Origin of the sequence: Aquiflexum lacus (assembly GCF_015476655.1) — a bacterium.
GTDB classification, from domain to species: Bacteria; Bacteroidota; Bacteroidia; order Cytophagales; family Cyclobacteriaceae; genus Aquiflexum; species Aquiflexum lacus.
Map to the genome: position 1 here is coordinate 1 of NZ_JABFHF010000023.1, position 89,305 is coordinate 89,305.

Annotated in this window: 86 protein-coding genes, 1 tRNA gene and 1 pseudogene; 75 read left to right on the forward strand and 13 right to left on the reverse strand. The window is 38.2% G+C overall.

The window, feature by feature from the left end:
• The 4 genes from HMJ38_RS18080 to HMJ38_RS18095 all read left to right on the forward strand — a co-directional run.
• Positions 1–267: hypothetical protein (locus tag HMJ38_RS18080; RefSeq protein WP_194975839.1), on the forward strand; the 267-nt coding region annotated here is incomplete at its 5' end.
• Between the two features lie 87 nt (positions 268–354).
• Positions 355–939 carry a hypothetical protein gene (locus tag HMJ38_RS18085; RefSeq protein WP_194975840.1) on the forward strand — a complete coding sequence of 195 codons (585 nt, stop codon included), beginning with the start codon at positions 355–357 and terminating at the stop codon, positions 937–939.
• A gap of 128 nt (positions 940–1,067) precedes the next feature.
• Positions 1,068–1,583 (forward strand): Crp/Fnr family transcriptional regulator, encoded by a 516-nt coding sequence (locus tag HMJ38_RS18090; protein ID WP_194975841.1) that lies wholly within the window; start codon positions 1,068–1,070, stop codon positions 1,581–1,583.
• A gap of 84 nt (positions 1,584–1,667) precedes the next feature.
• Complete coding sequence (locus HMJ38_RS18095) at positions 1,668–2,525, forward strand: alpha/beta hydrolase (RefSeq protein ID WP_194975842.1); 858 nt, start codon at positions 1,668–1,670, stop codon at positions 2,523–2,525.
• Positions 2,526–2,674: 149 nt separating this feature from the next.
• Here the strand turns inward: HMJ38_RS18095 and HMJ38_RS18100 are convergent, their stop codons facing one another.
• A complete protein-coding gene (locus HMJ38_RS18100) occupies positions 2,675–3,937 on the reverse strand; it encodes a S41 family peptidase (protein ID WP_194975843.1) in 1,263 nt (420 codons plus the stop codon).
• A gap of 145 nt (positions 3,938–4,082) precedes the next feature.
• Here HMJ38_RS18100 and HMJ38_RS18105 point away from each other — a divergent pair, with 145 nt between their 5' ends.
• The 6 genes from HMJ38_RS18105 to HMJ38_RS18130 all read left to right on the forward strand — a co-directional run bounded on the left by HMJ38_RS18105 (position 4,083) and on the right by HMJ38_RS18130 (position 8,196).
• Positions 4,083–4,661 (forward strand): Crp/Fnr family transcriptional regulator, encoded by a 579-nt coding sequence (locus HMJ38_RS18105; protein WP_194975844.1) that lies wholly within the window; start codon positions 4,083–4,085, stop codon positions 4,659–4,661.
• Between the two features lie 87 nt (positions 4,662–4,748).
• On the forward strand, positions 4,749–5,363 hold the full coding sequence (locus tag HMJ38_RS18110) for a hypothetical protein (protein ID WP_194975845.1): 615 nt from the start codon (positions 4,749–4,751) through the stop codon (positions 5,361–5,363).
• A 215-nt stretch (positions 5,364–5,578) separates the two neighbouring features.
• Positions 5,579–6,142 (forward strand): Crp/Fnr family transcriptional regulator, encoded by a 564-nt coding sequence (locus HMJ38_RS18115; RefSeq protein WP_194975846.1) that lies wholly within the window; start codon positions 5,579–5,581, stop codon positions 6,140–6,142.
• A 62-nt stretch (positions 6,143–6,204) separates the two neighbouring features.
• The gene (locus HMJ38_RS18120; protein ID WP_317174553.1) at positions 6,205–6,789 is read left to right on the forward strand and encodes an NAD(P)H-dependent oxidoreductase; all 585 of its coding nucleotides are present in this window, start codon (positions 6,205–6,207) and stop codon (positions 6,787–6,789) included.
• 10 nt (positions 6,790–6,799) lie between these two features.
• Positions 6,800–7,366, forward strand: a complete 567-nt coding sequence (locus tag HMJ38_RS18125) for a Crp/Fnr family transcriptional regulator (protein WP_194975847.1) — start codon at positions 6,800–6,802, stop codon at positions 7,364–7,366.
• A 164-nt stretch (positions 7,367–7,530) separates the two neighbouring features.
• Positions 7,531–8,196 carry a hypothetical protein gene (locus tag HMJ38_RS18130; RefSeq protein ID WP_194975848.1) on the forward strand — a complete coding sequence of 222 codons (666 nt, stop codon included), beginning with the start codon at positions 7,531–7,533 and terminating at the stop codon, positions 8,194–8,196.
• A 393-nt stretch (positions 8,197–8,589) separates the two neighbouring features.
• Here the strand turns inward: HMJ38_RS18130 and HMJ38_RS18135 are convergent, their stop codons facing one another.
• The 5 genes from HMJ38_RS18135 to HMJ38_RS18155 all read right to left on the reverse strand — a co-directional run bounded on the left by HMJ38_RS18135 (position 8,590) and on the right by HMJ38_RS18155 (position 12,828).
• A complete protein-coding gene (locus HMJ38_RS18135; RefSeq protein ID WP_194975849.1) occupies positions 8,590–8,928 on the reverse strand; it encodes a hypothetical protein in 339 nt (112 codons plus the stop codon).
• Between the two features lie 165 nt (positions 8,929–9,093).
• The gene (locus HMJ38_RS18140) at positions 9,094–10,152 is read right to left on the reverse strand and encodes a DUF932 domain-containing protein (RefSeq protein WP_194975850.1); all 1,059 of its coding nucleotides are present in this window, start codon (positions 10,150–10,152) and stop codon (positions 9,094–9,096) included.
• Between the two features lie 37 nt (positions 10,153–10,189).
• The gene (locus tag HMJ38_RS18145; RefSeq protein ID WP_194975851.1) at positions 10,190–10,594 is read right to left on the reverse strand and encodes a single-stranded DNA-binding protein; all 405 of its coding nucleotides are present in this window, start codon (positions 10,592–10,594) and stop codon (positions 10,190–10,192) included.
• 405 nt (positions 10,595–10,999) lie between these two features.
• Positions 11,000–11,836 (reverse strand): restriction endonuclease, encoded by an 837-nt coding sequence (locus tag HMJ38_RS18150; protein WP_194975852.1) that lies wholly within the window; start codon positions 11,834–11,836, stop codon positions 11,000–11,002.
• 176 nt (positions 11,837–12,012) lie between these two features.
• Positions 12,013–12,828 carry a LytTR family DNA-binding domain-containing protein gene (locus tag HMJ38_RS18155; protein ID WP_194975853.1) on the reverse strand — a complete coding sequence of 272 codons (816 nt, stop codon included), beginning with the start codon at positions 12,826–12,828 and terminating at the stop codon, positions 12,013–12,015.
• A gap of 432 nt (positions 12,829–13,260) precedes the next feature.
• Between HMJ38_RS18155 and HMJ38_RS18160 the strand changes: the two genes are divergently transcribed.
• The 19 genes from HMJ38_RS18160 to HMJ38_RS18250 all read left to right on the forward strand — a co-directional run bounded on the left by HMJ38_RS18160 (position 13,261) and on the right by HMJ38_RS18250 (position 26,652).
• A complete protein-coding gene (locus HMJ38_RS18160; RefSeq protein WP_194975854.1) occupies positions 13,261–14,091 on the forward strand; it encodes an RteC domain-containing protein in 831 nt (276 codons plus the stop codon).
• A 152-nt stretch (positions 14,092–14,243) separates the two neighbouring features.
• Entirely contained in the window at positions 14,244–14,669 is a 426-nt protein-coding gene (locus tag HMJ38_RS18165) for a hypothetical protein (RefSeq protein ID WP_194975855.1), read from the forward strand.
• A 137-nt stretch (positions 14,670–14,806) separates the two neighbouring features.
• A complete protein-coding gene (locus HMJ38_RS18170) occupies positions 14,807–15,127 on the forward strand; it encodes a DUF4134 domain-containing protein (RefSeq protein ID WP_194975856.1) in 321 nt (106 codons plus the stop codon).
• Positions 15,061–15,567 (forward strand): hypothetical protein, encoded by a 507-nt coding sequence (locus HMJ38_RS18175; protein WP_194975857.1) that lies wholly within the window; start codon positions 15,061–15,063, stop codon positions 15,565–15,567. The genes HMJ38_RS18170 and HMJ38_RS18175 overlap by 67 nt, the downstream gene beginning before the upstream one ends.
• Before the next feature lie 3 nt (positions 15,568–15,570).
• Positions 15,571–15,909, forward strand: a complete 339-nt coding sequence (locus HMJ38_RS18180) for a DUF4133 domain-containing protein (protein WP_194975858.1) — start codon at positions 15,571–15,573, stop codon at positions 15,907–15,909.
• Between the two features lie 18 nt (positions 15,910–15,927).
• The gene (locus HMJ38_RS18185; protein ID WP_194975859.1) at positions 15,928–18,390 is read left to right on the forward strand and encodes a TraG family conjugative transposon ATPase; all 2,463 of its coding nucleotides are present in this window, start codon (positions 15,928–15,930) and stop codon (positions 18,388–18,390) included.
• The gene (locus HMJ38_RS18190) at positions 18,387–19,079 is read left to right on the forward strand and encodes a conjugal transfer protein TraI (protein ID WP_228780126.1); all 693 of its coding nucleotides are present in this window, start codon (positions 18,387–18,389) and stop codon (positions 19,077–19,079) included. The genes HMJ38_RS18185 and HMJ38_RS18190 overlap by 4 nt, the downstream gene beginning before the upstream one ends.
• Before the next feature lie 14 nt (positions 19,080–19,093).
• A complete protein-coding gene (locus tag HMJ38_RS18195) occupies positions 19,094–19,735 on the forward strand; it encodes a hypothetical protein (protein ID WP_194975860.1) in 642 nt (213 codons plus the stop codon).
• Entirely contained in the window at positions 19,719–20,378 is a 660-nt protein-coding gene (locus HMJ38_RS18200; protein ID WP_228780127.1) for a TerB family tellurite resistance protein, read from the forward strand. Before HMJ38_RS18195 ends, HMJ38_RS18200 begins: the two co-directional genes overlap by 17 nt.
• Positions 20,379–20,388: 10 nt before the next feature.
• A complete protein-coding gene (gene traJ / locus HMJ38_RS18205) occupies positions 20,389–21,609 on the forward strand; it encodes a conjugative transposon protein TraJ (RefSeq protein WP_194975861.1) in 1,221 nt (406 codons plus the stop codon).
• A gap of 15 nt (positions 21,610–21,624) precedes the next feature.
• Entirely contained in the window at positions 21,625–22,242 is a 618-nt protein-coding gene (gene traK, locus HMJ38_RS18210) for a conjugative transposon protein TraK (RefSeq protein ID WP_194975862.1), read from the forward strand.
• Between the two features lie 7 nt (positions 22,243–22,249).
• The gene (locus HMJ38_RS18215; protein WP_194975863.1) at positions 22,250–22,408 is read left to right on the forward strand and encodes a hypothetical protein; all 159 of its coding nucleotides are present in this window, start codon (positions 22,250–22,252) and stop codon (positions 22,406–22,408) included.
• An 88-nt stretch (positions 22,409–22,496) separates the two neighbouring features.
• Entirely contained in the window at positions 22,497–23,789 is a 1,293-nt protein-coding gene (gene traM / locus HMJ38_RS18220; RefSeq protein WP_194975864.1) for a conjugative transposon protein TraM, read from the forward strand.
• A 13-nt stretch (positions 23,790–23,802) separates the two neighbouring features.
• Positions 23,803–24,639, forward strand: coding sequence for a conjugative transposon protein TraN (traN, locus tag HMJ38_RS18225; protein WP_194975865.1), 837 nt, complete (start codon positions 23,803–23,805; stop codon positions 24,637–24,639).
• A gap of 48 nt (positions 24,640–24,687) precedes the next feature.
• Entirely contained in the window at positions 24,688–25,467 is a 780-nt protein-coding gene (locus HMJ38_RS18230; protein ID WP_194975866.1) for a hypothetical protein, read from the forward strand.
• A 61-nt stretch (positions 25,468–25,528) separates the two neighbouring features.
• Entirely contained in the window at positions 25,529–25,765 is a 237-nt protein-coding gene (locus tag HMJ38_RS18235) for a hypothetical protein (protein ID WP_194975867.1), read from the forward strand.
• Between the two features lies 1 nt (position 25,766).
• Positions 25,767–26,081: a hypothetical protein gene (locus HMJ38_RS18240; RefSeq protein WP_194975868.1), complete on the forward strand. Its 315-nt coding sequence runs from the start codon at positions 25,767–25,769 to the stop codon at positions 26,079–26,081.
• 13 nt (positions 26,082–26,094) lie between these two features.
• Positions 26,095–26,349, forward strand: coding sequence for a helix-turn-helix domain-containing protein (locus HMJ38_RS18245; RefSeq protein WP_194975869.1), 255 nt, complete (start codon positions 26,095–26,097; stop codon positions 26,347–26,349).
• A gap of 18 nt (positions 26,350–26,367) precedes the next feature.
• Positions 26,368–26,652 (forward strand): hypothetical protein, encoded by a 285-nt coding sequence (locus HMJ38_RS18250; RefSeq protein ID WP_194975870.1) that lies wholly within the window; start codon positions 26,368–26,370, stop codon positions 26,650–26,652.
• A 315-nt stretch (positions 26,653–26,967) separates the two neighbouring features.
• Here HMJ38_RS18250 and HMJ38_RS18255 read toward each other — a convergent pair whose 3' ends face one another.
• Positions 26,968–27,183, reverse strand: a complete 216-nt coding sequence (locus HMJ38_RS18255) for a beta-propeller fold lactonase family protein (RefSeq protein ID WP_194975871.1) — start codon at positions 27,181–27,183, stop codon at positions 26,968–26,970.
• Positions 27,184–27,719: 536 nt separating this feature from the next.
• Between HMJ38_RS18255 and HMJ38_RS18260 the strand changes: the two genes are divergently transcribed.
• From HMJ38_RS18260 to HMJ38_RS18295, 8 genes are all read left to right on the forward strand, one after another.
• The gene (locus HMJ38_RS18260; RefSeq protein ID WP_228780128.1) at positions 27,720–30,806 is read left to right on the forward strand and encodes a SusC/RagA family TonB-linked outer membrane protein; all 3,087 of its coding nucleotides are present in this window, start codon (positions 27,720–27,722) and stop codon (positions 30,804–30,806) included.
• Positions 30,807–30,831: 25 nt separating this feature from the next.
• Positions 30,832–32,592 (forward strand): RagB/SusD family nutrient uptake outer membrane protein, encoded by a 1,761-nt coding sequence (locus HMJ38_RS18265; protein WP_194975873.1) that lies wholly within the window; start codon positions 30,832–30,834, stop codon positions 32,590–32,592.
• 117 nt (positions 32,593–32,709) lie between these two features.
• On the forward strand, positions 32,710–36,861 hold the full coding sequence (locus tag HMJ38_RS18270; RefSeq protein ID WP_194975874.1) for a cellulose binding domain-containing protein: 4,152 nt from the start codon (positions 32,710–32,712) through the stop codon (positions 36,859–36,861).
• 256 nt (positions 36,862–37,117) lie between these two features.
• Complete coding sequence (locus tag HMJ38_RS18275; RefSeq protein WP_194975875.1) at positions 37,118–39,130, forward strand: FAD-dependent oxidoreductase; 2,013 nt, start codon at positions 37,118–37,120, stop codon at positions 39,128–39,130.
• A 33-nt stretch (positions 39,131–39,163) separates the two neighbouring features.
• On the forward strand, positions 39,164–41,350 hold the full coding sequence (locus tag HMJ38_RS18280) for a glycosyl hydrolase 115 family protein (protein WP_194975876.1): 2,187 nt from the start codon (positions 39,164–39,166) through the stop codon (positions 41,348–41,350).
• Between the two features lie 162 nt (positions 41,351–41,512).
• On the forward strand, positions 41,513–42,931 hold the full coding sequence (locus HMJ38_RS18285; protein ID WP_194975877.1) for a GH39 family glycosyl hydrolase: 1,419 nt from the start codon (positions 41,513–41,515) through the stop codon (positions 42,929–42,931).
• Positions 42,932–43,092: 161 nt separating this feature from the next.
• Entirely contained in the window at positions 43,093–44,421 is a 1,329-nt protein-coding gene (locus HMJ38_RS18290; RefSeq protein WP_228780129.1) for a hypothetical protein, read from the forward strand.
• A gap of 218 nt (positions 44,422–44,639) precedes the next feature.
• Positions 44,640–46,064: a GH39 family glycosyl hydrolase gene (locus HMJ38_RS18295; protein WP_194975879.1), complete on the forward strand. Its 1,425-nt coding sequence runs from the start codon at positions 44,640–44,642 to the stop codon at positions 46,062–46,064.
• A 62-nt stretch (positions 46,065–46,126) separates the two neighbouring features.
• Here HMJ38_RS18295 and HMJ38_RS18300 read toward each other — a convergent pair whose 3' ends face one another.
• Positions 46,127–47,056, reverse strand: a complete 930-nt coding sequence (locus tag HMJ38_RS18300; protein ID WP_194975880.1) for an AraC family transcriptional regulator — start codon at positions 47,054–47,056, stop codon at positions 46,127–46,129.
• 224 nt (positions 47,057–47,280) lie between these two features.
• Here HMJ38_RS18300 and HMJ38_RS18305 point away from each other — a divergent pair, with 224 nt between their 5' ends.
• The 9 genes from HMJ38_RS18305 to HMJ38_RS18345 all read left to right on the forward strand — a co-directional run bounded on the left by HMJ38_RS18305 (position 47,281) and on the right by HMJ38_RS18345 (position 56,013).
• Positions 47,281–48,939, forward strand: coding sequence for a sodium:solute symporter family transporter (locus HMJ38_RS18305; protein WP_228780130.1), 1,659 nt, complete (start codon positions 47,281–47,283; stop codon positions 48,937–48,939).
• Between the two features lie 13 nt (positions 48,940–48,952).
• On the forward strand, positions 48,953–50,374 hold the full coding sequence (gene uxaC / locus HMJ38_RS18310) for a glucuronate isomerase (protein ID WP_194975881.1): 1,422 nt from the start codon (positions 48,953–48,955) through the stop codon (positions 50,372–50,374).
• Complete coding sequence (locus tag HMJ38_RS18315; protein WP_194975882.1) at positions 50,362–51,207, forward strand: SDR family NAD(P)-dependent oxidoreductase; 846 nt, start codon at positions 50,362–50,364, stop codon at positions 51,205–51,207. Before uxaC ends, HMJ38_RS18315 begins: the two co-directional genes overlap by 13 nt.
• Positions 51,208–51,285: 78 nt before the next feature.
• Positions 51,286–52,029 carry an RraA family protein gene (locus HMJ38_RS18320; protein ID WP_194975883.1) on the forward strand — a complete coding sequence of 248 codons (744 nt, stop codon included), beginning with the start codon at positions 51,286–51,288 and terminating at the stop codon, positions 52,027–52,029.
• Positions 52,030–52,243: 214 nt separating this feature from the next.
• The gene (locus HMJ38_RS18325; protein WP_194975884.1) at positions 52,244–53,260 is read left to right on the forward strand and encodes a mannonate dehydratase; all 1,017 of its coding nucleotides are present in this window, start codon (positions 52,244–52,246) and stop codon (positions 53,258–53,260) included.
• Between the two features lie 12 nt (positions 53,261–53,272).
• Positions 53,273–53,851, forward strand: a complete 579-nt coding sequence (locus HMJ38_RS18330; protein ID WP_194975885.1) for a hypothetical protein — start codon at positions 53,273–53,275, stop codon at positions 53,849–53,851.
• Between the two features lie 12 nt (positions 53,852–53,863).
• On the forward strand, positions 53,864–54,220 hold the full coding sequence (locus HMJ38_RS18335; RefSeq protein ID WP_194975886.1) for a hypothetical protein: 357 nt from the start codon (positions 53,864–53,866) through the stop codon (positions 54,218–54,220).
• A 35-nt stretch (positions 54,221–54,255) separates the two neighbouring features.
• Complete coding sequence (locus HMJ38_RS18340) at positions 54,256–54,804, forward strand: glycoside hydrolase family 88 protein (RefSeq protein WP_194975887.1); 549 nt, start codon at positions 54,256–54,258, stop codon at positions 54,802–54,804.
• A 510-nt stretch (positions 54,805–55,314) separates the two neighbouring features.
• On the forward strand, positions 55,315–56,013 hold the full coding sequence (locus tag HMJ38_RS18345) for a hypothetical protein (RefSeq protein WP_194975888.1): 699 nt from the start codon (positions 55,315–55,317) through the stop codon (positions 56,011–56,013).
• Between the two features lie 493 nt (positions 56,014–56,506).
• On the opposite strand, the gene HMJ38_RS18350 is transcribed toward HMJ38_RS18345, so the two are convergent.
• Positions 56,507–57,154, reverse strand: coding sequence for a peptidase associated/transthyretin-like domain-containing protein (locus HMJ38_RS18350; RefSeq protein ID WP_194975889.1), 648 nt, complete (start codon positions 57,152–57,154; stop codon positions 56,507–56,509).
• Positions 57,155–57,379: 225 nt separating this feature from the next.
• Between HMJ38_RS18350 and HMJ38_RS18355 the strand changes: the two genes are divergently transcribed.
• From HMJ38_RS18355 to HMJ38_RS18415, 13 genes and pseudogenes are all read left to right on the forward strand, one after another.
• On the forward strand, positions 57,380–57,973 hold the full coding sequence (locus HMJ38_RS18355) for a Crp/Fnr family transcriptional regulator (protein WP_194975890.1): 594 nt from the start codon (positions 57,380–57,382) through the stop codon (positions 57,971–57,973).
• 73 nt (positions 57,974–58,046) lie between these two features.
• Entirely contained in the window at positions 58,047–59,537 is a 1,491-nt protein-coding gene (locus HMJ38_RS18360; protein ID WP_194975891.1) for a nitrilase-related carbon-nitrogen hydrolase, read from the forward strand.
• Between the two features lie 50 nt (positions 59,538–59,587).
• Positions 59,588–60,625 (forward strand): alpha/beta hydrolase family protein, encoded by a 1,038-nt coding sequence (locus tag HMJ38_RS18365; RefSeq protein ID WP_194975892.1) that lies wholly within the window; start codon positions 59,588–59,590, stop codon positions 60,623–60,625.
• A 115-nt stretch (positions 60,626–60,740) separates the two neighbouring features.
• On the forward strand, positions 60,741–61,493 hold the full coding sequence (locus HMJ38_RS18370; RefSeq protein WP_194975893.1) for a CPBP family intramembrane glutamic endopeptidase: 753 nt from the start codon (positions 60,741–60,743) through the stop codon (positions 61,491–61,493).
• A 158-nt stretch (positions 61,494–61,651) separates the two neighbouring features.
• Positions 61,652–62,626, forward strand: a complete 975-nt coding sequence (locus tag HMJ38_RS18375; RefSeq protein ID WP_228780131.1) for a nucleoside hydrolase — start codon at positions 61,652–61,654, stop codon at positions 62,624–62,626.
• 166 nt (positions 62,627–62,792) lie between these two features.
• Positions 62,793–63,188: a rhodanese-like domain-containing protein gene (locus HMJ38_RS18380; RefSeq protein ID WP_228780132.1), complete on the forward strand. Its 396-nt coding sequence runs from the start codon at positions 62,793–62,795 to the stop codon at positions 63,186–63,188.
• A 57-nt stretch (positions 63,189–63,245) separates the two neighbouring features.
• Complete coding sequence (locus HMJ38_RS18385) at positions 63,246–64,112, forward strand: LysR family transcriptional regulator (RefSeq protein WP_228780133.1); 867 nt, start codon at positions 63,246–63,248, stop codon at positions 64,110–64,112.
• Complete coding sequence (locus HMJ38_RS18390) at positions 64,096–64,566, forward strand: GNAT family N-acetyltransferase (RefSeq protein ID WP_194975894.1); 471 nt, start codon at positions 64,096–64,098, stop codon at positions 64,564–64,566. The genes HMJ38_RS18385 and HMJ38_RS18390 overlap by 17 nt, the downstream gene beginning before the upstream one ends.
• A 134-nt stretch (positions 64,567–64,700) precedes the next feature.
• Entirely contained in the window at positions 64,701–65,543 is an 843-nt protein-coding gene (locus HMJ38_RS18395; protein WP_194975895.1) for a methylated-DNA--[protein]-cysteine S-methyltransferase, read from the forward strand.
• 325 nt (positions 65,544–65,868) lie between these two features.
• Positions 65,869–66,126: a hypothetical protein gene (locus HMJ38_RS18400; protein ID WP_194975896.1), complete on the forward strand. Its 258-nt coding sequence runs from the start codon at positions 65,869–65,871 to the stop codon at positions 66,124–66,126.
• A gap of 125 nt (positions 66,127–66,251) precedes the next feature.
• Positions 66,252–66,956 carry a 2OG-Fe(II) oxygenase gene (locus tag HMJ38_RS18405; RefSeq protein ID WP_194975897.1) on the forward strand — a complete coding sequence of 235 codons (705 nt, stop codon included), beginning with the start codon at positions 66,252–66,254 and terminating at the stop codon, positions 66,954–66,956.
• Position 66,957: 1 nt separating this feature from the next.
• Positions 66,958–67,797 carry an alpha-ketoglutarate-dependent dioxygenase AlkB gene (locus tag HMJ38_RS18410; protein ID WP_194975898.1) on the forward strand — a complete coding sequence of 280 codons (840 nt, stop codon included), beginning with the start codon at positions 66,958–66,960 and terminating at the stop codon, positions 67,795–67,797.
• Positions 67,798–68,263: 466 nt separating this feature from the next.
• Positions 68,264–68,710, forward strand: a pseudogene (locus HMJ38_RS18415) (DUF1572 family protein); the annotation flags it as partial.
• 764 nt (positions 68,711–69,474) lie between these two features.
• On the opposite strand, the gene HMJ38_RS18420 reads toward HMJ38_RS18415, so the two are convergent.
• Positions 69,475–69,849 (reverse strand): SH3 domain-containing protein, encoded by a 375-nt coding sequence (locus tag HMJ38_RS18420; RefSeq protein ID WP_194975899.1) that lies wholly within the window; start codon positions 69,847–69,849, stop codon positions 69,475–69,477.
• Positions 69,850–69,864: 15 nt separating this feature from the next.
• On the reverse strand, positions 69,865–70,242 hold the full coding sequence (locus HMJ38_RS18425) for an iron chaperone (protein ID WP_194975900.1): 378 nt from the start codon (positions 70,240–70,242) through the stop codon (positions 69,865–69,867).
• Positions 70,243–70,467: 225 nt separating this feature from the next.
• Between HMJ38_RS18425 and HMJ38_RS18430 the strand changes: the two genes are divergently transcribed.
• The 13 genes from HMJ38_RS18430 (at position 70,468) to HMJ38_RS18490 (ending at position 83,642) form a co-directional block, all read left to right on the forward strand.
• Entirely contained in the window at positions 70,468–70,776 is a 309-nt protein-coding gene (locus HMJ38_RS18430) for a hypothetical protein (protein WP_194975901.1), read from the forward strand.
• A gap of 848 nt (positions 70,777–71,624) precedes the next feature.
• A complete protein-coding gene (locus HMJ38_RS18435; RefSeq protein ID WP_194975902.1) occupies positions 71,625–72,389 on the forward strand; it encodes an isocitrate lyase/PEP mutase family protein in 765 nt (254 codons plus the stop codon).
• Positions 72,382–73,437 (forward strand): bifunctional transcriptional activator/DNA repair enzyme AdaA, encoded by a 1,056-nt coding sequence (locus tag HMJ38_RS18440; protein ID WP_228780134.1) that lies wholly within the window; start codon positions 72,382–72,384, stop codon positions 73,435–73,437. Before HMJ38_RS18435 ends, HMJ38_RS18440 begins: the two co-directional genes overlap by 8 nt.
• 488 nt (positions 73,438–73,925) lie before the next feature.
• Positions 73,926–74,432, forward strand: coding sequence for a GNAT family N-acetyltransferase (locus HMJ38_RS18445; protein ID WP_228780135.1), 507 nt, complete (start codon positions 73,926–73,928; stop codon positions 74,430–74,432).
• 391 nt (positions 74,433–74,823) lie between these two features.
• Positions 74,824–75,303: a DinB family protein gene (locus HMJ38_RS18450; protein WP_194975903.1), complete on the forward strand. Its 480-nt coding sequence runs from the start codon at positions 74,824–74,826 to the stop codon at positions 75,301–75,303.
• A 500-nt stretch (positions 75,304–75,803) separates the two neighbouring features.
• Entirely contained in the window at positions 75,804–76,271 is a 468-nt protein-coding gene (locus HMJ38_RS18455; protein WP_194975904.1) for an OsmC family protein, read from the forward strand.
• A gap of 892 nt (positions 76,272–77,163) precedes the next feature.
• Entirely contained in the window at positions 77,164–77,973 is an 810-nt protein-coding gene (locus tag HMJ38_RS18460) for a MotA/TolQ/ExbB proton channel family protein (RefSeq protein ID WP_194975905.1), read from the forward strand.
• Between the two features lie 59 nt (positions 77,974–78,032).
• The gene (locus HMJ38_RS18465) at positions 78,033–78,362 is read left to right on the forward strand and encodes a hypothetical protein (protein WP_194975906.1); all 330 of its coding nucleotides are present in this window, start codon (positions 78,033–78,035) and stop codon (positions 78,360–78,362) included.
• On the forward strand, positions 78,362–79,003 hold the full coding sequence (locus HMJ38_RS18470) for an ExbD/TolR family protein (protein ID WP_194975907.1): 642 nt from the start codon (positions 78,362–78,364) through the stop codon (positions 79,001–79,003). Before HMJ38_RS18465 ends, HMJ38_RS18470 begins: the two co-directional genes overlap by 1 nt.
• 1 nt (position 79,004) lies before the next feature.
• On the forward strand, positions 79,005–79,466 hold the full coding sequence (locus HMJ38_RS18475) for an ExbD/TolR family protein (protein ID WP_194975908.1): 462 nt from the start codon (positions 79,005–79,007) through the stop codon (positions 79,464–79,466).
• Between the two features lie 64 nt (positions 79,467–79,530).
• Positions 79,531–80,859 carry an MFS transporter gene (locus tag HMJ38_RS18480; RefSeq protein ID WP_194975909.1) on the forward strand — a complete coding sequence of 443 codons (1,329 nt, stop codon included), beginning with the start codon at positions 79,531–79,533 and terminating at the stop codon, positions 80,857–80,859.
• Positions 80,852–82,327 (forward strand): NAD(P)H-hydrate dehydratase, encoded by a 1,476-nt coding sequence (locus tag HMJ38_RS18485; RefSeq protein ID WP_194975910.1) that lies wholly within the window; start codon positions 80,852–80,854, stop codon positions 82,325–82,327. The genes HMJ38_RS18480 and HMJ38_RS18485 overlap by 8 nt, the downstream gene beginning before the upstream one ends.
• A 67-nt stretch (positions 82,328–82,394) precedes the next feature.
• Positions 82,395–83,642, forward strand: coding sequence for an MFS transporter (locus HMJ38_RS18490; RefSeq protein ID WP_194975911.1), 1,248 nt, complete (start codon positions 82,395–82,397; stop codon positions 83,640–83,642).
• 56 nt (positions 83,643–83,698) lie between these two features.
• Here HMJ38_RS18490 and asnS read toward each other — a convergent pair whose 3' ends face one another.
• Positions 83,699–85,150 (reverse strand): asparagine--tRNA ligase, encoded by a 1,452-nt coding sequence (asnS, locus tag HMJ38_RS18495; RefSeq protein ID WP_194975912.1) that lies wholly within the window; start codon positions 85,148–85,150, stop codon positions 83,699–83,701.
• A 195-nt stretch (positions 85,151–85,345) separates the two neighbouring features.
• On the opposite strand from asnS, the gene rpoN reads away from it, so the two are divergent.
• Both rpoN and HMJ38_RS18505 read left to right on the forward strand, forming a co-directional pair.
• Positions 85,346–86,803 (forward strand): RNA polymerase factor sigma-54, encoded by a 1,458-nt coding sequence (gene rpoN / locus HMJ38_RS18500; protein ID WP_194975913.1) that lies wholly within the window; start codon positions 85,346–85,348, stop codon positions 86,801–86,803.
• Positions 86,804–87,421 (forward strand): phosphatase PAP2 family protein, encoded by a 618-nt coding sequence (locus HMJ38_RS18505; protein ID WP_317174554.1) that lies wholly within the window; start codon positions 86,804–86,806, stop codon positions 87,419–87,421.
• 49 nt (positions 87,422–87,470) lie between these two features.
• Here the strand turns inward: HMJ38_RS18505 and HMJ38_RS18510 are convergent, their stop codons facing one another.
• On the reverse strand, positions 87,471–88,211 hold the full coding sequence (locus HMJ38_RS18510) for a porin family protein (protein ID WP_194975914.1): 741 nt from the start codon (positions 88,209–88,211) through the stop codon (positions 87,471–87,473).
• 176 nt (positions 88,212–88,387) lie between these two features.
• On the opposite strand from HMJ38_RS18510, the gene HMJ38_RS18515 reads away from it, so the two are divergent.
• Positions 88,388–88,461 (forward strand) — tRNA-Arg (locus tag HMJ38_RS18515).
• Positions 88,462–89,305: the final 844 nt, after the last annotated feature.

Genomic DNA, 89,305 nt, shown 5'->3' on the forward strand with positions numbered 1-89,305 from the left:
AAAGGCGAGGTTGGGATGGGCTCAGTATTTACCAAGAATCGTTTCATAAATGCAACCAATGACCAGGACTTTCTACATCATTTTGGTATTGGGGTTCAAAGCGGTGTAGGAGTGGGTTATACTTTGACACCTTTCAAAAGTAAAAAGTTGGGACTCAACTTTGAAATGCAATATCAACTCTTCGCTACCAGAGTTGAAGTAAGTGGAATAGGGGACGATCAATGGCGATTTGGATCATTGAACCTCAGTACCGGAATACAATTTTAAATTTCATTATCATTTACCATAGTAATTGGATTTCAAGTCATCCATTACTGGTTTCACTTTATCTGAACACTAAATATTATAATCCAAATGAAAAATTCAATCATATTATTGCTATCACTTTTAGTATCGTTCTCAGCAGTCACCAGTTTTGCTCAGGCACAAAATAACCCTACAAAAAAGTGGGGAGCAGAAGTAAATCTACTTTGGCCAATCTTCCCCGGCAATATTTATAAAGGCCAACTCACTTATGAAACATGGCGAAGAAATGAATTGACGGGTGATGTCATTGTAGGTTTTCATATCCGGCCCTTTGAGTTTCGGGAGGATGAAGGAGATTTTTCCAACCTTGCTTTGACCTTCGGTTACCGTCAATATTTCTGGAAAGGCTTTCATATTGAACTATATAATGCTTTTGGTCCCGGCTTCAACCGCAACAATGTAATCACTGGAGAAGACTATAACAGTTGGGATTTTGAAGTAGGTCTATTGGCCGGCTATCGCTGGGAGTTTTTGAAAAAAGAAAAGCGGGAAAAATTGAAATTTATACCTTACCTCAGCATGCAATATGGGTTCTATTATTTAGCTGCCCAAAGTAATCAGCACCCTATTGTGGATTTTGAAGGGGAAAGGCCTTTCTACGTAGGGACATTGAATCTTGGAGTAAGGTTTTAAACCTTCGGACTCAAATTTCATATAAAATTTAATTTTCAGTCTTTTAATTTCTGAAAAAAGTGTGATCAATAAGGAATATTGCTTATTCTTCTGATTGTAATTATCAAGCCTGCACTGTTGATGAAAAAATGAATCTAGACCTTACAAAAATTAAAAGCATGGGGAAAAAGGTTTTCTACCCTAAAAACTTTCAATTGGTTCGAATGGAGGAGCAATGCCACGTTTTCTGGATCATCGAAAAAGGAATCGCAAGGTATATTTATCAGGAAGGAGAACGTGAACTCACTGGCTGGTTTGATATGGAAGGAGATATTGTAGGCTCGGTATATTGTCTTCTGGGAATCGGGGGCGCTCGTGAGAATATTCAATTATTGGAAGACTCGGAATTGATCGAAATTCAGCTTACTGATCTCCGGCAGGATGAAGCTTTTTTCCAAAACTTTAAAATGAAGGTTCTGGCCCATTATTTTATCGAAATGGAAAACAGGCTAAAGTTCTTTCAGGCTCTTGATGGTAAGGGTCGCTATTTGTATATTTTGGAAAACAAGCCACAGTTGCTTCAGCGGGTACCTTTGCATCTGATTGCTACCTTTTTGGGCCTAACACCTGAGTCCCTCAGCAGGATTCGAAGCTCGATTTCTTAACAAATATCAATTGCCTTCTTACCAAATGATAAGGCATGATATAAATTTTTCTAAGGAATTTTGTTGCAAACAAATTTCCATCTTATGTTTTTTCCAAGTAGAATCTTACGGCTATCGTATCTATTCTTCATCCTACTTTCATCACCTCTATCTCTTTTTTCTCAGGAAAGAGGAAAAACCATCATCTTGATTCATGGTCTTTTTCAAAACAGCCATAGCTGGCACAATTGGATTACTTTTTTTGAGGAAAAAGGCTATACCGTTTACGCACCTTCCTTTCCTTACCACGATGGTGACCCTCAGGTTTTGCAAAAGGAAATTGATCCGGAATTGGTAAACCTGAACTTTCCACAAGTAATGGATTTTATGATAGCTTTTGTAGACAGTCTTCAAGAGAAGCCCATTGTCATCGGACATTCCATTGGAGGCTTAATCACGCAGAAGCTAGTGGAAATGGATAAAGCAAGTATGGGCATTACCTTGGCTAGTGCCAACCCAAGGGGTATTTCAGTGCTGAATTGGAAATACATCCGCTCTAATTTTCGCATGGTCAATCCGCTTCGCTCCAGGAATAAAGTTTGTCAACCACCGATGCGCTGGTTCAACTACACCTTTTTCAATACGATAATTGACTCGGCTGCGAGGGCTGAGCATCATACTTACTTTATACCTGAAAGCAGAATAATTGCCAAAACCAGTACACAGAAAGGCATGGAAATCGATTTTGAAAAAGCGCATGTGCCTATGCTGTTCATTGCAGGCGAAAAGGACAATGACCTGCCTCCTCAATTGATTCGGAAAAATTATAAAGCTTATCATCATAATGGATCGATCAGGCAATACCATTTATTTCCTGGAAGATCTCACTACATCGCCAGTGAACCTGGCTGGGAGGAAGTGGCTGGTTTTGTGGAAGAGTGGATCAAAGAAAGACTTGAGTAAAAAAAATGTATACACTAAAAAACACGATAAACTCCTATTTAATCCAAACCTTAGGAAAAAGGCGAGAGGTTTTGATTTTAGAATAGGTACCCTGCAAGTATTTAAAATTTCTATTCCATTTCGTATCATTATTCTAATTTTTTTGAGAACTAATTCAGGTCTTGTTTTAAGCGTTCTAAAATAAATTCTAAAGCATCCTGATCTGTCAAAATATCAGGTGGAATACCCAAAGTGGCATTCTCTTCATTCTTTCCCGCATATTCATAGTATACAGTGCTAGTTCCACACAATAGTTTTGAATGGGGCAATTGGAAGTTAGTCACATCAATAAAACCAGAATAGGGTTGACCAATCGGTTGACCTACAATTTTGCCAATATTGTTGAACTTAGCAGCAGCAATGATAGTGGCGGCAGAGGAATAGGTGTAGGAACCAGTCAGAAAATACACATCACCGGAATACTTATTCTTTTGAGATTTTGGGCGAATGGGTTGAATCATTTTTTGGTTTACTTTCGTTCCCTGCATATCGTATTGATACTTTTGGTGCAGCGTATAAGGGTTTTCAGTAAGGTAGGACAGCAGCATTTCTCCAAAAAGGAAATTTCCACCTCCACTGTCCCGAAGATCAATGATCAGATTATCGATTTTTTTGTCTGATAACTCTTTAAAGGTGGTTTTGAGAAAACTGGAAAACTCACCTTTCTTTATCCCACTCATGTCAGAGAAAGTAAGAAGCCCTATTTTTCTATCCGTGATTTGAAAGTGATATTTTGGAATGTTGTTGAATTCGCTCAGGCTAAGCCATTCTTCTTTTTTGATCAGCTGAGGTGAGAGCTTGAATGTTTCATTTTCAATTAAAACTTCCATTTCTTGAACATCACCCAATAACCTGTACAAATAAAATGGAAAACTGTGTTCGATTCTTGACAAGCGATGTTCAACCGTTTCACCCCCGGCCATTTCTATTGCATTTTTTAGTATCAATGAAAAATCAATCGAGTTGATACTTTTGATTTCAGCACCTTCCAAATCAGGAAATGAATCCGGTAGAAAGGATTTAGATATGTAGGCTTTTGCATTTTTGATTTTGATTTCAAAAGAGAAAAACAAGGCATCTGCTGAGACTTCACTGTTTTGGACATAGGTATGACCGTCCTGAAATTTATTTGAATATCCGGCAATCATTTTGGCAAAATTATTCATTGGCATCAACTCCGGAAAAACAGAAATTAAAGAATCGCAATATGCTTCAAAGTTGGGGAAGTGGCGTTCAGGTTGGGGGTGTTTTGATTGGAGGGTTTGGTTAAAAAAGCTGAGATCTGCTTTAGCTTGTGCTTTGGTAATGCTTTGGGCCATACCAATCTCATGACAGAATAAAGTAAGCGTGATAATGGTAATAAGTACTTTCATTACTGGTAAATATGGTTTAAATACCTTAATTTCTGGCACTACTTCAAAGTTGTCAACCCAATTTTAATGTATTCTTGAAAACTAAATCAACATCGTAAAAATAACTTATTTGTAACAGTTTTGTGTGATTGATGTTAAGATTCCAATGAAAACCTTGCTCATTTCCAGTATAAACAAACAAATCCAACTGAACCCACAAGAAGAAGCGGACGCCATTTTGGCTTTTGGCCAAACATTGACACTTCCTAAAGACCAGCTTCTCTATCCAATCAATGGAGTTTGCAAGTACATTTACTTTATTGAAAAAGGTATTATTCGTCATTCATACAATTCTGAATCTGGGGAAAATATCACCTGCGATTTTTCAATGGAAGGTCAGTTTTTGACTGATTATGGGAGTTTTACAAAAAATGAACTAAGTCTTTATCAGTTTCAAGCGATGGAGGAAGTACTTTACTTGAAAATCAATTTAAGTGATTTGTCAAAGTTATATGCCAGCTATCCCAAAATTGAAACTTTTGGCCGCCTGATAGCCGAGCAAACTGCCCAACGCATCACCCAAATGGCCCGAAGCTTAATCAGCGAAAAAGCTGCTTACAGATACGAACGCCTCCTTAAAGAACGCCCCGACCTGCTACAACGTGTGCCCCAAAAGTACATAGCTGCCTATTTGGGCATCAAACCCGAATCGCTTAGCCGTATTCGAAAAACCTACTCCAATTAGTCGTTTCTTAACAATTGTCAACGTCCTATGATTTTCCTTTTCTGAATTTTGGTGGAAATAATTCATTTATCCAAAATTATAGAAATCATGAAAAAATCAATTGTTCTTATCCTGATAGTTTGTGGCTTGACTAGCAAACTGTTTGCCCAAGACCGTACCAAAGTAGGCACTCTTTTATTTGGTAATAAAGATGCCCCAAGCCCATTGATGCTGTCGGTGGACGCCTATCCCTTTTTGTTTTTGGCCAACGGAGGTGGGGGGTCCATAGGTCTGGAGTTTAACCACTGGCAGGTTGGTCTGATTGGGTTTTCGGTAGTGCCTCCTGATTTCATTAAGAATACCTTTTTCCAAAATGCTGAAGGTGTAAATATTAGAAGAAACTCGGCAGCTGAACTGTACGCCAGATATTACTTGCGGCCTGACAGAAAAGGAATTTACATTAGTGTGTTGGGTGGTCCTGAGTGGTTTGTTATGGAAGATAACGACACCAAAGTGACCGAGTCATTGGTGAAATCTTATGTGGTACCCAACCTAGGATTTAGAGTATTCCCCTTCAAAGAGTATTTTTACTTCGATGCCAGTTTTGGCTATAGTTTTAATTTATCAGGCACGGAAGAAAGGATACTTGGAGCTGCCAGATACAGTGCTTCAAAGGGAGGAATGATCTACTTCTTTCAACTGGGTGTACGGTTTAGGTTGTAAGTAAAAAAAACACAGGCATCTTTTTACAATGGTTTATTTTCTTTGCTGGAAGGTAAGTGTATAAAATCTGTTGGATTTGAAAGCTATCCAATGTATTCAATCATAATCCTACCGGTGGTGTTCTCAATTCAAAAAAAGTTTCCGATCAAAAGCTAATATAAAATTCGGACTAACTAATTTTAACAAATCGAATCAATCAAATATCAAAAAGTCAAATGGAAAGATATCTCAAATCATTTAACATACTTACGGATAAAGAAATTGAGCATTTTGTTCAATCCACGTCCCAAATGATGCTCAACAAAGGGGATTACTTTATTCAGGAAGGAGAGGTTTGTGATAAAGTAGCATTTGTAAAAAGCGGAACTTTACGTTCTTATTACGTTTCGGAAAAAGGTGAAGAAATCACCTATTGCATCATTTTTCCAAACAATTTAATGGCAGCCTATTCTTCATTTATTTCCGGCAAAACCACCGAAGAAAACATGCAGGCGCTAACTTTCACGGAACTTTCAGTAATTCCCAAAAAAACCATCCTTGAATTTGCCAACAATAGTCACAATTGGGTTGAATTTTTAAAAGTCATGGCCGAACAACAGTATCTTGAACTCGAAAAGCGCATTTTTCAGATGCAGAAAAACCATGCACTTAACCGTTATACTGACCTGATAAATAATCAACCGGAATATGTGCAAAAAATCCCGCTACAGTATCTGGCTTCCTATTTAGGAATTACGCAAAGGCATTTAAGTAGAATCAGAAGAGAAATTTCTATTTAGACAAATGTCCTACAGAAACAAAGGCATTATGCCCACTTTTGCTTGCGAATAAAGTCAATTTAATGATGAGCAAGAAAGTAGTTTTAATCAATGGACACCCCAACAAAGATGCCTTTAATTTTGCACTGGCAGAGGCTTACAAAAGGGGATGTGAATACACGGGAGCTGAAATCAAGGAGATTACAGTAGCAGATTTGAGTTTCAATCCTAATCTGCAATTTGGCTATCAGAAAAGAACAGAACTTGAGCCGGATTTACTGGAAGCGTGGGAAAAAATCAAATGGGCAAACCATTTGGTTTGGGTCCATCCGGTATGGTGGGGAGGCCTTCCTGCCATAACCAAGGGTTTTATTGACCGGCTATTTTTACCCGGTTTTGCATTTCAATACCGAGAGAATTCTATCTGGTGGGATAAGCTATTGGTAGGTAAAACAGCACATATCATTACAACGTTAGACCAACCGAAATGGACCTATTGGTTGTTATTTGGGAAAGCCAGTGTAAACCAATTAAGAAAGTCTACTTTAGAGTTTTGTGGCGTAAAGCCTGTAAAAGTGACTTACTTAGGCCCTATAAGAAAGGCTGACTCTTCTAAAAAGGAAAGATGGTTGAAAAAGACCGAAGATTTAGGAAGGAAACTACAATAGAATTTAATTTATGCAGCTTACCCTCGATATATTTTTAAGTAAAGGCTTTACAAAAGCCCAGGCAGAATTACTTTCAGAAAACTTTTCCCTTTCCAGGAAAATTTCAGAGGGAGAGTATTTTATACAAGAAGGACAAACCTGCCATCATATTGCCATCATACTCAAGGGGCAGTTTCGCTATTTTTACAATACGGAAGCTGGTGATGTTACCCGCTGGATTTCTCTTCAGGGGGATTTTATGACTTCTTTGTCAAGTTTTATTCAGGAAAAATCTGCTGTAGAAAATATCCAAGCCATCAAGGACAGTGAGTTGGTGATGATCCCTAAAAGTGCATGGAAAGAGCTTTATGCCAAGCACGAGTTTATTCGTCAATTTTGGTTGAGGACGATTGAATTGAATTATATAGGCATGGAAGAAAGAGTCTTCAACCAAATCGCTTTGAGTGCTGAGGAAAGATACCGCTGGATGCTGGAGCATTATCCTCGGTTTAACCAAGAAGTGCCTGATAAGTATATTGCTTCTATGCTGGGTATAACTCCACGACACTTGAGTAGGATTAGGGCAGCGAAAAACTAAAGCAAAAACCTTACTTAGCTCAATTCTCTACCAATCTGCTGAACACCTTCTAAGATTCGTTTTGTATGAGCGGCAGATGGCTTTTTCATTAAATAGACAAATGTCATTTCTACCATCTCTTCCATACCCTTCCTTTGTAGTGTACCATAAAACATTACAAAGCAATGAAAAAATTACTCTTTACAATCGCATTATTTGTCATCGCTCATATCAGTATGGCGCAAGAACCTAAAAAATCAGCTCCTGAAGTGAGTCTGGTATTTGGGTTGACACAACCTATCTTTACCAATGGGTTTAATTTTGAAGTAGATTTTTGGTGGGAGCGGTGGATGATTGATTATTCCCATGGGCTTGGTTTGGAATTTACCGGTGCCAATGTTCATCAGGAAGCTGCCGACCAGCGTTTGGCTTTCAACATTACTCATTCCACTGGCATTGGCATAGGCTATCGGGTCACCAAAGGACTTAATATCCGGGTTGAACCCAAATGGCACATTTGGGAAATGTATTATGAGGATGCCTTCAAAACAGAAGCGGGTAAAATTACCCAATATAGCACCTATACTTTAGGGCTTGGTGCCTATTACAGATGGACTCCTTTTGAGAAAAAAGACAATACACTTAAAGGCCTCACCATCGCTCCAAGCGCTAGGTGGTGGCCCAATGTGGGTAGCAGTTTGGAAAACAATGAATTCACCTACACCAACAGCCGTACCGAAAGAGTTGAAGTCCACAGGGCAAATAATATCGGGATGGGCAATACCCCCTTCTTTGTGAATGTGAGTATTGGGTATACCTTTGGAATGGGAAAAAATAAAGTATATATGTAGTAAGCTACTTATGCAAAATTAAACACTAATCAATTAATGAACATTCGTATATCCATGGTTTAAAAACTGAAAATAAGCATTGGTCAAATAGGTGCTGCGCTAATCATTTCTAACGATTAAATATTACTGGAAATCAACAATTTGTAGTATGGAAAAGATAAATGAAGTACTAAAATATAAAAGAGTTTATCCTTACTTTTATTAAGGTTTGCTCTTTATAACTGCGTTTCATTGAATATTATTTAAGGATAAATTAAATGGAGCAATAGCATTTAATCTGGCATGGATTTAGTACCAAGAGTAAACTTATAATAAAAATCTTCAAAGCCTATTGCCGAAAATCCCTTTAACCGAAAAGGGATTTTACGGCAAGTGGCTGAACCGAATGTCTTTTCATGCTGCCTGTTCCGAAGTATGAGGAAGTGGCAGCATGCCCTCCTTCAATCCTTTGTTAAAAACTTCTGTTTCCTTGGCTTTTCTTTCCCTTTCCCTTTTTTCAAAATACTTTAAGCTATAATAATATCCAAGCATCAAAACACCTCCCCAAAGCATCAAAAATGCCAATAAGCTTAAAACCTTTTCAACACCAGTTATAATCATTCCTTTTTCAAAGGACCTGAAATGCTCCAATCCCCCAATACCCCTTCTATAAAACTTTCTTCTGGAAATGGCATACCTGATGGCCAATCCTATTACAACCATCAACCATCCAAGCAATTTAAAATCTTCCATAAACCGGCCTACCAGTGGCTGCGCGCGCAGCCAGTTTTGAAACTAATAACTTATTAAATTAATGATTTCCCCCAAAAAACCAAAGTTTTGGGTGATAAAAGAAATTTAAAAAAGGGGAGGGGCAAGACCTCCCTTTTCTAAATTTGAGTTTTCATTTACTTCCTTTCAGTTCAGAACCAGAGCATTTGAACCTGATTTTGCAAAGGCTTCACAGAGATCAAAAGCTTTCTGTGATCTTGCCTGTCCTGTGCCTACAAGCAAAAGGGATTTTAGTTTGGACTCTCCGTCCCTATACTTCCTGATATTCTGATAATAACCCGTAACTGCATTGTATGCCCCGAAAACCGTCCCTTTGGTGGTTTCTGCCTGTTGGCTGGGATTGGAAAAGGCATATTCATAAACCTCATTACAGGTATTTTTGAACAGGGTTGAGAGTTCCTCATCATTCCCTGCCTTAAGGTTCCCAAGGGTTTCCCTGTTGGGACACATGGCAAGCTGAATGAGTTTTTTTACTTCAGGATCGCTGATCCTGACTTTTGCCCACCTGTTGAAAATCCCTTCCAACTGCCCAGAGAAAATATTGCTCATGCCCATGACCCTATGGGCGGTTTCCAGCCTTTCCTTTGCGCCTGAGGTGTGGCGGATCCTGATGGCGTTGCTTTTGTTTTTCAGCGCAGCGTTGAGGGTGTTGTTGCAGACTATCCTGATTGGGGTAAATGCTGCGGTGATGCTCCCGCTTCCGTCGTGGCTGGTGGTCAGGAAAAGGTATTTTTCAATGACATCATCATTGCCCACTCGGATATAATCGGGAAGTTTGGCGGTGATGAAAATCCTTTCCCCATTGCCGAGCGCTCCCGCTGTTTCATAGAGTATTCCCTCACCGCCCACAATACTGTCAAAGAATGCAAATGCATCGGTATTCTGTACCACCTGGTAATCCTTTCCTACTACGCCCAATACTGCATGGCTGTCCATGCGCATGGTTGCAAAGTGGGTATGGATTTGGATATCTTTTTCCTGTGAGATGCCCTCTGATTCCTGGGGGGCTGGTCCTGTGAACAAAGGTGTTTTAGCCACCTCAAAATCAAGTCCTGCAAACTGTATGGCCTCTTTGCTGGTGGGATAGTCAGAAACTATCTGTCCGAGTCCGTGCCATGCTTTTTCTTTAACCGAAAAGAAACTGTGTTTGCCTGTGATCTGGTCTAAATGGATATTATGTGCCATGATTTTTGAAATTTAAATGTGATGGATAATTGATTGATCAGAATGGGAGGTCGTCTTTGGCTTCCTCCATTGAAATCCCTGTGGAATCCTCAGAAATCCTTTCCAGCGGCCTGTCAGAAAAGGAATCCTGTTTTCTTGCCCCTGCGAGCAATTTGATGTTGTTGACATGAAAATTGAGCCTGCCCACAGGGTTTCCTTCCCTGTCTATGTAGGCATCTGCATCGAGCCTCCCGAAGAGTTCCACCAGTGCGCCTTTTTTGAGAATCTGGGCCACTCCTGTACTGATCCAATAAGAGCAGCTTACAAAGCTTGTCAGCTCCATTGTTTCCCCGGATTTGGTCCGGTACCTGTCATTGATTGCCATGCGGAAGTTGACTACTTTCCTTCCGTCCTTGAGTTCGGCGGTCTCTGCATCCGCCGTCAGTCTTCCAGTGATTACCATAATAAATGTGATTTAGGTTAAACATTTGTTCTGCTTCCCCTTTCCCGTAGTCCTCCATAAAAAACACTGTTTTTTAAAAGAAAAAACGGGAAAAAAGAAAGCAAAGAGACAGGTGTCTGGCAACAGCCAAAAGGAAACGGAATAAGTCCCGAAGGGTGCACGGACCGAGGAACGAGGGGCGGGCATTATGCCGTAGTCTTTTGGCCCCTTTAAAAAATCATGACAATCCGGACACCACTTTAGCTGCCTTTTTATCCGTTTTGTCTTAAAAAAAAGTAGTAACAGCTTAAAATCCTTTTGGCTGCTACATCAGCATTTATGGAATTAAATAGGTATTAGGATATTCAGGCAGGCTAAAGGCATTATGAAATTTCATCTAAAAAAATACCAGCCTGAAAAGAGATACTATTCCTTTAATTTCTTCGCCAAAATCTCTCTGTCCCACAGTTCAACATGATTGGCTTCAGCTAATCTCTGGGCAGCTTTGGTATATTTACTTGTAGTAATCACCAGAGCTAGGTCACATTTGTAATATTTGACAGAAGCCACAACCTGTTGGATTGCATCATTTCCAATTGTCCCCATATATCTTTTTGCCTGCACACTGGTTTTTTCACCAAGTTTTGTCAGGATCAGATCACATCCCTGGTCATTTGAAATTTTGGTGGTAGTGACTAAAAATCCCCGTCTTTCAAAAAATGTTTTTAAAAAACGCTCAAATTCTACTCCGGTCATTTTATCCAAATCTTCTATCTGAGTCTTTCCCAAGGCAGGATTTTTTACCTTCAATTTAGACTCTAGCCTTTCCAATTTGATTTTATTACTTATTTCCTCCAGAAATTTCAACATAGACTTTTCTGACGAGTAGTAGTAGGATTTATCATATAGATACCTCTTGACCAAATCTTTCTTTTGAATATAATCATCACCCAAATAATCCAATATTACCCTGGCAATATTTTCCTCAGATCTGACTTTTGAGGAGGCAATCTTTTTTTCGAATATCCTGTATTCGGTTTCAGCCAATTCATTTGCCAGATATTTACCGAATTTTGAAGAGTTGATTTTTGAAAACTGTTTTTTTTCAATAACAGCCTTAAGTTTCCCGACCTCCTCAAAAATCCTATCAGAATTAATTTGCCAATCATTTAACTTTGCTCGTATATTTTCAACATTCAATTCCTGGAAATTCTGTTCAATGAATTTTCGGATGAGTTTTTCGTTTGAATCGCTTAAATACATTTTAAATTTTTTTTAGCTGTACAAGATAAATCTTTCCATAAAATAAACTAAAGCCTCGGTTAAAAATACTTTTCAAGTGGAGCTGGAAAAATTTTTATAAATACAAAATCTGTTTCGTCTACTTAATCCAAATTCCTTAAAAACATTCAAACTGATAAAATCAAAAAGCACTTTTATCAGGGCTTCCCTGCCCACTTCTTAAAATCCCTTGCCCTTTTCTGACTCACTATTATAGCACTCTCAAAATCTGGCCTGATTTCCAGTCTGAGTTTGCCGAATTCTATTGTTTCATAATGGCTGCATGCACTAATATTGATGATCATCTGTCTGTTTGCCCTGAAAAATTCGGTAGCTGGAAGCTTATGATGCATATCGTCCAAAGTATGGCTGATCATAAAATCCTGACCTGAGAAGGTCCGCAGGTAATTGTACTGGTCTTTGTGAAATATATAAGCAATCTCCTCATGGCTGATAGGAATGTTCCTACCGGATTTATGTACCCATACAAATGGTTTGATGTGTTCCTGCCCATCGTCTTCCAACAGGCTATTGACCAGATATGAAATTATCAGCAACAGATTTAAAACAACCAAAAGAAGAAGAGTAACGGGAAATTTTATAACCAAAAACCCCGATTCCCTGATCCCTGTTCCAAGGAGATAATGTACAAAGGCTGTCAGGACATAGACCAGAAATGCCGGAAGAATCAGCGCCAGGACAATCTGGTAAAACAGTCTTTCAAGGAATTTTTCCTTCCAATCATAAAACAGATTGAGGTTGCTGTCAATCCATGAAACATAAAATACAACAACAAACGCTGCTGCACCTATATATGCAAGGGAATTAAAGTATTCCCTGATCAAAATCAGATCGAACAGGTTCCTCTCATCTCCTATACTGATGATAAGGTGTGCCGAAATGATGGAAGCATAAACTATCGAAAAGAATCCGGGCCTGAACTTATTTCCTAGAGTACCATTGGAATTTACCATGGGTTATTTGTTAAAAGATTTTTAAAAAAGAGGAGGCAAGGTCTTCAATGGGTGAAAACAGTTTAAAGTCCTTTCCGGCAGAACAAGGTGATCAAGATTTTAGGGTGTTAACCTCAATAATACGTTATTACGAATTATTTACCAAAAACGATTAAAAATAAGGGTGTTTGGTAAATTTTGATCAATAATATGTGAAAAGCATAATTTTATATGGATAAACCAATTTTTTATTTCCAGTAAAATCATAAATATTACTGAAAATATGAGCACATACTTCAGTGGACCATCATTATACTTGATCACATTTTTCTAATATTCCGCTCATGTTTCCAACCATTCCGCCTAAATGTTAAGGTTCATTCTGTTAGATTGAGTTGTGATCTGAAATCATTAATTCGATCAATAAATTATGTGGGTTATGACAGCGATATAATGGAAGATTTTATCAAAGCACTTCATGACAAAATGAAAGAATCTATCAGGCTCTCGGGTATGACTGCTGATAATGGAATTCAGTCTGCGCACTCTTGTCTTGAAGCTGTAAGGGAAATCCTTTCAGAATTGTACGCTTTTATGGACACCCAGGATTTTTTGGACAGAGAAACAGAAATTAGGTTTTATAAAGAATTATTGCCCCTGTTCCGATCGGAACAGCTTTATTATGCTGACCTGGTCTTTATAGAAACCAACAGGCCCCTTGGAACCAAAAAGCAGACCATCAGGTATTTTTCGGGGCTGTTGAAGGAAAAGGAGCTTTTTTTCAGAAGAAACAATTTCCTGTACAGGTATTATTGTTTGGGAAGAAAAGACTTGGACGAAGAGCTGTTTTCAAAAACAGAAACACAGTTGTTTAAGTCCCCGCTTTTTGAAACCGAAAAGGAATATTTGTCGGACTGCAGCACTACACTTTCCATGATCATGGCCAATGAAAGGATTTCTGCATTCCTCAAAAAAAGTATCAGGGAGCTTGAAACAGGAAAGGATCAAACCTCAGTCCCTAATAAATCCCATATGCTATGGACGGATTCCAAGGCGGCCCTGATTGAACTGGCCTATGCCCTTCAGAGCAGGGGTTCGGTAAATCAGGGCAAAAGTGATGTCAAATCCATCATCCAGATATTGGAAGAAACCTTTAATGTGGAAACAGGGAATTTTTACAGGACTTTCCAGAGCATGCGCATCCGAAAAAAGAACCGGACTGTTTACCTGGACAACCTGAAGGACAGTCTGGAAAAACGCATGGATGAGGCCGATATGGAATAATCAAGGAAATGGAATTAAGGACAACATATAAATGTCAGGGATCCCAGCCTGAATTTTTTTCGATTTTATTTTTGGTAGCTACCACCGCAGTGTAAAAAAACCAAGCCCTATCCCACCAAATTTGCTTAAGTCAAATGTAAAACAATGCACATATGCTTGAAGCAATCAGTTGGAAGGAATACCTCATGGGTACAGGTATAGTTGCCCTTGGCTATTATGCGGTGGTGATTTCCATCTATTATAAAAATGATATCCGCACCCTGTTGTCAGGCAGATTTCCGGATCAGGCCGAAAAGAAAGGGAAAGTGGATTGGTCTGATGAAGGGTCGAAAGATCCGATGGAAGAACTTGAAACAGTGGTGTCGGATATCAGGAGCATCCTGGAGGGGGCAGGCAAAAATGCAGGAAAGGCTGAGATTCTGGAAAGGACTAGCCGGATACTGCAAAACTATTCCGGGTTTCGGGAGCCTGCCTACCGGGTTGCCATCAGGAATTTCCTCATACAGCATTCCGAGGAAATCTGCGGTCTTGATTTCTCGGATGGGGAACTGGAAGCATACTGGGAACACATGGGTTGAAGGGGCCGGGCAGTGAAGCATGATATGGAGCGTATGGGAGGTGCACTGTTCCGGCCCTGCTCCCGGCCTTTATCCTTTCAGGGTACCGTGCCGGGAGCATTTTCTAAAAAAAATCTAAAATCAAAACAATAACAAAAATGAAAGGAAGAAAGAAAACAGGATTTGGACTGATGACAGTTTTGCTTTTGATGCTGCTGTTTGTGGTCAGTGAAGCACAGGCACAGGACGGACTTGCTGGGATCAATGAGGCCAACAGGCAGGTAAGGAGTTATTTTCTGGCAGGCACCAACCTGATGTATGGTGTAGGTGCTTTGCTTGGCCTTATAGGGGCGGTAAAGGTTTACCAGAAATGGAATGCAGGGGATCCCGATACGGGTAAAGTTGCTGCAGCATGGTTTGGAAGCTGCGTATTTCTGGTGGTAGTGGCCACAGTCATCAGTTCATTCTTCGGAATCTGATGAGTATCAGGGACAGGTTGACATGCCTCTTCAGGAATTACATCGCTGAGAACAATCCCGATCTGATAGTCAGGATGGAAGGCAATGAATCCATGAAACGATATATATCTGATAAGGTCAGTACTGCAATGGTGCTGGCCAAAAGGCTGAAGGAACAGGGGAGTTGGGAAGATGAAATTCTGGATACCTGTCTGGAATCAATGGTCAGTGATCTCAAGCCCTCCAAATTCTGCTTTGTCAAAGACTTGATCGAAAGGAACTTCAAAAAGAAGTACGATCAGCTATCTGAAACAGGTGTCCTGACTTATGAGATCATCAACATCATTGAAAACCATGACCACCTTTTTGAGAAGCATGGATTCAAAGACAAGGAAGGAAAAGATATACAATTGGAGTCCGAGTTTACAGCAGTTCTGTTTGACAGGTTTGAAAACAGTTGACCCGTGGCAGTAAGCATTTACAAAATCAATAAGGGTGTCAACAAGAGCATTGAGTTCAAAGGATTGAAGGCACAGTACATCTGGTACGTGGGAGGCGGAGTCATTGCATTGATGATCCTTTTTGCAGCGATGTATCTGATCGGGATCAATCAATGGATATGTATAACCTTCATTTCAGTTCTGGGAGTATTTCTGGTCATGAAGATCTATTCCATGAGCTCAAAATACGGGGAATACGGAATGATGAAAATGCTGGCCAGGAAAAGCCTTCCTGATTCGCTCAGATGCAATGGTAGGAAGGATTTTATCCTGACAGAAATGGAAAAGGAATCGGGAAGATGAAAGGAATATAATGCAGTTATGGAAAAGTGGTTAAAGGAAATTATGCCGGTTATGGCCGTCGAAAACGGATGTCTGCTCTCCAAACAGGGAGATGTGACAAGGGCATTTGATTTGGAACTGCCCGAGCTGTTCACACTCAGTGACAGGGATTACGAAGCTTTCCATCAGGCCTGGGTCAAGGCTTTGAAGGTGTTGCCAAGACATTCTGTTTTTCATAAGCAGGATTGGTTTGTGAATACCGGCCATCAGGGGGATTTTGGTAAAACCCCCGGATTTCTATCACAGAGCAGCGAGCGCCATTTCCATGAAAGGCCATACCTCGATCACCGCTGCCATGTATTTCTGACCAAAAAACCGGCAGATAGGAAAGCGGGAAGCAGCATGTTTTCCAGCCTGATCAGGGGAAACCTGATACCTGTTGATGTGCTGGATGCCGTGTCGGTCCAGGAATTCCTTGATTCCTGTGGGCAGTTCCAGAGAATATTGGAGGACAGCGGATTTGTGAAACTGAAAGCTTTCGGGGACAGTGACATCCTGAGCAGTAAGGAAAGTTCTGGGCTGGTGGAAAAGTATTGCAGCCTGCAGGAACATGAGGGAGAAAGATTTGTCTATGATATCAGTCTGAAGGACACACTGCGTATAGGAAACAAAAAATGCAGGCTGTTTACTTTGGGGGAGGCAGATGACCTTCCACTGCTCTGTGGCAGCAGGATAGATTATGACAGGTACTGCACTGATAGGACTAGATTCAGTGTGGGTTTTGCATCCACGCTCGGGCAGTTGCTTCCCTGTAACCATATTTACAATCAGTATATTTTTCTGGATGATCCTGCACAGACCATCAAAAAACTGGAAAGCAAGAGACTGAGGCTTCAGTCCCTTGCTGCATATAGCCGTGAAAACCTTATTGCCAGGGATGCCGCCAATGATTTTCTCAATGAAGCCATAGGGGAACAGCGGTTGCCGGTCAAAGCCCATTTCAATGTCCTGACCTGGACAGAAGAAAAGGATCAGTTGAAGGAAATCAAAAACATGGTTTCGTCCGCCCTTGCCCAGATGGATGCAGTGGCCAAAGAGGAGACCATCGGCGCACCCCAGATATTCTGGGCAGGGATTCCCGGGAATGCGGCCGATTTCCCCATGAATGATACCTTTGACACCTTTTTGGAGCATGCCACCTGTTTTCTGAACCTGGAAACCAGCTACAGATCTTCCCTAAGTCCCGTTGGCATCAGGTTGGGGGACAGGCTCACGGGAAGGCCCGTGCATGTGGATATTTCAGATGAGCCTGTCAAAAGAGGGGTATGCACCAACCGCAACAAATTCATATTGGGACCTTCGGGAAGCGGCAAATCCTTTTTCACCAACCACATGGTACGCTCATATTATGAACAGGGAACACATGTGGTGCTGGTGGATGTGGGCCACAGTTATAAGGGGCTTTGTGATCTGGTGGGCGGCTATTATTTCACCTACAATGAAAAAAGCCCGATCCGGTTCAATCCCTTTTATATAGGCAAAGGTGACAATCTGGATACGGAGAAAAAAGAAAGCATCAAGACCCTGTTGCTGGCCCTCTGGAAAAAAGATGATGAGACCTTCAACAGGAGTGAATACGTGGCCCTGTCAAATGCACTTCAGCTTTACTATGAACACCTTGGAAAAAATCCACATATTTTCCCCTGCTTCAACTCATTTTATGAGTTTTTAAGAGATTTATTTGTAAAGGTTCTGGAATCGGAAAAGGTAAAGGACAGGGATTTTGATATCGGCAATTTCCTGTATGTGCTCAGGCCATATTACAGGGACGGGGAATTTGATTACCTGCTGAATGCGACTGAAAATCTGGAACTGCTTCAGGAACGCTTTATTGTTTTTGAACTGGACAACATCAAAGACCACCCGATCCTATTCCCTGTGGTGACCATCATCATCATGGAGGTTTTTATCAACAAGATGAGAAAGCTCAAAGGGATAAGGAAAATGATCTTGATAGAGGAGGCATGGAAGGCCATAGCCAAAGAAGGAATGGCCGAATACATCAAATATCTTTTCAAAACTGTGAGGAAATTTTTTGGGGAGGCCATTGTGGTCACCCAGGAAGTGGAGGACATCATCAGTTCCCCGGTGGTCAAACAGGCCATCATCAACAATTCGGACTGCAAGATCCTATTGGACCAGTCCAAATATCAGAACAAGTTTGACGGGATACAGGAGCTGTTGGGGCTAACCGAAAAGGAAAAGGCTCTTGTGCTTTCTGTCAACCGGGCCAATGATCCGGCAAGAAAATACAAGGAAGTGTTCATCAGCCTTGGAGGGATGGTTTCCAAGGTTTACAGGACAGAGGTGTCACTGGAGGAATACCTGGTCTATACCACAGAAGAAAGCGAAAAGGTGAAGGTCAGCGAATATGCTGAACGGTTTGGATCAATCCAAAAAGGAATCGAAGTGTTGGCATCAGAACTCAGACAGGCAAAATGATGAAGAAACAAATCAAAATCATAGTCGCCACCCTGGTACTTGTCTTTTCAACTGTGCCTCAGCAATACAGTGAGGCGGCAGTACCTGTTGCGATCTTAAAGATCATTGAAGCAGGGGTCAAAAAAGTGATCGTTGCGGTAGACCTACAGATACAGCGGCAGCAGAACAGGATCATCTGGCTACAGAATGCCCAAAAAGTGATAGAAAACACCATGTCCAAACTCCGCCTTGATGAAATCAGCGAATGGACAGACAGGCAGCGGGACCTGTACAGCAACTATTTTGATGAACTGAACAGGGTGAAATCACTGATCGCATACTACCGAAGGGTAAAGGAAATCACAGAGATGCAGACAAGGATGGTGTTGGAATACCAAAGGGTTTGGAGGGTCATCGGTAAGGACGGGAATTTTACGGACAGTGAAAGATTGTATATGGGAAAAGTGTACTCGGGAATGCTGGTGGAATCGGCCAAAAACATAGAGCAGATGCTAATGGTCGTCAATTCCTTCAGGGTCCAGATGAGTGATGCCCAAAGACTTGAGATCATCCATAAGGTAGGAAACAGTGTTGAAATCAACCTTTATGACCTGCTGGCATTTAACAGGCAGAACGCCATGATCAGTCTTAGCAGGAGCAGGGAACAGGCTTCCCTTGAAACCACCAAAGAGTTGTACGGAATCAAATAGACCAATAGTATAGAATGAAGAAAACAGTATTGCTTATTGTATTGGCGGTTTTGTCTGCTGAAAGCCTTATGGCCCAGAACTTTGATGAATGGTGGAGGCAGAAAGAGACCAAGAAGAGGTACCTCTTGGAGCAGATCGTTGCCCTGAAGGTGTATACCAATACAGCTTGGAAATGCTATGAGACCGCAAGGGCCGGGCTTGGTGTAATTGGGGAGATCAAAGAGGGGGATTTCAATATCCACAGTGATCACTTCGGAAAGCTAAGAAAAATCAGCCCAACAGTATCTGCCTATTCCAGGCTTGCCGAAATCATAAAACTTCAGTCCGGTATTGTCTCGCTTAAATCCAGGAATTCAGTAATGGACATGGAGTTTCTGGACAATAAAGAGAGGGACTTCGCAAGCGGATTTTTCAATAGAATCATTACGGAGAGCATGGTGAACCTGTCCTTGCTGACCTCCCTGTTGACCGACAGTGCACTGGAAATGACAGATAGGGAAAGGCTCGATAGGATAGAGGGTATTTATACTAAAATGCTGGAAACCTATTCATTTGCGCTGATTTTGGACAATGACCTGAGAGGGCTGTCAGCAGAAAGAAGAAAGGAACAGGAGGAAATTAAAAGAATGGAGGAAAATTATGGCATTGTACAATAAGTTGATCAACATAAGTCTTGCAATTGGTTTGGGTGCTTTTCTGATCTGCTTCAATCCGGTCAGGACAGTTGCCCAAGTAGAGGAGGCGGCACAATTGCTTCTCAATGTGGAAAAACTGGCACAGTTGCAACAGATTCTAAGGGATCTTGAAAGAGGATATACAATTATGAACCAGGGCCTTGGTAAGGTCAAGGACTTATCAGAAGGCAATTTCAACATCCACAGAATTTTTCTGGATGCACTGATGCAGGTCAGTCCCGCAGTAAGGAATTACCACAGAGTACCTGCCATTATTGATTATCAGCTCAGGTTGGTAAGGGAATACAGAAATGCATTTGATTTTTACCGGAGGTCAGGGGTTTTTGACATCGATGAAATTGAATATATGGGCAGGGTATATAACAGGCTTTTTCAGAACAGTCTCCGGAATCTGGATGACCTGGTGATGGTACTGACAGCGAACAGTCTGAGAATGGGAGATGATGAAAGGATGCAATCCATAGACAGGATTTTCAGTGATATGGAAGATAAACTCAGTTTCCTGAGGGTCTTTAATGAAGGTGCCAGTTTGCTGGCTTTGCAGCGGGGAAAAGAGGTGAGGGAAAACAATCTGTTGGAGGACCTTCACGGTCTGCCAAAATAAGAACGTAATTATGTCCAGATATTTGAAATATACTTTTGCCATGATGAAGGGACTGCTGCTTCCCATGGCAGCAAATGCCCAGCAAATTAATGTTGACATCAGGGGACTGAATGGGATACTGGATCAACTGTATGCAGAAATGATCCCCCTTTCAAGTCAGCTTATCGGGGTCGGGCAGGGAATTGCGGGATTTGCCGCAACATGGTATATCGCATCCAGGGTTTGGAGGAGTATTTCCAATGCCGAACCCGTTGATTTTTATCCACTGTTCAGACCTTTTGTTATCGGTTTTGCCATTATGGTTTTCCCCTCGGTGCTTTCACTTATCAACGGTGTAATGCAGCCCACGGTCCGTGGTACAGCATCCATGGTAGAGAATTCCGACAGGGCCATCAGGGTATTGCTGGAAAGAAAGCAACAAGCGGTAAAGGATAGCAGGTATTGGCAGATGTATGTTGGGGAAACTGAACACGGTGACAGGGAGAAATGGCTGAAATATACACAGGGACTTTCAGAAGATGCTCCGGTCCCAAACGAAGGTTTCTGGGAAAGTATCAGCAACGGTTTTGCATTTGCAGGAGCAAAGATGTCATATGGTTTCAGAAATTCCATCAAACAAGGTTTGAGTGAAATACTCAGGATTCTCTTCGAGGCAGCTTCCCTGTGCATCAATACACTCAGAACCTTCCAATTGGTGGTGCTGGCCATTCTTGGCCCTTTGGTCTTCGGGCTTGCTGTTTTTGATGGCTTTCAACATACCTTGACTGTCTGGCTTGCCCGGTATATCAATGTATTCCTATGGCTTCCGGTGGCCAATATTTTCGGGGCGATCATAGGAAAGGTTCAGGAAAAGATGCTGGAACTGGATATTTCACAGATAAACCAGGGAGGGGATACTTTTTTTACGGCAACCGATACAGGTTACCTGATCTTCATGATCATCGGGATCATCGGCTACTTTACCGTGCCTTCAGTTTCCAATTATATAGTCCATGCAGCTTCAGGAGGTGCTTTGCCCCATAAGGTTACCGGAATTTTCAGTGGCGGAACAATCAAAACATTGGCTATGGCCGGAACAGGGGCAGGACTGGCTGTAAAAGGAGCGGGAATGGTTGCCGACAAGTTCGGGGACGCAGGGAGAATATCCCAAAGCATGTCATCCCATGGGACCTCATCCGGATATTTCAGGGAAGGGGGATATATGGGCAATAAAATCCAGGGAAATCCATAATTAAACAGATCCAGCATGTTCACAAAAGCAAAAAACATAGAAACCACATTTAGGCAGATCAGGATTTTCACCATGATGGTGATCATGGGATGTATGTTGCTCTGCGGGTTTGTTCTCTTCAAAAGCTATCAAACAGTAAGCAGCCTTCAGGATAAGATCTACATTTTGGCAGACGGCAAAGTGCTGGAAGCATTTGCATCGGGAAGGAATGAAAACATCATCGTGGAGGCAAGGGATCATGTGATTACTTTCCACAGATATTTTTTCAGTCTTGATCCCGATGACAAAGCCATTAGTGAAAACATCTCCAAGGCCCTGTATCTGGCAGACGGTTCTGCCAAAAAGCAATATGACAACCTGAAGGAGAGAAGCTATTTCAGCAATATCATCTCTGCAAATATCAGTCAGACCATCAAAGCTGACAGTGTTAACATTGAAATTGGCCAATACCCTTTCCATTTCAAATTCTATGGAAAGCAGACGATTACAAGGGCAAGTTCGGTGGTTGAGCGGATCCTGGTCACGGAGGGATACCTGAGGAATGTTTCGAGAAGCGATCACAATCCCCATGGGCTTTTGATAGAAAAATGGAGAACCCTAGAAAACAGGGACCTAAGCGTCAAAAACAGATGAGATTGATATGAAAGCTATGCAAAGGATAATGAATACAGTGGCAGGTTGGGTAGGGGTAAAGTTCAACAACCTGACCGTTCGGAGGAAGAAGCTCATCGTATTGCTTTTGACCCTTTTGATGGGCCTTTACTGGATCAGCATAGTGATTAAGGGTGAGGGGATTTAAGAAAAACAGGGATTGATCAAAGTCAGGTTTTGGCCAGAAAGGAAGGAACCATTTAAGGAAAAGAAATAATCAACAAACAATAAATTATATGGAACAGATGACAGAAAAATGGAAGCGGGACAGGAAGTTCTATACCATCATGCCTTTATTGGTTTTTCCCTTTCTGAGTATGGGCTTTTGGGCACTGGGAGGCGGGAAAGGTACGGATAATTTGGGCAAGGAAGAATTGGAGATTGGATTCAACACAGAACTCCCACAGGTTGCAGGAAACCCTTTATTGGAAACAGGAAAACTGGCTTATTATGAAAAGGCCGCCCAGGATTCCCTGAAAAGAATGGAGCAGATCAAAAATGATCCCTACAGAAAAATGGCCTATATGATTCCTGATGAACCGGATTCGGAATACGGAAACCCGGATAAGAAAAGCAGCATCGGAGCAAAGCAAGGAATATATACAGGTCCCGGTGAAATTGATCCAAATGAAGCAATGGTCATGGAAAAACTCAAACAACTGAACGAGGTGTTGGAAAAGGGAAGTGTTATGGAAGCTCCAAAGGAAAAGGAATATTTTAAACCAGAACCACTTTCCATAGACCATGACCTGGACCGGTTGGAGCAGATGATGTCGATGATGAACAGGGGAAATCAGGGAGAAGATCCGGAAATGAAAGAGATCAAAAATATCCTTGAAAACATCCTGGATATTCAACATCCAGAAAGAGTTGCCCAAAGGATTAACGAAGCGAAAGAATCCAACATGAAAAATATCCATACGGTAATGAAAGATCAGGACGAGGGTGTTTTTTCAGGATTGTCCAGAACATATCCGGACAACCATAGAATTCCCATTGAAGCTCTAAACCAAAACGGATTCTACTCGATGGAAAACGACGGCACTGACCCAATGGGTGCCAATTCCATCCGTGCCGTTGTTCATGAAACCCAGACCCTGGTTTCAGGCACCACTGTCAAACTGAGACTGCTGGAGCAGGTCAGGATTGATGGCATGCTTATTCCCAAGGACCATTTTGTGTACGGCACAGCCTCCCTCAACGGGGAGCGTCTTAAAATCAACATCCAAAATATCAGGATGGGGGAATACATCATGCCTGTTTCCCTGAACCTATTTGATTCCGATGGCCTGGAGGGGATCTATGTTCCCGGAGCCATTTCCAGGGATGCGGTAAAGCAGTCAGGTGATCAGGCCATTCAGGGATTCGGTATCAATACCTTCAATCCCACATTGGAAGCCCAAGCTGCCAGTTCGGGAATAGAAACCGCAAGAAACCTGCTCAGCAAAAAGATGAAGCTGATCAAAGTGACCGTCAAAGCAGGCTATCAGGTCTGGCTGCTGGATGAAAAACAACATGGGAAACATTGAAAAATAGGAAATTATGAAATGTAAAATATTTTGGTTTTGTGCCACTATCATGGTACTGACCATTTCAAATGGATTTGCCCAACAAAGTATTCAGGAAATCAAAAGTATCAAACCGCTTGAACTGGCAATCACGGACAAAAAGACGACCAACCTGATATTTCCCTTTGCAGTCAGGAGTGTGGACCGGGGAAACAATGAGGTGTTGGTCCAAAAGGCAAATAAGGTAGAAAACATACTTCAGTTAAAGGCAGCTTCGGGGTATTTTGAAAACACCAATCTCACGGTTATTACCTCAGACGGAAAGCTGTATTCATTTCTGTTATATTATCAATCTGACCCTGTTTCGCTCAATCTTTCAATTGGAGAGCAAGATAAAAACACCCTGGCAAGTTTTACCGATCCAAAGGATGATGATAGGCTTTCAAGGGCATTTATGGAAAGGATAGCAGTCAAAAAAAGGACAATCGGGGGAGTAAGGGATCACAGATTCGGTATGGATCTCACCCTGAAAGGAATATACATCCATGAAGACAGGCTCTTTTTTCAACTTGAAATCAATAACAGGACTTTCATCAAATACGATGTCGGTCAGTTCAGGGTGTATATCAGGGATCTGAGAAAAACCAAAAGGACAGCTTCACAGGAGATTGAAATCATTCAGGAAAGGGTCAGCGGAAACACCAGGAATGTCCCCGGATTTTCGGATCGGACAATTGTGTTTGAGCTTCAGAAGTTTACCATTCCTGACAAAAAATACCTAAGCATTGAATTTTTGGAAGACAACGGTGGGAGGCATCTCCATTTAAAAGTTAAAAACAGAAAACTCATTCAGGCACTTCCTGTCTGGTAGAAATACTGCATCCACTTTCCCGGATATCAAACATTAAATAACAAGATCATGAATGAACAGAATTATGATTACCTCAAAAACCAGGTTAAATACACAGGTTTTGGGGAGGGACTTGAAAATCAGCTCAAAGAGAAAATGGTGCAGGGTGAACCAACATTCACAATCCGGCACAACACGGAGTTTGGGAATGACAAAATGACTTCAGACCTGCATTTCCGCAAATCGGATCAGACCGACATGTATTTTTTTAACAAGTATGACACGAGCCTGAAAAAGGGTAATGAGGATATCGAAATGAAGCAGACATTCTATATCGGAAAGGAAAACAACATTACCCTGAAGGAGGCTTACAACCTGATGGACGGTAGGTCTGTAAACAAGGACCTTGTCAACAGAGAAGGGGAGAAATACAATGCCTGGTTACAGTTGAATTTCAAGGAAACCGATTCGAATGGAAACTTCAAGCCAAAGCAGTTCCATGAAAACTATGGATTTGACCTTGAGAAGGCTTTGGAAAAACACCCAATCAAGGAATTGTCAAGTCCAGAGGACAAAGACAGGCTGATGGATTCCCTGAAAAAAGGGAACAGGCAGTCCGTCACTTTCAAGGATGGGGATGATGAACAAAAGCGTTTTGTTGAAGCCTCCCCTCAGTTTAAGTCCATCAATGTCTATGACCAGAGCCAGAATAGGATCGGACGCAACAATAACCAAAAAGAATCCCAGAGTAAATCGGAAAAAAAAGGGATGAAAGAAGGAGCGTCCAATGATTCAGGGGATGGTCATGGGGCGAAGGTGAAATCCAGAAAAAAAGTTAAAGTAAGCTGATATCTTATTCTTGGGTAGAAGGTTTAGTGCAAGGTAGGAAATTGACCAAATAGAGTAAGGGATGTCAACATTGGATAAGTTAGAGGGAAAGCAGGAACATAGGATTGACCCGGATGCCAATCCTTTGCTTTCTGTGCATGATGAGGAATTTACAGATGCCCTGATTGAAGGAGTATGTAAAGAGGAGCCCAAAGATCAGACAGAAGAAAAAAGTCTGGATGGAAATTTGAAATCAGGGCAAAGTGAGGATGAAGGAAAGAAAGTCCGGGTAAAGAGGAAAAGAAGGGGAATTCATTGAGATGGATCTGAAACAGTTTGATTGGAAATCAAAGGAGGCTAACATAAATCCCATAGATGGATTTATTAAATCAATCAGGAATGATCCACGGATCTGTATTTCCCATATAGGCCTGTTCACTGTACTTTATCATCAGCAGGTGGAGTATGGTGGACAGGCTCCTTTTCCAATTAATAGGGAAGAAATCATGGAGGCTTCCAAGATTTCAAGTACCGCGACTTACTTCAAAATCCTAAACCAGTTGGCGGATTTTGGATACATCAGGTACATGCCGACCTACAACCGTATGAAAAACAGTACAGTCCAAATAATATAAGGGGAGAGGGGAAATGAACATTGATTTGGTTACGAAGGAGGATTTGGAGAAGCTCAGGTTGAGATTATTGGAGGATATTGCAAGGTTGATGGAACCAAGGAAGGAAAAGTCTCATGACTGGTTGCGGAGTTCAGAGGTGAGGAAAATCCTTAAGATTTCCCCGGGATCCCTTCAGAATCTGAGAATCAGCGGAAAGTTGAACCCAAAGAAAATCGGGGGAAGCTATTATTATTCTTTGGAAGAGGTAAGGGGATTATTTGGGGAATAGAGAGGAATTGTTGTTGAAATGGATAGTGGGGAAATCTGGAAAATACTGAAAAGAATTCAGCAGGATAAAAGAGCATTGACCAGCCATATCTGTGTCTTTGCGGCAATATTACAACTCGTGATTGAAGAAAATGGATTAAACCATCTACAGGTTTCCAGGCAGAAGCTTATGAAAATGGCCCATATCAAAGGGATTGCCACTTACCACAAGTGTATATCAGACCTGGTTGAATGGGGATTTATCATTTATGAACCAAGTTATCATCCCAAGGAGGGGAGTAGGGTTGGGTTGAAGTTAAGGTAATCAAAAGAACCATTAAATCAGGTTAAAATTTATAATGAACTCAACCCTTTAAAACAAACCTAAGTTTTTCCATATCCCTACTGATCTTGATATCTAGGATTTTCGCATAGTTGTTTTAGAAACTTTCGAATTTATGAGTCATTGAAAATAAATATGATGTGATTTTACCCATTCATTCTCATTTTATTGTAACGAACTTGTTTTTAAACGTTAAGATCAAATTTTAGAGATTTCTTGAGAGTTTAAAATTTAAGTGGTTGAAATTTCAATTTCAAAAAATACTAGGAGATAATCGAAATTAAGTATACTTATGATTTATAACTGATCCCTGCCTATATGGAACATATAATATCCGCCTTCAGGGAGGATGTCCAAGCATGTTGGGCTAGCCCTGTCAGAGATAGTTTGAGCCAGCGTCAACTTGCCCTTAGCTCTATCAAATCCAAAGACATAAATGCCTTTGCTGTCCCGTTCTGTATAGGTGCCAACAAAAAGCATTTCTATTTCTTTTTGTCTCTGTGTTTCATTCATGCAGATCACAAAAAACAGAGAAGTGAAGTAATTAGGTGTTTTGAAATAGATGATTTGCTCATGGCTGGATTGGTTTAATTTTTAGGTATTAAAAGGCTGGATTAGAAAATTAAAAATATTATCCTAAAAAGTTTGATGGATTTGTGAATACCGAAGTTATAAATGTATGATTTTTTTTCAAATGTATGTCGGCAATAAATGGCTCTAATTAAAAACTATGAATTAAAATAACTGATTTTTTGCAAAAATTAATGAAGAATCTTCCTACCCGGCAATTATTGTTCAATTTCCTGCAAATTTAATGGAAGAACCTGCTAAAAACTCTCTTTACTTTTACTTTCAATATATTCTGCTATACCTCCGAGAATTTCATAGGGCAGAAAGTTTCTGAAAATTAAGATTTGATGATTCTTTTTGAAACATTGAATTTCAGGTGTTTAGCAAAATTTTCAATATAAATTTTGAAATGAATATATAGATAATAATTATAAACAATAAACCCTTAAAGTATGGAACAAGGTTTATCAAAACGAATCATGAGGATAGTTAGATTTGGATCAAAAGTGGTCTCGTTATCCATTGGTTTAATGACAATTGTATCGTTAGCATTTGCTAATGGAAGTACCGAGTCCGAACACAGATCCAATAATGTAATGGAATTGGACGTTTTTGAAAAAATGATCACTGGTAAAGTTGAACTGACCAATGGGGAGCCCTTGCCCGGAGCCTCTATATTGGTGGAAGGCACATCTATTGGAACGGTGACCAATCTTGAAGGAGAATACCAGTTTACCGTTCCCGATGATGCGGTTTTGATATTTTCCTTTATTGGCTACGAATCCCAAAAAATCGTGGTTGGTAACAGAACGATCATCAATGTGGTAATGGTGGAGGACGCGGCATCACTTGAAGAAGTGGTTGTGGTAGGTTATGGTACACTGCGGAAGAAGGACATAACTGGTGCTGTTACATCTGTAAGCGGTTCACGTCTAATGGAAGTACCAGCTCTCAATGCTGTCCAATCCCTTCAGGGAATGGCACCAGGAGTTGATATTGCCATGCCCAGCCACAGTCCTGGGGCTGCTCCTTCAATAAGGATAAGAGGTAACCGTTCTTTTGCAGCATCAAATGAACCTTTATTAGTGGTCGATGGGATACCTTTGTTAGGGAATCTCAATAGCATTAATTCTATGGATATAGAATCTATGGAAATATTGAAAGATGCCTCTGCAACGGCTATATATGGATCAAGAGGTGCTAACGGGGTTATTTTGATTACCACTAAACGAGGAAAGGAGGGAGTTTCCCAGTTCAGCTATAATTCATATTATGGAATTCAAAGGGAACTTAACAGACCCAATGTAATGAATGGTGCAGAGTTTGCCGAATTCAGAAGGGAGGCAAGAAGGGCAATTGGCCGATACCCATCGGATGTTCCCAATCAGGATTTGGATAGAGAAATGTTTTTTGTAGCAGACCCTGGAGTTATAGAATCCGTGATGATGGGATATGATGAGTCGGGTAGTTACAATCCGAATAATGTAAGATCTTTCAATTGGTTTGATGATGTGACGAGGACGGGCGTTATGCAGGATCATCAGTTAAGTTTCCAAGGCGGAAATCAAAAAACCCAGGTTTCAGTAAGTGGAGGTTATTTCGAAAATAAAGGTGTTGTTGAAGGGTTTGATTATAATAGGTTTACTGCAAGACTTACGATTGATCATCAGGTAAACAAAATTCTCAAAGTAGGTGGTACCATGGCCAGTGCTTATAATGTAAGAAATGAGACAGGAAATCTTTACAGTGCAGGTGCAGCAGCTAACCCTTTGGCTCCTATTTTTGATGAAGAAGGCTTTCCTATTTTGTTTCCAGCTGGCGATAACACGATTTCCAATCCTATAAATCTACGGGACAATCAATTTATTGAAAATAGATTAAATCACTTTTTTGGAACCTTTTATACTGAGGTTCAAATATTTGATGGACTCAAGTACAGAGTTAATGTTGGTCCAGACTTCAGAACCAACAGAAGGGGAGCATTTACAGGCCCGCCTGCGAGATCCGGTGCGCCATCGACTGCTGATTATAGCACCGACCAAAGGTTTCACTATATATTTGATAACCTTTTGTATTTCGATAAGATCATTGCTGATGTCCATAAAATCAATGCTACATTTCTTTATAGCATAGAAGAGGATAGGTTTGAAAGGGTCAATGCAAGCGTTTTAGACCTTCCTTATGATAGCCAATTGTGGTATAATTTGGGTACTGGAAATAATATAACTTCTCTTGGGTCAAGGTTTGAAAGATGGGCGCTAAACTCTTATATGGGAAGATTCAATTACACCTTTAAGGGGAAATATATTTTTACTTTTACTGGAAGATATGACGGTTCCTCTAGATTGGCGGAGGGTAGGAAATTCAATTTTTTCCCTTCCATTGCATTGGGCTGGAATATCATTGATGAGCCTTTTATGGCTAATTCAGGAAGAGTTTCAGAACTCAAAATCAGAACAAGTGCAGGGAATACCGGAAACACAGCGGTGAGTCCATATTCAACTCTTGGATCATTAAGCAGGACAGTTTATTCCACAAATGACAATCCAGCTTTCGGTTTTCAACCCAACTTACTTTTCAATCCGCTTTTGGGATGGGAGAACACATTTCAATACAATATTGGAATTGATTTCGGTTTCTTTGAAAACAAAATACAGGGCTCTGTTGAGTTGTATCAACAAAATACCACTGATCTTATCTTGTCAAGACAGCTTCCAGCAGCCTCAGGCTTTACCCAAATAACTCAAAATGTAGGAAGCACAAGAAATACCGGAATAGAAGCATCACTTAGTGCTGAAATCATTTCCTCTCCTAAAAGTTTTAATTGGAATATGGATTTGGTCTTTTTCAGTAACAAGGAGGAAATTATTGAATTGGCGCAGGGAAAAGTGGATGATGTTGGTAGTAGGTGGTTTATAGGTCAACCCATCAACACTTTTTTTGACTTCCGTTTTGACGGGATTTGGCAAAATACAGAAGCTGACTTGGAGCAGATTGACATTTTCAATGCAACAGGGAGTTCTTTTGCTCCAGGGGAAATTCGAGTTGCTGATACAAATGGTGATGGGGTTATAAATGCAGATGACAGAGTTATTTTAGGTTCAACCGTTCCCAGATGGTCAGGAAGTATAACTAATCGGTTTAATTACAGAGGATTTGATTTGTCATTTATGGTATTTGCCAGGATAGGCCAGATGCTAAGTGATGCTAATGCCATTCAATACGAAGGTCGGAGAAATTGGTTAAATGTGAATTATTGGACCCCAGATAATCCAAGCAATGAATTTCCAAGACCTAGAGACGGTAGGCAGGTACCACTTTTTGCCCAAGCTTTAAATTATCAAGATGGTTCGTTTGTCAGAGTAAGGCAGATTACGCTTGGATATAATTTGCCTCCAAATCTGCTAAACACCTTAAAGATGAGTCAATGCAGGGTTTATTTATCAGCACAGAATCCATTTTTATTTACTTCTGACGACTTCAGAGGAATTGATCCAGAAGGAGCGACGGGACTCAGTATTCCTAGTGTGAAAACATATATGGTAGGATTGAACCTGACATTCTAATTGAAAATCCAAAATTTAAGAAAAAATGAAAAAATATATATTCATCCTAATTATGATTTTTGGCACTTCAGGTTGCGATGATTTCCTGATTGAGCAAAATGTTTCGGATATCAGTTATGAATTCTATGATACCGAAGATGGAATTGAGGCTTTGGTCTGGGCGTCCTATACCCACTTGAGGTCCTTTGGTGGTTCACAAGAGGGGCTTAAAGTCAGTAATCACGGAACAGACATTTGGACATTTACCAACGTTTCAGATGGGAATGAATTTCATACCTATACTACTGATATTAGTCCTGTAAATGGTAATTTCAACAACTTATGGAATGCTTTTTATAAAGGTATCAATTCCTGTAATATTGCCATTAATAGGATTCCCACTACACCTTCCAGTGGTGGTGTGTTGAGAACCGAGGAGGGAAGAAATGCAAGAATTGGTGAGGTCCGGTTTTTAAGAGCTTTTTATTATTTCACTTTAGTCCAGATGTTTGGAAAAATCCCCCTGCTTTTGGAAGAAAATATTGAGGTGTTGGATGAAATGAAAAGGGAAAGTGTAGCCAATGTTTACAATGCGATCATTGAGGATTTGAGAATTGCTTCAAAAGTTCTTCCAAATTCCCAATCTGAAAATGCCAGACCAACTAAAGCCGCCGCTCAACACCTTTTGGCAAAGGTATATTTGACCCGCGGAAGTGCAGTATCCGACCAAAGAGGCCAGCAATCTTTTGATATGGATAGTGCTGCATTTTATGCTCAAAAGGTAATTACAGCAAGAGGACCATTATTGCCTGATTATGATGAAGCAAGAAGATGGCAGAATCAGAGAAATAAAGAAGTTCTGTTTGCTGTTGAATATTCTCAAAATCGATTGGTCAATGGATCTGGTAATCCTTCTCATAGATTTTATGTCATACAATATGAAACCGTACCGGGTATGGCTAGGGATGTACCAAATGATGTTGCTTGGGTAAGGCTACGCCCATCTGATCTTCTATATGACCTTTATGACAGAAAAAATGATTCAAGGTTTTATAAGTCTTTTAAAACTACCTGGATTGCCAATCGTGCTAATAATATTCCTTTATGGACTACAGAAAATGCTCCATCCCCTGAATTGGTGGGACAAAGAAGATTCACTGTGGGAGATACAGCACTTTATGTATCATTCCATAAAGATGTTCCCCCCTCGGCAATCAACCAAACAAGGTACAGGTGGCTGCCAAGAGAAAGATTTACAGATAGGCTTTTTCCCCAATACCGATATTTTATGGATCCCAATCGATTGGCTCCTAATGATAATGTTGGAACTTTGAATTTTAAACTCTTATGGCTGAGTGAAACTTATTTAATTGCCGCTGAAGCATTTGGAAGACTAGGTGATTTTGGTCAGGCTGCCGATTATATCAATCAGGTGAGGTTAAGAGCAGCATACAAAGAAGGAGAAGAAAAACCCGCACAATTTTTCCAAGTAGAAGGAGGAAGTATTGAAGAACTGACTAAAAGTACAGAAAATGAAATGCTTATATCAGCGGATATGATTTCTTCTCCTATATCATTGATCAATTTTATTCTTGAAGAAAGGGCTAGGGAAATGCCTGCTGATTATATGCGTTGGTTTGATTTGGTTAGAACAGAAACATTTTTTGAAAGAGTTACCAAATATAATCCATCTGCTGCACCTTTGGTCAGGCCTTTTCATAAGCTCAGGCCTATTCCTCAAAACCATATTGATAGGCTGAGAAATGCAGGGCCCATAGAGGAGGAGCAGAATGAAGGTTATTACTAATCATAATATGTTGGGGGGGATTGGAAATAACCTTCCAACATATTTTTCTTATTATTTCAAATATTGTCTTTCATAGGTGTAAGCCAAAGTAATATCTTATTTAAAATTGAAATTATCATGTTATCATATATATCAAGCTTTCTTTACCTATTAATATTTAATAATTATAGGGGAATAATTCCGGTTTCGGGAATTAAAAAAAACCATCAAAAATTTGCCTACTTTAAGATTCATATCCCATTGGTGAAATGGTCAATATTTAATCAAAAAGTAATTTTAGCTGACAAGCATTATTTTTTGTTTGTTTTATTTCTATTGATAATTTCAATCAGCAATTCTCATTCACAATCTATAAAAGAAGGTGTTTACAATATCAGAAGTGTTGCGAATGAAAAAACACTTCATTCCTCCAATGAGGCTTACACACAAGAAATCTCCGGATTTTATACCATTACCTTTCCTGTCAGTAGCTCCGACGTAAGTCATGCTCAAAAATGGAAATTGATAAAACTAAATGATGGATCATTCAATATTGTGAACATCCGTTATTGGAAATCTGCTTTAACCAGTGTAGAAAGGCTTGTCGAAGATGGACCTGATAGTAAATATGTAATTACATCTGAAATCAATGATAGTGATTTTCAGAGATGGGAATTCATTGAAGTGAAGGATGGCATTTACAATATTATCAATAAAGGTAATGGATTAAGTCTTACATCTACGGAATTGGTTTATTCCCCAAACCCCAACGGTGAGTATTTATTGGTAAGTCCACTCCAAAATGATGAATCACAACAATGGAGGTTGAATGTGTTTTATACTGAAGACCAAGTTAATTCCATCGGATTACCTAATGTTCCTTACAAATTCATAAATATAGGAACTTCAAAGTTTCTTCATTCAACAAGCCAAACAAATAGTGCAACTGGTGGAGATTACTATCCTATAGTTTTTGAATTAAGATCAAGCCAAAATCAGGGTTGGTATTTTTTGAATAATATTGACGGATCATTTAAGATTGAAAATCTGCTTTACAGTGGTAGGGTATTGACAAGGAGCAATAGAGATTTAGCGTCCGGTACTGAAGATAAATATGTCACCTTAGCGGTAAACAGCATTGATAGCCGGAAAAACTGGATATTCACACCCCAGGGAGGCAGTATTTATAAAATTTTCAATCAGTCTGATAATTCTGTATTTAGTGCTACTGACTTACCCTTCACCTCAAATCCAATCGGAAGGTATGTAGGAACGAAGACCGATTTGGATGATGCAGATCAATTGTGGGCGTTTCAGATTTCAAATCAGTTTCCTGTTTCTGAAATCAGTTTGGACAGGCCTTCAATAGTCCTTGGAATTGGGGATACAGATCAACTTTTTACCTCGGTCCTTCCTGAGTATGCGACCTATAAGGATGTTTTCTGGTCAAGTGAAAATCCCGAAATTGCAACAGTAGACAGAGACGGCAATATCACAGGGCTTTCTGTAGGAGTTACTAAAATACTTGCCACAACTCTGGATGGTAGACTCTTCGTTCACTCCGAGATAAAAGTTAAGGCCCAGATCTTTGAAAATACTACTTTTTACGTAAGCCTTGATGGAAATAACATAAATGATGGACTGTCTAAAGAAACGGCTTGGAAAACTTTGGATTTCGCAGCCTCTCAAGTTGATCCTGATAGGGGTAATTCCGTTGAGCTTTCGGCAGGAATTCATCTATTGAATTCAACAATTTATCTTCCTTCAGAGATCAGCTTGATCGGTCAAGGATCAGATAAAACTACTATCAGAGGAAATTGGGAGAATAATGATGAGGATTTTAGGCGGAATATTGGAAAACTGATTGAAATAGTTGGAGGCAAAAGGAATCATTTAATTGCCAATATTTCATTTGATGGAAATGACAGAAAGATTAGCGGGGCCATTTCAAATGTTAATTCCGACAGTTTGGAAGTTGTAAATTGTTTGTTTAAGAATTTTGGAAGCAGTGCACTTAAAATCGAGAACAGTTCCTTTTCCAAGGTTTATGAAAGCGAGTTTATAGAATCCGGATACGAGGCAACAGATGGAACCAGTTGGGGATCGTTGGGTATGATCCACTTGTACAAGACAACGCATAATGATATTCATGATATTTATTTCGAATCTACTTTACCAGGGACAGGATATGCAATTAAATCCGGAAACAGGGGAAATCAAGGGACTCTGGAAAGGTATACCGACAATTATTTAAAAGATTCCAAATTCTATAGATTAAAAACAAGGTTGAAGCCCAGGCAAACTTGGAATAATGTTGCGAATTTTGCAATTGAGCTTCATCATAATATTGTAGAAAGAAATGAGATTTTTGATTCTGATTTTGACCGTACAGTTTCTCTTTCAAATGAACATTTTCCACAGACTGCCCCTACTATCAGGTTCCATCACAACTATGTACATCCTAGCTCATTTGGGTTTGGATATTGGATAGAAGTTAAAACCAGTTATCTGGAGATAGACCATAATTTCTTTGATGGGGGGATAACAGGGTTTAATGATTTTTCGAGAGATTGTTGCCCCTTAAGAGATATTAAAATCCATCATAATATTGCGCAAAATGTTACAAGGTTTTTTGGAGATCAGGGAAGGTTTCAAAATCTTCAAATACATAACAATACTGTTGTATTCACAAACAATCCGTCTCCAAGTGTAAACCCCGATAGAAATAGATTCTATTACAACGAGACCGCAGGTCAAGACAATGGAATATGGATTAAAAACAATTTAATCATTGCACCTGAAAGTTTACCAGGAAGGTTGTTTACGATGAGAGAAGGGGCCAGCTTTCCAAATGAAATTGAGTTCGAAAGAAATCTCATTTACAACATTGACACACTTGTAGCCTCTAATCTAGGTGTAAAAATGAAGGAGCATATTGTTGGATCCCCTTTATTACTGAAAGAAGGTGAGGTTCCCATTCCTTATTATGGTCTATCAATGGAAAGTCCTGCAATTGATGCTGGAGTATTAATTGAAGGGATAACGGACGACTTTAAGGGTTCATCCCCGGATATTGGAGCAGTAGAAAGTGAATATACTTTTGGTCTTAAGCTTCTGTACCTGAATGGCAACAAAAAAGGTTTAAATAACAACCAAATCCGTCCTGAATTTTCTTTGGAAAACATGGGAGATGTTCCGATTGACTTGTCTCAAATAACTGCCAAATATTGGTTTACTCCTGAAGAATACGCCCCTATTTTAACCTGGATTGATTATTCACCCTTGGGTAAGGAAAACATCTATACCCAATATGAGGAACTTTCCAACCCAAGACAAAAAGCATTTGGGTATTTAAGTTACAGTTTTGATAAATCAGCGGGAAAATTGGAGGCGGGTTTAAAATCCGGTTTGACCAAATCCAGAATTGCTAAATCAGATTTTACTACATTTAATGAGGAAAATGATTACAGTTATTTAAAAACTTCCTCAAAAACAGAAAATAACCGCTTTACCCTTTATAGAAATGGTATTCTTGTTTGGGGCGAGGAACCAGAAATAGAGGATACTGAAAGCAGAGTGAGTATTCACTCCAGAACTATTGGCAATAATTCCAATACCAATCTAATTAGAACTCATTTAATATTGAAAAATGAAGGAAATTCTAAGCTCGATTATCAGGATTTATCATTTAGGTATTGGTTTAATTCCAACGGGAATTCTGAATTGAAAAATTGGATAGATTATGCGAAATTGGGAAAGGAATTTGTAATTACAGAGTTTTTTGAAGTTACCCCCCCTTTCATGGGAGGGGACACCTACTTAGAATTTAAAATTGACCCTGCGGCAAATACGCTTCATCCATTCAGTTCTACCGGAGAAATTCAATCTAGAACTGCCAAGGGTGATTGGTCCACCTTCGAACAATCCAACCACCATTCTTACCTTGCTAATTCGGATTATCAAGAAAACGAACATATCACAGTATACTATAGAGGAGAGCTGCTTTTCGGAATAGAACCAAGTCAAATTGCTGATATATCAGAGGTGTTTAGCAATTCTGATGAAGAACTCATAATCTTCCCAAATCCGACAGAAAATTACATTCAATTCAATCTTGAACTTGATCCGATTTCAGAAATAGTTATAATTGACTCCAGAAACCAGGTTGTTTTTCAAGGTTTTTTACCCAGAGATGGGATTCTTCCTATTGATAATCTACGAAAAGGCTTATACCTGATTAAGGTCAATATGAGGGATAAAATATTTACAGGGAGGTTGCTTAAAAATTAAAGATATATTGAACCGATGTATTAAACCATGGTTCATGCATCGGTTTGAATATAGATCAGGTAGGATTTTCCCTTTATGAATTTCGGAAAGACTAACCTCCTGCACGTCTGGAAGGTCTGAGGACAAATATAAGTTATATAAAGATAAAATACCGATATCGAATGGGCAACACACAGGAGCATAATTATCTGGGGGTATTCTCCCGAATCAAGTTCGGGATAGGCTATGAGACCGCTAAAAATCAAATCATAAACACATGAAATCAGATTTCCTTTTATTCATATTAATCTGTCAATTATTTTTCTTTTCATGTTTAGAAAAGAAGGAAGACAATATTTACAATTACGATTTGGTAATCTACGGAGGAACTTCTGCTGGGGTAATGGCAGCATATGCTGCAAAAAATCAAGGTAAAAGTGTATTGTTAATAGAGCATGGGAATCATCTTGGAGGATTGAGTTCAGGTGGACTAGGCTATACAGATATCGGCAATAAATCCGCAGTTAAAGGATTGGCATTGGATTTCTATAGAAGGATTGGAAAACGATACGGCGTTTTTGAACAAAGTGTTTTTGAACCTCATGTGGCCGAGAGTATTTTTGATTCTTATATGGTTGAGTCCAAAGTAGATGTCTGGAAGCTATATAGGCTCATTGATGTAAAAAAAGAGGATTACCGAATAGCTGAGATTACATTAGAAAGTTCCAAGAGACCAATTCCTGAAAATAATAAAATTATAAAGGCGCAGGTTTTTATAGATGCAAGTTATGAAGGTGATCTGATGGCCAAGGCCAATGTTTCCTACACGGTTGGAAGGGAAGGAAATGATGTTTATAATGAAAAATGGAATGGGGTACAACTCTTGGATAAACATCAGTTTATAGATGGCATTGATCCTTATGTAATCCCCAAAGACCCTAAAAGTGGTTTGTTGTGGGGTATCAGTAATTCAAAACTTCCACCTATCGGTTCGGGGGACAAGAAGATTCAAGCCTATAATTTCAGGCTATGTCTGACTGACAGTGTTGAAAATAGAGTTCCCATCACAAAACCTGCAAATTATGATTCAACAAAATATGAGCTTTTTATTAGATTAATTGAAAACAATCAACCGGGAATTTTTTGGGAAAAGGGATTTTGGTTTGGTGAGATGCCAAACAGAAAGACAGATATAAATAATGATGGCCCATTTTCTACGGATTATATTGGGATGAACTATGATTATCCGGAGGGAGATTATGCTTATAGAGCTAAGTTTATCAAAGAACTGGAAGAGTATACAAAAGGGTTTTTATTTTTTCTACAAAATGATGAGAGGATACCACTCGAATTGAGAGAGGTATTGATTCCATATGGTTACCCTAAGGATGAATACCTAGATAATGATCATTTTAGTCACCAACCTTACATAAGGGAAGCCAGAAGGATGGTAAGTGATTATGTGATGACTGAGCACAATTGTTGGGGAAGAGAAAAAGTAAAGGATGGAGTCGCAATGGCTTCCTATGGTATGGATTCTCACAATGTGCAGCGGTTAGTTGTGAACGGAATGGTGAAAAATGAAGGGGATGTGCAGGTTCATGGGTTTGCTCCTTATGAAATTTCTTACAAGTCGATAGTCCCCAAAAAATCAGAGATTCAAAATCTAATAGTGCCTGTCTGTCTTTCAGCAAGTCACATTGCCTATGGCTCCATACGAATGGAACCTGTATTTATGGCTTTGGGTCAATCTGCAGGTATTGCAGCAATTCAGGCTATCCAGAGTGGAGTAGCGGTTCAGGAAATTGATATCGAAAAATTGAAAGAAAGCCTTGAATTAAATCCTTATTCAGACAATAGGGCAGCTGATATTCTGATTGATGATAATGATGCTGAACTTGTAAGCGTTGAAGGGAATTGGAAAACTGATACAAAAGGTAATTTTGGAATTTCCTCTCTTTACACTGAGGGTTCCAAAAGAAACAGAATTATCTATAAGCCAAATATTCAAGTTTCTGGTAATTATGAAATCTATGTTTATTTAAAAAATAAACCAGGGTTATCTACAATTACGAGATATTATGTAAAGGTAGGAGAAGAGTTGAATACAATAGATTTTGACAACTCAAGAATTATTGTGAAAGGACAGACAGCAGGTACTTGGATGCTATTAGGAGAATTTAATTTAAAAAGTGATGAAAAAAACTCCATAATAGTAACAGACGAGAATTCGAATGGAATAGTAATGGCCGATGCATTAATTTTAATCAAGACCTCTACTGAGAAATAAAAAATGGATGTTCATTGATTTAAAACAACAGGAATGACAAAGCAGATTGTAAATATTTTAATATTGATCTTTTCCATTGGCTTTGAGGGGCTATGTGACGGTTATAATAGGGAATTCGTCCTATTTTCTAGCCAAGAGCAAGCCTCAATTTTTTTGCATCCAAATGAGCCCGAGCATGTCAGGTTTGCTGTTCAGGATTTGGTCAATGATATCAGGAAAATTTCGGGAAAGGAATTAAAAGTAATTACCGAATTCAAGTCTTGTAGGGATAATTGTATAGTGATTGGTTCATTGGCGAATGAAGCTTTCAATGGATTTATTCAAAAAATAGGAAGTGAGAAATCAGCCGGGCATCGGGGGCTTTGGGAAAGCTATCACATCGAAATTTTCAAATCTGATAGGAATTACCTACAAATTGTAGGATCAGATTCTCGAGGCACTATGTTTGGCATTTATCATTTTTTGGAAGATTATTTAGGAGTTGATCCATTGTACTACTGGTCGGACCGTGAGCCTGCCAAAAGAAATGAGCTGATTTTTAAAAATATAAATTTCACATCCAGTACTCCTACATTCAAATATCGAGGCTGGTTTATAAATGATGAGGATTTATTTACCGGTTTTATGCCTTCTGGGGGTAAGCGTAATATTGATTATCCCTATTATGGAGAAGTGGTCAACCCTAGACTTATGGAGCATGTGGTTGAGGCATTGGTTAGGTCAAAAATGAACTTGATTATTCCGGCAAGCTTTATAGATATTATGAATCCTGCCGAAGAAGAACTGGTTAAAATTGCCGCAAAAAGAGGGGTTTTCATTTCCCAACACCATGTGGAACCTGTCGGGGTCAGCGCCTTTGCTTTTTTCAATTATTGGAAAGCCAAAGGGGAGGATAAACTGTTTTCTTATTATAGTAGCAAGGAGGAGTTGATAGAAGTATGGGAGGCATATGCCAAAAAATGGTCTACTTACCCCAATGTGATCTGGCAAATAGGTCTTAGGGGTATCGGTGATAGACCGATGTGGATGGCAGACCCCGGGATTCCCCAAACAGAGGAAGACTTTGGAAGAATTATTTCTGAGGCTATGAAAGAGCAGATTAGAATTATTAAAAAATATGACAAAAGAAGCGATATTCCCCTGACTACTACGCTATGGGCTGAAGGAGCTGGTTTGTTTGCTGAAGGCTATTTGGAAATACCTCATAATTGTATGATCATCTTTTCTGACAACAGTCCAGGGTGGATTTTCACGCCTGATTTTTATCAGGTAGCACGTGAGGAAAATAGGAAATACGGTATATACTATCATCAACAAGTTTGGGGTTCAGGGCCTCATTTGGCACCTGCAGTCCACCCATCGCGTACCCACCGTCTTATTGGAGAGGCTATAGAACGACAGAGCGGCGAATATGCCATCATCAATGTGTCCAATGTCAGGGAGTTTGTTTTTGGAATAGAGGCGACAAGCAAAATGTTGGTGGATTTTAAAAACTTCAGTTTGGAACAACATCTAAACCAATGGTTTGAAAACCGATACCCAAGTGTTCCTAAATTGGCTCGGGAAGCCTATCAAAGTTACTATGATATTTTTGTTGAGCATGATGAAATAGGTGTGCCAATGCTTCTGGACGGTCAAACAAGAGGATCGGGAGGAAATCATCTCAGAAAAATCCAGGAGTATCTTAAGGATCCCGAAAAATACAAGGCTGAAAAACAGATTAAGTTACCTAACAAACTAAGTGTAGAAGCTGAATGGGCCAAAAAGCACCTTTCTGCCCAATACCAACCTACGGTTCAGGCTGATGCCTATCAGCAAAAGGTCATTCAACAGAGGTTGGCCTTGGCCATTGCTATGAAAAGGGCTGAAAGTCTCCAACCACTGCTTAATCCAATCGAATTCGATTTTTTCAAGACAGATCTTTTGTCAAACGTATTGTTGATGTCAGGGCTGACCAAGTGGTTGGACCATATCCTGAAAGCCCGGCAGTTCTTAGATTTAGGAGACGAAACTAGGGCACTCGAGAACTTGGAGATTGCCCATGCTTTTCTCTCTGAAGTGGATTTAGCACGAAAACTTCGAACCCAAGGCAAATGGAAAGATTGGTACAATGGAGATACCAAAGTCAATTTGCCATATACAGAGCAACTCTCTGAACAAACTTTAAAACTGTTAAGGGAAAAGGTACAAGTTGGAATAGATTGGACAAGTCCCCTGTAATTCAGAATAAAAAATGGATTATTAATGAGATTTGATTTTCAGGTTAATTTATCATTTACCAAATACTTGGGATCAACACATAGTGTTACTTAAATAAAAATCTCCTTTTTCTTTTTCTAATAATATTATAGACTAAGAAATGATTTTGTAAACTATATAATAATGAAAATAAAAAGAAATTATCCATTGGGTTTATGTTTATTGTCAACTTTCTTTTTCAATTCCTGCAATAATCAGGATAAAGATTCCGGTTTTTCTTTATTAGGTAGAATTGAACCTAGACATGCCCGGGATATTTCTTCATCAAACTGGTCAATTGGTGCAGAAACCATGGATAGGGGATATACAATTTATGACAACTGGAGAGATTACCTTGGGCCATTGGGTTTCAAAAAAGCAAGAATTCAGGCAGGATGGGCCAGGGTAGAAAAAGAAAAAGGTATTTATGATTTTGAGTGGTTGGATGATATCATTTATGATATGAAAAATCAAGGTGTACAACCCTGGGTAAATCTTGGTTACGGAAATTCAATTTATGCAGATGGAGGAGGAACTACCTTGTTTGGTGCTTTGCCACGATCCAAAGTGGCATTGGAAGGATGGGACAATTGGGTTCTTGCAACTGTCTCAAGGTATAAAGACCTTGTAAATGAATGGGAAATATGGAATGAGCCAAATTATAAAATTCCCGTGGAATTGTATGCAGACTTCTTGATAAGAACAGCCCAAAAGGTCAGAGGAATTCAACCGGATGCCCAAATTCTGGCTTTCGGCTTGGGGAGTGGTGTAGATTATGAATATGCTGATAAAGTGTTAACCATTGTGGCAGAAAAAGGTAAACTTGACTTAATCGATCAGGTGTCTTTTCATAGACACCTGTTTGATCCGGAAGATTATTCTAATGTTGAAAAGCTTGATTCGATTGTAAAAAAGTTTGATCCAAGGATCAAAATCAGACAAACTGAATCCGGCGCACCTACAGCCAATCAAAAAACGAAAGCTCTCAATAATTATGATTGGAAAGAACACTCAGCCTCCAAATGGGCACTTCGTCGGTTAATGGGTGATTTGGGAAGGGATATAGAGAGTAGCTATTTCGGGATAATGGAAATGAAATATCCCGACGAAATGAATTCCAAAGGGATTTTAAAATCCAATGATGATCAAACAGTCGAGCGTCCTAAGCAAACATATCAGGTCCTCCAAAATGTAGCATCCATCTTTGATGATAAACTTATCAGAATCAAAGAATATCCCTATACATTTGAGAAAGATACATTACACTCTTTTTTCGTTTACGAGGATCTGGAAACAAAAGAACAGCTTTTTGTTTATTGGATCAATAATAAAATACCTCAGGATGATGACCTTAAAACTACTGTGGACATAACAGTTCAAAAAGGGCATTTTACAGAACCAGTTTATGTAGATTTACTTACAGGAGAAGTATGGGCGCTGGGTAAGGAACAGCTTGAGGTGGAAAATGATACCTACAATTTCAAAAATATACCTATTTATGACTCGCCAGGTATTATTGCTGATAGAAGCCTTCTGCAAATTACCGCTACTGAAAAAAAATGAAAACATCCCTAATTAAATTTTATTCATTCTCATTAATTTTCATATACAATTTAACATCAATTGATGTTATAGTTTGTCAACAAGTTGATGTCCATGGATACCAGACAATTGCTAGTCATCATCTCAATATTGAATGTAATGATGCTTCCACATTTGGCTTTTTGCCTAGTGCAACTGGCAAAGAAAATACAATTGCACTTCAGAAAGCTTTAGATCAGGGCGGGTCAATCCATGTCAATCGACCAGGAACCTATAAAATCGCCGGAACAGTCTATATTGGCAGTCATACTTCCCTGGTTTTTGGGAATGGAGTATTTCTCCAAAAAGTGGATGAAGAAGGCACATTTACCCACGTACTTTTAAACAAAGGTGCTCTTACTAAAAACTATGACGAACACATTTCCATTCAAGGGTTACACATAATTGTCAATGGAATTGATAAAGTATTTTCTGAAGTCTATGGATTACGTGGGCAGATTGCTTTTTTTTATGTCAAAGACCTGCGAATTGAACATTTCAGGATGATGGATCTTGAAAAAGCCCAGTTTGGAATACATGTATGTACATTTGAAGACCTGATCATAAATGATGTTATCATCAAAGGTAAAAAAGATGGAATACACCTCGGGCGGGGCAAACGATTTGCGATAAGTAATGGGGTTTTCGAAACCTTTGATGACGCCCTAGCATTGAATGGCCATGATTATGCTACTTCCAATCCGGAAATGGGATGGATAGAAGACGGAGTAGTTGAAAAATGTCATGATTTAAATGCTGAAAATACTACTGGTTATTTTTGTCGTATTCTTGCCGGTGCATGGGTTGATTGGAAGCCTGGTATGGAGGTACAACAGTCAGACGCTGTAGTTTCCGATGGAAAAATTTACAGGGTGCAAGCCCAACCGGATGGTAAACTGTATACCTCATATACCAGACCTGTCCATGATACCGGTAGTCAAGAGTTAGACGGTATCAATTGGGGAGTGGTTCAGGAAGAAGTAATCCATACAGCGGGAGTTAGGAATGTGGTTTTTAGGGATATATTTTTGGAAAAGCCAAGAATAGCGTTTTCAATACATTTTGACAACGACCGATACAGCAGATCTTATTACCCCGGCGCTGAGATTCCCATTCAGGAAAATCTTTTGTTCGACAACATCTTCATAAAACACCAAGAAAAAAAAGATTTTATCTCAATCAACACACCCATTGATGTAATCCGGATAACCAATTCAACTTTTAAAGAAAACCGCATCCGTTTCCATTCCAATGAAGCAATGTCCAATTACTTGTCTACCACAATCAGTATTTCAAATAGTGATTTCGCTCATAATGGACATATGGAACTGTTGATCAATGAAGTTGAAAATAAAGTCATTCTTTTTAAGACAATTTTCAACACTTCATTAAACAATTCATTCATAGGGATTATTGATGAAGGTCCCGGAAAGGTTACAATAGAAACAGACCTTCCATGGAAACTACCTTGAATCAGGAATTCGGATACCTTTTCGATTCCATTCTAATCCGCTCGTCAGAACTTGAAGACAAAAATTTATTGAATACATAATATCTTTGAAATTTAATTTTAAATAACATCAAAGTCTGAAATAGTAAATTCTGTTCAATTTTCTGCAAAGATAAGATTATTGCTAATTATCATTTTGCTTTACTTTAGTAACAAACAATAACTTAAAATGTATCAAAAATGAAATTCATAAAATTAGGGTTTTTAAGTAGTGTTTTTCTTTTAGCAGGGTATGGATTTGTATATGCGCAAGACATTCACTCCTTACCAAATCTAGGGAAATTACAAACTTTATCAGCCAAAGAAATTGAATCCTCAAGGTGGTCCATCGGTGGAGAGACACTTGATAGGGACTATGCAGACTATCATGCCTATAAAGAATATCTTGGTCCATTGGGTGCAAAACGTATTCGATTGCAGGGCGGCTGGGCCAAGTGTGAAAAAGAAAAAGGAAAGTATGATTTTGAATGGCTTGATATAATTGTTGATGATGCTTTATCCCAAGGTGTAAATCCTTGGCTTCAAACCTCTTATGGGAACCCCATTTATGAAGGTGGCGGGGACGCCGCACTTGCTGGGGGGATTCCTACAACTTATGAGGCCCTTCAAGCTTGGGATAGGTGGGTGGAAGCTTTGGTATCAAGGTATAAGGATAAGGTAATCGAGTGGGAGATATGGAATGAACCGGATATAAGTAAGAAATTTACTCCCTTGGAATTTGCCGAATTCCATGTAAGAACTGCCGATATCATAAAAAAAGTCCAACCTGGGGCAAGAATCATTGCCCTAGGGTTGGCCGGACCTGGTAATGTCAAATATGTACAGTCGATTCTGGATATCCTCAAATCCAAAAATAAGTTGGAATATTTTGATGCATTAAGTTTTCATGGATATACTCCTGTGCCTGAGACTTCCTATGTAATTGTAAGTAAACTAAGGGTACTGTTAAATAACTACAATTCTGGAATAGAACTCTGGCAGGGGGAAAACGGTGCCCCAAGTACTCCCAAAGGTCAGTCTGTTGGTGCTCTTAGGCAGTTTGATTGGTCTGAAATTTCACAGGCCAAATGGGTTCTGAGAAGAATGCTGGGGGATATGGCCAACGGCGTAGATGTGACCAGCATTTTTCAGATTTCCGATATGTACTACGGTCAGGGAGACCACATGGAAGGCTATAACTCCAAAGGACTGCTGCTGACCAACCCGGACAAGTCCATAGAAAGACCCAAACTGTCCTATTATACATACCAAACCGTAGCCACCCTTTTTTCAGGCGAAATAAGTAAAACAGAGGTTGGGGTAAAAACAATGTCCGAAGAAAACCTGAAGGTATTTGCTTTTAAAAGAACAGGGAAAAAGGGTGATGCCATCACTATCTGGAACGGTTTAGCAAAGCCAGAGGATTCCATGGAGACCGTCCGTGAAGATTTTGTCATAAGGAACATCAAATTGTCTAATCCTGTTTTGTTGGATCTGTTTGATGGTACCATATATGAATTGCCAAAAGGCAGTTTTCAAAGAAAGGGCAAAGATCATATCTTTAAAAACATTCCCATTGGGGACTGGCCTATTGCAATCGTTGACAGGAGCTGGGTGAATTTGTGATTTGATCAAAGAATGGATTTAAGGGAGATAGCTTTTAACTTTCACAATTCCTAGGGTATGTTTTAATTATGTATATGTGGATATTTTTCTTCAAGCATCATGAAATTAAGGTTTTTTTGACTAGTGGCACAGGCAGACTTTTGATACTGTTGAGGAGTAATTCCTAAAGTACATTTGAATACCCTGTTGAAATAGGGAATGTTTTTAAATCCGGATTCAAAACCAACTGACGCCACGTTAAGGTCTTCATTTAGCAAAAGTTTACAGGCATAGCCAATACGTACTTCGTTCAGAAATTGGGTGAAAGTTTTCAGGGTGGAGTTTTTGAAAAAGCGGCAAAAGGCAGTTTCGTTCATGCTGGCAATTTCAGCAGCCTGGGCCAGGGAAATATCTTCCATAAAATTGTTCATAATAAAATCGTGGACTTTATTGATTCTACTGGAACCTCTGGATTGATAAGTATTTGAAAAACCAGAAGTAGTTAGTTTTCTATAGGACTTACTGCTGGCCAGGTCTGCAAGTAAAGATATAAATGCCATGAGTTTTTGGCTACCATGAAGGTTTAAAATTTCAAAAAGACGTTCTGAAGCCATTTCTCTTGTTGTTCCAATAATTTGTACACCCTGGTTGGCATCTTCGAGAAAAATTTTGAGTTCATGCATTTCAGAGAGGTTCAAAAAATCCTTTCCCAAAAAATCGGGAAGAAATTGGGTCAATATCACTTCCACCCTGATCTGAGGATCGGAATCGTAATAACATTTATCAGATCTCCAAACGTGTGGCAGGTTTGGCCCGACCAGTACCAGGTCTCCATCGGTAAAGGATTCAATACTGTCACCGATAAATCTTGTCCCGCTACCTTTTACAATATGTAAAAACTCAAGTTCTGTATGATGGTGCCAGATGTCATAAGTGTGAGGGACGGTGAATTTTTCGATCAAGAAAGAGTGGCCAAGTGAGGTGGTATTTTTCTTTAGAAACAAAGGCATCATGACTGGTATTATTTTGGGTTTATGGGATTTAATCCAATCTAATTTGATAGATTTTTGCAAGAAATGAAAGTTTTTTCTGAAAATGTGCAAAAATAATTCAATCATCTGCAAAAAATGGTGAAGGTAGATTTACAATTCTGAAATAATTTAGTGGAATTGTTCAATGATAGATTTTTCCGAACTGGAAAAATGGACAAAAGATAAAAATAACAATAAACCCACCTATGGAAAAACTCCAACAGCTCGACTACATTGCCTTTTTGATCTACATGCTTTTGATGGCTGGGATCGGGGTGTTCTTCGGGTGGTTTATCAAAGACATCAAAGATTACTTCAAGGGTGGCAACACCATACCGTGGGTTATTGGCGGTATAAGTAATTACATGGGGCTGTTCAGTTCTTTTGTATTTGTAGCCCATGCCGGTATTGCATATCAATATGGATTGATCGGGGTGTTGATCCTTTGGAGTACTGTATTTCCCTGTCTTATTGCGGCCAGGTTTCTGGCAGAAAGGTGGCGAAGATCCGGCATTATTACACCTGTAGAATATCTGGAAACAAGATTCAACAGCGGGGTCCGACAGACTTTCAGTTGGATAGGGTTGGGCATGAGGTTTTTGGATAACATGGTAAGGTTATATGCCATTGGAATTTTTATAAGTACCGCTACCCATTTCAGTTTTATGGAATCTGTCCTGATTTCAGGATTTGTGATAACCATGTTTACGATTGTCGGAGGAGTATGGGCAGTTGTAGTGATGGACGCCATCCAATTTGTGATATTGATTTTTGCTTCCATCATTATGGTGCCACTTTCTTTGGATGCAGTGGGAGGTTTGGGCAACTTGATGGCCAACCAATCAGATCATTTTGGTTTTATGAATGGTCCCAACGGCAATTTCTTCTGGATTCTGGTTTATTTTCTTTTAATAAGTCTCAAGTATAATGGAAACTGGGCTTTCATCCAGCGTTTTTATAGTGTCAAGGATGAGGCTTCTTCTAAAAAACTCGGATATTTTACAGCCATCCTGTTCTTTGTATTTCCTGTTTTCTTTTTGTTGCCTGCCATTGCAGCCACAGAGATTTTTCCTTTACTGCCCAATCCGGAAATGGCTTACGTGGCAACGGCAGTAAAATTGCTTCCATCAGGAATAATGGGTTTGATGCTTGCGGCCATCTTCTCTGCAACCATGTCTTCGCTTAATTCCGAATTCAACATCATGTCCGGGGTTTTGACCAATGATATTTACAAAAGGTTATGGAATCCATCTGGTACCGACAAGCATTATCTCTGGGTAGCGAGGATCAATATCATATTGGTGGGAATGGTAGCTACAATTGGTGCTTTATATGTAGGGCAGTTAGGTGGGGCTTTTGAGGCAAATAAACTGTTAACTGGATTGTTTGCGATTCCTCTGGCCATTCCTTTGGTATTTGGGATTCTATTCAAAAAACCGAATTCCATTGGTGCATTGGCTACAGTGCTTGTTGGAATATTGGCCGGGTTCCTGCTTAACAGCCATCCTGAAATTTCATGGGAATTGGCAACCTTCATCGAAATAGTAATTTGCTTTGCAATATTCTTCTCCTCAGGTTGGTGGGTTCCCAAATCCATCGGATACAAAGAAAGTGTCGACCGGTTTTTTAAGTTGATCAATACACCCTTGAGACCTGACGAAATCCCAACTATATCCGGTAAATTCAAAAAAATGCTTTCCAATGTATTTGTGATAGCCTTGGCATTAAGCGGCTTGTTGATCATTACAATGGCGTTGTTTTCATTAGGAACCAAAGGAAGCAACATCGCCATAATAGGTGCCCTGTTTTATTTCTTATTTGCACTTGTGGTTTTTTTGGTAGGCAAAAAGACTTCTCAAACTTGACAAACTCAAACTTATGGATTCTTTTACAAACAAAAACTGGCTGATCAAAAACAAAACGGGAGAAAGGCTGTACCATGAGGTTGCAGCCCAACTTCCTATTATTGATTACCACAACCACCTCAATCCACAGCACATTGCTGAGGACAAAAAGTTTTCAAATCTAACTGAGCTTTGGATAGCGCATGATCCTTACAAACACAGGGCAATGCGGATCAATGGAATCCCAGAAAATGGCATTACAGGATCAGTGTCAGCTTTTGAAAAATACCAAAACTGGGTGAACACGATTTCCAAAACATTGGGCAATCCACTTTTTCATTGGAGCTTTTTGGAGCTGAAAAGGATATTTGACATCGATGAAATGCTAAACCAAGACAACGCTAAAGCAATCTGGGAAACCTGTAACCATAAACTCCAACAGGAAGAATTCAAAACATGCAGCTTGATCCAAAAATGGAAAGCTGAAATTCTGATTACCTCAGACGATTTGTTGGATAACTTGGATTCCCATAAAAAGATAGCTTTCTCACAAAATTCGGTCAAGGTTTTACCTTCATTGAGGGCGGATTCTATTTTGGATTTCGGAAATCCAAAATATCTGGATTGGATCCAAAAACTGGAATTGGAAATTAATGGGATCATTTCTAACCTGTCGGATTTCAAGGAAGCAATCAAAAAACGGTTGGATTTTTTTGCAGAGAACGGCTGTCTTTTTGCTGACCATGCCCTTGATTCCGGATTTTCATTCAAACCAATCGATGAGCAAGAAGCAACTGCTATTTTCAAAAAAGTTATCCAAAATCAGCCCTTGGAACCAAGGGCATTTGTCAGGTTATATTCCTTTATGTTAAACTATTTGGGGGATGAATACGGGAGACGTGGCTGGATCATGCAGTTGCACATCGGTGCACAAAGGAATACAAGCAGTAGGTTAAGAAAATTGGTTGGTCCAGCAGGTGGATTTGCAAGTATTGGAAAAGCATGTGAAATCAATTCCTTGACCTTGTTTTTGGACAGTTTGGACAAAGCAGGAGTTCTTCCTGAGACAATTCTTTATACCTTAAATCCTGCTGACAATGCAGCTTTGGCAAGCTTGACAGGCTCATTTACCGAGGATGGCCTGGTAGGAAAAATCCAATTTGGACCTGCATGGTGGTACAATGACCATTATGCGGGAATCCGAAAGCACCTCAATGACATATCCTCCTACGGTCTTCTGAGCACTTTTATAGGCATGACTACTGATTCCCGAAGTATCCTGTCGTTATCGAGACATGAATATTTCAGAAGAATCCTTTGTGACCAAATCGGTGGCTGGACGGAAGAAGGTAAGCTTCCGAAAGACATGGCTTTACTCGAACAATTGATCAAGGACATCTCCTATTTCAACATCAAAAACAAAATCCTCAAAAGAGAAAAAATATGGCAGGAATAAATCAAGAAAGGGTGGCTGTGGTCACGGGAGCAGGAGGAACATTGTGTTCGGAGATGTCCCGTGCCTTGGCAAAACAAGGTGTCAAAGTAGCGATGTTGGGCAGGGACATTGGCAAACTCAAATTGGTTGAGGCTGAAATCATCGCAAATGGAGGCATTGCCATTTCCATCAGCACAGATGTCATCTCCGAAACGGAAGTCCTGAAGGCAAGAAATGAGATCTACGAGAAACTTGGACCTTGTTCCATATTGATCAATGGAGCAGGTGGAAATCAAATGGAAGCAGTGACGACATTCACAGCTTTTGATGAGAAAGAACTTAAAATCGAAGATGGCAATGAAAGGGGATTTCTGAATCTGAACATGGATACTTTTCTAAGTGTACTACAGGTCAACACGATGGGTACGGTGATTCCTTGCAAGGTATTTGCCAAGGATATGGCCCATAACAGGGGCGGGACAATTATCAATATTGCCTCGATGAACAGCTATCGACCGCTTTCAAGAGTCGGGGCTTATGGCATGGCAAAAGCCGGTATCGCCAACTTTACCCAATGGCTGGCAACCTATCTCGCCCCGGCCAATATCCGGGTCAATGCCATTGCACCGGGGTTTTTTATCAATGATAGGAGCAAAAAAATCCTGTTCAATCCTGATGGAAGCAAAAGTGCCCGGGGAGAAAGCATCTTAAGACAGACGCCTTTAAAGCGGTTTGGCGAAGCCAAGGAACTGATCGGCTGTATGAATTGGTTGATCAATGACAATGATGCCGGTTTTGTGACGGGTACAGTCATTCCCATTGATGGTGGATTTATCGCCGATTCCGGGATTTAAAAGGTCTTTGAGGTAGACTTTTGAGTGTACATCAAAGAAATCTAACCTGAAATAATAATAAACCAAACATAATATACCATGAGCGTAGATCAATATAAAAAGGAAGTTGGGATGATGAATCTTGAAAAGCTGATTGAAGTTAGAGAAAGCATTTCAAAAGTTGCTTTTCCTGTTTCAGATCAAGAGATTCTTTCCAGATATGAGAAAATTTATACCGGTGCCATCAATGATGTGCTTCGTGAATTCACTTATCTCAACCAAGCCCTTCCGTTCAGAATCAAACCCTTGAGGGAATACAGCACTGTTGCAGGTTTTGCTTTTACCGTAAAGAGTTCTTCCAGTACCCGTGTAAGTGGGGAAATGGAGTTCAGGACGAAAATGCTGGATGAAATGCATCCCAATGCTTTTGTCATCTATGACACAAGTGGGGATGAGGAATCCACCTCATGGGGAGGTGTCATGACCGCTACTGCCAAAGGTAAAGGCGTAAAAGCCGCTTGCATCGATGGCGGTATCCGGGATACCCATCAGATTTTGGAGGCAGATTTCCCTGTCTTTTATAAATATAGATCCTCCAATGGAAGTTTGGGAAGATGTCTGATCACCGACTATCAGGTCCCCATTCAGATTGGTAATTGTTTCATTAAACCTGGTGATGTGGTCATGGGTGATGTGGATGGGGTTTTGGTTGTGCCAAGGGATATTGCTTATGAAGTTCTTGTAAGGGCCGAGGAAATTAAGGTGAATGAGAAGAAGATTTTTGGTTGGGTGAAGGAAGGGCAAAGTGCCAAGGATATCTCTGATAAGGGGGGTTATTTTTGAAGGTAGATTGTAGAGGGTAGATTTTAGATTGGAGAAGGATGAAAAAAGGATGAAGGTGGCAAAAGAAGGTAGATCTTAGATTTTAGATTTATGAATAAGGAAAGATAAACGATTAGGGATAGAGAATATGGGAGAAAGTCTAATTTATAATCGATTTCGACTCCTTTGGAGTCGCATGAAAAAAGGTTTTCTTACTTATTAATGAAATGAAATTATGAAATTTTCGATGCTATTGCCGGCAAAGTACGATGAAAGGAAGTGGACATTGGCCAAGCAAATTGGGGTGGATTATGCCATCACCAAGGCAGCGCCCGAATTGACAGGTAAGCTACCTCCTTATGATTTTGGAGTATTGAAATCTGTATCCGATAATTTCCGGGAGAAAAGGTTCAAACTGTATGGATTGGAGGGAGATCAATTTGACATGTCTCCAATTAAGCTTGGCTTACCTAACAGGGATGAACTTATTGAGAAATACATCCAAATGCTGCAAAATATGGGCAGGCTAGAAATCCCTTTGTTGTGCTATAATTTTATGGCAAGCATAGGTTGGTATCGAACCAGAGTGGATATCTCCGAAAGGGGAGGTGCCCAAGTCAGTGGTTTTTATCTGGATGATGTCAGGGATCAATTGGTTTCTGAAGATCAGCGTATTTCCGAAGCCAAACTTTGGAAAAACCTGTTTTACTTTCATGATGCCGTATTGCCGGAGGCTAAAAGTGCCGGAGTAAAGATGGCACTCCATCCCGATGATCCTCCGGTCAGTCCGTTGATGGGTGTGGGGAGAATCTTAACCAGTTCAACTGCATTTGAAAAAGTTTGGAATCACAATCCTATTGAGAGCAATGCGATCACTTTTTGTCAGGCATCTTTCCTGACCATGGGCGAAGATATTCAGAAATTGGCGAAAAAATGGTTGCAGGAAAATAGAATTGCCTTTTTGCATGTACGTGATGTAGAGGGGGATCGGGAAAATTTCAGGGAGACTTTCCATGACAATGGACCCACCGATATGGTCGAGATGTTCCGGATTTATCAGCAACATGGATTTGATGGGCCAATTCGGCCTGACCATGCTCCGGCGATGTATGGGGAAACCCAAGGGAGTTTCGGAGGAAGCACCACTGTCGGTTATGAGATCACAGGGAAAATATTTGCCATTGGGTATATGAAGGGGATATTTGAAGCTTTGAATTCAGCCAGTCAAGATTTCAAAAAAGAGGTTGATTAGACCGCCGAATAAATGAATAGAAGAAAATTTTTGGTTAAAAGAGCTATTGATGGTTCCGCTTCTTTGGCATTCAACAAGGATGGACTTTCATTAACCTATATGGAGTTACAACCGGATGATATGCGTCAACTTGGGATTGACTTGGATTTTCCTTTCAAACCGGTGAATCCAGCAAAAAGGATTCCATTGGGGTGGAATGCTTTTCCGATTGTGACAAAAGATGAAAATTCACCGACGGTAATTTCCTTTTCAAAGTCAAGAAAGAAACCAAAAACCAGTTCAATTTTCCTCCGGCTCACTATAGCTTTGGATATAAGGGAACATGTAAGGATGAGGGCTTTTTTATTTAAATCGAAAACAGAACTGGGTATTTTTGATTTACAATATGCTCATCCCTTTCAACCTTTTGAGCTGGAAATTGCTGCGACTAATTACAAACTGATTCTCTTAGAAGGTATTGGATTGGACCTGATCCAAGGTGATAAAGAAGCTTGTTTTTATGGTTTGGATGCGCTGCGCCAAGACAATTTCGGCTTGCAGCCACATTTGTTCTTACCTGAAAAAACAAACAAGGAAGCTGCTTTTTTTTAAAATCTTTATTCCATGAACTATTTCAAACCATTTGGTTGGATGAGTGGTAGTGTACAAGATGGCCTGCTTGAGCTACACAATCAGGGAAAGTCAGCCGCCACAGCAACGCTTAAAACCCAATTGAATTCTTACTTGGACCCTAAAAAGGGAATTATTTTCGAAAGTCCTCAAACTTCTCCCATGGATGGGAAATTCAATAGTTTGGAGGATTTTTTATCTTTTTCGGCCATCATTAATTTTTATCCGGACCACATTTCAATCTCGATTGCGCTGGAATACATCCAAAAACTAAAAAAACCTACTGAAAAAGATTTCACCGGTCATGTTACCACAGATGTTGTTACACTTTGGCCTATCCGCTTTCAGTAATAGCTTGCCAAAGGGAGGACCGAAAATTGGCGGAATTGGCTGTTAACCACCTAGTGCTTCGAAAGGAATTTCTTTCCGAGACAAATGGCATATACCAAAGGTCTACTGCGAATAGACAAAAATCATATGGGAATTGGGGGCGGGGAGTGGCTTGGTATTTATTGGGAATTGTAAAGACCCTGCGGGAATTTGAAAATACCGATTTTGGGGATTTGAATGAATTGGAAGAAATCTGGAAAGACTTTCTGAAACAGGCTGGTTTTGTTTTAGGGCTTCAAAATGAAAAAGGGTTGTTTTATTCCTATATCGATATTCCTGAAACGGGTGTGGACACCTCCGCCACTGCAGGTATCACAGCAGCATTTGCTTGGGGATTTTGCATGGAGATTTTGATCGAAGAATTTGTCAAAGCAGCATCTTTGGCTTACCATGCCCTACAGGAATATATTTCCGAAGATGGATTTCTTAGATCGGTTTCCCAGATTAATAGGGGAGGAGAAGAACTCCAAAAAGGCGGATACAGGGTTATTTCCCAATTTGGGATGGGTTTAGTGGCACAACTTTACGCGGGGTTAAAAGAGTAATTGTCGGTAAATATTGAATCTTTGCTATGTTGAAAAGGCTAATACGGTACGGTTTGTGTCCTCACGCCCTGACTTCGAAAAGCGGACCAAAGAAAAAGGGAAGAAAGAAGGACATGTCAACGAAGGCACCGTACCATGGGTCATCAACCCTCTTGAAAAAGTTGATCTTTATGTAACAGAGGATTACTCAAACCAGCACTGTGAACAATCATTAATTCCAATCTTATAAATGGTGTAATTACTAAAACAGGAAATGGCATTTTTTTTCTGTTATGTTTATGACCTTGGATTTTGTAAGGGAAAGATTTTTGGAATAGAAGCTAGACCCCTGCTAATTTTTTAAAATTGCACATTACCTTTGAGTGGTTAGTATTATGAAGAGCCCCCGTAAAAACGAGGAAGGCTTGGTGAAGGGTGTCTTCACGCACAGCCATTCCCGATTTGCGAGAATTCTGTGGGAACCTGGGAGCGAAATTCCCTTGCGTGACCTGATTGTAAGCCAGCAAAAAAATGAAAAAAAGCTTAATTATATCCTTTTTAGCAATTTCATGGCTTTGGTCTTGTGGACAGAGTAGTAATTCAAAAACAGGAAAAGTAGCTATTGATCGAGAGATAAAAGCCTCCACAAACAATTACAACAAGCAACCATCACAAAACCATGATTTAGAAAGGTATATCTATACAGATACTACATATGCGTCTCCCACCGGAAAAGGGATAACTATACAAAACAGTTTTCCAAAAGGTGGAAGTATTGCCCCTGACGGAATGCAATATGTTAATTCATCGGGAAAAAGTTACGCATTTGCTGTATTTTGGACTCGGATAATCAATGAAACTAATACTCCATTAGAACTTAATATTAATTTTCCTGCTGATTCATTTGCAATATTTACGCCACCTGACTCCTACTTAAAACTGTTTCTACCAACAGATAAATTGACATATGATAAATTATCATCGTATAACTATGGTCTAACTGGAATAAAATCCTTTTTAGATACCAATTTTGACAAGGCTACCAAGTTGCAAATAACGATTAATTCCAATGAGGAGCATATTTTCTATGTAGCAACGCTCTCTTATCAGGCATCGGGTACTCCAAGAGCAGCACTTATCTTGAAAGATCAAGACCTTTATTACAGAATGAGCATTTCACCAAATGGATCTGGAACAATTCCCTGTGGAAAGATCGTGTTTAAAAAATGAAGCAGGTGATTAAAATGGTTTAATGTTCTCTTTAAAATTTTGTCTTATGTTTTGATGACAAATGACCTTGAAATAGAGTGAACGGTACAAAAAAAGAAAAGCCAGCTCACAAACGAGTAGCCGACCTGATCTAATTGGCTCAGGTTGAAGGTAATCATTTAATGAAACAGGATCTCTTTACCTTTTACTACATCAATCAATTCACTAAAGAAATTTCCTTTCCAAAAAGGGTCTTTATAAATTACAGAAGTATCTATGAATATGTTCATTTCTCAAATGTGTGGCAAATTATATTTACGTCTGGAAAAACCAGATTAATTCACCTAATAATAAGAAATAAACATGGTTTTTTTATTCATATAAATTTAGATCTTCAAGTGGGCTTTTTAATTGACCAAAATGTGAAATCACTTTTCAAATAATCGAAATATAGTTTTCTATGAGAAAATACCTAATTGAATTTCCAAAACGAAAATCATAACTACAAAAAAAATCACCATTTATTAAATTTGAATTTAGCCTTATATAAAAGGTCAACTTTTGAAGAATCTCTTTCCGTGTATTGAAAATCAGTTGGCAGTTCGTAGTTTTGCCGGAGTTCCTTGAACAACTGTGGGATCCCTCCTCCACCTGAAGTAAAGAAATTTACACCACCAGACCCATTGGGTATCACACGCTCCAAAAAACTGGAATATGCCCCCTTTCCCGCACTGGGAATGTATCGGTAGACGGATTTTATAACAGCTGTGTTTTTTCTCATGTTATACTCCATTTGGGACAGCTGACCTGAAGTGTTCAAAATCATTCTTTTCAAATGAGCTTCTGATGGCAATGGTCTGACATCGATTGTTTCTAATTCTTCCTCTTTAGGTATCAGGTAAATAATTTCAGGCAGGTTTTTAAGATCAATAATTGATTTCATGGTTTCATAAGCGACATGACTTATCGTAACGATTTGCCCATCTTCAACCAAAAGTGAAAACATTCCTGTTTTATCGGTTACGGCCTGACCATTTTTAAAATACACATGGACGTTTTCCAAGGGCAGTCCAGTCGTTACGTCTACGATTTTAGCTTTCCAGACACCCTGATTGCGGTAATTGCTAAAAATAAAAATCAAAAAGAATAAATACTTGGACATAGATAAATAGAAGTTTCTATGAATTTGGAAACTTCCTTATCAAAAATAAAGGAACTGATTGATGGCTTAGGGTTTATTAACTAAAGTGCTATTGGTTTGAGGTTTTTTAAGAGAAACTGTAATGAAATCCGAAAAAATACTTGAAGAAACCTGAAAATCTTCTATAGTTATTTTTTTGTTTAGATTGCGTTTAAAACACATTACATTGGTACCAAGCTAGAAAATATGGAGAAAGAGTTTCAATTCTATTCTGATTTATTTATGGAACAATTTCCATTATTGAGCCTGGAGGCAAAAAAATTCACACGTTCTATTTTAACCCTTAGAAAATATGATAAAAAAGAGTACTTATTTAAAAGCGGCGGAATACAAAAAGAAGTCTGCTACGTTTGTCAAGGCCTTTTAAGAAAGTATTATATCAATGAAAAAGGGAATGAAATAATCACAGGTTTCATCAGTGAGAAAGGATATGCCACCGACTATCCTTCCTTTTCAAGACAAAAACCCTCTAAGTATCATATAGAATGTCTCGAACCTTCTATAATTCTTTTCATGCCTTATGATAAACTACAAGAGGCTTATCGGACTTATAAAGACAGCGAAATGTACGGTAGGCTAACAGCGGAAATGGTTTTAACAAGAGAAACAGATAGAGTCGAAAGTTTTTTATTTGAGAATGCAGAAGAGAGATATCTCAAATTTATATCTGCTAACAAAGACCTTATGAATAGGATAAGCTTATCCCATTTGGCTTCCTATCTAGGAATTGAGCGACAATCACTGACCAGGATACGAAGTAAACTTGCCAAGAAACAATAATGAAACATAGGTGTCAGGTTCAACAAAGAATTGCTGCCCATCTTTGGGGTATTCGTATCAAATTACTTCAATAGTGAAAAACAATATCTTACAAAAAGTCCTTTTAGTCATCCTCTTGATTTTTTTCTCTGTAATTTCTAATGGGCAATACGCTGTCTTTTATGCTATTTGGATTTTTACAACAATGCTGCTTTTTGCGGTAAGAAAATTACCGAGGTGGCAGGGTTTCTTATTGGCGTTCTTGGTTACAGGTATAGTTTATTATATTGGCTTTGATGTAGTCCCTTTTTTACCCATTTCTATCTCAATTATTATTGCTATAATTTTTAGTTTACTCACCTCTTTACCCTACTTAATTGATTCATTTTTTTCAAAAAATCGAAAATCCTTTCAAAGCACCTTAATATTTCCATGTGCCTTTGTTTTAATAGAATATGCTTACCATCAATTTAATCAATATGGCTCTTGGGGGCATTTTGCCTACACCCAACAAACACAACATATTTTACTTCAATCTATCTCTGTTTTTGGGATGGGTTATATTACCTTTTTAATTGCCTGGTTTGCCTCTGTTAGCAATTGGGTTTATGATCAAAGATATGAAGGGAGAAATGTAAAAAAGGGAGTTCTCATTTATGGCCTTGTTTTGGGTTTGACATTAATGTATGGTGCTTATCGTGTACAATTTCAAAATTCCAATTCTGAAACGATTCGGATAGCTTCTATTTCCGCATTGGATAGTCTTAAAGTTGGGATTGACCTTCAGGGAATAAATAATAAAGAAACTGAAAATGAAGCTATAATTGAAACTAAAAGAAATACATCGAAATTAAATCAATATTTATTTGACATAAGTATCAAAGAAGCAGAAGCTGGGGCAAAAATAGTTTTTTGGGCGGAAGGCAATGGTGTAATTTTAAAAGAAGACGAAAGTGAATTATATGATCAAGCCAGGGAAATAGCTTATACCCAAAATATATATTTAGGTTTGGGCATAGCGGTAATAGACCCAGCAAATAGCAGATTTCTTGAAAATAAATTTGTTTTATTTGACCGAAATGGTAAAAAGGTTATGGATTATTGGAAGGGTATTTCAGTACCTGGTGCCGAAGCCCCGATTAGCAATAATAAAACTACCGGAATCCAAAAAATAGAAACAGACTATGGTACCATTGCAGGAGCAATATGCTTTGATTTAGATTTTCCAAATTATTTAAAAGAGGCTAAAGGTTCAGACATACTGTTGGCACCAAGTAATGATTATAAAGAAATTGACCAATTACACACTAATATGGCTAAGTTTAGAGCCATAGAACAAGGTTTTAATTTGATTAGACAAGCTAGCTTAGGCCATTCTATAGGGACAGATTATACAGGAAAGGTAATTAGTGAAATGAATCATTTTACGGATACCAGTAAAGTACTGATTACGCAACTTCCGACAAAAGGAACGAAGACAATATATGCTGTCATTGGAGATAGTTTCATTGTATTTTGTATATTCTTGCTGGGTTTGGTTATTATAGTTCTTAAAAGGAAAAGAATAGGTAGGAAAGCTAGTTGAAATTGAGTGGGAGCTTATTTTGGTTATTGGTGGAAATTAAATAAAACGACATGAGAAGAATTACGACATTTTTAATACTTCTATTGATTGTTAGCAATGCTATTGCCCAAAATAAAAGGGAAATTATGGATTTTGAATTTGAAGGTGTATTGCTAAATGGAGTCTTGAATATTCCTGAGGACAATAGCCCAAAAGGCATCGTCTTGATTGTCCATGGTTCAGGCCAAACCAATGCTGTGGCCCAAGAATGGTACAAGGATGTACGGGAGTCGATTCTTAAATCGGGATTTGCTACCTATATGTGGGATAAGATGGGTTGCGGCAATAGTGGCGGAACTTTTAATTACAATCAACCTGTCCAAAACAGTGCCTTGGAAGTAATAGCTGCTATCCATGCCTTAAAGGAAAAGAAAATACCAGGATCAGATGCAATTGGACTTTGGGGGATTAGCAGAGCTGGCTGGATAAATCCAATCGTCATCAACAAATATAAAGACATCAAATTTTGGATTTCTGTAAGTGGTGTAGATGATAAAGAAAACTTCAAATACCTGCTAGCGCAGAACTTAAAAATCAATGGTCATCCACAAGACTCTGTTAAATTAATTGTAGATGAATGGATGAAGGGTACAAAAATATCACATTCCGGGGGAAGTTTTGAAGAATACCAGTCAGCCACAAAAAATCTCGCCAAGAATGCTTTTTGGTTAAGATTTACCAATGGGGGAATCACTCAAGAGGGGTACTACAATTACCAACCAACTTTTATGAAAGAAGAGCTGGACGAAGAGTCCGGTTTACAGGTATACATTGAGGATTTTGACTCCCTCCTATCGGGTATAAACTGCCCTGTTTTGGCGGTGTTTGGAGAAAATGACATGAACGTAGATTGGATCAAAACCAAGCTCTTATATGAGAATACCTTAGGTCAAAATACCGATTTAACTATCAAATCATTTCCGAATTGCAATCATAATCTAATCCAATGTGAAACGGGAGGTTTTTATGAGCTGCAGGATAACAATTTACCCAATAAAAGGTGTGGTGATTTTCTTGATGCAATGGTAGAATGGTTAGATAAAATTTGATTTTGTACTCAAAATGAGTAGGTGACCATGAGATACCAGTTCACTGATCAGAGCCTTTATTGGCCCCTGCCCTGCATCCTGGCACTCCTTAATAAAACGGAAAACATACTAAAGCATGGAGAATGATTTAAAACCCTTTTGGAATAAGATTTTCAGTTTTAACTGGAAATTAGGGCTTTTTTTAATTCTTCTAATTTGTATTCCTCGTTTTATTTTAGTCTTGCACGGCAATGAAATAGCCAATATGCAGTATGTAGGAATACTGATGCTTACTATGGCATTTACACCGTTCGTTTTTTTAAGCAAGAATGGCAGAAGAAAAATCGGAATTAAAAAGCCTACAAATAATGGCTGGCTAATTATTGCATTAATTATTGGTATAGTCTTTAGCGTTTTACTATACTTCTTGGGTGATGTACTTTACGGCAACTCTCACAAAAATTGGTATAGCTATATTGGAAGATCTTATAATATTCCGCAAGAAATTGACGAGCAAAGTAGGCTTATCATGTTCGCAATTTCATCTTTGATTGGAATGACATTTAGCCCGATTGGAGAGGAACTTTTTTTTAGAGGGATAGTGCATTCTAGTTTTGCAAATTCCATAGGAAATATCAAAGCATCTTTAATTGATAGTTCGGCTTTTGCACTTGTTCATATTTCACATTTTGGACTGGTTATCCATAAACAACAATGGGAATTCCTGTTCGTACCAACTCTGATATGGGTGCTGAGTATGTTTACAATAAGTATTTTATTTTATGTTTGCAGAAAACGCTCCGGCTCAATTTTAGGAGCAATTATTTGTCATTCAGCTTTCAATTTAGGAATGACTTATTGTATCTTTTTTCTAATTGGTGGAAATTAAAACTGTCATTAACTCTATGGCAATGCCATGAGGCAGTCCGGCTTGTAGGTCAGGCTGTTTCTCTTTATCTTGCTTCTTTGCTGCGATATAGTGAGAGTACTAAAATGTCCCAATTTTCATTTACTAAGCGTTGGATGCAAACAAAAACCCTATAAGGTATGAAAGAAAAAAAACTAGTATTCATGGAACATGATGGTGCAATTGATGATTTACTTTCTCAATTGTTGCTACTAACCATGAAAGAAGTAGAGGTAATTGGAATAAATGTTACACCAGCTGATTGCTTTATTGAGCCTGCAATTGAAAGCACTTTTAAGTTATTACAGCTTTTTGGGAATGAGAATATTCCTATAGGGCGCAGTGATAAAAATGGAATTAATGCTTTCCCAAATGAATGGAGAGCAAGACCAGAAGTGATTAATGCGTTACCTTCTTTAATAAATTGTACTTATAACTTAGACCCTTATTCCCTTCCAGAAGCTGTTGATTTACTTATTGATCAATTGACATTGGCCGACAGACCCGTAACAATTTTATTGACCGGGCCATGTTCAAACTTAGTGGAAGCCATTAGAAAAGCACCACACATAAGGGGTAAAATTGAGCAAGTAGTTTGGATGGGAGGTGCATTCAGAACACAAGGAAATGTACAGACTTACCAACATAATGGAACCGCTGAATGGAATGTATATTGGGACCCACAAAGTTCAAAAGAATTATTTGTGATGGAGCTTCCGTTGGTTTGTATTCCATTGGATGTTACTAATAATGTACCTGTAAATAAAGAATTTTTGTCAACGTTAGCATTTCAATCGGATTACTTTTTATCTAATTTGGCTGGTCAATTATGGGCATTAACTATTGACACTATTCCTAGCTACCACTATGTATACTTTATGTGGGATGTGCTGGCAACAAGCTTTATATCCCTTCCTAATGAGTTTGCCTTAGAAGAAGTCAAAGCTGTTGTGAGTGATAGACCACCTAATGCGGGTCAAACGCAATTAATCGAAAGAGGGCACCCTTTAAAAATAGCAGTTGATGTAAATAGGAAAGTATTTTACGAGTATGTTTTGAATCAGTTAAAAACAGAGATTAGTCTGCAGTCAACCGCAACTGCTTTAAAGGTATGATGATAATAATATAATATTATACAAATTGAAAAACATTTATTTTTATTATCCATGCTGTTTTCAATCACCCTCTTCATATCAAAAAACTAATGATTAGCCTTAATTTAATTCGCTTTTATGCTGCTTGGGCATACTGTAATTTTGTGTAAATCAAATTTGAATTTTCATGGAAGAGCAAATTAAACATTACGAAGCAAAATTAAAGTATGAAATAGATTCAGCTGATCTATTTGCTGCATTAAAAGCAGAAGAAAAAATCATAGTTATAGATGCTAGGAAAAAAGAAGGTTATGAAATTGAGCATATCCCAGGTGCTATGAATTTGCCTCATAGAGATATGAACGAAACCAATACAACAAAGCTTGATAAAGATTTACAATATGTAACTTATTGCGATGGAATTGGGTGTAATGCATCTACTCAGGGTGCTTTAAAAATGGCCAAACTGGGTTTTAAAGTACAAGAATTGATAGGAGGTTTGGACTGGTGGAAACGTGATGGTTATTCTACTGAGGGGAAAGAATCGGTGACTACAGACCAAATGGTTAGATGCTTTTGTTAAAAAATCATCCCTGCATTTGTGGGGATGATAATTATTATTGAGAATAGGCATTTAAAATTGATCAAGGAAGTATATGAGTTGGGCACCTTAGCTGCTGCTTCTGAAGTACTGTATTTAACTCCGGGCGCATTAAGTCAACAACTCAAAGAAGCCGAAAGTCTGGCTGGGACTAAAATATTTAATCGTTTAAATAAAAAAATGATCCCAACAAAAGCTGGCACTCATATTTACCAAACAGCTTGTAAGATTTTGAAGGAATTAAATCAGTTGGACAAAAGTCTTAAGGAATTAGCTTCTGGGGAAAAGGGTTCAATTTTACTGAGTACAGAGTGTTATACAAGTTATCACTGGCTTCCCGCTATTTTAGCTAAATTTAAAATTGATTTTGAGAATATAGATGTAAAAATTGTTTTTGAAGCTACTCACAAACCTATTCAAAAATTATTGCAAGGTCATATTGATTTGGCAATAACCAGTGATCCAGTACCCAATGAAAATATTGATTATTATGAATTATTTGAAGATGAAATGGTGGCTATTGTGAATTCCGAACATCCCTGGGCCTTAAAGAAATTTATTGATGCAGTGGATTTCATTAGTGAAAATTTAATAATTCATTCTGAACCATTGGAAACGGTGACCATTTACCAAAAATTACTTCAACCTAATAAAATTCAACCTAAATCTTTTACAATTCTTCCATTGACAGAAGCATCAATTGAATTGGTAAAAGCAGATATGGGTGTAATGGTGATGGCCAATTGGGCCATAAATCCAAATTTTAGGAATGAGAATATTGAAATTGTGAAGATTACCCCAAATGGAATAAAAAGAATTCATTATGGTGCTATCAGAAAGGAGCACGACAAACCAGATTACATTTTTAATTTTTTGAAATACCTAAAGGATGGCATCAAAAGATAATAAATTCGAAATCAGGGCTGTTGAAAGAAAAGATATGCCAAGATTAATCGAGTTATGCGGAGCACATGCAGCATATGAAAATGCTACCTTTGACGCATCAAGCAAATCAGAGAAATTATCCCATTATTTTTTTGAAGGGAATCCCTCCATTATTTGTTGGGTTGTCGATTTTGAAGATACTGTTGAAGGATATATGGTGCTTTCACCAGAATTTTCCACCTGGGATGCTGATTATTATTTCCATATGGATTGTCTTTATTTAACGGAAAAGTGCAGAGGTTTGGGAATAGGTTCAGAAATTCTAATGCTGATAAAATATTTTGCCAGAGAAAATGGAATTAAATTAATTCAATGGCAAACCCCTGTAGAGAATAAGAGGGCAATTAAATTTTATAAAACCAATGGAGCAATTCCTAAAGAGAAAGTAAGGTTTTATCTGGATGTAGAACAATAAATCTCTTTCAGGGCATATCTATAGGATTACTAAAAATTACAACTCAAGAATTCCATTTCCGCAAGAATCAGATATTTTAATTGTACCAGTTCCTCTATTTTTGATGCATCATTAGTATTGAAAAAAGGAAACTTATGTACACTCAAAAGCAGATTGATTTTAACCGTATTGAAAAGGCTATTGATTATCTGACTTCAAATTTTAGAAAACAACCGAATTTGGATGAAGTAGCTGAACACGTGCATCTTAGTCCTTACCATTTTCACAGGATGTTTTCTGAATGGGCTGGTGTAAGTCCAAAAAGTTTTCTTCAATTTCTTACTACTTCCCACACTAAAAAGCTTTTAAAGGAAAGTCAATTGACGCTATTTGATGCATCTCATGAAGTAGGACTTTCCGGTACAAGCCGATTACATGACCATTTCATTAAAATTGAAGGAATGACTCCTGCAGAGTTTAAAAATGGAGGAAAAAATCTTTCAATAAATTATGCATTCTCTAATAGCATATTTGGAGAAATCATAATTGCTTCCACCTCCAAAGGTATCTGTCACATTGCCTTCTGTGAAGATAAAAACGAATCTTTTAATGAATTATTCATTCAATTTCCCAATGCCAATTTTAGTCAGCAATCAGATTTTATTCAACAAAAAGCACTTACAATTTTTTCACATGATTGGAATAAGATAAATGAAGTAAAACTGCATTTAAAAGGTACCGACTTCCAATTAAAGGTGTGGGAATCTCTCATCAAGATTCCCTCGGGAAGTCTAGCTTCGTATGGGGCAATTGCAAATTATATCCAAAAACCAAAGGCATCCCGTGCAGTCGGTTCTGCGATTGGTGATAATCCAGTTGCCTTTTTAATCCCATGTCATAGGGTAATCCAATCAACAGGAAAGATCGGGGAATACCGATGGGGAAGTGCTCGAAAAACAGCAATTATTGGTTGGGAAGCAACGGATATTCAGAACTAAAATGATTTGAGTATAAAAATGAAAATTGATCCCAATACTTATTGATTGAAACAGCTTAAATCAAATAATTACTCAAATAAAATTAAAATGAATTTGTTAAACCGAACCATCAGACTCTCCAACCAATATCCTTAATTCTAATATTATTCTTTAAAACAGTACCAATAAATGCAGAAAATATGGAAAGCAAAACCTACATTTTAATTCATGGCTCATGGCATAGCGCATGGAATTGGCATAAAGTAACTCCTTTACTTCACATATATTACAACCGGAAATTTTTAAAGAAGGACTCTACCATGATTGCCCAGAAGATATTACAGAAATGGCGAAAGTTATTTTGAGTCATGAACCATTAGAATCGGGTCATGCTAAATTGAGACTAACTGGTGAAAATTATGGGCAAGTACCCAGATATTACATTGAATGTACTGAAGACCGTGCTGTTACTCCTTTCATTCAACGTAAAATGTATGAAGAGACCCCATGTAAAAAGGTTTACCAAATGGCTACAAGTCATTCACCTTTTTTCAGTAAGCCGATTGAGCTAGTTGATATTTTCCTTGAAATAGCTAAAGATTAAATCTTTAGACAAGTATACACCTGAATATGCTGTCTTCGATAATGTGATAATTAAAGAATTTATAATTGATAAACTTGATCTTGCTAGACAGATGGAAATATTTACAATTAAATAGTGAAAAACAAATGAACCAACCTGATATATTACAACTCCCATGGGAAAAAATTTATGCCACCTTACTTGAAATAGGTTTCATGCATTTACCAAACTTGATTGATCGAAAAACATGTGACCTTTTGATCAATCTTTATAAGGAAGATATTTATCGCAAAAAGGTAATTATGGAACATCATCGATTTGGATTGGGTGAGTATAAATATTTTTCTTATCCTCTTCCATCTTTTATCGAAAAGCTAAGATCTGACTTTTACTTGAAACTTTCGCCAATAGCTAATCAATGGATGAAAATGCTTCAACTGCAAGTTAGTTTTCCATCAAGCCACATTGATTTTATTGAGTCATGCAAAGCTAATCAGCAATTAAAACCCACTCCACTAATTTTAAAATATGGTGTTGGTGGTTACAATACGCTGCACCAGGATTTATATGGGTCTGTTTACTTTCCAATCCAGGTCGTATTATTTTTAAATGACTATGGCCATGATTATCAAGGTGGAGAGTTTGTGATAACCGAACAAATCCCACGTTTTCAATCAAAAGTCAAAGTATTTCAACCGGGTATAGGTGATGCTTTGATTTTTGCAACAAGTTTTAGGCCGATAAAGGGGCGTCAAGGATATTATAAGGCAAATTTAAGGCATGGCGTAAGTGAAGTAACCGGAGGGAATAGGCATACTTTAGGAATTATATTCCATGATGCGGTAAGCTAGAATGATGTTTCATCAAAAAATAAGCGAAAGTGATTTGAGAATAAATATCCGAAAAGGAGAAATTCTCTATGGAGGAAACCATAACCTTAGAATTTATGGAATGTTGAATTGCGCATCCGGTAAAAGACTTAAAAAACAAAATAGAGTATTCTTTCAATCCGAAAATGAAGCTACCATTTTGGGATATCGGCCATGTGGTCACTGCATGAAGGTAGCATATAAAAAATGGAAAATGGGTTTATTAGATCTTACAGTTGATAAATATAGAAATTGGTTGCCGAAAGATGGCACTGTTAATTATTATGGAAAATTACTGCTAGAGACAAAAGCAGATTATTATTTCCAAACTTTATTAAACACAATAGAATGGAAACATGATGAAGCCAATATTTTTGGAAAAAAAATTATTACCAAAAGAGAAGTTGCATGGTATGGTGAAAAAGCATTTGAATATAACTATTCAAATAGTACGAAATATGCTTTACCATGGACTCCAGAATTGTTGGAGTTGAAAGCCATAGTAGAGAATGAGGCAAATGAAACATTCAACTCCTGTTTATTAAATCTGTATCATAGCGGTGAGGAAGGAATGGCATGGCATAGTGATGGTGAAACGGATTTGAAGAAAAATGGAGCTATCGCCTCTTTTAGTTTAGGAGCAGAAAGAAAATTTTCATTTAAACATAAGTGGTCAAATGAAAAAATAGAATTAATGCTGCAACATGGTAGCCTTATGGTGATGAAAAATGAAACACAAACTTATTGGCTGCATAGACTTCCGCCCTCAAAAGGCATTAAAGAGCCAAGGATCAATTTAACTTTCAGAACAATAGTAGAGTAGGCATGGTAGGTATTATTACTTGGACACGAAAAATATTATCAGAAATTTGGTTACACGTAAGATGATTGCTTTGGATTTAAATTGCCTTTTGAAAATTCAAAAGAGAACTGCATTGCAATTGAATTGACTGAAAATAAACTTGAAGGAATTAGGGGTACAGTTGAATATCCAAAAGAATTTAATGAATGAAAATTTTTGCACAAAACATTTGCTATACCTAATGTAGGTAATAATGCTAAATTGATAATTAATTAGTATTAACAAACAAATAGTAGGCGGATAGTAAAGGGTTCTTTAATCCCGCACTAAGAATAGCAGAGACCCTAATAGCAATTTAAAAAACTGTAATATGGAATTAGAATACATTAATTGCATCAAAAAACAGTTTGAATATTATAAGTCTCTTGGAGAAAAGACCTTTGATCAATTGGAGGAAAAGGACTTTTATTGACAATACAATGAAGAATCAAATTCCATTGCAGTAATTGTAAACCATCTTTCTGGAAATATGAAATCTCGTTGGACAGACTTCTTGACCTCAGATGGCGAAAAAGAATGGCGCAATCGTGATTTGGAATTTGAATCAGTTATAAAAACAAAAGATGAACTTTTAACAAAGTGGAATGATGGCTGGAAATGTTTATTTGAAGCTTTAAATTCTGTGAACAATCAGAATTTTGACACGAAGATTTATATTAGATCTCAAGAGCATTCGGTTCTTGAAGCCCTAAACAGACAATATGCCCATTATTCCTATCATATAGAACAAATTGTATATGTTGGCTGGTTGATTAAAGGAAGCGACTGGAAAAACCTGTCCTTAGGAAAAGGTAAATCATTAAATTTTAACAAAGAAAAATTCTCCAAAGGAAGACACTGTGGACATTTTTCAGATGATTTCAGTAGAGAATGAGCTAGATTTTTCAATTTTGGAAGCAAGGCCTATTTTTTTTTAGCCAATCGAACCAATCTTGTTCATCAGTCAAGTACTCCATAAATGGTGCATCGTTCCAATGACTTACAGTATTAACAAAGTCAAGCGCTAAATGTCCCCCTAGGATCGGTAATTCTCAAATTCGTCTTGGTGAGAATAAAGAAATTCTATTTAGGGGTGGATTTTCCATTTATTACTATCTCTATTTATTTTGATGATAAAGTTAAAAGAAATGGAATTAAAAACTTAACCTGCGCCAAAAAATACTATTGGGATTTCTTAACTCATCTTTAGGCTTCAAAATCTTTGGGATGGCCAAAACTGGTATGGTGACCACATCAAATCAAAGTTGGATTCCATAGACGATCCTAATGCCTTTATTATGCCTTTGCCGGAAATGCATTCTGTTGCTGAGCTTGGAGAAATTCCGTTTGTGATAAAATTAATGGAGTTCCAAATGATCTGACCATGGAAAGCGCAGAAAAAATTGGATAAGCAACAATGATCTAGAAAAAAAAGCTGGGATGCTTTGTTAGAGGCTTTTAAAAAGAGTAATGAATACCTTATTTCATCATTTAAAAAGTATGATGATTTTTTTCTTAAACAGGATTATGTTGAAGGAAAAGATTTTGAATATTTAATTCAGGGGTGTATAGAGCACGATATTTATAATTTCGGTTAAATTGGCCTCACAGCAAAACTTGTAAAATGGGTTGTGAAAGATCCCTTGCTTTGAATCATTTTTATGTTTGTGTTTGTTGTAATTTCAAGTCTGGAATCCAGCCTTCTTCATTTGTTTCAAGATTTCTGACCCATGACCAGCCATTTAAGGTTTTAATTTTGGTCACTTTTGAATCAACAGAAATATTTAACTCTTTCGAAGAATAGTTTTCTTGTACTATACCTTGCTTCAAATCATTATCAATGTGGATAATCTGAATAGGGATCCAGCCACTTTGTCCACCAATAGTTTCAGCCCAGATCCAGTCATACCAACCAGGCTCAGGTGCTCTTTCCCCAAGTTTAACTTTATCACCTTCTGATAAGATAATGGGAATTGGATATTCAGATTCGTGCTTTTCAACGCAAATGTAGATTTCTGGAATTAAGTCATTCATATTGAAGAATTGACGTTAGCAATCTGTATTTTGGCCAATCATGTGAACGTCTATCGTTGATTTGATAAATTCTTCAATGCCTGTTTCGTTCAGGTTGATTGACTTTTTAATTCTAATGCAACCTTTACCGTGTTCTAAGCCTTTGAGCATGGCATCACTATTTTCCACTTTCTGCGTATTACCTACATACAGGCTTACGTAGTTTTTTTGAGCATTTAAATTGAAAACAGTCTTGCCATTGAGCTGATAAGCAAGCATTTTATACTCAATACCTTCAGTAAGAGCAGAACCATGAGTTTGTATCATTGAACGAATTACTGATAATGTTTCTTTACGCCAATCGGCTTCCAACTCCGATAGGTATTGTTCCGGTGTGCCTACATTGTACTGCATAAAAGTGTTTATGTTACGTTTTTCAACATATATTCTGCAACAAGGTTAGTCGAAGTATTTATTCTGACTTTGGCTTAGTGTAATCGGTAATTACAACTGCACTAATTTCGGTAAATAAGATTGCACCATATTTGGCAACAATAATGCACCGCCAGTAATCCCTTTGGGGCATGCCCCAAAGGGATTTTGGGACTACTTTTACAGGTCTACTAAAACTGGTATTTTATGGATGTGTATTTGAACAAATTTATGGTTTATTTTGAGATTCACCGCCGATACTCGGATGGATTTTCCAGCCGGCGGATAAGTAAGGAACCAGTTATCAACCTTAGAAAGGTCAGCATGTATCTTTCCATGTCGAAACAGGGGTTCGAACAGATGATGGCCAACCGGTCGGACCGCAACAAAGTGGTGGCCCCCTATGAGGCTTTTGTAAAGTCCCGCCTGGAAAAATTCGGGGATACCCCGTCGGCCCAGATGCATGACTGGCTGAAGCAGGCTTTCCCTATTTGTTGGTTCATCATAGTCTTTTGATAGCTTCAGAAATTACAAATTTAAACCTCATTATCTTTCATTGCTGGAAGGTTGATTTCCAACGGGCAAATTGCAGAGCTTAGATTAAGTATTGTGTTCAGCATCAACCAAATGTCTTCTATAGGAATTTTTTGCCTTGGTGCAAATCTATGGTTTCTGCCGTTGAATGCTGATTGTTTGTATCAATATATCCAGAATTGATCAAGGTTACTGATAGGTTTTTGTCTTTAAAGCTAGCCCTAAGGCTTTCGGCAATGCCTCTTAAAACATATTTGGACGCATTGAAAGTTACCTCTGGTCTTTATATTGGTGCTGTAGCTTTATTCTGGCTATTTCAGTTGAGTAAGAATTTTATTGGCTAGATTTCAAACCAGAAGCCAAAAAAAATGAGCCCTACAATTCCCGCAGCTAAAAGCGGTTCTTTATTCGATAAACTTTAAAAAATACCTGTTAATTTTTCGGTTGCTGAAAAAATTTCATAAGTATTCCTTTGTCTTATGATAACTCATAAGCTATTATTCTCACTCATAGTTATTCTCTCTTTCCCGAATTTTGGAATGGCACAAGGGTTAAAAGCAAACCTATTAATATGGACTCCTCAAATTGTATATTATAATTTCAATCAAGAGAATATATCAATTAATCCCATAATGTCAATTGGAGCTGGATTATCACATAAATCAAAATTTATTGAATTGGCAGCTTTTATTAGGGTATGCTTTTTTCTCAACTATTCTTTCAATTGGGGAGCCATAGGGATTCCATTATGTGTCAATCGGATTTAATCAAAACACATTAAGTCTAAATACAAGAACAATTTTAAACCTTTCACTAAATCTTAATTAAAAATGACCTTCAAAGAACTACATTACCAAAAAAAGCCATTATTCATTTGCAATGTTTGGGACGTATCAAGCGCTAGAATTGCTGAGAAACTAAACTTCAACGCAATCGGCACATCAAGCTCAGCCATTTCCAATCTCTTAGGATATCAAGATGGAGAAGTGATGGGATTTAGTGAATTAAAATATTTTGTGAAACGTATTGCACAAAGTACCCAACTTCCACTAACTGTAGATTTAGAGTCAGGCTATAGTCGAGATTCAAAAAAAATTGTTGATCATATTAAGCAATTAGCAGACCTGGGAATAGTGGGAATAAATATTGAAGATAGTATTGTATCGAACAAAAGAGAGCTTTTAGATGCAAGCGGATTTTCTGAAACGCTGGAGGAAGTAATTCATTTGTTAAGAGAAAATGGCATTGATATTTTCATAAATGTAAGAATAGATACATTTTTATTAAGGCATCCTGCAGTCATAAGTGAAACTAAAAAACGTATTCAGATGTATGAACATGCTGGAGCAGATGGCATTTTCACCCCATGTGTTGAAACTATATCAGATATAAAAGAAATTGTTAACTGTACCTCATTACCTATCAACGTGATGTGTATGCCTAATTTACCAGATTTTAATATGCTTGAAAATCTTGGAGTAAAAAGAATATCTATGGGTAATTTTCTCCATGAAATTACCTTGAAATATATGGAAGAAAAGCTAGCTGTTATTAAGCAAGAGGATAGTTTTAACCTTATTTTTAATCATGATTAAAGAGCAAAAGCATATTGATCTGTATTATGAAGCCTTACTTAACCGAGATGAGGATTTTGTTGGGATATTTTATGTCGGGGTAAAAACTACAGGAGTTTTTTGTATTGCTACCTGCAGGGCCAGAAAACCTAAAAAGGAAAATGTCACTTTTTTCGAAAGCTTTAAAATGGCTTTAGAGAATGGGTTTAGGCCATGCAAAGTTTGTAAGCCTACTGAAAACGCAAATAAACCACCGGAGGAAGTTTCGCAGGCCATTTCTTTATGTCATCAAAATTTAAAATCTAAAATAACCGACTATGATTTGGAACAGAGAGGAATTAGCCCTCATATCGTTAGGAGATGGTTTAAAAAGTACTACGGAATAAGTTATCATGTTTATCAACGTATGATTAGAATAAATACAGCATTTCAGGAAGTTTCAAATGGTGAAAAAACAACTGATCTGGCTTTTGATGCAGGTTTTGAATCTCTAAGTGGATTTGCTTACACTTTCAAAAAAATTATAGGGCAATCACCAAAAAACTCCATCCAAAGCAATGTGATATTAATTCACAGATTTACCACCCCAATCGGGGCAATGTTTGTTTGTGCTACCAATGAAGGTATTTGCTTGCTTGAATTCACCAATAGAAAAATGTTGGAAACAGAGTTGTCCGATTTACAAAAGCGCTTTAAAGCAAAAATCATAGCGGGAGAAAATAAATTTACAAAACAAGCAGAAAAGGAGATCTCCGAATATTTTACTGGTATCAGAAAAGAATTTGAAGTCAAATTGGATGTAAAAGGCACCGATTTTCAAATACAAGCTTGGGATGTGCTGAAATTGATACCCTATGGAAATACTATCACTTATAAAGCACAAGCCTTAATGCTGAAGAATGAAAAAGCTGTTCGGGCGGTTGCCACAGCAAATGGTTATAACAAATTAGCCATTATAATTCCATGTCACAGAGTTATTGGATCCAATGGCGATTTAACAGGCTATGGAGGTGGGTTAGCAAGGAAAAAATGGTTATTGGATTTTGAGAAAGAAAACCTGAGGCAATAACTTTTAACATTTATGAATTCCGATGAAAACAAAAATATAATGAATAAAATTGGGTTCAGTTTAGAGAATTAATTTACAAATTTCTTCGGACAAATGAAGACCGGGGATTTGAAGTTGACCAAATTTGAAGCCTTTTCTTTACGTAAATCAGAATTTTACTGCAAAACCCTACAAAATAAAATACTTGTCAATTTTTCGGTTGCATGACGACAGTACCCAAGAATATTTTTGTGTGAACAAATAAAGAAATGACAACTTATTTAAATTTGTGTTAAGCAAATGAATGTTGAAGGTGTTCTCAATCTATGAGTTCCTATCCTTCTCGACTGTATCGCCCCAGCAGTAGTCTGAAAGCTCTTGAAGAGACAACTGGAACATCTATTCCTTGAGTCTCAATCACCAGTCTGTTGGAAGTCAATGGTGTGATCTTATGCATGACCAGAATAGCGGTTAAAAAAACGTCAGGATAGAAACAACTGATAAAAAATATGGCAGAAATGAAAATTGATTTAAGACCTATGGCAGCAGACGACTGGACGAGTGTTGCTGAAATTTTTAGGCAAGGAATTGAAACGGGAAACGCAACCTTTCAACAAGAAATACCAACTTGGGACGGCTGGGATAAAGAACATATTAAATCTTGTAGAATTGTTGCTGTTATAGATAATGAAATTGTTGGCTGGGCTGCTTTAACGGCAGTTTCCGGACGTTGTGTTTATGCTGGAGTTGCTGAGGTAAGTGTCTATGTTTCTAACAAATATCGTGGACAGAAAATAGGAACAAAATTACTTGTTAAGTTAATTTTTGAAAGTGAAAACGAAAAACTCTGGACATTACAAGCAGGAATATTCCCTGAAAACATAGCAAGTTTAAGAATTCACGAAGAACTTGGATTTAGGCAAATAGGACTTAGAGAAAAAATAGGGAAAATGAATGGAATTTGGCGAGACACCGTATTATTAGAACGAAGAAGTAAAGTAATTGGTATTGATTAAAACATTTAACGAACTGCTAGCATCAGTTTGGAAGTTTTTGTTTAGTGTAAGTTTTCCTTCTATGACTATTGGATACGTGAAAGCATTGGGACTTCCTGAAATAAAAATTTAAATTGAAAATTGGGCTGCTAAGTAATGGTAATTTAATTTAAGGATGTCGAATAGAATTCTATAAATTAGACATAAGAATATTAAATCAAGAAACATCGAACCGCCATTATCGTGTATGTGGCAATTCCAGATGAAGAGGTAAATTGAAGATCTCTTCAATTAAAAATAATGTGCTAAATGGTAAAGCCAGTACTTCTAATCGGCTACTGCACATACACAAAATACATTTATGGTCATTGCAAAGAAAAATTGCAAATAGAAGAAACCTATAAATTAAACAATGGAAAATAAACTAATTAAAAATATTGTAAGACAATTTCAAGACATACAGGAACAAGAATTGTGGCTTGACGAAAACTTTAAAAAGAAGGTTGATAATCTTCCAGAAAAACTAGCTTTTGAAAGACCATTGCCTGACCTACACAGTGCAGCAGAATTGATATCTCACATTTTGGCTTGGAGAAAAGATAGCATTCTGAAATTGAAAGGACAAAGTTCACTGTTGACAATGGAAAGCTCTGAAAATTGGTTAACTAATGAAATTCTTCAAAGAAGCGGCTGGGAGAAACTTAAATCTGAATTTTACAACAGTCAAAAAGAAATTATTGAGCTTATTGAAAATGAAACAGACGATTACCTAGAAAGGGAATACATTGACGGATATAAGTTCAAATTTCTTCTTGAAGGATTAATTCATCACGACTTATATCATCTAGGACAATTAGGGATAGTAATTAAGTTTTTGAATTTGAAGAAGTAAGCCAAATTAAAAAGATTACAAAAATAAAAAATTCAAAACTCTGGGCATTCCAGTAAATGGTGAAACATCAGAAACTGTATTTGATTTCAAAAAGAAAGGTAATTTATCAACAGCGACCTGTAAAGGAGGAAAAATAAAATTTGGAAATTTAATAGGCTGTGTTAAGCGAGACTTTTACCTATAGCCTGGCCTGCTTTACTTGAGTTGTGTGGTCAGAAAAGCATATCTGTTTGCCGGATCACACCAGTCAGCAGAAAGGTACTGAGGCCATGTACTCTTTATGACGAGCTGCAAAAAGAATAAAGTATATGAATTTGAATGGTTCAAAGATGTCTTCGATAGAATCCAATACCATTAACAATAAGAACTTTATCAACATCTGCATCAAACTGAGAAAAATACCGTCCTAAATAAAACAATCAATCCCCGAAAAGTGGAGTGTCGGACGGATACCACAAAATCAAAGGCAGACAATTTAGCTGAAAGTAAACTTGAATATTATGCAAGGACAACATCACTACAAAGCGACAGTTCAGTGGACTGGAAATAAAGGGACGGGAACTGACAATTACAGAAATTATGAAAGAAGTCACCAAATTATTATCGAAAACAAATCAGACATTTTAGGTTCTTCTGACCTGGCATTTCGTGGGGACAAGACAAAACATAATCCAGAAGACCTTTTAGTTTCCTCATTGTCTTCTTGTCATATGCTTTGGTATTTACATTTATGTTCAGAAGCAGGTGTAATTGTTACAGACTACATCGACAATTCAACAGGAATAATGGTTGACAGTTTAGATGGCGGTGGACAATTTACCGAAGTAACCTTAAATCCAATAGTTACTGTATCTAAACAGCATATGATTACTAAAGCTAACGAACTACACAAAAAAGCTAATGAACTTTGCTTTATTGCAAACTCTGTGAATTTCCCAGTTAGACACAATCCGACAGCGAAAATATGATTACAGACCAGACTGTAAAAGGCGACAGTGCATTCAACAACCGAGAGACAAAACTTAAGAATTAAAAAAACCTTCTTCCCATTTCAATGATTTGGAAATTATCATTAAATTTATCTTTATAACTGAAAACCAGGTTTATACCCAAAGCGTCAATCGTGGCGTAGGCGAAAATATAATGATATAAACAATTGAAAATTAGTAGGTTAAGGATAGGGTTCGAATCCCTTCCTCTCTGCGAAAACGTTAAGCCGGAAGCCATGCTTCGGGCTTTTTTTGTTAAAAATTTCATTTCTGTTCAATATCTTGTTTAATACTAAACAAAAGACTAAATGCTTATCTCTTTCTTTGCCATTAACAAATATTCTACTACAAAAAAGACAATTGCCTGTCCGGGGTAGGCAGGGTAAGTTCAAAATCGAGAGTCCTCCGCGTTAGTCAGGGGCGGATTTTCACAGAAAATTTAATTTTTCTGCCAAGAATTCCATTAAATTTCCAATGTCAGGGACATGCTTTTAAAATATTCAAGGTTTAAACCAACCCTTTGAATTTAAATTTTGTGTTTTGATTTAATAGCCTAAAAAATGATTAATTTTGGGTAGACTAGATAAGATTTTTAGGATAAGCAGATGTTTTTAGTTGAAGAAAGTTAGTTCAAACTTTGTTTTCACCCATTTATTTAAAATTTGTCTCCACTTATATAAATACCCTAATTAATTCATAATCCTTGGTTTAGCTTGCAAACAAGTTGTGAAAAAAGGCAGAATTCTAATTTTAAAAAAAATTTATGAATGTTTCCTTTGCAATTTGAAATGAAAAAATGATAACTTTAAAATCTCATTATTAATTTAGAAACCGTTTAACCTTTATTTAAATTCTCTTTAAAATCTACATTATGAAAAAGTTAATCGCTTTGTTCATGCTTTCCGGAATCTTAATGTTCCCGGTAACTACGAAAGCTCAAGACGCAGACGAACAAGAAGCTGCAGACACTACTGAAGTTGTGGAACAAGCAGCTCCCGCTCCCGCTGCCCCAGTTGTCATTGATGATGAAATCATCGATGAAAACAAAGGTTTCCACCAAATTATCAAAGAAAAGTTCATTGAAGGTGATCCTACTTTCATGTCTCCGGTTTTAATCTGTTTGATCTTAGGTCTTGCAGTGGCGATAGAAAGGATCATAACCTTGAACCTTTCTACCACAAACACCAAAAAGCTTTTAGCGAAAGTTGAAGAAGCACTTGAACAAGGTGGCATTGAGGCTGCTAAGGACGTTACTAAAAACACTAAAGGTCCTGTTGCTTCAATCTTTACACAAGGCTTGATGAGATACACTGAAGGTATCGAAATGGTAGAAAAATCAATTATTGCCTATGGTTCTGTTGAAATGGGCCGCTTGGAAAAAGGATTGGTTTGGATCTCCCTGTTTATCTCTCTTGCTCCGATGTTGGGTTTCATGGGTACGGTAATCGGTATGATCGGTGCTTTTGACGCGATCGAAGCAGCCGGTGATATTTCTCCATCTCTTGTGGCTGGTGGTATCAAAATCGCCCTTTTGACTACAGTAGCAGGTTTGATTGTAGCGATTATCCTACAGTTGTTCTATAACTACTGCGTTGCAAAAATCGATTCATTGGTCAATGACATGGAAGATGCATCCATTACCTTGGTGGATATACTAGTTAAGCACAAGTTGACTAAATAATTTTTAGTTGAATTATTTGAATCGACTGAAAATTATCATTAACTTTATATAAAACCATTATGGATTCTATAGATATATTTATATACGTTGCAGAGATTATGGTTATCGTTGGGGCTGTAATAGCGATAGTGATGCCGCTTATCAAGTCCTTTGATAATCCAGGATCTTTGTTGAAAACAGGAATAGGTGTTGCCGTATTGGTCGTGGTGTTTTTTATTGCATACTCCATTTCAGATGGAGAAGTGCTTCCGAAATACGCTGCTGATCCATTTAACCTTACCCCAGGTATGTCAAAGTTCGTTGGGGGTTCATTAATCACTGTGTATGGCCTTTTTATCATTGCGATATTGGGCATAGTGTTAACAGAAATCAATAAAGCTGTAAAATAATGCCAAGAAAGAAAGGGAGAGTGAGTCAAGAGGTAAATGCAGGTTCTATGGCGGATATTGCCTTCCTGCTGCTTATCTTCTTTCTCGTAACTACTACAATTGCTTCTGACAAGGGTATTTTGAATATCCTTCCCCCAAAGCAAGACCCGAATCAGCCACCACCGGAAATTGATTTGAATGAACGAAACATTTTCAAAATCCTCATCAATGCCAATGATCAGTTATTGGTGGAGGATGAATATCTGGATAATACAGATGGACTTGCAGAAGATGTTAAAAGTTTCATTTTGAATTTTGGTGCACCTGATGAGGAGGCAATAGGTTTGTACAACTCATTACCGCAATCACTCAAGTCCCAAGTCAATAGAAGTCCGAATTCATCGGATCATCCTATGTCAGGAGGTGCTGTGGTTTCCATAAAAACGAACAGAGGTACAAGTTATGAAAAGTATCTAGAGGTTTTGGATCAAGTGAAAAAGGCTTATTTCGACATTTATGCCGAAAGAGTTGGGCTAACCACGGACCAATATCGAACAATCACCGGCAAAAACGCTGCTGAGAAAGAGTTATTGGACAGAGGAAAAGAAGGGATCCCTATGGCGATCTCCATTGCAGAACCTGATAAAATAGGAGGAAACTGATATGTCAAAGTTTAAGAAAAAGAATAAGGTCTCGGAAAATATTCCTACCTCAGCTTTGCCGGATATTATCTTTATGCTTTTGTTTTTCTTCATGGTTACGACAGTTTTGAGAGAACAAGATCTACTTGTGGAACAAAGACTTCCTCAGGCGACACAGCTTCAAAAACTAGAGAAAAAATCCTTGATCTCATACCTATTCGTAGGAAAACCTAAAAATCCGTCCCTATATGGTACAGAACCTAGGATCCAGGCGAATGATGTGTTGATCAATACTAAAGATATCCTTCTTTGGGTAAATCAAGAAAAAGATAAATTGTCCGAAGCAGAAAGAGATCAGATTACGATTTCCATGAAGGCCGATAGAGAAGTGAAAATGGGTCCTATCTCTGATATTCAGTTTGAATTAAGAGAAGCAGATGCCAGAAAACTGATGTATGCCTCTACTGGAAAAGTACAGGATTGATTGAAAATTTAATCATATTTTAAAAGCTATCCCGAAACGGATAGCTTTTTTACTTTTGACTAGAATGGTTCAGGCAAAGATCAAAGAAAAGAAAAAAGTACAATCAGCATGGGCCATGTATGATTGGGCCAATTCTGTTTACAGTTTAGTCATCACCTCAACAATATTTCCGGTTTATTTTAATTCTGTCACCAAATCCGAAGAAAGGGGAGATGTCGTTTCTTTTTTTGGCATTGATGTCATCAACACGGTTCTTTATTCTTATTCAATTTCTTTCTCTTTTCTGATTATAGCCGTCGCCTCTCCATTTCTGTCAGGAATGGCAGATTACGGTGGTAAGAAATTGATTTTCATGAAGATTTTTGCCTATTTGGGATCATTGGCCTGTTTTGGTTTATTCTTTTTTGATGGGGACAATCTTGAATACGGTGTTATCTGTGCTGTCTTGGCCAGTATTGGTTATGCAGGAAGTATCGTTTTTTACAATGCCTTCCTACCTGAAATAGCGACAGAGGATGAATATGATTTTTTGAGCGCTCGTGGATTTGCTTTGGGCTATATTGGGAGTGTAATTTTGCTGTTGTTGAATTTATTCATGATAGAGTTTCCCGATTTCTTTGGACTTAAAGATGGTGGGCAGGCTGCAAGATGGTCATTTTTGATCACAGGCGTCTGGTGGGCAGGTTTTGCACAGATTTCATTCAGGTACTTACCAGATAATCCCTATAATAAAAAAGTAAAAAAAGCCTTATTGCTGAAAGGTTATAAAGAAATCACAAGAATATTTAAAATTGTAAAAAGCTCTTCAATAATGAACAGATTCCTTGCAGCCTTCTTTTTTTACAGTATGGGTGTTCAGACTGTTCTATATCTAGCGGCAAGTTTTGGAGATAAGGAATTGGGGCTTCCCGGTGATAAATTGATTATCACTATTTTGATTATCCAACTTGTTGCTATAGGTGGAAGTTATCTCTTCGCCTATTTGTCCAAACTATTTGGAAATAAATCCTCGTTGGTTATCATGGTTTTCATTTGGGTCCTCATCTGTGGGGCTGCTTACTATGTAGTCAACGAATACCAGTTTTATGCCCTAGCATTTGTAGTAGGTATGGTCATGGGGGGTATTCAGTCGCTTTCCAGGTCTACCTATTCTAAATTGATTCCCGATGATACTACCCAACATGCATCCTATTTTAGCTTCTATGATGTCACTGAAAAATTCGCTATCGTTTTGGGAACATTTTCGTATGGAGTGATAGAACAAATAACAGGAAGTATGCGAAACAGTTCGTTAGCTTTGGGACTGTTTTTCATTGTTGGGTTGGCATTCTTGTTGTTGATAAAAATACCCAAACAGGATTTTCAACCTATAATTGAAATAGAAAATGCTTAGTATTATTTCAGGTAAAAAAGTTTCTGAACTTGATAAATCCTTTGTTCAGGAGAAGCGCATGTCATCACTTGAGTTGATGGAAAATGCTGCTTTATCTTTTTGTGATTGGTATCATACTCATTTTCCATATCGAGATCAATCTGTGATCTTTTTCTGTGGACCAGGTAACAATGGAGGGGATGGCCTGGCTATAGCTAGGTTGTTAGCCGACGCTGTTGATAAGCCCACGATAGTTTATTTTGAAGAGGTGGAATACTGTAGCAAGGACTACCAGTCAAATTTTCACAGATTACCTGATAATATAGAAAGAATTCATTTCAAAAATTTTGATTTTTCGATTGGCAGTCCTTCCATTATAGTTGATTGTATTTTTGGAGTGGGCATCAATAGACCTGTTGATGGAATCTACAAGGAAGCCATAGAAAAATTAAATGGAATTGATGTGAAAAAGATATCAGTTGATATTCCTTCAGGAATTCCCGCTGACGAGGTGTTGGAGGGAGATGCTTTCCAAGCTGATTTTACCATCACTTTTCAGTTCCCCAAACTTTCTTTGTTACTTCCGGAACATGCAAAATACACTGGTAAAATTGAAATTTTAGACATTGGGATTCCAAATGATTTTTTATTCAAATATGCAGACCATAAGTTTTTTATTGAAAAAGATGATATTCCTCCCCGACATAAAAGTTTTCATAGCTTCAGCCATAAAGGTGATTTTGGGAAAGTGCTTTTGTTAGGAGGGAGTATCGGAAAAGTTGGAGCGATTTTATTGGCTTCAAAGGCTGCACTGCGCACAGGAAGTGGACTTGTATCTGGCCTTATCCCAAATGAAGAGCGGATAATTTTGCAAATTTCAATTCCGGAAGTAATGGTGTATAGTTTTGAAGATTTTGAATCCTTCAAAGAATTTGATGCCATAGGCATCGGCCCAGGATGGGGGGCAAATGTCGATATATCTTTTTTTGAAAATTTACTCAGCAGTTTCTCCAAACCGGTGGTGATAGATGCTGATGGCTTAAATGCATTGAGCAGAAACCCAAAATTACTGAATAGTATTCCCAAAAACAGTATTTTGACACCTCATCTGAAGGAGTTTGAAAGACTTGTTGGTGTTTGTGAAAATCACCTTGAACGATTGGACAAGGCAAGAGAATTTTCTGTTCAATACGGGGTTTATTTGATTTTAAAAGGCGCATATACTTGTATTAGCAGTCCGGAAGGTAATCAGTATTTTAATGCTACAGGCAATAAATATATGGCCACAGCAGGATCAGGTGATGTTTTGACCGGAATGATCACTTCATTATTAGGACAGGGATACAGTTCTCTGAATGCTGCAATATGTGGGGTTTACCATCATGGTCTTGCAGGTGAACTGGCATCCAAGAAATTAAGAAGGGGATTAATCGCATCTGATATCATCCAAAAAATCCCTGAAACATACAGATTGATGGGGATTAACTGATAAATTTTTGAGTTTATTAAGAACTTAATTAATTCTGCCAAGGTTAAAATGGAGTATTTTAAATCTGATGAACAAGGAAAAACTTTTACTTTGGACCTTAGCGGCAATAAACTTTACCCACATTGTTGACTTTATGATTTTGATGCCTCTTGGCCCGCAGCTGATGAGGATATTTGAAATTTCACCTAGAGAGTTTGGTCTATTGGTTTCTTCCTACACCTTTAGCGCTGGGATTAGTAGCTTTTTGGGAGCCTTTATTCTGGACAAATATGATAGAAGAACTATTTTGTTGTGGGTCTTTACTGGATTTTTGTTTGGGGCTTTGGCTTGTGCCCTTTCTCCTAATTATGCAATTTTATTGATATCCAGGATTGTATCTGGAATTTTTGGTGGGTTGACCTCTGCTTTGGTTTTGTCTATTATCGGAGATGTCATTCCCGATGCCAGGCGAGGTAGAGCGATGGGTTTGGTCATGGCGGCATTTTCTGTGGCCTCAGTTGTCGGAGTGCCATTCGGTTTATTTATAGCCAGTATTTCAAATTGGCATGCTCCATTTTTCTTTTTGGCCGGATTGTCATTGGTAATACTTTGGATGATTTTTAAATACATTCCCACAATTACCGCGCATATTCAGAAAAAGGAGTTTAAACCTAGTCCAATTCAAGTAATCAGGAGAGTTACAGGCAACAGCAATCAGATGCGGGCGATCTCCTTAACCATCATGATGATGCTGGGTCAATTTGCTGTTATTCCATTTCTAAGCCCTTATATGGTTGCTAATGTTGGTTTCAGTGAGATTGAGTTAACCTATATATACATGGCGGGAGGGTTCTTTACCATATTTACATCTCCTTGGGTAGGAAAGTTAACTGACAAGTTTGGCAAGATTAAGGTCTTCACCATCTTCATGACATTGAATGTAATCCCGATTGCTGTAATCACCCAGTTGGGTCAAACACCCATTCCTTACGTATTGCTGATATCGACATTATTTTTCGTTACCTCCAACGGTAGAATGGTTCCTGCCGCAGCATTGATTACAGGTACTGCCAAAGCAGAAAACAGAGGAAGTTTTTTGAGCTTCAACTCGGCTGTACAGCAATTTGCAGCTGGTTTGGCTTCGTTTTTAGCAGGATTGATTTTGGCTGAAGGGATTAATGGGGAATTGGTGAATTATGACATTGTGGGTTATTTTGCTATTGTCTTAAGTTTGTTGTGTATCCCTTTAGCCAGAAGGATTAAAGTGATTGATGTAGAAGAACCTGAAGTTATTTTAGCTAGCTCTACAGAGACGATGGCGGAAAAAATTAAATAAAAAAAAGCCGTAAAACTGATTTTAGTTTTACGGCTTTTTTCATGGGTTGAAAATCCCTAAAATTCTGCATGGCCAGGAGTTCTGGGGAAAGCTATTACATCTCTGATATTTCCCATACCGGTAACAAACAGAACAAGTCTTTCAAATCCCAAACCAAAACCGGCATGTGGTGTAGAACCAAATCTTCTTGTGTCCAGATACCACCACATTTCCTCAGTGGGAATATTCATTTCTTCCATTCTTTTGGTCAGCAGGTCAAGTCTCTCTTCCCTTTGTGAACCGCCTACTATTTCACCAATTCCCGGAAATAATATATCCATGGCTGCCACAGTTTTGCCATCATCATTTTGTCTCATGTAGAAGGCTTTGATTTCTTTGGGGTAATCTGTAAGGATTACTGGTTTTTTAAAATGTTTCTCCACCAAGTAGCGCTCATGTTCAGATTGTAAATCCACACCCCAATCCTCTATCAGGTATTGAAACTTTTTCTTCTTGTTATAATTGGAATTTTTCAAAACATCGATGGCTTCAGTATAAGTCAATCTTTGGAATTCGTTTTCTACCACAAACTGTAACCTCTCCAACAAACCCATTTCACTTCTTTGATTAGCTTTTTTGGTGCTTTCCTCTTCTTGGGCTCTTTTATCAAGAAACTCGATATCATCTTTGCAGTTTTCAAGTGCATAGGATATTATATATTTAAGAAAATCCTCTGCGAGATCCTGATTATCTTCGGCGTCATAGAAAGCCATTTCAGGTTCAATCATCCAAAACTCAGCAAGGTGGCGGGTAGTGTTGGAGTTTTCTGCCCTGAAGGTTGGTCCAAAGGTGTATATGTCTGCAAGACCCATGGCAGCGAGTTCACCCTCCAATTGTCCCGATACAGTCAGATTGGTTTCTCTTTCAAAGAAATCCGCCTTATAGTCAATTTTCCCATCTGCTGTCAGTGGTGGATTTTTGAGGTCAAAAGTAGTTACCTTAAAGGTTTCCCCAGCACCTTCGGCATCTGAAGCGGTTATAATTGGTGTATGGATATAAAAGAAGCCTTTATCATTAAAGTACTTATGCACCGCAAATGCAAGGGCATGTCTTACCCTAAAAACTGCCCCAAATGTATTGGTCCTTACTCTCAAGTGGGCGATTTCTCTCAGAAATTCCAAAGAGTGCTTTTTGGGTTGAAGTGGGTATTTCTCAGGATCTGCTTCCCCTAATATTTCAATTTTTGAAGCATTCAGTTCATTTTGTTGACCAGCACCTTGGGAAGTAACTATCTTTCCAGACACCTTCAGACATGCCCCTGTGGTAGCTTTTTTGAGGATTTCTTCATTGATCAAATTCGGGTCGGCCACAACCTGAAAATTTTTGATGGATGAACCATCATTGATGGCAATAAAGGAAACATTCTTATTACTTCTTTTTGTTCTGACCCATCCCATGATGGTTGCATCTTGGTCAGTATAATCTTTTTCAAGAAGCGCTTTGATTTTTACTCTTTTGTTGAAGGCCATATAAATTAGTATATATATAATTGTAAGTTTAAGAGTCTCATAAAATTGACTTCTTAAAGGGAATGCAAAAAAACGATATAATAAGCTTTTTATCAATAAATAGTTCTAATTTCCTAAATTTGAAATCTGGAAAGATGGAGTCGGGTATACCACAGGCTCCTGATTTTTGGAAATCTTTTCAAACAAAAATATTGTATGCAAAAACTTCATCTAAGTCAGTCTCTTTCACAGAAACTATCTCCGCAACAAATTCAGTTTATCAAGCTTTTGCAAGTACCTACTGCTGAGTTGGATACAAGGGTTGAAGAGGAGTTGGAAATTAATCCTGCGCTTGAGGAAGGCAAGGAGGAAGAGAAAAAGGATTCTGAGGAGGAATTTGAAGACAATAACTTTGAAGAAGAAAATACTTCAGAAGATAAAGATGTCAATATCGATGATTATCTCAATGATGATTACGGTGGATACAAAATGCAGGGTGATGGTAACTACTCACCCGATGAGGAGGAGAGAGAAATACCCATATCAGGTGGCATATCACTACATGAACAATTGATTGCCCAAATGGGCTTTTTGAAACTCGATGAAAGGCAAAAAATCATCGGAAGACAACTTATTGGTAGTATTGAGAATGATGGTTATATAAGGAGGGATCTAGAAGCAATTATCAATGACTTGGTTTTTAGCCAAAATATTGAATCTGATATCGATGAATTGGAGGAAATTTTAAGGAAGATACAGAATTTTGATCCTGCAGGTATTGCTGCCCGAAATCTTCAGGAATGCCTTGTCATTCAATTGGAACGGAAAGAGCATCCTGATGACCCTACGGTGCAGAATGCTGTAAAGATAGTCAGCGATTGTTTTGAAGAATTCACCAAAAAGCACTACTCCAAGATTCAGAAGAAACTTGACTTGGGTGAAGAAGAATTAAAAGAGGCTGTTAATATGATAACGCGCCTTAACCCAAAGCCAGGTGGGACTTCAGATGGTTTGGTCAAAACACAATATATCATCCCAGATTTCATACTGACAAACACAGAAGGTAAATTGGAGATATCCTTAAATTCGAGAAATGCTCCTGAATTGAGAATAAGCCGATCTTATTCTGAAATGTTTGATGCTTATGAAAAAAGTGATAAGAAGGATAAAAAGCTAAAGGATACAGTAACCTTTGTGAAACAAAAACTCGATGCAGCTAAATGGTTTATCGATGCGATTAGACAAAGACAGCTTACGCTTTTGAAGACCATGCAGGCCATACTCGATTTTCAGGGTGATTTTTTCTACGAGGGTGATGAAACCAAATTAAAACCGATGATATTGAAAGATATAGCAGAAAGGATTGAAATGGATATTTCTACGGTCTCAAGGGTTGCCAACAGTAAATCTATTCAGACTGAATTTGGAATATATCCATTAAAATATTTCTTTTCAGAAGGCATTGCGACTGATTCAGGAGAAGATGTCAGTAATAAGGAGGTTAAAAGTGTCCTACAATCATTAGTAGATGCTGAAAGCAAGAAGAGACCTCTTTCTGATGATAAACTGGTGAAAATGCTCAATGATAGTGGCTATAATATTGCCAGAAGAACTGTTGCCAAATACCGTGAACAGTTACAGATTCCAGTAGCAAGATTAAGAAAGGAATTGTAAGTGATCAGAAAATTAGCCTTACTTGTTTCCTTTGTTCTTCAGCCGCTTCTTGTACCGAGCCTGATATTTCTTTTTTTATTGTTTTCTGCTCCACAGGCATCCAGTATGGGGACTTGGGAAAAAGGATATGTGCTGTTGATGGTCTTTTTGACCACATTTGCAATTCCAGTTATAAGTATTTTTGCCCTGAAGTTGACCAAAAATATTTCTTCTTTTCATATGAAAAATAAGGAAGAAAGATTATTGCCTTTTGTAATGGTCAGCTTGTACTATGTCATGTCCACGTATTTTTTTCAAATAAAATTTAACCTTGAGCCCTTGTTGATCCAAACACTGATTTCAATTACCATTTGTTTAATTTTATTGACAGCAATTACTTTTTTCTGGAAAATCAGTGCTCATATGGTTGCCATTTCTGGGCTACTTGCTATCATAGTTGCTGTTGTGATCAAATACCCGGGAAACGACCTATTGTTTCTGATATTGGGAGGTGTTTTGGTGACTGGAGGTCTTGCATCCTCAAGACTTTATTTGAATGCCCATACTCCCCTTGAAGTCTTAGGAGGGGTTTTACTGGGGTTTGGAATTTGCTTCTTTTCTTTTCAGTATTTTGCATAAAAAAAAGCCGGGATCGCCGACTTAATTATTTCAAATGCTGAAGTTTTTTCTAGAATAATGCTACAGAAATTCCAAAGTTTATTTGTGTAGCCTCTGTAGCAAATGGTCCCTTTTCCTTTTGAAAAACTTGGTTTAGCCCATAGTAGGCCCATAAATTGACTCCTGCAAAACCAAACCTACCATAAACTCCATATCTCAAAGGATTGAATCCAAATGATTGTCTATCCTTAACTTGTCTGTCAAGACCATTACTGTCCGAGAATGCGATCTTGGTTTGTGCCTGTAATAGATATCCAACTTTTCCACCAATGGCCAATCGCATGCTCTTCTGATAATTATTTCTGTTAAAATGATATCTGAATTCTAGCGGAACTTCAATGAAGCTGGTAGAAACATTATTCCGTGAAATGGATATATTATCACCATAGACATCTGATATATCAAGTAACTGGCTTGATTCGGGACCTATGGTTGGGTTATTAAATAGAGCTTTATTGTCATTAAAAGCCAATTTATCTGTTCCGATTCCTATACCTGGATTGAATGTAATTCCTGAATTTTCCGCACCGATATTTATAGGATGTTGGTAGTAGATATTAAAAGTTCTGGAAGGTAAAAACCTTCTTTTTAATTCATCTGGGTTGTTATTTAAAGAATTGAATCCGAATTCTATGAATAAATCACCCTTTATATCAGGCCTGCCACCGATTGGAGTTCTTTCTTTTTCTTGTGCAAATACGAAACAGGTAACAATCAAATTGGATAAAAGGATTAGTGTTATTCTTTTCATGAAAGAGAGTATTGTTTTTAAAATTGCGGCTAAATTATAAAATCAAAGTTGATTTGTGTTTCTTTTTGTCTTAATAATTCTTAATTGTTTATCAGTTCGCCTGATTCATGGTTGATAAAACTTACACAAGGTCTTTTGTTAATTCAAAAAACCTACCTACTTTTGCATTCCCAAATGGCCTCGTAGCTCAACTGAATAGAGCACCTGATTACGGCTCAGGAGGTTTCAGGTTTGAATCCTGACGAGGTCACAAAAAATAAATCATTAGAGATTTAAAAAACTGCTCAACTGAATAGAGCATCCCGACAGCGGTCGGGAAGGTTTCAGGTTTGAATCCTGACGAGGTCACAAAAAATAAATCATTAGAGATTTAAAAAACTGCTCAACTGAATAGAGCATCCCGACAGCGGTCGGGAAGGTTTCAGGTTTGAATCCTGACGAGGTCACAAAAAATAAATCATTAGAGATTTAAAAAACTGCTCAACTGAATAGAGCATCCCGACAGCGGTCGGGAAGGTTTCAGGTTTGAATCCTGACGAGGTCACTAATTCCAATTCGCCATAAATTAATTTTAAACAAGTATGCACTTAACTATTCTTTGGCAAAGGTCAGGAATTTTGCAGACTTAAATTTAATTGATTTCACGAATTTCAAATTCCACTTACAAGCTGTGGATTATTGTTGATATATAATTTTCCTTGAGTTGAAATCCTAAAGAGTAGAAACTCAAAAATTAATTTCAAAAATTTCTATCAATAAATCAGTAACTTAGGAGAAACCGATTTGTATTTTCTACTATTTATTGTTTTGAGTGTTTTAAAACCAAAAAGGATTACTACCTTTGCAATCCTGTTTTGAAGATAGGAATTAAAAAAATCCGAAAAAAGTTTCGGTAAAATTAATTATCCGCAGGAAAATTGTTCCTGACAATTCCCTTAAAAGAGGGAAAAAGTTCATTGAAATGTTGAAGACGAAACGAATGAGAATCCGGTCGGAGCTTTAGGGTGAAGGCCGGAGGATAAAGAATGGAACAAGAACGGGGCAGGAAACAAGCCTTCTTAAATGAAGGCACAACAAACTATACAATGGAGAGT

Coding starts and splice junctions, on each gene's coding strand:
- HMJ38_RS18085 (WP_194975840.1), top strand. CDS start 355: ATGAAAAATTCAATCATATTATTGCTATCACTTTTAGTATCGTTCTCA.
- HMJ38_RS18090 (WP_194975841.1), top strand. CDS start 1,068: ATGAATCTAGACCTTACAAAAATTAAAAGCATGGGGAAAAAGGTTTTC.
- HMJ38_RS18095 (WP_194975842.1), top strand. CDS start 1,668: ATGTTTTTTCCAAGTAGAATCTTACGGCTATCGTATCTATTCTTCATC.
- HMJ38_RS18100 (WP_194975843.1), bottom strand. CDS start 3,937: ATGAAAGTACTTATTACCATTATCACGCTTACTTTATTCTGTCATGAG.
- HMJ38_RS18105 (WP_194975844.1), top strand. CDS start 4,083: ATGAAAACCTTGCTCATTTCCAGTATAAACAAACAAATCCAACTGAAC.
- HMJ38_RS18110 (WP_194975845.1), top strand. CDS start 4,749: ATGAAAAAATCAATTGTTCTTATCCTGATAGTTTGTGGCTTGACTAGC.
- HMJ38_RS18115 (WP_194975846.1), top strand. CDS start 5,579: ATGGAAAGATATCTCAAATCATTTAACATACTTACGGATAAAGAAATT.
- HMJ38_RS18120 (WP_317174553.1), top strand. CDS start 6,205: ATGATGAGCAAGAAAGTAGTTTTAATCAATGGACACCCCAACAAAGAT.
- HMJ38_RS18125 (WP_194975847.1), top strand. CDS start 6,800: ATGCAGCTTACCCTCGATATATTTTTAAGTAAAGGCTTTACAAAAGCC.
- HMJ38_RS18130 (WP_194975848.1), top strand. CDS start 7,531: ATGAAAAAATTACTCTTTACAATCGCATTATTTGTCATCGCTCATATC.
- HMJ38_RS18135 (WP_194975849.1), bottom strand. CDS start 8,928: ATGGAAGATTTTAAATTGCTTGGATGGTTGATGGTTGTAATAGGATTG.
- HMJ38_RS18140 (WP_194975850.1), bottom strand. CDS start 10,152: ATGGCACATAATATCCATTTAGACCAGATCACAGGCAAACACAGTTTC.
- HMJ38_RS18145 (WP_194975851.1), bottom strand. CDS start 10,594: ATGGTAATCACTGGAAGACTGACGGCGGATGCAGAGACCGCCGAACTC.
- HMJ38_RS18150 (WP_194975852.1), bottom strand. CDS start 11,836: ATGTATTTAAGCGATTCAAACGAAAAACTCATCCGAAAATTCATTGAA.
- HMJ38_RS18155 (WP_194975853.1), bottom strand. CDS start 12,828: ATGGTAAATTCCAATGGTACTCTAGGAAATAAGTTCAGGCCCGGATTC.
- HMJ38_RS18160 (WP_194975854.1), top strand. CDS start 13,261: ATGGAAGATTTTATCAAAGCACTTCATGACAAAATGAAAGAATCTATC.
- HMJ38_RS18165 (WP_194975855.1), top strand. CDS start 14,244: ATGCTTGAAGCAATCAGTTGGAAGGAATACCTCATGGGTACAGGTATA.
- HMJ38_RS18170 (WP_194975856.1), top strand. CDS start 14,807: ATGAAAGGAAGAAAGAAAACAGGATTTGGACTGATGACAGTTTTGCTT.
- HMJ38_RS18175 (WP_194975857.1), top strand. CDS start 15,061: ATGGTTTGGAAGCTGCGTATTTCTGGTGGTAGTGGCCACAGTCATCAG.
- HMJ38_RS18185 (WP_194975859.1), top strand. CDS start 15,928: ATGGAAAAGTGGTTAAAGGAAATTATGCCGGTTATGGCCGTCGAAAAC.
- HMJ38_RS18190 (WP_228780126.1), top strand. CDS start 18,387: ATGATGAAGAAACAAATCAAAATCATAGTCGCCACCCTGGTACTTGTC.
- HMJ38_RS18195 (WP_194975860.1), top strand. CDS start 19,094: ATGAAGAAAACAGTATTGCTTATTGTATTGGCGGTTTTGTCTGCTGAA.
- HMJ38_RS18200 (WP_228780127.1), top strand. CDS start 19,719: ATGGCATTGTACAATAAGTTGATCAACATAAGTCTTGCAATTGGTTTG.
- traJ (WP_194975861.1), top strand. CDS start 20,389: ATGTCCAGATATTTGAAATATACTTTTGCCATGATGAAGGGACTGCTG.
- traK (WP_194975862.1), top strand. CDS start 21,625: ATGTTCACAAAAGCAAAAAACATAGAAACCACATTTAGGCAGATCAGG.
- HMJ38_RS18215 (WP_194975863.1), top strand. CDS start 22,250: ATGAAAGCTATGCAAAGGATAATGAATACAGTGGCAGGTTGGGTAGGG.
- traM (WP_194975864.1), top strand. CDS start 22,497: ATGGAACAGATGACAGAAAAATGGAAGCGGGACAGGAAGTTCTATACC.
- traN (WP_194975865.1), top strand. CDS start 23,803: ATGAAATGTAAAATATTTTGGTTTTGTGCCACTATCATGGTACTGACC.
- HMJ38_RS18230 (WP_194975866.1), top strand. CDS start 24,688: ATGAATGAACAGAATTATGATTACCTCAAAAACCAGGTTAAATACACA.
- HMJ38_RS18235 (WP_194975867.1), top strand. CDS start 25,529: ATGTCAACATTGGATAAGTTAGAGGGAAAGCAGGAACATAGGATTGAC.
- HMJ38_RS18240 (WP_194975868.1), top strand. CDS start 25,767: ATGGATCTGAAACAGTTTGATTGGAAATCAAAGGAGGCTAACATAAAT.
- HMJ38_RS18245 (WP_194975869.1), top strand. CDS start 26,095: ATGAACATTGATTTGGTTACGAAGGAGGATTTGGAGAAGCTCAGGTTG.
- HMJ38_RS18250 (WP_194975870.1), top strand. CDS start 26,368: ATGGATAGTGGGGAAATCTGGAAAATACTGAAAAGAATTCAGCAGGAT.
- HMJ38_RS18255 (WP_194975871.1), bottom strand. CDS start 27,183: ATGAATGAAACACAGAGACAAAAAGAAATAGAAATGCTTTTTGTTGGC.
- HMJ38_RS18260 (WP_228780128.1), top strand. CDS start 27,720: ATGAGGATAGTTAGATTTGGATCAAAAGTGGTCTCGTTATCCATTGGT.
- HMJ38_RS18265 (WP_194975873.1), top strand. CDS start 30,832: ATGAAAAAATATATATTCATCCTAATTATGATTTTTGGCACTTCAGGT.
- HMJ38_RS18270 (WP_194975874.1), top strand. CDS start 32,710: ATGTTATCATATATATCAAGCTTTCTTTACCTATTAATATTTAATAAT.
- HMJ38_RS18275 (WP_194975875.1), top strand. CDS start 37,118: ATGAAATCAGATTTCCTTTTATTCATATTAATCTGTCAATTATTTTTC.
- HMJ38_RS18280 (WP_194975876.1), top strand. CDS start 39,164: ATGACAAAGCAGATTGTAAATATTTTAATATTGATCTTTTCCATTGGC.
- HMJ38_RS18285 (WP_194975877.1), top strand. CDS start 41,513: ATGAAAATAAAAAGAAATTATCCATTGGGTTTATGTTTATTGTCAACT.
- HMJ38_RS18295 (WP_194975879.1), top strand. CDS start 44,640: ATGAAATTCATAAAATTAGGGTTTTTAAGTAGTGTTTTTCTTTTAGCA.
- HMJ38_RS18300 (WP_194975880.1), bottom strand. CDS start 47,056: ATGATGCCTTTGTTTCTAAAGAAAAATACCACCTCACTTGGCCACTCT.
- HMJ38_RS18305 (WP_228780130.1), top strand. CDS start 47,281: ATGGAAAAACTCCAACAGCTCGACTACATTGCCTTTTTGATCTACATG.
- uxaC (WP_194975881.1), top strand. CDS start 48,953: ATGGATTCTTTTACAAACAAAAACTGGCTGATCAAAAACAAAACGGGA.
- HMJ38_RS18315 (WP_194975882.1), top strand. CDS start 50,362: ATGGCAGGAATAAATCAAGAAAGGGTGGCTGTGGTCACGGGAGCAGGA.
- HMJ38_RS18320 (WP_194975883.1), top strand. CDS start 51,286: ATGAGCGTAGATCAATATAAAAAGGAAGTTGGGATGATGAATCTTGAA.
- HMJ38_RS18325 (WP_194975884.1), top strand. CDS start 52,244: ATGAAATTTTCGATGCTATTGCCGGCAAAGTACGATGAAAGGAAGTGG.
- HMJ38_RS18330 (WP_194975885.1), top strand. CDS start 53,273: ATGAATAGAAGAAAATTTTTGGTTAAAAGAGCTATTGATGGTTCCGCT.
- HMJ38_RS18335 (WP_194975886.1), top strand. CDS start 53,864: ATGAACTATTTCAAACCATTTGGTTGGATGAGTGGTAGTGTACAAGAT.
- HMJ38_RS18345 (WP_194975888.1), top strand. CDS start 55,315: ATGAAAAAAAGCTTAATTATATCCTTTTTAGCAATTTCATGGCTTTGG.
- HMJ38_RS18350 (WP_194975889.1), bottom strand. CDS start 57,154: ATGTCCAAGTATTTATTCTTTTTGATTTTTATTTTTAGCAATTACCGC.
- HMJ38_RS18355 (WP_194975890.1), top strand. CDS start 57,380: ATGGAGAAAGAGTTTCAATTCTATTCTGATTTATTTATGGAACAATTT.
- HMJ38_RS18365 (WP_194975892.1), top strand. CDS start 59,588: ATGAGAAGAATTACGACATTTTTAATACTTCTATTGATTGTTAGCAAT.
- HMJ38_RS18370 (WP_194975893.1), top strand. CDS start 60,741: ATGGAGAATGATTTAAAACCCTTTTGGAATAAGATTTTCAGTTTTAAC.
- HMJ38_RS18375 (WP_228780131.1), top strand. CDS start 61,652: ATGAAAGAAAAAAAACTAGTATTCATGGAACATGATGGTGCAATTGAT.
- HMJ38_RS18380 (WP_228780132.1), top strand. CDS start 62,793: ATGGAAGAGCAAATTAAACATTACGAAGCAAAATTAAAGTATGAAATA.
- HMJ38_RS18390 (WP_194975894.1), top strand. CDS start 64,096: ATGGCATCAAAAGATAATAAATTCGAAATCAGGGCTGTTGAAAGAAAA.
- HMJ38_RS18395 (WP_194975895.1), top strand. CDS start 64,701: ATGTACACTCAAAAGCAGATTGATTTTAACCGTATTGAAAAGGCTATT.
- HMJ38_RS18400 (WP_194975896.1), top strand. CDS start 65,869: ATGGCGAAAGTTATTTTGAGTCATGAACCATTAGAATCGGGTCATGCT.
- HMJ38_RS18405 (WP_194975897.1), top strand. CDS start 66,252: ATGAACCAACCTGATATATTACAACTCCCATGGGAAAAAATTTATGCC.
- HMJ38_RS18410 (WP_194975898.1), top strand. CDS start 66,958: ATGATGTTTCATCAAAAAATAAGCGAAAGTGATTTGAGAATAAATATC.
- HMJ38_RS18420 (WP_194975899.1), bottom strand. CDS start 69,849: ATGAATGACTTAATTCCAGAAATCTACATTTGCGTTGAAAAGCACGAA.
- HMJ38_RS18425 (WP_194975900.1), bottom strand. CDS start 70,242: ATGCAGTACAATGTAGGCACACCGGAACAATACCTATCGGAGTTGGAA.
- HMJ38_RS18430 (WP_194975901.1), top strand. CDS start 70,468: ATGGATGTGTATTTGAACAAATTTATGGTTTATTTTGAGATTCACCGC.
- HMJ38_RS18435 (WP_194975902.1), top strand. CDS start 71,625: ATGACCTTCAAAGAACTACATTACCAAAAAAAGCCATTATTCATTTGC.
- HMJ38_RS18440 (WP_228780134.1), top strand. CDS start 72,382: ATGATTAAAGAGCAAAAGCATATTGATCTGTATTATGAAGCCTTACTT.
- HMJ38_RS18445 (WP_228780135.1), top strand. CDS start 73,926: ATGGCAGAAATGAAAATTGATTTAAGACCTATGGCAGCAGACGACTGG.
- HMJ38_RS18450 (WP_194975903.1), top strand. CDS start 74,824: ATGGAAAATAAACTAATTAAAAATATTGTAAGACAATTTCAAGACATA.
- HMJ38_RS18455 (WP_194975904.1), top strand. CDS start 75,804: ATGCAAGGACAACATCACTACAAAGCGACAGTTCAGTGGACTGGAAAT.
- HMJ38_RS18460 (WP_194975905.1), top strand. CDS start 77,164: ATGAAAAAGTTAATCGCTTTGTTCATGCTTTCCGGAATCTTAATGTTC.
- HMJ38_RS18465 (WP_194975906.1), top strand. CDS start 78,033: ATGGATTCTATAGATATATTTATATACGTTGCAGAGATTATGGTTATC.
- HMJ38_RS18470 (WP_194975907.1), top strand. CDS start 78,362: ATGCCAAGAAAGAAAGGGAGAGTGAGTCAAGAGGTAAATGCAGGTTCT.
- HMJ38_RS18475 (WP_194975908.1), top strand. CDS start 79,005: ATGTCAAAGTTTAAGAAAAAGAATAAGGTCTCGGAAAATATTCCTACC.
- HMJ38_RS18480 (WP_194975909.1), top strand. CDS start 79,531: ATGGTTCAGGCAAAGATCAAAGAAAAGAAAAAAGTACAATCAGCATGG.
- HMJ38_RS18485 (WP_194975910.1), top strand. CDS start 80,852: ATGCTTAGTATTATTTCAGGTAAAAAAGTTTCTGAACTTGATAAATCC.
- HMJ38_RS18490 (WP_194975911.1), top strand. CDS start 82,395: ATGAACAAGGAAAAACTTTTACTTTGGACCTTAGCGGCAATAAACTTT.
- asnS (WP_194975912.1), bottom strand. CDS start 85,150: ATGGCCTTCAACAAAAGAGTAAAAATCAAAGCGCTTCTTGAAAAAGAT.
- rpoN (WP_194975913.1), top strand. CDS start 85,346: ATGCAAAAACTTCATCTAAGTCAGTCTCTTTCACAGAAACTATCTCCG.
- HMJ38_RS18510 (WP_194975914.1), bottom strand. CDS start 88,211: ATGAAAAGAATAACACTAATCCTTTTATCCAATTTGATTGTTACCTGT.